This is a genomic window from Streptosporangium oxazolinicum (assembly GCF_039537505.1).
Classification (GTDB): Bacteria; Actinomycetota; Actinomycetes; order Streptosporangiales; family Streptosporangiaceae; genus Streptosporangium; species Streptosporangium oxazolinicum.
On record NZ_BAABAQ010000010.1, the window covers coordinates 230,018 to 343,943 of the forward strand.

105 protein-coding genes (2 of these 105 cut by a window edge) are annotated in these 113,926 nt (G+C 71.1%); 58 read left to right on the top strand and 47 right to left on the bottom strand.

Annotated elements, in window-relative coordinates:
• Positions 1–726, bottom strand: partial view of an ATP-dependent helicase gene (locus ABD817_RS25570; protein ID WP_344920678.1) — the start only. 4,338 nt of this gene lie to the left of the window's left edge; the window shows 726 of its 5,064 coding nt (coding positions 1–726); its start codon is at positions 724–726; the stop codon falls past the left edge of the window.
• A gap of 329 nt (positions 727–1,055) precedes the next feature.
• Here ABD817_RS25570 and ABD817_RS25575 point away from each other — a divergent pair, with 329 nt between their 5' ends.
• The gene (locus tag ABD817_RS25575; protein ID WP_344920679.1) at positions 1,056–1,544 is read left to right on the top strand and encodes a VOC family protein; all 489 of its coding nucleotides are present in this window, start codon (positions 1,056–1,058) and stop codon (positions 1,542–1,544) included.
• A gap of 172 nt (positions 1,545–1,716) precedes the next feature.
• Positions 1,717–1,911: a DUF3046 domain-containing protein gene (locus ABD817_RS25580; protein WP_344920680.1), complete on the top strand. Its 195-nt coding sequence runs from the start codon at positions 1,717–1,719 to the stop codon at positions 1,909–1,911.
• A gap of 261 nt (positions 1,912–2,172) precedes the next feature.
• On the opposite strand, the gene ABD817_RS25585 is transcribed toward ABD817_RS25580, so the two are convergent.
• Positions 2,173–2,451, bottom strand: a complete 279-nt coding sequence (locus tag ABD817_RS25585) for a hypothetical protein (protein ID WP_344920681.1) — start codon at positions 2,449–2,451, stop codon at positions 2,173–2,175.
• A gap of 325 nt (positions 2,452–2,776) precedes the next feature.
• Here ABD817_RS25585 and recA point away from each other — a divergent pair, with 325 nt between their 5' ends.
• The 3 genes from recA (at position 2,777) to rny (ending at position 6,724) form a co-directional block, all read left to right on the top strand.
• Positions 2,777–3,910, top strand: a complete 1,134-nt coding sequence (recA, locus tag ABD817_RS25590; RefSeq protein ID WP_425583403.1) for a recombinase RecA — start codon at positions 2,777–2,779, stop codon at positions 3,908–3,910.
• Between the two features lie 14 nt (positions 3,911–3,924).
• A complete protein-coding gene (recX, locus tag ABD817_RS25595; RefSeq protein WP_344920682.1) occupies positions 3,925–4,821 on the top strand; it encodes a recombination regulator RecX in 897 nt (298 codons plus the stop codon).
• Positions 4,822–5,107: 286 nt separating this feature from the next.
• Positions 5,108–6,724, top strand: a complete 1,617-nt coding sequence (gene rny, locus ABD817_RS25600; RefSeq protein ID WP_344920683.1) for a ribonuclease Y — start codon at positions 5,108–5,110, stop codon at positions 6,722–6,724.
• A 159-nt stretch (positions 6,725–6,883) separates the two neighbouring features.
• Here rny and ABD817_RS25605 read toward each other — a convergent pair whose 3' ends face one another.
• The 6 genes from ABD817_RS25605 to ABD817_RS25630 form a co-directional block, all read right to left on the bottom strand.
• Positions 6,884–8,761, bottom strand: a complete 1,878-nt coding sequence (locus tag ABD817_RS25605; RefSeq protein ID WP_344920684.1) for a S9 family peptidase — start codon at positions 8,759–8,761, stop codon at positions 6,884–6,886.
• A gap of 234 nt (positions 8,762–8,995) precedes the next feature.
• Positions 8,996–9,946, bottom strand: a complete 951-nt coding sequence (locus ABD817_RS25610) for an amino acid ABC transporter permease (RefSeq protein WP_344920685.1) — start codon at positions 9,944–9,946, stop codon at positions 8,996–8,998.
• On the bottom strand, positions 9,943–10,611 hold the full coding sequence (locus tag ABD817_RS25615) for an amino acid ABC transporter permease (RefSeq protein WP_344920686.1): 669 nt from the start codon (positions 10,609–10,611) through the stop codon (positions 9,943–9,945). The genes ABD817_RS25610 and ABD817_RS25615 overlap by 4 nt, the downstream gene beginning before the upstream one ends.
• 60 nt (positions 10,612–10,671) lie before the next feature.
• A complete protein-coding gene (locus ABD817_RS25620; protein ID WP_344920687.1) occupies positions 10,672–11,469 on the bottom strand; it encodes a glutamate ABC transporter substrate-binding protein in 798 nt (265 codons plus the stop codon).
• A gap of 74 nt (positions 11,470–11,543) precedes the next feature.
• Entirely contained in the window at positions 11,544–12,299 is a 756-nt protein-coding gene (locus ABD817_RS25625) for an amino acid ABC transporter ATP-binding protein (RefSeq protein WP_344920688.1), read from the bottom strand.
• A gap of 83 nt (positions 12,300–12,382) precedes the next feature.
• Positions 12,383–13,057 carry a Uma2 family endonuclease gene (locus tag ABD817_RS25630; protein ID WP_344920817.1) on the bottom strand — a complete coding sequence of 225 codons (675 nt, stop codon included), beginning with the start codon at positions 13,055–13,057 and terminating at the stop codon, positions 12,383–12,385.
• Positions 13,058–13,231: 174 nt separating this feature from the next.
• On the opposite strand from ABD817_RS25630, the gene miaB reads away from it, so the two are divergent.
• The 4 genes from miaB to ABD817_RS25650 all read left to right on the top strand — a co-directional run bounded on the left by miaB (position 13,232) and on the right by ABD817_RS25650 (position 17,242).
• Positions 13,232–14,725, top strand: coding sequence for a tRNA (N6-isopentenyl adenosine(37)-C2)-methylthiotransferase MiaB (gene miaB, locus ABD817_RS25635; protein ID WP_344920689.1), 1,494 nt, complete (start codon positions 13,232–13,234; stop codon positions 14,723–14,725).
• Between the two features lie 465 nt (positions 14,726–15,190).
• Positions 15,191–15,727, top strand: coding sequence for a hypothetical protein (locus ABD817_RS25640; protein WP_344920691.1), 537 nt, complete (start codon positions 15,191–15,193; stop codon positions 15,725–15,727).
• Positions 15,728–15,916: 189 nt separating this feature from the next.
• Positions 15,917–16,585 carry a class III extradiol dioxygenase subunit B-like domain-containing protein gene (locus ABD817_RS25645; RefSeq protein ID WP_344920692.1) on the top strand — a complete coding sequence of 223 codons (669 nt, stop codon included), beginning with the start codon at positions 15,917–15,919 and terminating at the stop codon, positions 16,583–16,585.
• 129 nt (positions 16,586–16,714) lie between these two features.
• On the top strand, positions 16,715–17,242 hold the full coding sequence (locus tag ABD817_RS25650) for a methylated-DNA--[protein]-cysteine S-methyltransferase (protein WP_344920693.1): 528 nt from the start codon (positions 16,715–16,717) through the stop codon (positions 17,240–17,242).
• Between the two features lie 39 nt (positions 17,243–17,281).
• Here the strand turns inward: ABD817_RS25650 and ABD817_RS25655 are convergent, their stop codons facing one another.
• On the bottom strand, positions 17,282–17,620 hold the full coding sequence (locus ABD817_RS25655) for an antitoxin (protein ID WP_344920694.1): 339 nt from the start codon (positions 17,618–17,620) through the stop codon (positions 17,282–17,284).
• Positions 17,621–17,693: 73 nt separating this feature from the next.
• Here ABD817_RS25655 and miaA point away from each other — a divergent pair, with 73 nt between their 5' ends.
• The 4 genes from miaA to ABD817_RS25675 all read left to right on the top strand — a co-directional run bounded on the left by miaA (position 17,694) and on the right by ABD817_RS25675 (position 23,123).
• On the top strand, positions 17,694–18,599 hold the full coding sequence (miaA, locus tag ABD817_RS25660; RefSeq protein WP_344920695.1) for a tRNA (adenosine(37)-N6)-dimethylallyltransferase MiaA: 906 nt from the start codon (positions 17,694–17,696) through the stop codon (positions 18,597–18,599).
• Positions 18,600–18,668: 69 nt separating this feature from the next.
• Positions 18,669–19,475 (top strand): diaminopimelate epimerase, encoded by an 807-nt coding sequence (gene dapF / locus ABD817_RS25665; protein ID WP_344920696.1) that lies wholly within the window; start codon positions 18,669–18,671, stop codon positions 19,473–19,475.
• Between the two features lie 340 nt (positions 19,476–19,815).
• Positions 19,816–22,092: a tetratricopeptide repeat protein gene (locus ABD817_RS25670; RefSeq protein WP_344920697.1), complete on the top strand. Its 2,277-nt coding sequence runs from the start codon at positions 19,816–19,818 to the stop codon at positions 22,090–22,092.
• Between the two features lie 272 nt (positions 22,093–22,364).
• Positions 22,365–23,123: an SDR family NAD(P)-dependent oxidoreductase gene (locus tag ABD817_RS25675; protein ID WP_344920698.1), complete on the top strand. Its 759-nt coding sequence runs from the start codon at positions 22,365–22,367 to the stop codon at positions 23,121–23,123.
• A 135-nt stretch (positions 23,124–23,258) separates the two neighbouring features.
• On the opposite strand, the gene ABD817_RS25680 is transcribed toward ABD817_RS25675, so the two are convergent.
• Positions 23,259–23,711, bottom strand: a complete 453-nt coding sequence (locus tag ABD817_RS25680) for a peptidase inhibitor family I36 protein (protein ID WP_344920699.1) — start codon at positions 23,709–23,711, stop codon at positions 23,259–23,261.
• Between the two features lie 367 nt (positions 23,712–24,078).
• Between ABD817_RS25680 and ABD817_RS25685 the strand changes: the two genes are divergently transcribed.
• Positions 24,079–24,756, top strand: coding sequence for an HNH endonuclease family protein (locus ABD817_RS25685; RefSeq protein ID WP_344920700.1), 678 nt, complete (start codon positions 24,079–24,081; stop codon positions 24,754–24,756).
• Here ABD817_RS25685 and ABD817_RS25690 read toward each other — a convergent pair whose 3' ends face one another.
• Together ABD817_RS25690 and ABD817_RS25695 are read right to left on the bottom strand one after the other, a co-directional pair.
• Positions 24,757–25,122, bottom strand: a complete 366-nt coding sequence (locus ABD817_RS25690) for a PepSY domain-containing protein (protein WP_344920701.1) — start codon at positions 25,120–25,122, stop codon at positions 24,757–24,759. It lies immediately after the preceding gene.
• Between the two features lie 127 nt (positions 25,123–25,249).
• Positions 25,250–26,092, bottom strand: a complete 843-nt coding sequence (locus tag ABD817_RS25695) for an STAS domain-containing protein (RefSeq protein WP_344920702.1) — start codon at positions 26,090–26,092, stop codon at positions 25,250–25,252.
• A gap of 423 nt (positions 26,093–26,515) precedes the next feature.
• On the opposite strand from ABD817_RS25695, the gene ABD817_RS25700 reads away from it, so the two are divergent.
• Positions 26,516–28,384, top strand: a complete 1,869-nt coding sequence (locus ABD817_RS25700; RefSeq protein ID WP_344920818.1) for a CheR family methyltransferase — start codon at positions 26,516–26,518, stop codon at positions 28,382–28,384.
• Positions 28,385–28,396: 12 nt separating this feature from the next.
• Here ABD817_RS25700 and ABD817_RS25705 read toward each other — a convergent pair whose 3' ends face one another.
• Both ABD817_RS25705 and ABD817_RS25710 read right to left on the bottom strand, forming a co-directional pair.
• Positions 28,397–29,665, bottom strand: coding sequence for a HAMP domain-containing sensor histidine kinase (locus ABD817_RS25705; RefSeq protein WP_344920704.1), 1,269 nt, complete (start codon positions 29,663–29,665; stop codon positions 28,397–28,399).
• Complete coding sequence (locus ABD817_RS25710; RefSeq protein WP_329091950.1) at positions 29,662–30,345, bottom strand: response regulator transcription factor; 684 nt, start codon at positions 30,343–30,345, stop codon at positions 29,662–29,664. Before ABD817_RS25710 ends, ABD817_RS25705 begins: the two co-directional genes overlap by 4 nt.
• A gap of 93 nt (positions 30,346–30,438) precedes the next feature.
• Between ABD817_RS25710 and ABD817_RS25715 the strand changes: the two genes are divergently transcribed.
• Complete coding sequence (locus ABD817_RS25715) at positions 30,439–30,975, top strand: hypothetical protein (RefSeq protein WP_344920705.1); 537 nt, start codon at positions 30,439–30,441, stop codon at positions 30,973–30,975.
• Positions 30,976–31,004: 29 nt separating this feature from the next.
• Here ABD817_RS25715 and ABD817_RS25720 read toward each other — a convergent pair whose 3' ends face one another.
• Together ABD817_RS25720 and ABD817_RS25725 are read right to left on the bottom strand one after the other, a co-directional pair.
• On the bottom strand, positions 31,005–32,093 hold the full coding sequence (locus ABD817_RS25720) for a CU044_5270 family protein (protein ID WP_344920706.1): 1,089 nt from the start codon (positions 32,091–32,093) through the stop codon (positions 31,005–31,007).
• The gene (locus tag ABD817_RS25725) at positions 32,090–32,710 is read right to left on the bottom strand and encodes an RNA polymerase sigma factor (protein WP_344920707.1); all 621 of its coding nucleotides are present in this window, start codon (positions 32,708–32,710) and stop codon (positions 32,090–32,092) included. Before ABD817_RS25725 ends, ABD817_RS25720 begins: the two co-directional genes overlap by 4 nt.
• Before the next feature lie 258 nt (positions 32,711–32,968).
• Between ABD817_RS25725 and ABD817_RS25730 the strand changes: the two genes are divergently transcribed.
• Entirely contained in the window at positions 32,969–33,898 is a 930-nt protein-coding gene (locus tag ABD817_RS25730) for an SPFH domain-containing protein (protein ID WP_344920708.1), read from the top strand.
• A 69-nt stretch (positions 33,899–33,967) separates the two neighbouring features.
• Here the strand turns inward: ABD817_RS25730 and ABD817_RS25735 are convergent, their stop codons facing one another.
• From ABD817_RS25735 to aceB, 6 genes are all read right to left on the bottom strand, one after another.
• A complete protein-coding gene (locus tag ABD817_RS25735) occupies positions 33,968–34,738 on the bottom strand; it encodes an IclR family transcriptional regulator (RefSeq protein ID WP_344920709.1) in 771 nt (256 codons plus the stop codon).
• A gap of 91 nt (positions 34,739–34,829) precedes the next feature.
• Positions 34,830–36,077, bottom strand: coding sequence for a (Fe-S)-binding protein (locus tag ABD817_RS25740; RefSeq protein WP_344920710.1), 1,248 nt, complete (start codon positions 36,075–36,077; stop codon positions 34,830–34,832).
• A 1-nt stretch (position 36,078) separates the two neighbouring features.
• Positions 36,079–37,362 (bottom strand): FAD-binding oxidoreductase, encoded by a 1,284-nt coding sequence (locus ABD817_RS25745; protein WP_344920711.1) that lies wholly within the window; start codon positions 37,360–37,362, stop codon positions 36,079–36,081.
• 23 nt (positions 37,363–37,385) lie between these two features.
• A complete protein-coding gene (locus ABD817_RS25750; RefSeq protein ID WP_344920712.1) occupies positions 37,386–38,843 on the bottom strand; it encodes an FAD-binding oxidoreductase in 1,458 nt (485 codons plus the stop codon).
• Between the two features lie 76 nt (positions 38,844–38,919).
• On the bottom strand, positions 38,920–39,552 hold the full coding sequence (locus ABD817_RS25755) for a DUF1016 N-terminal domain-containing protein (protein WP_344920713.1): 633 nt from the start codon (positions 39,550–39,552) through the stop codon (positions 38,920–38,922).
• A 118-nt stretch (positions 39,553–39,670) separates the two neighbouring features.
• Entirely contained in the window at positions 39,671–41,257 is a 1,587-nt protein-coding gene (gene aceB / locus ABD817_RS25760; protein ID WP_344920714.1) for a malate synthase A, read from the bottom strand.
• 245 nt (positions 41,258–41,502) lie between these two features.
• Here aceB and ABD817_RS25765 point away from each other — a divergent pair, with 245 nt between their 5' ends.
• Complete coding sequence (locus tag ABD817_RS25765; protein ID WP_344920715.1) at positions 41,503–42,192, top strand: DUF4097 family beta strand repeat-containing protein; 690 nt, start codon at positions 41,503–41,505, stop codon at positions 42,190–42,192.
• 118 nt (positions 42,193–42,310) lie between these two features.
• A complete protein-coding gene (gene hflX, locus ABD817_RS25770) occupies positions 42,311–43,786 on the top strand; it encodes a GTPase HflX (RefSeq protein ID WP_425583404.1) in 1,476 nt (491 codons plus the stop codon).
• A gap of 67 nt (positions 43,787–43,853) precedes the next feature.
• Here the strand turns inward: hflX and ABD817_RS25775 are convergent, their stop codons facing one another.
• Genes ABD817_RS25775 through ABD817_RS25800 form a run of 6 tightly spaced genes read right to left on the bottom strand, consistent with a single transcriptional unit; the run spans position 43,854 to position 49,778 of the window.
• On the bottom strand, positions 43,854–45,446 hold the full coding sequence (locus ABD817_RS25775) for a SpoIIE family protein phosphatase (protein WP_344920716.1): 1,593 nt from the start codon (positions 45,444–45,446) through the stop codon (positions 43,854–43,856).
• Positions 45,439–47,121: an ATP-binding response regulator gene (locus ABD817_RS25780; RefSeq protein WP_344920717.1), complete on the bottom strand. Its 1,683-nt coding sequence runs from the start codon at positions 47,119–47,121 to the stop codon at positions 45,439–45,441. Before ABD817_RS25780 ends, ABD817_RS25775 begins: the two co-directional genes overlap by 8 nt.
• The gene (locus ABD817_RS25785; protein ID WP_344920718.1) at positions 47,118–48,128 is read right to left on the bottom strand and encodes a SpoIIE family protein phosphatase; all 1,011 of its coding nucleotides are present in this window, start codon (positions 48,126–48,128) and stop codon (positions 47,118–47,120) included. The genes ABD817_RS25780 and ABD817_RS25785 overlap by 4 nt, the downstream gene beginning before the upstream one ends.
• Complete coding sequence (locus ABD817_RS25790; RefSeq protein WP_344920719.1) at positions 48,116–48,517, bottom strand: anti-sigma regulatory factor; 402 nt, start codon at positions 48,515–48,517, stop codon at positions 48,116–48,118. Before ABD817_RS25790 ends, ABD817_RS25785 begins: the two co-directional genes overlap by 13 nt.
• The gene (locus ABD817_RS25795) at positions 48,514–48,894 is read right to left on the bottom strand and encodes an STAS domain-containing protein (protein WP_344920720.1); all 381 of its coding nucleotides are present in this window, start codon (positions 48,892–48,894) and stop codon (positions 48,514–48,516) included. Before ABD817_RS25795 ends, ABD817_RS25790 begins: the two co-directional genes overlap by 4 nt.
• Positions 48,894–49,778, bottom strand: a complete 885-nt coding sequence (locus ABD817_RS25800; protein WP_344920721.1) for an STAS domain-containing protein — start codon at positions 49,776–49,778, stop codon at positions 48,894–48,896. Before ABD817_RS25800 ends, ABD817_RS25795 begins: the two co-directional genes overlap by 1 nt.
• 860 nt (positions 49,779–50,638) lie before the next feature.
• Here ABD817_RS25800 and hutI point away from each other — a divergent pair.
• The 4 genes from hutI to holA all read left to right on the top strand — a co-directional run bounded on the left by hutI (position 50,639) and on the right by holA (position 56,707).
• Positions 50,639–51,847 carry an imidazolonepropionase gene (gene hutI, locus ABD817_RS25805; RefSeq protein ID WP_329091979.1) on the top strand — a complete coding sequence of 403 codons (1,209 nt, stop codon included), beginning with the start codon at positions 50,639–50,641 and terminating at the stop codon, positions 51,845–51,847.
• Positions 51,848–51,990: 143 nt separating this feature from the next.
• Positions 51,991–52,878, top strand: a complete 888-nt coding sequence (locus ABD817_RS25810; protein ID WP_344920722.1) for a ComEA family DNA-binding protein — start codon at positions 51,991–51,993, stop codon at positions 52,876–52,878.
• A 235-nt stretch (positions 52,879–53,113) separates the two neighbouring features.
• On the top strand, positions 53,114–55,558 hold the full coding sequence (locus tag ABD817_RS25815) for a ComEC/Rec2 family competence protein (protein WP_344920723.1): 2,445 nt from the start codon (positions 53,114–53,116) through the stop codon (positions 55,556–55,558).
• 177 nt (positions 55,559–55,735) lie between these two features.
• A complete protein-coding gene (gene holA, locus ABD817_RS25820) occupies positions 55,736–56,707 on the top strand; it encodes a DNA polymerase III subunit delta (RefSeq protein WP_344920724.1) in 972 nt (323 codons plus the stop codon).
• A gap of 78 nt (positions 56,708–56,785) precedes the next feature.
• On the opposite strand, the gene ABD817_RS25825 is transcribed toward holA, so the two are convergent.
• Both ABD817_RS25825 and ABD817_RS25830 read right to left on the bottom strand, forming a co-directional pair.
• A complete protein-coding gene (locus ABD817_RS25825) occupies positions 56,786–57,877 on the bottom strand; it encodes a C45 family autoproteolytic acyltransferase/hydrolase (protein WP_344920725.1) in 1,092 nt (363 codons plus the stop codon).
• Positions 57,877–58,515, bottom strand: coding sequence for a TetR/AcrR family transcriptional regulator (locus ABD817_RS25830; RefSeq protein ID WP_344920726.1), 639 nt, complete (start codon positions 58,513–58,515; stop codon positions 57,877–57,879). Before ABD817_RS25830 ends, ABD817_RS25825 begins: the two co-directional genes overlap by 1 nt.
• Before the next feature lie 259 nt (positions 58,516–58,774).
• Between ABD817_RS25830 and ABD817_RS25835 the strand changes: the two genes are divergently transcribed.
• The 8 genes from ABD817_RS25835 to ABD817_RS25870 all read left to right on the top strand — a co-directional run bounded on the left by ABD817_RS25835 (position 58,775) and on the right by ABD817_RS25870 (position 70,203).
• Positions 58,775–60,394 carry an ABC transporter substrate-binding protein gene (locus ABD817_RS25835; RefSeq protein ID WP_344920727.1) on the top strand — a complete coding sequence of 540 codons (1,620 nt, stop codon included), beginning with the start codon at positions 58,775–58,777 and terminating at the stop codon, positions 60,392–60,394.
• A gap of 40 nt (positions 60,395–60,434) precedes the next feature.
• Positions 60,435–62,255, top strand: a complete 1,821-nt coding sequence (locus ABD817_RS25840; RefSeq protein ID WP_344920728.1) for an MOSC domain-containing protein — start codon at positions 60,435–60,437, stop codon at positions 62,253–62,255.
• Between the two features lie 219 nt (positions 62,256–62,474).
• Positions 62,475–63,446: an ABC transporter permease gene (locus ABD817_RS25845; RefSeq protein ID WP_344920729.1), complete on the top strand. Its 972-nt coding sequence runs from the start codon at positions 62,475–62,477 to the stop codon at positions 63,444–63,446.
• Positions 63,443–64,378: an ABC transporter permease gene (locus tag ABD817_RS25850; RefSeq protein WP_344920730.1), complete on the top strand. Its 936-nt coding sequence runs from the start codon at positions 63,443–63,445 to the stop codon at positions 64,376–64,378. Before ABD817_RS25845 ends, ABD817_RS25850 begins: the two co-directional genes overlap by 4 nt.
• Entirely contained in the window at positions 64,375–65,361 is a 987-nt protein-coding gene (locus ABD817_RS25855) for an ABC transporter ATP-binding protein (RefSeq protein WP_344920731.1), read from the top strand. Before ABD817_RS25850 ends, ABD817_RS25855 begins: the two co-directional genes overlap by 4 nt.
• The gene (locus tag ABD817_RS25860) at positions 65,358–66,125 is read left to right on the top strand and encodes an ABC transporter ATP-binding protein (protein ID WP_344920732.1); all 768 of its coding nucleotides are present in this window, start codon (positions 65,358–65,360) and stop codon (positions 66,123–66,125) included. The genes ABD817_RS25855 and ABD817_RS25860 overlap by 4 nt, the downstream gene beginning before the upstream one ends.
• Entirely contained in the window at positions 66,122–67,129 is a 1,008-nt protein-coding gene (locus ABD817_RS25865) for a P1 family peptidase (RefSeq protein ID WP_344920733.1), read from the top strand. The genes ABD817_RS25860 and ABD817_RS25865 overlap by 4 nt, the downstream gene beginning before the upstream one ends.
• Positions 67,130–67,167: 38 nt before the next feature.
• The gene (locus ABD817_RS25870) at positions 67,168–70,203 is read left to right on the top strand and encodes an aminotransferase (RefSeq protein WP_344920734.1); all 3,036 of its coding nucleotides are present in this window, start codon (positions 67,168–67,170) and stop codon (positions 70,201–70,203) included.
• An 87-nt stretch (positions 70,204–70,290) separates the two neighbouring features.
• Here the strand turns inward: ABD817_RS25870 and rpsT are convergent, their stop codons facing one another.
• Both rpsT and ABD817_RS25880 read right to left on the bottom strand, forming a co-directional pair.
• Positions 70,291–70,563: a 30S ribosomal protein S20 gene (gene rpsT, locus ABD817_RS25875; protein WP_344920735.1), complete on the bottom strand. Its 273-nt coding sequence runs from the start codon at positions 70,561–70,563 to the stop codon at positions 70,291–70,293.
• Positions 70,564–70,731: 168 nt separating this feature from the next.
• Positions 70,732–71,733, bottom strand: coding sequence for a glycoside hydrolase family 18 protein (locus ABD817_RS25880; RefSeq protein ID WP_344920736.1), 1,002 nt, complete (start codon positions 71,731–71,733; stop codon positions 70,732–70,734).
• 74 nt (positions 71,734–71,807) lie between these two features.
• Between ABD817_RS25880 and lepA the strand changes: the two genes are divergently transcribed.
• Positions 71,808–73,646, top strand: a complete 1,839-nt coding sequence (lepA, locus tag ABD817_RS25885; protein WP_344920737.1) for a translation elongation factor 4 — start codon at positions 71,808–71,810, stop codon at positions 73,644–73,646.
• Between the two features lie 120 nt (positions 73,647–73,766).
• Here the strand turns inward: lepA and ABD817_RS25890 are convergent, their stop codons facing one another.
• On the bottom strand, positions 73,767–75,044 hold the full coding sequence (locus tag ABD817_RS25890) for a glycoside hydrolase family 18 protein (protein WP_344920738.1): 1,278 nt from the start codon (positions 75,042–75,044) through the stop codon (positions 73,767–73,769).
• 145 nt (positions 75,045–75,189) lie between these two features.
• On the opposite strand from ABD817_RS25890, the gene ABD817_RS25895 reads away from it, so the two are divergent.
• Positions 75,190–76,158, top strand: a complete 969-nt coding sequence (locus ABD817_RS25895) for a hypothetical protein (RefSeq protein WP_344920739.1) — start codon at positions 75,190–75,192, stop codon at positions 76,156–76,158.
• Between the two features lie 63 nt (positions 76,159–76,221).
• Positions 76,222–77,433 carry a radical SAM family heme chaperone HemW gene (hemW, locus tag ABD817_RS25900; RefSeq protein ID WP_344920740.1) on the top strand — a complete coding sequence of 404 codons (1,212 nt, stop codon included), beginning with the start codon at positions 76,222–76,224 and terminating at the stop codon, positions 77,431–77,433.
• Between the two features lie 34 nt (positions 77,434–77,467).
• Here the strand turns inward: hemW and ABD817_RS25905 are convergent, their stop codons facing one another.
• The 3 genes from ABD817_RS25905 to ABD817_RS25915 are packed head-to-tail and all read right to left on the bottom strand — an operon-like array spanning position 77,468 to position 79,877.
• A complete protein-coding gene (locus ABD817_RS25905) occupies positions 77,468–78,202 on the bottom strand; it encodes a DUF4870 domain-containing protein (RefSeq protein ID WP_344920741.1) in 735 nt (244 codons plus the stop codon).
• A 24-nt stretch (positions 78,203–78,226) separates the two neighbouring features.
• Positions 78,227–79,042, bottom strand: a complete 816-nt coding sequence (locus ABD817_RS25910) for a DUF3097 domain-containing protein (RefSeq protein WP_344920742.1) — start codon at positions 79,040–79,042, stop codon at positions 78,227–78,229.
• Positions 79,043–79,100: 58 nt separating this feature from the next.
• Complete coding sequence (locus tag ABD817_RS25915) at positions 79,101–79,877, bottom strand: hypothetical protein (RefSeq protein WP_344920743.1); 777 nt, start codon at positions 79,875–79,877, stop codon at positions 79,101–79,103.
• 182 nt (positions 79,878–80,059) lie between these two features.
• On the opposite strand from ABD817_RS25915, the gene hrcA reads away from it, so the two are divergent.
• The 3 genes from hrcA (at position 80,060) to ABD817_RS25930 (ending at position 83,073) form a co-directional block, all read left to right on the top strand.
• A complete protein-coding gene (hrcA, locus tag ABD817_RS25920; protein WP_344920820.1) occupies positions 80,060–81,073 on the top strand; it encodes a heat-inducible transcriptional repressor HrcA in 1,014 nt (337 codons plus the stop codon).
• 14 nt (positions 81,074–81,087) lie between these two features.
• Positions 81,088–82,230 (top strand): molecular chaperone DnaJ, encoded by a 1,143-nt coding sequence (dnaJ, locus tag ABD817_RS25925; RefSeq protein WP_344920744.1) that lies wholly within the window; start codon positions 81,088–81,090, stop codon positions 82,228–82,230.
• A 111-nt stretch (positions 82,231–82,341) separates the two neighbouring features.
• On the top strand, positions 82,342–83,073 hold the full coding sequence (locus tag ABD817_RS25930) for a 16S rRNA (uracil(1498)-N(3))-methyltransferase (protein WP_344920745.1): 732 nt from the start codon (positions 82,342–82,344) through the stop codon (positions 83,071–83,073).
• 114 nt (positions 83,074–83,187) lie between these two features.
• Here ABD817_RS25930 and ABD817_RS25935 read toward each other — a convergent pair whose 3' ends face one another.
• Complete coding sequence (locus tag ABD817_RS25935; RefSeq protein ID WP_344920746.1) at positions 83,188–83,898, bottom strand: hypothetical protein; 711 nt, start codon at positions 83,896–83,898, stop codon at positions 83,188–83,190.
• Positions 83,895–84,374, bottom strand: coding sequence for a SigE family RNA polymerase sigma factor (locus tag ABD817_RS25940; protein WP_043655278.1), 480 nt, complete (start codon positions 84,372–84,374; stop codon positions 83,895–83,897). Before ABD817_RS25940 ends, ABD817_RS25935 begins: the two co-directional genes overlap by 4 nt.
• A gap of 284 nt (positions 84,375–84,658) precedes the next feature.
• Here ABD817_RS25940 and ABD817_RS25945 point away from each other — a divergent pair, with 284 nt between their 5' ends.
• The 7 genes from ABD817_RS25945 to era all read left to right on the top strand — a co-directional run bounded on the left by ABD817_RS25945 (position 84,659) and on the right by era (position 90,593).
• On the top strand, positions 84,659–85,009 hold the full coding sequence (locus tag ABD817_RS25945; RefSeq protein WP_344920821.1) for a histidine triad nucleotide-binding protein: 351 nt from the start codon (positions 84,659–84,661) through the stop codon (positions 85,007–85,009).
• Positions 85,010–85,101: 92 nt separating this feature from the next.
• Entirely contained in the window at positions 85,102–86,169 is a 1,068-nt protein-coding gene (locus ABD817_RS25950) for a PhoH family protein (protein ID WP_344920747.1), read from the top strand.
• An 81-nt stretch (positions 86,170–86,250) separates the two neighbouring features.
• Positions 86,251–86,733: an rRNA maturation RNase YbeY gene (gene ybeY, locus ABD817_RS25955; protein ID WP_344742683.1), complete on the top strand. Its 483-nt coding sequence runs from the start codon at positions 86,251–86,253 to the stop codon at positions 86,731–86,733.
• Positions 86,730–88,031: a hemolysin family protein gene (locus ABD817_RS25960; RefSeq protein WP_344920748.1), complete on the top strand. Its 1,302-nt coding sequence runs from the start codon at positions 86,730–86,732 to the stop codon at positions 88,029–88,031. Before ybeY ends, ABD817_RS25960 begins: the two co-directional genes overlap by 4 nt.
• A 530-nt stretch (positions 88,032–88,561) precedes the next feature.
• The gene (locus tag ABD817_RS25965; RefSeq protein ID WP_344920749.1) at positions 88,562–89,179 is read left to right on the top strand and encodes a hypothetical protein; all 618 of its coding nucleotides are present in this window, start codon (positions 88,562–88,564) and stop codon (positions 89,177–89,179) included.
• Positions 89,180–89,322: 143 nt separating this feature from the next.
• On the top strand, positions 89,323–89,655 hold the full coding sequence (locus ABD817_RS25970) for a cytidine deaminase (protein WP_329092017.1): 333 nt from the start codon (positions 89,323–89,325) through the stop codon (positions 89,653–89,655).
• A gap of 17 nt (positions 89,656–89,672) precedes the next feature.
• Positions 89,673–90,593, top strand: coding sequence for a GTPase Era (gene era, locus ABD817_RS25975; RefSeq protein ID WP_344920750.1), 921 nt, complete (start codon positions 89,673–89,675; stop codon positions 90,591–90,593).
• A 16-nt stretch (positions 90,594–90,609) separates the two neighbouring features.
• On the opposite strand, the gene ABD817_RS25980 is transcribed toward era, so the two are convergent.
• The 6 genes from ABD817_RS25980 to ABD817_RS26005 are packed head-to-tail and all read right to left on the bottom strand — an operon-like array spanning position 90,610 to position 95,322.
• The gene (locus ABD817_RS25980) at positions 90,610–91,419 is read right to left on the bottom strand and encodes an urease accessory protein UreD (protein WP_344920751.1); all 810 of its coding nucleotides are present in this window, start codon (positions 91,417–91,419) and stop codon (positions 90,610–90,612) included.
• Positions 91,420–91,423: 4 nt separating this feature from the next.
• Entirely contained in the window at positions 91,424–92,092 is a 669-nt protein-coding gene (gene ureG, locus ABD817_RS25985; RefSeq protein WP_344920752.1) for an urease accessory protein UreG, read from the bottom strand.
• 28 nt (positions 92,093–92,120) lie between these two features.
• A complete protein-coding gene (locus ABD817_RS25990; RefSeq protein WP_344920753.1) occupies positions 92,121–92,921 on the bottom strand; it encodes an urease accessory protein UreF in 801 nt (266 codons plus the stop codon).
• 44 nt (positions 92,922–92,965) lie between these two features.
• A complete protein-coding gene (locus ABD817_RS25995; protein WP_344920754.1) occupies positions 92,966–94,681 on the bottom strand; it encodes an urease subunit alpha in 1,716 nt (571 codons plus the stop codon).
• Positions 94,671–94,997, bottom strand: a complete 327-nt coding sequence (locus ABD817_RS26000) for an urease subunit beta (RefSeq protein ID WP_344920755.1) — start codon at positions 94,995–94,997, stop codon at positions 94,671–94,673. The genes ABD817_RS25995 and ABD817_RS26000 overlap by 11 nt, the downstream gene beginning before the upstream one ends.
• Positions 94,998–95,019: 22 nt before the next feature.
• Positions 95,020–95,322: an urease subunit gamma gene (locus ABD817_RS26005; RefSeq protein ID WP_344920756.1), complete on the bottom strand. Its 303-nt coding sequence runs from the start codon at positions 95,320–95,322 to the stop codon at positions 95,020–95,022.
• Positions 95,323–95,652: 330 nt separating this feature from the next.
• On the opposite strand from ABD817_RS26005, the gene urtA reads away from it, so the two are divergent.
• The 7 genes from urtA to ABD817_RS26040 all read left to right on the top strand — a co-directional run bounded on the left by urtA (position 95,653) and on the right by ABD817_RS26040 (position 103,083).
• Positions 95,653–96,888 (top strand): urea ABC transporter substrate-binding protein, encoded by a 1,236-nt coding sequence (urtA, locus tag ABD817_RS26010; RefSeq protein WP_344920757.1) that lies wholly within the window; start codon positions 95,653–95,655, stop codon positions 96,886–96,888.
• A 121-nt stretch (positions 96,889–97,009) separates the two neighbouring features.
• Positions 97,010–97,876: an urea ABC transporter permease subunit UrtB gene (gene urtB / locus ABD817_RS26015; protein WP_344920758.1), complete on the top strand. Its 867-nt coding sequence runs from the start codon at positions 97,010–97,012 to the stop codon at positions 97,874–97,876.
• Positions 97,873–98,979, top strand: coding sequence for an urea ABC transporter permease subunit UrtC (gene urtC, locus ABD817_RS26020; RefSeq protein WP_344920759.1), 1,107 nt, complete (start codon positions 97,873–97,875; stop codon positions 98,977–98,979). The genes urtB and urtC overlap by 4 nt, the downstream gene beginning before the upstream one ends.
• The gene (urtD, locus tag ABD817_RS26025; protein WP_425583405.1) at positions 98,976–99,734 is read left to right on the top strand and encodes an urea ABC transporter ATP-binding protein UrtD; all 759 of its coding nucleotides are present in this window, start codon (positions 98,976–98,978) and stop codon (positions 99,732–99,734) included. The genes urtC and urtD overlap by 4 nt, the downstream gene beginning before the upstream one ends.
• Positions 99,712–100,401: an urea ABC transporter ATP-binding subunit UrtE gene (gene urtE / locus ABD817_RS26030; protein WP_344920760.1), complete on the top strand. Its 690-nt coding sequence runs from the start codon at positions 99,712–99,714 to the stop codon at positions 100,399–100,401. Before urtD ends, urtE begins: the two co-directional genes overlap by 23 nt.
• A gap of 127 nt (positions 100,402–100,528) precedes the next feature.
• Positions 100,529–102,034, top strand: coding sequence for a transporter substrate-binding domain-containing protein (locus ABD817_RS26035; protein ID WP_344920761.1), 1,506 nt, complete (start codon positions 100,529–100,531; stop codon positions 102,032–102,034).
• Positions 102,031–103,083, top strand: a complete 1,053-nt coding sequence (locus tag ABD817_RS26040) for a hypothetical protein (protein ID WP_344920763.1) — start codon at positions 102,031–102,033, stop codon at positions 103,081–103,083. The genes ABD817_RS26035 and ABD817_RS26040 overlap by 4 nt, the downstream gene beginning before the upstream one ends.
• 156 nt (positions 103,084–103,239) lie before the next feature.
• On the opposite strand, the gene ABD817_RS26045 is transcribed toward ABD817_RS26040, so the two are convergent.
• Entirely contained in the window at positions 103,240–103,485 is a 246-nt protein-coding gene (locus ABD817_RS26045; protein ID WP_344920764.1) for a DUF2630 family protein, read from the bottom strand.
• A gap of 316 nt (positions 103,486–103,801) precedes the next feature.
• Between ABD817_RS26045 and leuA the strand changes: the two genes are divergently transcribed.
• The 5 genes from leuA to ABD817_RS26070 all read left to right on the top strand — a co-directional run bounded on the left by leuA (position 103,802) and on the right by ABD817_RS26070 (position 109,806).
• A complete protein-coding gene (gene leuA / locus ABD817_RS26050; protein WP_344920765.1) occupies positions 103,802–105,514 on the top strand; it encodes a 2-isopropylmalate synthase in 1,713 nt (570 codons plus the stop codon).
• Between the two features lie 1,053 nt (positions 105,515–106,567).
• Complete coding sequence (locus tag ABD817_RS26055) at positions 106,568–106,903, top strand: SSI family serine proteinase inhibitor (RefSeq protein ID WP_344920766.1); 336 nt, start codon at positions 106,568–106,570, stop codon at positions 106,901–106,903.
• Between the two features lie 207 nt (positions 106,904–107,110).
• Positions 107,111–107,497: a TraR/DksA family transcriptional regulator gene (locus ABD817_RS26060; protein WP_344920767.1), complete on the top strand. Its 387-nt coding sequence runs from the start codon at positions 107,111–107,113 to the stop codon at positions 107,495–107,497.
• A 331-nt stretch (positions 107,498–107,828) separates the two neighbouring features.
• Positions 107,829–109,106 (top strand): FAD-binding protein, encoded by a 1,278-nt coding sequence (locus ABD817_RS26065; RefSeq protein WP_425583409.1) that lies wholly within the window; start codon positions 107,829–107,831, stop codon positions 109,104–109,106.
• A gap of 148 nt (positions 109,107–109,254) precedes the next feature.
• Complete coding sequence (locus tag ABD817_RS26070) at positions 109,255–109,806, top strand: hypothetical protein (protein ID WP_344920769.1); 552 nt, start codon at positions 109,255–109,257, stop codon at positions 109,804–109,806.
• 390 nt (positions 109,807–110,196) lie between these two features.
• On the opposite strand, the gene ABD817_RS26075 is transcribed toward ABD817_RS26070, so the two are convergent.
• Positions 110,197–110,895 (bottom strand): TetR/AcrR family transcriptional regulator, encoded by a 699-nt coding sequence (locus ABD817_RS26075; protein ID WP_344920770.1) that lies wholly within the window; start codon positions 110,893–110,895, stop codon positions 110,197–110,199.
• 134 nt (positions 110,896–111,029) lie between these two features.
• Between ABD817_RS26075 and ABD817_RS26080 the strand changes: the two genes are divergently transcribed.
• Both ABD817_RS26080 and ABD817_RS26085 read left to right on the top strand, forming a co-directional pair.
• Positions 111,030–111,974 (top strand): NAD-dependent epimerase/dehydratase family protein, encoded by a 945-nt coding sequence (locus ABD817_RS26080; RefSeq protein ID WP_344920771.1) that lies wholly within the window; start codon positions 111,030–111,032, stop codon positions 111,972–111,974.
• A 93-nt stretch (positions 111,975–112,067) separates the two neighbouring features.
• Entirely contained in the window at positions 112,068–112,976 is a 909-nt protein-coding gene (locus ABD817_RS26085; RefSeq protein WP_344920772.1) for a Gfo/Idh/MocA family protein, read from the top strand.
• 75 nt (positions 112,977–113,051) lie between these two features.
• Here ABD817_RS26085 and ABD817_RS26090 read toward each other — a convergent pair whose 3' ends face one another.
• On the bottom strand, positions 113,052–113,926 hold the 3' portion of the coding sequence (locus tag ABD817_RS26090) for an acetamidase/formamidase family protein (protein WP_344920773.1). 136 nt of this gene lie beyond the right edge of the window; the window shows 875 of its 1,011 coding nt (coding positions 137–1,011); its start codon lies off the right edge, out of view; its stop codon occupies positions 113,052–113,054.

Here is a 113,926-nt window from a genome sequence, read left to right on the forward strand (position 1 = left end):
GCCGCGCTTGGTGGCCGCCACCGCGTGCACCTCGTCGACGATGACCGTCTCCACGCCGCGTAACGCCTCGCGGGCCTGGCTGGTGAGCAGCAGGAACAGCGACTCGGGGGTGGTGATCAGGATGTCGGACGGCCTGGTCGCGAACCGGCGCCGCTCCTCGGGGGAGGTGTCGCCGGACCGGATCGCCACCGAGATCTCCGGCACCGGGAGACCGAGCCGCCGCGCGGTCTGCCCCAGCCCGGCCAGCGGCGCCCGGAGGTTGCGCTCGACGTCGACCGCGAGGGCCTTGAGCGGCGACACGTACAGGACCCGGCACCGCCTCACCGGCTCGCCGTCCTCCCGCGAACGCCTCCGCCCGCCTCGGGTGCCCGCACCCGCCGCCAAGCCCGTATTCGCCGGACTCCCGCCGTCCGTCGAGCCCGCGCGGGTGCCCGGGGCGCCCGTGACGGCGCCGCCCGCCGGGGTGCCCGCGCTCGCGATGGCGCCTCCGGCGTCGAGGGGGGAGCCGGGAGCGGAGGAGGCGAGCCGGTCGAGCGACCACAGGAAGGCGGCGAGCGTCTTGCCGGAGCCGGTGGGCGCCACCACCAGGGTGTTGTCACCCCGGGCGATCGCCGCCCACGCCCCCTCCTGCGCGGCGGTCGGCGCGGCGAACGCCCCGGTGAACCAGTCTCTGGTCATCCGGGTGAAGTGGTCGAGCGCTCCGCCCGCGCCCGTCGTCTCGCTCATCGTCGCCCCCTGACTCCCGATCCGGCTGGCAAACCGGGTCACCGCCCATACTGCACGGCGCCACCGACAGAACCCGCCACCGCCGCCCGGCGGACGGGGGCGGACGGCCAGCGCGTCACCTGCGGATACATGATCCACCGATCTCGCGGCCGGACCTCGGGAGACCGCGGGGAGACCGCGGGGAGACCGCTGGGAGACCGCTGGGAGACCGCGCCCCGGGGCGTTCCCGAGGTCTCGCCACCAGGACATGACGTCCGGGATAGGTTGGCTCCCTGTCGTCACGGACATGGCCTTGACGAACACACGACGCATTGAGTGGTGAGCTAACGGTGAGCATCGACCATCAGGCCATCGAGGCGACACGCGAGCGGATCAAGGCGAAGCACCTCAGGGCACACCGCCCGCCGAGCAGCGCGAGGGGGTTGCACCACTTCGCGCTGGTCTCCTCCGACGTCGAGACGACGATCGCGTTCTACCAGGACCTCCTGGAGTTCCCGCTCACGGAGATTTTCGAGAACCGTGACTACCGGGGGTCGAACCACTTCTTCTTCGACATCGGCAACGGCAACCTCCTCGCCTTCTTCGACTTCCCCGGCCTGGACCTCGGCTCCTACAAAGAGGTCCTCGGCGGGCTCCACCATGTCGCCATCTCCGTCGATCCCTCCACGTGGGAGCGCCTGCGGGGCAAGCTGGAGGCGGCGGGCGTGCCGCACACGGTCGAGAGTGGCGCGTCCATCTACTTCGCCGACCCCGACGGGGCCCGCCTGGAGCTGCTCGCCGACCCCCTCGGCGAGATGTACGGCTCCCGCGTGCTCTGACGACTCCGTACTCGACCCCCGACCGTTCGGGCTCTCACCTGCGGTGATCCTTCCCCCGTATGTCTCCCGTCCCGGTCCCGCCCGGCCGCGGGAGCGGGAGGCGGGGTGGCCGACGGCCCGGTGTCGTGCCGGGAGGGGACATGGCACACCGGAGTGGATCCATACTTGGGGCATGCGCCTGTCGGAATTCTGGAAGCGGATGAAGTCACACTTCGGCGACCAGTACGCCGATTCGTGGGCCCACGACTACGTCATCGCCGATCTCGGCGGCCGGACCGTGATCCAGGCACTGGCCGAGGGTGTCGGGGCCAAGGAGGTCTGGCAGGCCGTGTGCGGGGTGACCGACGTCTCGCCCAAGCTCCGCTGAGGGCCGATAAGCCGGTGAGCCTGAGGGCCGGTGAGCCCGAGGACCAGTAAGCCCGAGGGGCCCGGTAAGCCCGGAGAGCACGTGGGAATCCGAGGAGTCCTCGAAAGTCCGGGGCCGGGGGAGCCGGGGCGCCCCCGAAAGCCCGAGGAGCCGGGAAAGGAAATACGTGAGAGCCCGGGGCCGTAGTGAGGCCCGAAGGTCCTCCCGGGGCGGGTGAAGCCTCGGCCCCGACCCGCTCCGGCCCGGGGAGACCGGGGACGGTCAGGACGGCTCCGGGAGCGGGGTGAGGAGCCTCTCCACCGAGTCGGCCGCGTGCGCGGGATCGTCGGCGCTCTCCTCGCCGTCCGGTGCCCACAGGAACAGCCAGCCGTCCCTGACCGGCGTGGCGAAGACGATGGTCTGCCGGAGGCTGTCCGGATGCCACACCCACAGCACCGGGGCGGTGCCGCCGAGGGTGCGGCTCGCCAGCCCCCGTTGTCGCAGTTCGGTGGCGAGGGAATCAAGATGGGCTAGGCGTTGCTGCGTGAACGCGTTGGGCACGTCGGGCACCTCGGGTCGTTTCCCCTCAGGATCACCCCAGGTCAGCCCGGTTACAACAGGCCCAAGGTAATTCTCGGAAATGTCGCCTCCCGGATGGGTTCCGTACCCTTCGAGGCCATGACCCGCCGCCCGCGCCCGATCGGGCGCGGGCGCCTCCGTGGTGGTTCGCGACTCCTGTAACCCGTGGTGCCAACGGGCGGCGATCGAACAGTCGTTCGGCTATATTGAACAGGCCGTCACTCCTGGCGTGCCCTCCCGAAATTGTCGGCGGCACCCCGTAGCTTTCTGGCAACCGATCCAACCCGCGACCCTTCAGGGGGCTCCCATGGCAGCTAACGACCGCGAGAAGGCGCTTGAGACCGCACTCGCTCAGATCGAGCGTCAGTTCGGCAAGGGCTCGATCATGCGCCTGGGCGACGAGACCCGGGCGCCCATCGAGGTGATTCCCACCAGCTCCATCGCGCTCGACGTGGCCCTCGGCATCGGCGGCTTCCCGCGCGGCCGCATCGTCGAGGTCTACGGTCCCGAGTCCTCGGGCAAGACCACGGTCGCCCTGCACGCGGTGGCCAACGCCCAGCGCGGTGGCGGCATCGCCGCGTTCATCGACGCCGAGCACGCGCTCGACCCGGAGTACGCCCAGAAGCTGGGCGTCGACACCGACGCGCTGCTCGTCTCCCAGCCCGACACCGGTGAGCAGGCGCTGGAGATCGCCGACATGCTGATCCGGTCCGGCGCCGTCGACCTGCTGGTCATCGACTCGGTCGCGGCCCTGGTGCCCAAGGCCGAAATCGAGGGCGAGATGGGCGACAGCCACGTCGGTCTCCAGGCCCGCCTGATGTCCCAGGCGCTGCGCAAGGTCGCCGGCGCGCTCAACAACACCGGCACCACCGCGATCTTCATCAACCAGCTCCGCGAGAAGATCGGCGTCATGTTCGGCTCGCCCGAGACCACGACCGGTGGAAAGGCGCTGAAGTTCTACGCCTCGGTCCGTCTCGACATCCGCCGCATCGAGACGCTGAAGGACGGCACCGAGGCGGTCGGCAACCGCACCCGGGTGAAGATCGTCAAGAACAAGATGGCCCCGCCCTTCCGCGTGGCCGACTTCGACATCCTCTACGGCGTCGGCATCTCCCGCGAGGGTGGCCTGATCGACATGGGTGTCGAGCACGGCTTCGTCCGCAAGTCCGGCGCCTGGTACACCTACGAGGGTGACCAGCTCGGCCAGGGCAAGGAGAACGCGCGAAACTTCCTCAAGAGCCACCCGGACATGGCGAACGAGATCGAGAAGAAGATCAAGGAGAAGCTCGGCATCGGCCCGCGCCTCGACAACCCGGCCACCCCGTCGCCCGCCCCCGTGGCTTCGGCTCCGGCCGCCCCGTCCGGCCGTGCGGCCACGGCGTCCGCCGCGTCCGGTCGCGGTGCCAAGGCCGCCGCCGCTCCCAAGCCGGGTGACGCCTGAATCCGGGCTGATCGATGACGACGGGATCTGACTCCGGTCCGGCCGGTGAGGCCGGGCCGAGAGACTGGGGTGCCTGGCCCGACGAGCCTCGGGCGGGCTCACCGGGCAGGCGGGGGCGCGGGCGCGACTACGGTCCGCCCGTCTCAGGAGAGGGGTTCGGCGAGGAGACCGCGGAGCCCGTGGATGGCGCGCCGCGAGGCCGGAAGAAGCGTGCCTCCCGGCGTGGCGGGCGGAGGTCCGGGGGTGCCTCCCCCGGCTTCCTGTCCGATGGCCCCGACAGACACGACGGACTCGACAGACCTGACGGAGCTGACGGGCCTGCTGGATCCGACGGACTCGGCGGGTTCAACGGGTCCGGCGGGTCGGCCGAGGGGGCTTCGGCGAGCCGGAAGGCCGGGGCCGATCCGCAGGCGGTGGCGCGAGGCATCTGCCTGCGGCTGCTGACCATGGCACCGCGCACCCGAGCCCAGCTCGCGGAGGCGCTGCGCAAGCGCGAGGTGCCCCAGGAGGCGGTGGACGCCGTGCTGGACCGCTTCTCCGAGGTCGGGCTCATCGACGACGAGGCGTTCGCCGCGGCATGGGTGAGTTCGCGCCACGCCGGGCGGGGGCTCGCCAGAAAGGCCCTCGCCTCGGAGCTCCGCCACCGAGGGGTGGACGAGGAGACCGTGAAGGAAGCGGTGGATCGGCTCGACCCCGAGGAGGAGGCGGAGACCGCCCGTCGCCTTGTGCGCCGCAAGCTCTCCTCGACCCGGGGCCTGGAGCCCGCGGTCAGGACCCGCAGGCTGGCCGGCATGCTCGCCCGCAAGGGATACGGTCCCGGCCTGGCGTTTCGCGTCATCCGCGAAGTGCTGGAGGATGAGGGGGCGGAAACATCGCCATTCGCGGAGGATCCGGGCTATCCACTCGACTAGTTCGAAGCAGCTTGACAGCGGGTCTTTGCTTGCTCGTTACCTCTCTGACGCTTAATCTCAACGGCAGTGAGGAGTTACTCCGCGCAGTGCGGATTGTCATAGCGGTGTAATACGGACAAGCAGGCTTGACGGATGAGGACGGGACGACGGACCGGCGGGAACAGCCGGTGGGTGATCCCCTCTGGGTTCACTTCTGTCCCGACGGCGCCGTCTCTTGAGCTTTCCGTGCCGTGCGTGTGACCCCTCGTGTGCCTGATATTTGCGACGCGAGGAAGGTGAGGCGCGCATGGATCCGGTCGTGGTCGTCATGTTGGTAGTGACGGTTGTGGCTCTCGCCGTGATGACAGCCGTGCTGGTCGTGTTGCTGCGTCGCATAGGTGGAGCCGAGACCGTGCCGAAGGGCCCCACCCCCGAGCAGGAGGCCGAGGTCGAGGCCCACCTGGAGGAGGCCAGGCGCGAGGCCGCCGACATCCGGGCGAAGGCCCAGGACGACGCCGGAGAGCTCCTGCGCAAGTCGGAGACGGCGGTCGAGGCCGCGGCCGAGATGCGCAAGGAGGCCGAGGCCGAGGGCAAGATCCTGAAGTACGAGCTCAAGGAGCTCCGGTCCGACCTCGAACGCAGGGAGAACCGGCTGGCCGAGCGGGAGCAGCGCCTCGACGAGGAGGCCAGGCGCCAGGCCGACCGGGCCCGCAAGCTCGCCGAGACGGAGACCGAGCTGGCCGACCGCCGGGAGGATCTCGAACGGGTCGCCGAGGAGCGCAAGACCATTCTGGAACGGGTGTCCGGGCTCACCATCGACCAGGCCAGGACCGAGCTGGTCCGGGAGATCGAGAACCAGGCCAAGCGCGAGGCCGCGCTGATCATCAGGGAGATCGAGGGCGAGGCCCGCAAGGAGGGCGAGAAGCGCGCCACCAAGATCGTCACATTGGCGGTCCAGCGGGTGGCCACCGAGCAGACCGCCGAGTCCGTGGTGAGCGTCCTGCACCTGCCGGGCGACGAGATGAAGGGGCGCATCATCGGCCGCGAGGGTCGCAACATCCGCGCCTTCGAGTCGACCACCGGCGTCAACCTGATCATCGACGACACGCCGGAAGCCGTGCTGCTGTCGTGCTTCGACCCGGTCCGCCGCGAGACCGGGCGGCTGACCCTGGAGAAACTCGTCCTCGACGGCCGCATCCATCCGCAGCGCATCGAGGAGGCCCACGAGCGCAGCAAGGCGGAGGTTCAGGAGCTGTGCGTGCGCGCGGGCGAGGACGCCCTGGTGGAGCTCGGCATCACCGACATGCATCCCGAGCTGGTCACCCTCCTCGGTCAGCTCCGTTACCGCACCTCCTACGGCCAGAACGTGCTGGGCCACCTCATCGAGTCCGCCCACATCGCCGGGATCATGGCGGCCGAGCTGCGGCTCGACACGACGCTGCTCAAGCGCTGCACCCTCCTGCACGACATCGGCAAGGCACTCACCCACGAGGTCGAGGGCAGCCACGCGCTCATCGGCGCCGAGATCGCCAGACGGTACGGCGAGCACGAGGACGTCGTCCACGCCATCGAGGCCCATCACAACGAGGTCGAGGTCAAGACCGTCGAGGCCGTCCTCACCCAGGCCGCCGACGCGATCAGCGGCAGCCGTCCCGGCGCCCGCCGCGAGTCGCTGGAGGCCTACGTCAAGCGGCTGGAGCGTCTTGAGGAGATCGCCACCTCCTACGAGGGCGTCGAGAAGGTCTTCGCCATGCAGGCGGGACGGGAGATCAGGGTCATGGTGAAGCCCGACGCGGTCGACGACATCCAGGCCCAGGTGATCGCCCGCGACGTCGCCAAGCAGGTCGAGGAGGAGCTCACCTACCCCGGCCAGATCCGCATCACGGTCGTCCGCGAATCACGGGCCACCGAGTTCGCCCGCTGAACCCGGCGAACCCGCTGGATCCGGCGAACCCGCTGGATCCAGCGGACCCGACGGGTCCGACGAACCCACCGAACCTGCTGGATCCGACGGACCTGCCGGACCCGCTGAGCCGAGCCGAGCCGGGCGCCCTCGCCCACTTCACCGAGCCCGGTCTTTCGCTCAGGAGTGGAAGATCTGCTGGTAGAAGGCGAGCTCGGTGGCCAGGGCCGCGCTGCGGGTCTCGGCGCGGCGGAAGCCGTGGGCCTCGCCCTCGAAGGTGAGATAGGTGCAGGGAACGCCGCGTTCGGCGAGAGCGTCGACGAAGGCCTGCGACTGCGCCGGAGGGACCACCGGGTCGGACAGGCCCTGCAGGAGCAGCATGGGACAGCTCACCCCCGCCACCCGGCCGACGGGCTCGCGCGAGGCGTACAGGGCGGGGTCCTCCGGGCCGATCAGCCAGTCGATGTAGCGCGACTCGAAGTCGTGGGTGGTCGCGCTGAAGTCGGCGAGCGCGCTCACGCCGTAGTAGGAGACGCCCCCGGCGAACGTGTCGGACGCGCAGCAGGCCGCCATCACCGTCCAGCCGCCCGCGCTGCCGCCCCGGATCGCGATCCGCGCCGGGTCGCCCAGCCCTTCCGCCGCGAGCCACTCGGCGGCGGCGATCGAGTCCTCGACGTCGACCACGCCCCACTGGCCGCGCAGCCGTTCGCGGTAGACACGGCCGTAGCCGGTGGAACCGCCGTAGTTGACGTCGAGCACACCGATGCCCCTGCTGGTGAAGAACGCCTTCTCCAGGTCGAGCGCGCCGACGCTGTGCCCGGTGGGCCCGCCGTGCACGAACACGACGTACGGCGCGGGACCCTCGCCACGCGCCACGGGGTTGGACGGCGGGTAGAGGAACGCGTGCACCTCGCGCCCGAACCGGGTCTGGAACTCCACGGGCCTGGCGAGTGGCAGGTAGCCGGGGTCGGGCAGCTCGTTGACGTCCCGGCGGAGCTCCTCCACCCGCTCGGTCACGGTGTCGACCCTGACGATCGACCGGGGTAGCGCCGGACCGTACCCGATCCCGACCAGGGCGTGCCCGTCGGTGGCCAGCACCGCGTCCCAGCCCTCGTAGGGCACGTCCAGGTCGCTCAGCACGCCACTGTCCGGGTCGAAGACCCCCAGCCGCAGGTCGCCCCGCCCGTGCAGGACCGCGAGGCTCCCGTCGGCCATCGGGGCGTACGGCACCGCGCCGAGCTGCCACAGCGGACCAGCGAACTCCTGCTCCGCCGGGTAGAGCGCCCTTGGTGAGGTGCCGTATATCCCGACCAGGTAGAGGTTCCACCAGCCCGACCAGTCGGAGATCAGGTAGAGGCTCTGCTCGTCGCGCCACCGCGGGGCGAGCACCGACTCGGAGGTGCCGCCCTTGACCTTCCAGGAGGTGCCGTCGGCGAGCCGGGAGATCCACAGCTCGGTGCCGTTCCACGGCATCCGGGGGTGGTCCCAGCAGACGAAGGCCAGGTGCTCGCCGTCGGGGGAGATGGTGGGGGCGGCGTAGAAGTCGTGGCCGCCGGCCCGCTCGCGCGGCTCGCCCTCACCGGACAGCGGGATGGACACGATCGACCGGCTCACCCGGCCGTCGTCGTGGCGCTCCCTGACACACCAGACCTGCCCGTCGTGGACGACCAGGTCCGCGTAGCGCAGGGCCGCCGCCTCCTCGGGCTCCGGTGTGAGCGGCCGGGGCTCGCCGCCGGTGGGCAGCAGATAGAGCCGCTGGTCGGCGAAGTTCGTGAACACCACGCCCTCGCCGGGCACCACCGCGTACGACCGCCCGCCGTACTCGTGGACCCTGGTCCTCGCGCTCCACGGCGCGCTCAGCAGCTCGCGCTGGGCGCCGTCGGCGCTCCGGTGCACGATGGTGGTCCGCCCGCCCTCGGCGGGACGGTCCTCGGTCCACCAGACCTCCTCGCCGAGCACCGTCGGATATCCGAGGCGCAGCCCGGAACGGGCGACGTCGGAGGTGGAGACCGGCGACGGCCAGGTGGCGTACGGCAGGACGACCTGCTCGGGGGACATGGCGCAATCCTGCCCGATAACCCGCCGCGTGTCGCCGGTATCACGCTCGCGTCACCCGAGATATGCCGCCGGTGAACCGCGCGAGCCGTGAGATCAGGGGGAATGATGAGATGAGGGCGGTTGGCCCGGTCTCCGCCATAAGTCGGCCCGCGGAGGCTTTCCCCCACCTTCACCCACGCGGCACGAGGAAGGGCGGCCACCGGATCCGGTGACCGCCCTTCGAGCGCCGTGCCTCTACGGTGCGGGGGTGGGGGTTCCGACGCCGCCCTCGACCGCGGTCGGCGAGTCGGGCCGGGCGATCGGCTTGGCCGCGGTCTTCCTGCTGCGCCGGCTCCGCCTCTCCAGCCAGGTGGCGACGGCGCCCACCATCACGTTGATGATGATGTAGATGATCGCGATGACGATCACAGCGGGAATGATGTTGTTGAAGTTGGAGGGCAGCACGCGTGCCCCCGCGTTCAACAGGTCCTCGAACGACACGATGAAGCCCAGGGCGGTGTCCTTCAGGAGCACCACCAGCTGCGCGACGATCGCCGGCATCATGACCGTGACCGCCTGCGGCAGCAGGATCATCCGCATCACCTGGCCCGGACGCAGGCCGACCGCGAGCGCGGCCTCGCTCTGCCCCCGGGGGATGGACAGGATGCCCGCCCGTACGATCTCCGCCAGCACCGAGCCGTTGTACAGCACCAGGCCGATCACCACGGCCCAGAACGGCGTCACGGTGAGCCCGAAGACCGCGCTCCCGCCGAACATCACCGCGAAGATCATGATCAGCAGCGGGATCGCCCGGAAGAACTCGACGACCGCACCCGCGGAACGGCGGATCCAGGCGTTCGTCGAGAGCCGGCCGATGCCGAAGACGAACCCGAACGGCACCGCGATCAGGGCCGCGACCGCGGCCGCGCTGAGCGTGTTCACCAGACCGGGCAGGATCAGGTTGATCCACACGTCGCCGCGCAGGAACGGCGTCCACAACTCGGCGCTGAGCTGGTTCTTCTCGCCGAGCTTGGTCACCATCACGTACACCGCGAACAACACGGCGAGGACGACCAGCACGGTGAGCACGTTGTTGCGTATCCGGGCCTTGGGGCCGGGAATGTCGTACAGGACGCTGACGCGCTCGGAACTCTCGACGCGCCGCTTGCGCGCCGGAGGCCGCTCGACGGTGGTCACCGCGGTCATCGGACCACCGCCAGGCGCTTGGCCAGCCAGCCGAACAACAGCCCGGTCGGCAGGGTCAGGATCAGGAAGCCCAGCGCGAACCCGGCGAAGATCTGGATGACCGCGTCTCCGTGCGCCTCGAACAGCGTCTTCATGGTCAGGGACGCCTCACCCACCCCGATGGCCGCGGCGATCGTGGTGTTCTTGGTCAGCGCGATCAGGATGCTGCCCAGCGGGGCGATCACCGCGCGGAACGCCTGGGGCAGCACGATCAGCCTCAGGTTCTGGCCGAACGTGAGCCCGATGGCGCGGGCCGCCTCCGCCTGGCCGACCGGGACCGTGTTGATCCCGGCCCGGATCGCCTCGCAGACGAACGCCGCCGTGTAGGCGGACAGTCCGATGATGGAGAGCCACAGGTAGTTGGTGGACAGGCTCTCGGAGAACGAGACGTCCAGGACCAGGCCGAGGCCCAGCCCGCAGAACACGATCACCAGGGTGAGCGGGGTGTTCCGCAGGACGTTCACGTACGTCGTGCCGATCCCGCGCAGGACCGGCAGCGGGCTGACCCGCATGCCAGCGAGGATCGTCCCGAGCACGAGCGCCACCAGCCCACTGGCGAGGGTGAGCCGGACCGTCAACCAGAAAGCGCCGAGAATGATCGGGAATTCATCGAAGAGTGCCTGCACTCATCCCTCCAGTGGTCACAGGCCGGGGCGTCCGTACGCCCCGGCCGGGGTGTGACCGGTTCAGTAGCGCTCGACGGTCGGCGGGGTGGTGAAGAACTTGCCGAACTCACCGAAGTTGGCGTCGATCGCCTTCTTCCAGCTGCCGTCCGTGAACATCTTCTCCACGGCCGCGTTGACCTTGTCGCGGGTCGCCTTGTCCTCCAGCTTCAGGCCGATGCCGTACTTCTCCTCGGAGAAGGGCTGGCCGACGAGGCGGAACTTGCCGGGAGACTGGGTGGCGAAGCCGGCCAGGATCGTCGCGTCCGTGGAGATCGCGTCGACCTGCTTGTTCTCCAGCAGCGGCAGGCAGGCGCCGTAGCCCTGCTGCTCGGTGAGGAACCCGCTCTTCCACTCCTCGCCGAACTTCTCGACCAGGCGGGCGGGGGAGGAGGACCCCTGGGCGCCGCAGACCTTCTTGGTCTTGAGGTCCTCGACGCTGTTGATCGTGGTGTCGTCCACGCGGGTCAGGATGTCCTGGCCGGTGACCAGGTACGGGCCGGCGAAAGAGACCTTCTTCTTGCGGTCGTCGGTGATCGAGTAGGTCGCGATCACGGCGTTGACCTGGCCCTGCTGGATGAAAGATTCGCGGTTGGCCGAGATGGCCTCCTTGAACTCAATCTTGTCGTCCGTGTAGCCGAGCTCCTTGGCGACATACCGGGCCACGTCGACGTCGAAACCCTTGAAGGAGCCGTCGGGCTGCTTCTGCCCGAGACCGGGCTGGTCGACCTTGATGCCCACGACGAACTTGTCGCTTCCGCCGCCGCTGTCGTCACCGCACGCGGTCAGACCGGCCATCGCCGCCGCGGCTGCGATGACCACGGCTCCAATACGACGTACACGCATTCTTGCTACCTCGTTTTCCATCAGGGGTGGGTCAGGGATGAACAGAGCCGTCAGTGAGTGAGGATCTTGGAAAGAAAATCCTTGGCCCGGTCGGTCCGGGCGTTGGTGAAGAACTCCTCGGGGGTGTTCTCCTCCACGACCTGGCCTTCCGCCATGAACACCACGCGGTTCGCCGCGCGGCGGGCGAAGCCCATCTCGTGGGTGACGACCATCATCGTCATGCCCTCCTGGGCGAGGCCGATCATGACGTCGAGCACTTCCTGGACCATCTCCGGGTCGAGCGCAGAGGTCGGCTCGTCGAACAGGATCATCTTGGGATCCATCGCCAGGGCGCGGGCGATCGCCACGCGCTGCTGCTGGCCTCCCGAGAGCTGCGCGGGATACTTCGACGCCTGGGCGCCGATGCCGACGCGCTCCAGCAACTCCATCCCCCGCCGCTCCGCGTCGCCCTTCGCGATGCCGCGAACCTTGATCGGCCCAAGCGTGACGTTCTCGAGGATCGTCTTGTGGGCGAACAGGTTGAAGGACTGGAACACCATCCCGACCTCGGACCTGAGCTTGGCCAGGGTCTTGCCCTCCACCGCGAGCGGCTGCCCGTCGAAGGTGATGGTCCCCTCGTCGATCGCCTCCAGCCGGTTGATCGTCCGGCAGAGGGTCGACTTGCCGCCGCCCGACGGGCCGATGACGACGAGAACCTCGCCGCGGGAGATCGTCAGATTGATGTCCCGAAGGACGTGCAGGCTGCCGAAGTGCTTGTTGACGCCTTCAAGCACGACCAGAGGAGTCTTGTCCCCGTTCTCCGTCATGGTGGACAACGTAATTCTGTAAAGGGCACCTGAGGCTAACCCTGCGGTACCGATCAGATCACGGCATGCTCACGCTTCGATCGTCAAATCCTGCTCAGGACCTCGGGATCAACCCTGAAGGCGAACGGTTCCGTCAGGTTCACGGTCGTTCCGGTGGCGACACGATGGATGAGCTGGTACTCGTCGTTCTCGTCGAGGGCGTACGTGAAGATCACGGGAAGCTCGTCGGATCCCTGTCCCCGGAACGGGTTCATCTCGACGCGCCAGAAGTGGGGTATCCCGGCCTCCGCGTACTTCACCGGTTTGACGATCCGGTCCACAGCCGTGGTGGACCTGGAGACGATCTCCACGACGAGGTGGGCCCACTCCGGATCGACGATCTGGGCGCCGTCACGGATCGGTTTCCGTTCCACCACCATGACGTCCGGAATGACACCGGGTTTGGAGTCCAGGAGGAGTCCGGTGCCGGTGACGACCATCAACTCCTCGGGGGCGGCGTCTTCCAGGAACCGGCGCAGCCGGTCGCCGATCCACTGGTGCCGGGCGGATGGGGCAGGAGACACGATGAGGCTCCCGTCGATGAGCTCGTAGCGACCGCCGTCATCGCGGGAGTTGAGCTCGAACCATTCGTCGATGCCGAGTTCGCCGGGTGTCGCCCAGAAGCTCGCCACCGGGGCCGCGGTGCTCCGCGGCTTCTTGTGTGGCTTCTTGCCGGGCTTCTTGGCCTTCACCGGGGCCTCCGAGGTCTGCACGAGCATCGCCACCGTGGCTCACCACTCTCAGCTGTCGGTCGAGTCCTAATTCTCGCATGCGGCTTTGGAGCCCCACCTTAGCGAGTTCGTTGACGTTCGGTGACCAATTGATTACCCGTGGTTCGAGGAGGTGAGGGCGTACCTGAAGGTTCGGCGGAGCGCCTACCCTTGTGTCTTGAGATGACTGTCACCGTGGAGAGCGCCCGCACGTACGAGGTCCGTACCTATGGGTGCCAGATGAACGTGCACGACTCCGAGCGCCTGTCGGGCCTGCTGGAAGACGCCGGATACGTCCCGGCCGCGCAGGGGGAGACGGCCGACGTGGTCGTGTTCAACACCTGTGCCGTACGGGAGAACGCCGACAACAAGCTCTACGGCAACCTCGGCCACCTGCGCCCCTCGAAGGTGGGCAACCCCGGCATGCAGATCGCCGTGGGCGGCTGCCTGGCGCAGAAGGACCAGGGGGAGATCGTCCGCAGGGCACCCTGGGTGGACGTGGTGTTCGGCACCCACAACATCGGCTCGCTGCCGGTGCTGCTGGAGCGGGCGCGCGTCCAGCGGGAGGCCCAGGTCGAGATCAAGGAATCCCTGGAGACCTTCCCGAGCACGCTGCCGACCAAGCGCGAGTCCGCCTACGCCGCCTGGGTGTCGGTCTCCGTGGGGTGCAACAACACCTGCACGTTCTGCATCGTGCCCGCGCTGCGCGGCAAGGAGAAGGACCGCCGCCCCGGCGACGTCCTCAACGAGGTGCGCACCCTGGTCGACCAGGGCGTGCTGGAGATCACCCTCCTCGGTCAGAACGTCAACACGTACGGCGTGGAGTTCGGCGACCGGCTCGCCTTCGGCAAGCTGCTGCGGGCCTGCGGCGACATCGAGGGGCTGGAGCGGGTCCGCTTCACCAGCCCGCACCCGGCGGCGTTCACCGACGACGTCATCGCGGCCATGGCCGAGACGCCCAATGTGATGCACCAGCTCCACATGCCGCTGCAGTCGGGCTCCGACCGGGTCCTCAAGGCCATGCGCCGCTCCTACCGGGCCGAGCGCTACCTGGGCATCATCGAGCGGGTCCGCGCGGCCATGCCCGACGCGGCGATCTCCACCGACATCATCGTGGGCTTCCCCGGCGAGACCGAGGAGGACTTCCAGGGCACTCTCGACGTGGTGCGCGAGTCGCGGTTCGCCAACGCCTTCACGTTCCAGTACTCCATCCGGCCGGGCACTCCCGCCGCCACCATGGACGACCAGGTTCCCAAGGAGGTCGTGCAGGAGCGCTACGAGCGGCTCGTCGCCCTGCAGACCGAGATCTCCTGGGCGGAGAACAAGAGGCAGGTCGGCCGGACTCTCGACGTGCTGGTCGCCGAGGGCGAGGGTCGCAAGGACGAGGCGACCCACCGCATGTCGGGGCGGGCTCCCGACAACCGCCTGGTGCACTTCGCCCCCGGCGCCGATACCCCGCGTCCGGGTGACGTGGTGAGCGCCGAGGTCACGTACGCGGCGCCGCACCACCTGGTCGCCGACGGTCCCGCCCTGAGGCTCCGCCGCACCCGCGCGGGCGACACCTGGCAGGCCCGTCAGGGTGCCCCGGCCGGAGCCGGTTCCGGGGTCATGCTCGGCATGCCCTCGATCGGCCGCCCCGCCCCGCTCCCCGAGACCTCGGGCTGCTCCGTCTCCTGAGATCCTTTTCCTCCGGGATGTCCCGCCGGAAGCACCTCCCCGAGGTGTTCCCCGCCGGAGGGCTTCCCGGGGCGCCCTCCGAGCCGGTTTCCGTGGACGCGCTCCTTCCATGACCGGGACCGTGAACGGGGCCCGGGGCCGGGGATCCGGGGGCCGGGATCCCGGATGTCCCCGGAAATTTTCCTCCGGGCGGGGTCTTCCGGATGCCCTTTCCGAAGGCGCTTTCCCACACGACGCGAGTCCATGATCGAATCGCCGGAATCCCCGATGGGGACGGCGATCCCGGTGGTGCCACCGCTCCCGCCAGCGGCTATGCGCGTGCCGCCGTCGCCAGTCCCCTAACAGATGATATTTCGTGATTCACCCGTGATTGATGTGCAAGCATTTCCCTGCTGTGGCTACTGTGGTTCGGCACCCTCGGAAGCCGTGGAGGTTTCCCCCCGAGAGCCGCAGGGAGTTTTCCCCATGCATGTCCCTCCATCATCCCCGGGCAGTCCCGGAGAGCCAGAGATCCTCGCCGACTCCGTCGGCGAGCCCAGAAAACGTCGTAAGACCCAGCGGGGAAGCGGCCTGGCCATAGCCGTCTTCTCCGTCCTCGCCGCCGCCCTCCTGGGCGGAGGTGCCGTCTTCGCCTTCATGAACGCCGGAGGCGACGACCCCCGGGTGCCGTCGGCACCGGACAGCGCCCAGGAGGCGTCCCAGGAGCCCGAGCCGGACCAGAGCCCGCCGCAGGCCAAGGAGCGGAAGCCGGAGAAGGAGGCGGACGCCGCCTCCGGAGGCGGCGACACCTCCACCGGAGGCGGCGACTCCGGCACCGGCAGCGGCACAGCGGACGAGAGCGAGCCGGGAGCCGAGTCGGCCGCGGGGAGGCCCGCGGAGGACAAGCCGTCGAAGCAGCAGCAGAGCGGCAGCCCGCAGAAGCCGCAGGACACCGAGCAGGATTATCTGAACGACGGCCCTGTCGGCTACGTCCATCCCCAGGGGCCCATCGGCGGCTACTGACCCGGGACCGGCCTGCCGGACACGACCGGCACGCCGGGGCATGACCGCCCGCCGGGGCACGGTGAGAGGATCACCGTGCCCCGGCGCGTTTCCGGACCCCGTACGGCATCCGGTACGAGGTCCCGTACGACCGCCCTCGCCGCGAGACGCCGGAGTGGTTCCTGAGGAGGGCTCCGTTAGTCTGGCGAGGTGCTTGTCGCCGCGGCCGTGTGCCCGCATCCCCCGCTGCTGGTCCCCGAGCTGGCCGGGACCGCGGCCTCGGAGCTCGACGACCTCAGGACGGCCTGCGCGGCCGCGATCGGGGCGTTGCGCGACGCCGGAGCCGACGAGATCGTGGTGGTGGGAGGCGCGGACCGGACCGCGACGTACGGCGCGGACGCCGCAGGTAGCCTCGCGCCCTGGGGTGTCGACGTCCGGAGCGGAGAGGGGGAGCCCGTCCTGCCGCTGTCCCTGTCGGTCGGCCGCTGGCTCCTCGGAAGAGAGCGCCTGACCGCCTCGGGATTCCACGCGATCTCCTTCGGCGCGGCCCCGAGGGAGTGCGCGTCCCTGGGCGGACGGCTGGCGGCCACGGCCGGTCGCGTGGCGATGCTCGTCATGGCCGATGGTTCGGCCCGTCTGACCGAGAAGTCCCCCGGATACCTGGATCCCCGGGCGGAGCCGTACGACAGGGCGATCGTCGAGGCGCTCGCCCGCGCCGAGGTCCCGGCGCTCGACCCCGGCGAGGCCGCCGAGTTGTGGGTCGCGGGCCGCGCGGCCCTGCAGGTCCTCGGCGGGTGCGGAGGCGCCCTGCGCGGCGAGATCCTCTACGACGACGCGCCCTACGGTGTCGGCTACTTCGTGGCCCGATGGACGGATTGATCCCGCCCGGAATTGGTTACGGTGAGCGGGTGAGGACGGGCGCCCAGAACGGCTGACGCGGCGTACGAAGGACGGGCGCGACGCCCCGGGGGCCGGGGACGACGGGTTCGCGAAGGGGGAATGAGGCCGATGGCGGGGACCGTGGCGTTCGGGAGCGTTCCGACGCGGCTGGGGGACATGGTCGTCGCCGTGACCGAGGACGGCGTGGTGAGTGTGGGCTGGGGCGACCCGGCCCGGTTCAGGGCTCGCCTGCTCGAACGGCCGGGGCTGGAGGAGGTGGACGATCCCGGCAGGACGGCGGCCGTGCTCGGCGAGCTGGGCGACTACTACGCGGGCAGGCTGAAGGTCTTCGGGGTGCCGGTTGACTGGCGGCTGACCTCACCGGTACAGCGCAGGGTGCTCGGCACCCTGTACGAGACGGTTCCGTACGGGAGGGCGGTGACCTACGGGGAGCTGGCGGCCCGCAGCGGTACGGGGGTCCCGGCACGGGCCATCGGGTCGATCATGGGAGCCAACCCGATTCCCGTCATCGTGCCGTGCCACCGGGTGGTCGCGGGCAACGGGCTCGGCGGGTTCAGCGGTGGCGACGGCGTGGAGTCGAAGCGCTGGCTGCTGACCCTGGAGGGGTACCTGCAGCCGATGCTCGACTGGGACTGACCGAGACTGACCGGGGCCCGAATCGGCCCCGCCGACCGCCTACGGCCCGTAGGGCGGTGGTGTGGTGCCGGGCTGGCCGGGACCGGGTGTGGTGTCGTCCCGCCCGGAAGGCGTGGCGCGGCCCGGCGCGGGTGTCGTACCCGGCGGCGTGGTGCGGCCGGGCTCGGGTGCCGTGTCCTGCGGCGGCGTGGTGCCCGGCTCGTCGATCTTGTCGGCCATCTCCCTGGCCTTCTGCGCGGCGGTTTCGATGTTCCGGGCGTGCTTTCCGCCCAGCTTCCTCTTGGCGAACTGTTCCGCCTTGTCGATGCCCTGCTTGGCGAGTTCTTCGGTCTTGGCGTTTCCGCCCAGCATGTGCTTGACCTTGTCGAGGATCGACATGGTGAATCCCCCAATTCCGATGCGAGGACGCATCGCCTCTCATCCATACCCGGGGAGTTGGCAGACTTACCCCGTGCCTCAGCTACCCGTCATCGCCGTTGTCGGACCGACCGCGGCCGGAAAGTCCGACCTGGCCGTGGATCTCGCCCTCGAACTGGGGGGTGAGGTGATCAACACCGACTCCATGCAGCTTTACCAAGGAATGGACATCGGGACGGCGAAACTCTCCGTGGCGGAGCGCAGGGGGGTGCCTCACCATCTGCTGGACATCTGGGACGTGACCAGGGCCGCCAGCGTGGCCGAGTACCAGTCGCTGATCCGGCCGATCATCGACGACCTGCGCGCCAGGGAGATCGTGCCGATCCTGGTGGGCGGATCCGGGCTGTACGTGCGAGCCGCCCTGGACGACCTGGAGTTCCCCGGCACCGATCCGGAGGTCCGCGCCCGGCTGGAGGCCGAACTCGACCTGAGCGGCCCCGGCCCGCTCTACGAGCGGCTCCGCGAGCGCGACCCCAAGGCCGCCGAGACCATCCTGCCGGGCAACGGGCGCAGGATCATCCGCGCCCTGGAGGTCGTCGAGATCTCCGGGCGGCCGTTCTCGGCCACGATGCCGTCGTACGACGCCGTCTACGACAGCGTCCAGCTGGGGGTGGAGGTGCCCAGGGAGGTGCTGGACGCCCGGGTCGAGGCGCGGGTCGACCACATGTGGCGGGCCGGGCTGGTGGACGAGGTCAGGGAACTGGCCGCGCGCGGGCTCGCCGGAGGCCGTACGGCCAGCCGGGCCCTCGGGTACGCGCAGGTGCTGCGCTTCCTCGGCGGTGAGTGCACCGAGGAGGAGGCGAAGCAGGAGACGGTACGGGCGACGCGGAGGTTCGTCCGCCGCCAGGAGTCGTGGTTCCGCCGCGATCCCCGCGTGATCTGGATCTCCCAGCGGGAACCGGACCTCCTGGGCCGCGCGCTCGCCGCGATTCACGGCTGACCCCTCCCCGGACCGTGCCGGGACGACGGGGGTGGCGGGGGCGGACGCGTGCCTGGATAGAGTTGGGACATGCGATTCGCGAAGGGACACGGCACCGAGAACGACTTCGTCATCCTCCCCGACCCGGACGGTGAGCTGGAGTTGTCCGCGACGATCGTGGCGGCGGTGTGCGACCGGCGCGCGGGGATCGGCGCGGACGGCGTGCTGCGCGTGACGCGGACGAAGCTCAGCCCGGAGGTCTCCGGCCAGGCGGGCGAGGCCGAGTGGTTCATGGACTACCGCAACGCCGACGGCGGCGTCGCCGAGATGTGCGGCAACGGGATGCGGGTCTTCGCCCGCTACCTGGTCGACACGGGCCTCGCCGCGCCGGGGGAGTTCGGCGTCGCGACCAGGGGAGGCGTCCGGCGGGTACGGCTGGCGGAGACGGGTGACGTGACCGTCGACATGGGCGCGCCCCGGGTGCTGGGGTCGAGCCGCACGACCGTCGCGGGCCACGAGTACGAGGGTCTCCACGTCGACATGGGCAACCCCCACCTGGCCTGCGTCATCGGCGACCCGGTGGCCCAGCTCGACCTGAGCCACCAGCCGGCGTTCGACCCCGAGGTGTTCCCCGGCGGGGTCAACATCGAGCTGCTCAATCCGGTGGGCCCGCGCCGCGTCGTCATGCGGGTCTTCGAGCGCGGCTCGGGCGAGACGAGGTCCTGCGGCACCGGCACGGTCGCCTCGGTCGTGGCGGCTGCGCGGCTGGCCGGGGAGACCAGCGGCACCTGGACGGTGGAGGTGCCCGGAGGCACCGTCACCGTCACCCTCGACGAGCACACCAGCTACCTGGCGGGTCCCGCGGTCCTGGTCGCGTCGGGCGAGATCACGCTCTGAGCGGTACGCGTCCCCGGCCGCGCCGGGTCGGGGTACGCTCCGGGCGCCGCGCGTCCCCGTCGCGTCCGTCGTGGTCGCGTTCCGGGCGGCGTGCGGGATCCAGGTCCCCCATGACCCCGGTGGCGTCGTGCGGGCGCGGTGTGTCCGCCGGGGTCACGCTCCGGGGCGTACGGGTGAATCTTCCGTGACCCTCGTGGTGGCGCCGCGGGCCGCGCGTCCGGCGGGATCGCGCTCATCCGCACGTGCGGGGTCATACAGGGTCATACCGTGAGGCCCTGGGGGCGTGCGGGTTCGCCAAGCCGTTTGGGGCATGCTCCCCGACCTGGCAGACTGACGTCTCATGGACGTGGACATCTGGGCCTGGGTGGGCGACACCCAGCGGCAACTGCATGAAGCAGGTAACACCGGTCTGGCTATGGCGATCGGAGACGTGCCCGCGCAGGCGCTGGAAGGCCGGTACGCGCAGCTCGACGTGCTCGCGCCCGCCATCGCGCAGCAGGCGGAGAACCTGCGGCTGCCCTGGCTGGAGTTCTACGCCCGCTACTGGCACCTGATCGGCCGCGTCGGCGACCGCGCGCAGGGGACGGTCGCGATCGCCGACGCCGAGACACTCGTGGAGTTCACCAGGCGGGAGGACGTCCGCGAGTGCCCGTCCGTGCCCGGTGCCGTCGTGGCGCTGGCCATCGCGCAGGCGAACGCCGACGGTCCCGGTTACGCCGCCGAGCGGCTGGCCGCCCTCTCGGCCCTGGACGTCGAGCCCGGCTCGCTGGCCTTCGCCGCCGTCGCCGAGCACCACGTCGCGGCGCTGGTCGACGCGGGTCGTGCCGACGAGGCCGTCTCCCACGCCGAGACCGCGGTGGCGGCGCTGGGCGGCGCGGGCCGCGAGGCGAGCTGGGAGCTGGGGGCCGCCTCGGCCCGCGCGCTGCTCGCCGCCGGACGCCCCGAGGACGCGCTCACCGCGCTCGACGCCGCGACCGGCTTCAAGCCCGACGACCCGGTGGCCAAGCAGCACCGCGAGGGAGTGCTCCGCGCGCTCGTGCTCGCCACCCTCGGCCGGGTGCAGGAGTCCGTCGACGCCCTGCCCGACCTCGACGTGGTCGGCGACCACCCCCGTGTCTGGGTCGAGTGGTCGCACGCCGTCCGCGCGCTCGCCGGAGCGGCGCAGATCACCAACACCTGGCAGCTGGGCCGGGTGCTCAAGCAGTGGATCGACTACTTCGCCATGATGGGCGGTTACCGCGCCCGGGTCGAGCTGGCGCTCGTCGCCGGGCACCTGGCGGTCGCCCGCCAGGGGATCTGGCAGGCGCGCCTCCTGGCCGACCTGGCGGAATCGGCGGCCGGGGAGCTCAGGAGCCCCGGTGACGTCACCGAGCGGATCGCCGAGCTGCGCACCGCGGCGGACAAGGCCACCGCGCTTCCGGCTCCGGGCCCCACGGACGAGCTGGTCGGTTACTTCGACGCCGCCGACGGCTTCAACGCCGACCCCGAGCGCTGGGTGGGCTGGCTGACCCCGCTGTCCGGCCGTGACGTGGAGGCGACCCGGCGCCACACCACCACGCTGGGCTTCCTCGGCTACCCGGCCAGGGGCGCCGACATCTACTGGACCATGCTGGTCGAGTCCGGCGACATCGAGAGCGCCGACCCGCAGGACGCGTCGTACCTCAGCGGCCTGCTGATCGAGGCCCGCCAGGACGAGCGTCTGGAGCAGGTGGCCGAGCGGCTGCCCGCCGCGCAGCGCCACCTGGCCCTGGGCCGCCTGCACACCGCGCGGGAGCGCTGGGAGCAGGCGGCGGCCGAGGGAGAGGCGGCGGTCGCCGCGGGCGGCGGCATCGAGGCGGCCCGCCTGTGGTCCGCCGCGGTGCAGCAACTCGGCGACAACGCCAAGGGCGCGGGCATCCTGCGCGATCTCCTCGACTCCGGGGAGATCGAGCAGCAGGACATCTGGCGAATGGTCGTCATGGCGACGGCCGCGGAGGACTGGGAGACCGTCCGCCTGGGCGCCGCCAAGATCGGGATGCCGCTGCAGTCGAGCGAGGGGCCGATCGAGGAGGAGATGGGCCTGGTGCGCATCATCCTTCCCGCCCCCGACGGCAGCCAGCGCCAGGTCCTGAGCGTGCGCACCGGCCCCGCGACGGCGCGCCTGGCCATCCCCCAGCCTCCCGGCATGGAGTACAACGCCGGTGACCTGGTCGTCTTCGAGCCACAGCTGCTTGAGCCGATCCCGGAGAGCGCCGAGGAGCAGGAGAGCTTCGTCCCGCCCTTCGCCGCGGTCAGCATGCTCCGCCCGGGTGGCTACACCAGCTGGTTCTTCGACGGCGCCGCTCCCAGCCAGGCCGACTGGACGGAGTTCAACGACGTCATGGTCGAGCGCGGCTGGCCGATGTGGGTCTACAGCGACGACAACTACACCGTGACCCACCCGACCTCCGGCGAGCCGCTGCCCGGCGTGTTCGGCTGGATCGCGGTCCCGCCGGACGTGAGCCCGGTCGAGCTCGACGCGCTTCTGGACGACGCCACCGAGCGCTGGGTGCACCCGCTGGCCTGGCTCGACCTGGCCAAGGCCGTCGACGTCGAGGTGGAGCGGCACGAGCGGATCACCAAGGAGTACGGCCTGTAGGACGGCTCGCCACGGCCGCGCCCGGCGGCCTGTGGCGTCGTCCGGTCCCCGGCTGGGGCGGCCTGTGGTGTCGGCTGGCGTCGTCCGGTTCTCGGAGGGGGAGGGCGAGCCGCCTCCGAACCGCTCGGGGCCCGGGAAACCGTACCGTTCGAGCCGGTCGGGAACCCGTCCGCGGGACACCGCGTCGCCCGTGAGGAGACTCCTCACGAGCGATTCTCGTCACGGTGACTAGAATCTCGTTCGGCGCGTTGGGCGGACGAGGGAGGATCCGGATGCTGGAACGATTCCGGCTGGACGGCAAGGTCGCGATCGTCACCGGCGCGTCCTCGGGGCTGGGGGTCGCGTTCGCGAGAGGGCTGGCCGAGGCGGGCGCGGACATCGTGATCGGTGCCCGCAGGAGGGACCGCCTCGAGGAGACCCGCGCCCTGGTCGAGGAGACCGGCAGGCGGTGCGTGGCCCTCGTCACCGACGTGACCAAGCCCGAGGACTGCCGGGCACTGGCCGAGACGGCGGTGGCCGAACTGGGCGCGGTGGACATCCTGCTCAACAACGCGGGGGTGGGCTCGGCGGTCCCGGCGCTGAAGGAGACGCCCGAGCAGTTCCGGCAGGTCGTGGACATCAACCTGCACGGCACCTACTGGATGGCGCAGGCCTGCGCCAGGGTGATGAGGCCCGGCTCCTCGATCGTCAACGTCGGGAGCATCCTGGGCGAGACGACCGCGGGGTTGCCGCAGGCCGCCTACAGCGCCTCCAAGGCGGGCGTCGTCGGCCTCACCCGCGACCTCGCCCAGCAGTGGACGGGGCGGCGCGGCATCCGGGTCAACTGCGTCGAGCCGGGTTTCTTCGCCTCGGAGATGACCGACCAGTACGCCGAGGGCTATCTGGCCTGGCAGCTTGAGCACCGGGTGCTGATGAGGCGTCCCGGCGACCCGGCCGAACTCGTCGCCGCCGCGGTCTTCCTCGCCTCGGACGCCGCCTCGTACGTCACCGGGGCCGTGATCCCGGTCGACGGCGGGATCCTGATCACCTGATCCGGACGGTCAGGTCATATCCGGTCCGGTTGGTCGGAACGGTCACGGAGACCTTCTTCCCTGCCCTTGGAGCCCCTCTCCCCGGGGCCCGGATGAGCGGGCGTGCGGGGAGAAGGGGAGGGAGGACCGGAGATGTCAGGAGAGCCAGTAGACGGCGTCGACGCTGTCGTTGGTCTCGAACGACTCTTCCAGCGAGTGGTAGGGAGGCAGCGTGCGCTCCGCGCCCGCGTAGTCGACGAGCTGGACGTAGTAGCCGGTGTTGTTGATCCACGACGAGACGTTGTCCGCGGCGGTGGAGGAGCCGCCCACGCCGCCCGGCATCGGCACGTCGTTCAGATCGGTCGGGTAGCCCGCGGGGATGCTGTATCCCGGCCCGCTGAAGTCGTAGTCACGGTAGAGGCAGAGACTGTTGAAAGCGCATTCGGCGCTGTCGGCGAGCTGGACCCCTCGCGGCGGCAGGGCGGGGGCCCGGCGCTCGGCCGCCGGGGCGGAGGCCGCCGAGGAGGCCACCGAGGAAGCCACTGCGGAGGCCGCCGAGGCGGGACCGGCCCCGGAGGCCGGGATGAGGGTGGCCGCGGCGGTGGTCAATCCCGTCACGGTTCGTGCGAGGTGGGGATGACGCGATGAGAGTCGTCTCACGCGATTCCTCTCCGTAGCGAATTGCTCACCTAGTGTGAGCGCTCCTGGCCATTAGAGCACCGTCGCTTTACGGAGTCGATAGTCGCGCTGCGTGAATATCTGAGGGCGTGTGTTTCGGACGGGTCGCGCCTCCTCGTCTCCGGGCGAAGTGGCGGTGATTGTCTTTGTGCAGGTCACGTCAGAGATGTCGTTAAGGTGTGGATTGATAGGCCGGGAATTTTCTCGTTCCCCGAAAACTGCTTGCGGCTTTTAGGATTGAGGGCGGTATCTGGGGTAATTTGCCGCCTCAGAGAGTGAACGCGTGAGGGGTGGCAGGGTGCGGGCTGCGCTGGTACGAGGTGTGGTCGTCGCGACGATCGCTTTCACCGTGGCCGGTTGCGGCCCGATGCCCGGCGGAGGTACGGACGAGGGGGCGGGGTCCTCCGGGGGTGGGCAGTCCGCGTCCGAGGCGCTCAAGGACCTGGGGAAACTCGAGGTCAAGGGACGCGCCCCGATGACGGGGTTCGATCGCGAGGAGTTCGGTTCCGCGTGGTCGGACGTCGACAGGAACGGTTGTGACACCCGCAACGACATTCTCATTCGCGATCTGAAGGAAGAGGTCTTCAAGAAGGGCGAGGAGGGCTGCGTCGTGCAGTCCGGAATTCTTGAGGATCCGTACAGCGGCAAGACCATCAAGTTCGAGCGCGGGACGCGGACCAGTATGGCGGTGCAGATCGACCACGTGGTCGCGCTCGCCGACGCCTGGCAGAAGGGCGCCCAGCGGTGGCCCGAGTCCGAGCGGAGGGAACTCGCCAACGACCCGCTGAACCTGCTGGCCGTGGACGGGCCGCTGAACAGCCAGAAGGGCGCCGGAGACGCGGCGACCTGGCTGCCGCCGCGCCGTGCCTACCGGTGCCCCTACGTCGAGCGTCAGATCAAGGTGAAGGTCAAGTACGACCTGTGGGTGACGTCCGGGGAGAAGGACGCCATGGAAGCCGTTCTCAAAGCCTGCTGATCAGTCGTCGTAGTCGCGCTTCAACTTGATGATCTTCCCGGTCCTCGCCGACACGTAGACGTCGTACTCCCAGGCGCCCTTGCGCAGCTCGACCTCCCAGACTCGCTGGCCGTGCTCCCAATCGCGCTCGACCTTGCTCACGCGCGCGCCGGGGACGCGCTTCTTGGCGATCTGCACGGCCTTGCGGGAGGAGATGTACGCCGAGGTGGTGACCGGTGCGGCGGCCGTGCTCGCGGTGCCGGTCGCGGTCGTGCCGGTGGTGCCGGTCGTGCCGGCGGTGGCCGCGGTGGCGCTGATCGCCGTGCCGCCCGCCAGGAGGGCGGCGGTCGCGAGGGTTCCGACGGTGATTCTGGTGATTTGTTTCATGTGCCAAGATTTGTGGAGAATTTGCTAGGGGCACGCTAAGGGATCGTTAACCCTGGGCGCGTCCGGCCCGCGGCCGGATTCCGGCGCGTTTCCGTACGCCATTTCAGACAGGCCGTGGCGGTGCGACTCAGCCGGGCCCGGCCGGGAACGAGGCGGTGAGCTCGCGCGTCCGATCCGCCGCCGCCCGGTGGAGGGGGTCGCCGCAGGCGCGCCTCACCTCGGCCCGCGTCGCGAGGTGGGTTTCCAGCCCGTCCTGGAGGGTGGCCATCCGGTCGTGGATCTCGGCCAGCGTCGCGCAGGCCGTCCGCGTCTGGAGGTGGAGCGTCTCCAGGCGTGCCGCCGCCTCCCGTCTCAGCTGCGCGGCCCTCTCCAGCACCGGGTGCGCCGCCTCCCGCCCGTCCCGGTCCGGGGGCGTCGTGCTCCCCGGACCAGGACGGGCGGCGGTGCTTTTCGCGGCGTCGTTTTCCGTAAGAGTGCTTTCCGTAAGAGTGCTTTCCGCGAAGGTGCGCTCCGGCGGGGAGGACGTTTCCGAGGTGAGGATCCCGGCGCGCGGGGTGACGCCCCGGCGGGCGCGGCGCCTGCCGCCGAGGCGGCGCAGGACCGGCAGGTGACGCCGGGGGAGCGGCGAGGCCCCGGGGAGCTCGTCCAGGCCGGAGATGTCGACCAGGCCGGGGTGCTCGGGTTCCTGCGCTCCCCAGAGCACGTCGAACAGCCGGATCACGGTAGGGGAGGGGACGACGAACAGCTCGCCCCCGGCCGCGCGGAGGCCCTCGTGGATCCGCTCCAGCGCGCGGGCCCCGCTGACGTCGCAGAAAAGCAGCTCCCCGGCGTCCACGAGGATGTGCCGGGTGCCTTGGAGCATCAGTGACTCCAGCTCCGACTCCAGCAGCCGGTGGTTGAAGGCGTCCAGCTCGCCCGTCACGGCCACCAGGGCCGTGTCACCGTACTGGTGAATGACATATACCGACATATCCATATTGGCCGTACCCTTCACGGGTTTTTCCGAGGCCCTGCCGACAATCCCCCGGCTCCCCAGTATGAATGGGCTCCGACGAGATAGAAGCTGAATGTGGCAGGTTCCAATGCAGGTTCCAACGCGGGTTCCAGCGGGTGTGACGGATGGTCGTCGCGATGTCGGCCGGTGGTGTGGAGGCCCTGAGCGCCCTCCTCGCGAGTCGCGTGGCCTCCCGGCGATCTCGCCGCCTCCGTTCCGGTGGCGCCACGCGCCCCCGCGCGGGGGGAGCGGTCTCGCCGGGAATCCTCGACCGTGCCGGGCCGCTGGAGGCCGCCGTCGCGGGAGGGCGGTGCGAACGCCACAAAGCCGCATCGACGGCACCGTGGAAACCCCTGCCCCTCACGTAGCGGTCGGTGACGGGCCTAGGCTGGCATCGTGATGCTCGGCGACGAACGTGAATTCGACGATCTCCTGCTCATGTTGAAGGAGACGTGCGGCTTCGACTTCACGGGATATAAGCGCACCACCCTCATGCGGCGCATCAGCAGGCGTCTGGAGGCGCTCAAGCTCCGCGACCACGGCGAGTACCGCGACTACCTGGAGCTGGAGCCCGAGGAGTTCAACCGGCTCTTCGACAGCCTGTTGATCAACGTCACCGCCTTCTTCCGCGACCCGGCCGCCTGGCAGACGCTCCGCGAGACCGTGATCCCCTCCCTGCTGGCGAGCAAGGGGCCGGGCAAGGTGATCCGGATCTGGAGCGCGGGCTGCGCGACGGGCGAGGAGGCCTACAGTCTCGCGATGGTGCTGGCCGAGGAGCTCGGCATGGACCAGTTCCGCGAGAGGGTGAAGATATACGCCACGGATCTGGACCAGAAGGCCCTCCAGACGGCGCGGACGGCCGTCTACGCCGAACGACAGCTCGCCGAGGTGCCGGAGAAGCTGCGCCAGACCTACTTCGAGCCGGTGGAGGCGGGGTTCGGGTTCCGGCGCGACCTGCGGCGCCAGCTGATCTTCGGCCGCAACGACCTCACGCGCGACGCGCCGATCTCCCGGGTCGACCTCCTGCTGGCCCGCAACACGCTGATGTACTTCAACAGCGAGACCCAGCTCAGCATCGTCCGCCGCTTCCACTTCGCGCTCTCCGACCCCGGTTACCTCTTCCTGGGCAGGGCGGAGATGCTGCTCAACCACCGCGACAGGTTCGAGCCGGTGAACCTCCGCATGAGGCTGTTCAAGAAGATCGGATCGTCCCCGCCGGTCAGCCGCGCCACCTGGGCGCCCGGTGCCGACGTGTCGCAGACCCGCCCGTACGCGCGGCACACGGTGCTGCAGGCGGCGGCGCTCGCCACCGGCTCGGTCGCGCAGATCGCGCTCGACCGCTCCAGGAACCTCGCCCTGGCGAACTCGCGCGCCGAGCTGCTCTTCAACCTCGATCCCCGCGACATCGGGCGGCCGTTCCAGGATCTGGAGGTGTCCTACCGGCCGGCCGAGCTCCGCTCGGTGATCGAACAGGTGGAGCTGGACCTGCGCGTCGCCGAGCTCCAGGACGTCACCTGGCACCGGCCGAACGCGCCGGAGCCCAGCGTCTTCGACATCGCCGTCGTCCCGTTGCTGGAACCGGGCGGTGAGCTCGTCGGCGTCGGCATCAACTTCCACGACGTGACGCGCTACCGCAGGCTCCGCGACCGGCTGGAGCAGACGAACCAGGAGCTGGAGCACGCCTACGAGGAGCTCCGGTCGACCAACGAGGAGCTGGAGACCACGAACGAGGAGCTCCAGTCCACGAACGAGGAGCTGGAGACCACCAACGAGGAGCTCCAGTCCACCAACGAGGAGCTGGAGACGATGAACGAGGAGCTGCAGTCGACCAACGACGAGCTCCAGCAGATCAACGAAACCCTGAACTCCCGCAGCGACGAGCTCAGGCGGGCCACCGCCCTCGTCTCCTCGGTGGTGCGCAGTCTCGGCGACGCGGTGGCCGTGGTCGACACGGACCTGCGGGTGCTGGTCTGGAGCCCGGGAGCCGAGGAGCTGTGGGGCCTTCGCGCCGACGAGGCGATCGGCTGCCGGCTGGCCTCCCTCGACATCGGCCTGCCCGTCGGGGAGATCCTGGTCAGGGCGCAGCGGATGCTGGACACCGGTGCCAAGCCGGGGGACGGCCGCGACGACGGCGTCACCCTGGACGGCGTGAACCGGAGGGGACGCCCCGCCCGGCTCAACGTCGAGCTCTCCCGCCTGCACACCGACGACATGTCGCCGCACGGAGTGATCATGGTGATGAACCTCCTCCAGCAGGAGCAGGAATGACTTCTAGGGCTTCTAGGGCTTCTGGGGGGTGACGGCGGGCAGGGACAGGACCACGCTCGCCCCGCCCTCGGGGGAGGTCCGCAGGGACAGCGAGCCACCCGCCGACTCCGCCGTACGGCGGGCGATGTCGAGACCGAGGCCGGTCGATCCGGCACCGCTCTCACCGCGTCGCGGCGGGTCGGGCGTGGCGAAGCCGGGACCGGCGTCGGAGACGGTCAGCAGCGCGCCGCCGCCGGTCGCCTCCAGTCGTACGGAGAACGAGACCCCCTCCGGGGTGTGCGCGAACACGTTGCCGAGCAGGGCGTCCACGCAGGCGGCCAGGTCGTCCGCGGCGACCCCGACCGGCAGCGGGCCGGGGGCCAGGTCGAGGGTGAAGTGCCGCGCCTGGTCCTCGGCGAGCACCGACCAGAACGCGACCCGCGCCCCGGTCACCGCCGCCGCGTCGCACTCGGCCCGCTCGCGCACCCGCCGCCTGGCCTCGGTGATCACCGAGGTGACGGCGCGTTCCAGGGCGTCCACCCTGGCCTCGATCCTGGCCGACTCCTCCGGGTCGGCCAGCGACTCCGCCTCCAGCCTCAGCCCGGTGAGCGGGGTGCGCAGCCGGTGGGACAGGTCCGCGACGCTCTCCCGTTCCTCCGCGAGCAGGCCGGTGATGCGCTCGGCCAGGTGGTTGAGGGCGAGACCGACCGCGTGCACCTCCGGGGGGCCGTCGGGCACCGTCCTGGCGGACAGATCGCCCGCCGCGAGCCGGTGCGACACCCCCGCCAGCGCGGTGATCGGCCTGATCACCGCGCGGGCCAGCCGGTCGCCGACCAGCACGCCCAGCCCGACCAGGGCGAGGCCGAGCGCCGCCAGCCCGGCCCAGACCTGGGGTACGCCCCTGGTCAGACGACCGTCGTCCAGGAAGACCCGGACCACCGCCGTACCCCCGGGCGCCCCCTGGACCGCGACCAGGATCTCCCGCCCGCCGGGGGCGGCGGCGGTGACGCTGCGACCGCGCGAGGCGAGCTCCACGGCGGTGGAACGCGGAGCGGGAGCGCCGACCACCTCCCCGCCGGGGAGGAAGATCGTGACCGGGTACTCGGCCTGCTCTGCGGTGAGCCGCAGGGTCTCGGTGTCCACCGCGCCGACCACGACCGCCACCGACTCGGCCTCGCTCTCTGCCTCGCTGACCGCCCCGCTCACCGCCACCGTGCGGACCAGCAGGGCGAGCGGGACCAGCAGCGCGATCAGTACGAGGGAGGTGGTCGCCGCGACCAGCAGGGTGAGCCAGCGCCTCATGCCGGGGCGGCCAGTCGCACGCCGACACCCCGGACGGTCTGCAGGTAGCGGGGCTCCTGGGACGTCTCGCCCAGCTTGCGGCGCAGCCAGGAAAGGTGGACGTCCACCGTCTTGTCGGCTCCGCCGTAGGGGATCTGCCAGACGTGGGTGAGCAGCTCCCGCTTGGTGACGACCTCGCCGGGCCTGGCCGCCAGATAGTGGAGCAGGTCGAACTCCCGGGGGCTGAGGTCCAGCGGCGTCCCGTCCAGGGTCGCCTCCCGGGTGCGCGGGTCGATCCGCAGGCCGCCGACGGTGACCGCGCTGTCGGCGCGGCTCTCGCCCGCCATCCGCCGGAGCACCGCCCGGATCCGCGCGTCGAGCTGGGCCGCGCTGAACGGCTTGACCACGTAGTCGTCGGCGCCCGCGTCCAGCAATCTGACCATCTCCGCGTCGCCGTCTCGCGCGGTCGCCACGATCACCGGGACCCGGCTCACCGCGCGGAGCATCCGCAGCAGGTCCAGGCCGTCCATGTCGGGCAGGCCGAGGTCCAGGACGACCAGGTCCGGGCGTTCCTCGACGGCCAGCCGCAGGCCGTCGAGAGCGGCGGGAGCGGACGACACGGCATGGCCCCGGTCGCGCAGGCCCCGGGTGAGGGAGGTGCGGATCGCGGCGTCGTCCTCGATGAGCAGCACGTTCGACATTTGCCGCCACGTTAGCCCCCTCCCGCGCCGCGTCAAAAGCGGGTTAGCCGCTCCTTAGCGTTGTCTTATCGTTCCGGGTGGCACAGTGAGGGCATGCGCAAGCGTCTTCCCCTGGTCGTGGCCGGATGGCTGATCACCGGGCTCCTCGCGATCGGGGCGGGTGTGGCGGTGATCGACGGTCTCAGCGAGCCGCTGACGGACACCGGGCTCCGGCCGCTCTCCGCCGCCGAGGTCGACGAGGCGCTCGCCCTCGCCTCGTCCCTTCCCAGCGCCCCGCCCAGTGCCCCGCTCACCGCCCCTCCCGCGTCCCCTTCCCCCTCGGAGGGCGCCCCCGGTCCCGGTACGCCCACTCCCGGGCCGACCGTCACCGTCACCACCACCGCCACACCCGTCGCGGAGCCCGGCAAGAGCCGGGTGATCACCACGGCGGGCGGCAGGGTCATCGCCCGGTGCGAGGACGGCCTGGTCACCCTCCGGTCGTGGAGCCCGGCACAGGGATTCCAGGCCGACGACGTCGAGCGCGGGCCCGCGAGCCGGGCCCGCGTCGAGTTCGAGACGGAGGAGGACGAGGTCAAGGTCGAGGTCCACTGCGCGGCCGACGGATCACCCGTCCACAGCGTTCACTCCTGACCGGGGACACCAAGGGCGCGGAGCGGCCGTCAGCCGCAGCCGTTCGCCTCGTCGTCCTCGGCGTTCGCGCCGGGAGCCTCGTCGGCCACGGTGACCGAGAGCTGGGCGGTCGAGGCGACCAGGCTGCCCCTGGGGGACTTGGCGGCCTTCTCGTCGACCACGATCCCGCGCTCACCGAGCAGCTCGTACGTCTTCGCGTCGAAGATCAGATCCTGCCTGACGCCGTCGGGGCCGACCCTGCCGACGCCGATCCCCTCGCGTCCCGCCGCGTCCTCGGCCCGCATGGTGACGTCGACCCCGGGGATGGTGCCCACCGCCTTGAACAGAGCGGCCCGCTGCGCCGGGGGCATGTAGGTCTCCCTGAGCATGTCGCCCGCCGCGGTGAAGGCCGACCCGTCCTTGGAGCCGCCGCCCCGGTCGCCGGTGTAGAGGTGGGCGCGCATCCCCTCGGCGTCGGTGGAGAGCCTCTTGAGCGCCGCGTGGTCGGTGCGCAGGTACCCGGGGGGCGTCCCGCAGTTCACCAGCGGGAGCGTCTCGACGCCGGTGTTCTCGTACGCCGTCTCCGGGATCGGCCAGCCGGGGTAGGCCCTGGGCTCCAGGTGTTCGATCCGCAGCGAGCCGTTCCTCGTTCCGTCGGCGGACAGCCAGATGACCCGCTTGGTCCGGTAAAGGTAGCGGGTCTCCTCCCCGATGGTCTCGCCCGTCTTCGTGTCCGTCGCCAGGCCGCTGAAGGAGCCGTACATCGTCTCCGACTCGACCTTGACGAACTGGTCGTCGCGCGGCGCCAGGTCCGTCCTCGCGGCGGCCCGCGCCGCCTTGTCGAGGACCTCGCTCGCCGAGACGGCGGCGATCTCGGGCATCGTCACCACGACCTCCCGCACGGTTCCCGGCGAGCCGCCCCGGCCACCTGCCAGGGTGATCGCGGTCGCCCCCACCGCCACCGCGAGCGCCCCGGCCAGTGCCATCGCGTACGGCCCGCGCCAGGGCGGGCTCCATCCCCGGGCCCGCGGCGCGGCGGCCGCGGCCAGCCCCCGCCGGGCCGCCTGCTTCGCCCCCTCGTCGTACCGGGGCACCTCGGGCCGGATGGAGGCCACCAGCTGGATCTCGTCATCGTTCATCTGTGCGACTCCAGGGAGCGGCGGATCTTGGTCCGGGTGCGGGAAAGGCGGGACCTGACGGTCCCGATCGGGATGCCGAGCGCCTGCGCGGCCTCCTCGTAGGACAGATCGGCCCAGGCCACCAGCAGGAGCAGGTCCCGCTCCGCGGCGCCGAGCCCGGCCAGCGCGGCGGCGAGGGCGGGCCTGAGCCGGTCGGCGGCGACGCGCTCGGCGCTGCGGTCCTCGAACTCCGTCGCGCGCTCGGGAGCCTGCCGGGCGAGCGCCTTCAACCTGCGGGTCTCCGACCTGCGGTGGCCGGAGATCAGTTTGGAGGCGATCCCGTACAGCCAGGGTCTGGCGTCGGCGCGGCCGAGGTCGTACCGGGCCCGCTTGCGGAAGGCCACGAGGAACGTCTCGGCCGTCACGTCGTCGGCCGTGGTGACGTCGTCCAGCCGCCGCGCCGCGTACCGATGGATCTCGTCGGCGTGGCGGTCGAAGAGCCCGGCGAACCTGTCGGGGGTCGCCAGGGACTCCCGGATCATCGTCGCGTCCGTCGCGTCCGTCGCGTCCGTCGCGTCCGTCGCGTCCGTCGCGTCCGTCGCGTCCGTCGCGTCCGTCCTGCCGGTCGCGTCGGTCATATCGGCGGGCGGGGGCGACGGGAAGGCTCCGGTGCGTCGGGGGGGACCCAGTGTCACCACCCGTTTCGTCCAGTCGTTGTCACGGTCAGTCCTTCCGGAGCGCGTTCGCGCTCTCACCTCCTACTCCGCCGGTCGGCTCCATGGGGTTCCATAAATCGACATGTCTCCCTTGGGTGTCGAGTCGCCGGAGGCCCCGCTGCCCGTGATCGGCCGCCACTAGGATCCGCCTTCACGAAACGGGTGCGAAAGGGAGAGATGATGAGCGCTCAGAAGGCCGGTGGCGGCAGGCGGCTGTTGCTGAAGGGGTTCCTCCTCGCGGTCGCCCTGCTGGTGGTCTCGGGGTTCGCCCTCAGCGCGTGCTCCCGGGTGAGCACCCAGCCCGACGAGGTGGTCCTGCACTACGCGGGTGGCGTCCTTGAGGCCATCAAGTTCGAGAAGTGCATCAACCCCTCCAGCGGCGCCACCCTTCTCGGCCCCGGCGACAGCGGATACTCCTACCCGTTCGGTCAGCGGACCTTCGACTTCTCCGGGGCGGACGACGCCGAGTCCAAGCCGTTGTCCGTGGTCTCCAAGGACAACGTGGAAATGGCGGTGTCCGGGGTGGCGACGTTCACGCTGAACACCGACTGCAGGACGCTCCAGCAGTTCCACGAGAAGATCGGGCTGAAGTTCCGCGCCTACTACGAGGAGGGGGAGTCGTCCGACGGCTGGCGGCGGATGCTCAACATCTACATGCGGGTGCCGCTGGACCGCGCGCTGGACGCCGCCTCGCAGGAGTTCGAGTGGCGGGGGCTGTTCAACGACCCGAAGGTGAAGCAGGCGTGGGAGGCACGGGTCGGCCAGCTCGCCAGGGAGTTCATCAAGGCGACGGCCGGGGGCGACTACTTCTGCAACCAGAACTACGGGGGCAGCGGGCAGTGCGGTGACATCTCCCTGACCATCCAGAAGCCCGAGCCGCCGGAGGCCCTGGTCGCCGCCCTGGCCTCGGAACAGGCGGCCAAGGCGGAGAACGTCGCGCAGACCCAGCGCAACGCCAAGGTCCGCACCGAGATCGAATCGATCAAGGACCTGGTGAGGGTCCTCGGCCCGCAGGGCGCCGTACTCTGGCAGGCGATCCAGAAGGGGCAGGTCAGCGTGGTCCCGGTGCCGCAGGGCAGCAACCTCAACATCACCCCTCCGGGCCGCTGACCCCCGGCAGCCCTTGCCGCGTGATCCCGTGGCCGCCTCACGCCCTACCCGTCGGGGCGAGTGACCGGCTCACGACGTGCGGTCCGCCCTGGCGGGCGTGACCGGGCCCAGTTCGGCGCCGAAGTCGTGCGCGATCCTGCGCATGCCCTCGGCGAGGTCCCGCCGGTCGAGCGCGGCGATGCGCTCGGCCGGCCCGGACACCGACAGGGCGGCGATCGTCCGCGCCCCGTCCCGTACGCCCACCGCCAGGCAGTGCACGCCCAGCTCCTCCTCGCCCAGGTCCATCGCGTACCCGTGTTCTCGCACCCGCTCCAGCTCGGCGAGCATCCCGGGCAGGTCGGTGATCGTGTTGGCGGTCCTGCGGGGCATGCCGGTCCGCTCGACCAGCGACGCCACCTCGGTGTCCGCCCTGCCGGCCATCAGGACCTTCCCCACGGCCGTGCTGTGCGGCAGCACCCGCCTGCCGACCTCCGCGAACATCCGCAGCCGCCTCGGCGAGGGCACCTGGGCGACGTAGACCACGAAGTCGCCCTCCAGCACCGCCAGGTTGGCCGTCTCGCCCGACAGCTCGACCATCCTCGTCAGGTACGGCTGCGCCCACACGCCCACCATGCGCTCGGCCACCCCGCCGAGTCGCACCAGCGCGCCGCCCAGGGCGTAGCGGCGGTCGGACTCCTGGCGTACGTAGCCCCGGGCGAGCAGGGTGCGCAGCAGCCGGTGGATCGTCCCGTACGGCAGGCCGGTCCTGGCCGCGATCTCCGAGAGTCCGGCCTCCCCGCCCCGCTCGGCCAGCGCCTCCAGCACGTCCAGCGCCCGGTCGACCGACTGCACCGCGCTCATGCGCCCCCCTCGCCGGACGGTCCCGTCTCCTGGCGTCTCCCGTACCGGCCGGACGGGCCGCTCACCGCGCCCGCGCCCACCGCACCCCCGCTCACGGAACCCTCGCGAGTCCGCGCAGCGAGGCGTCGAGCACCTGGGCGGTGTGCGCGACGGGGATGGGGTGGGCGCCCCGGCGGCGGATCGCCGAGGTGATCTGCATGGTGCAGCCGGGGTTGGCCGAGACCAGCAGGTCGGCGCCGGTGGCGAGCACCCGCTCCGCCTTGCGGTCACCGAGGTCCCTCGCGGTCTCCGGCTGGAACAGGTTGTAGGTTCCCGCCGAGCCGCAGCAGATCGCCGACTCGGCGATCTCCCTCACCTCCAGGCCGGGTACGCCGTCCAGAAGCTTGCGGGGCTCCGACCGTATCCCCTGGGCGTGGGCCAGGTGACAGGCGTCGTGGTAGGCCACGGTGAGCGGCAGCGGGTGCCGCTCGGCCGCCGGGCCGAGGGCGACGAGATACTCCGCCAGGTCGACGGTCCTGATCGCCCGTGCCCTTTCCACCCACTCGTCGCCCTCGGCCTCGAGGATCTCCGCGTAGTCCTTCATCGTCGACCCGCACCCGGCGGCGTTGACCACGATCGTGTCGACGCCCGCCCGCTCGAAGGTGGTGATCGTCCGCTTCGCGAACCGCAGGGCCTGCCTCTCCTGGCCGGAGTGCAGCGACAGCGCCCCGCAGCAGCCCTGCGAGGGCGGGATCACCACGTCGCAGCCCTCCATCGCGAGCACCCGGGCCGTGGCCTCGTTGACCTGCGGGAAGAACTCCCCCTGCACGCAGCCGGTGAGCATCCCGACCGTGGCCCTGCGCGGCCCCCGCGCCGCGACCCTGCGCGGCAGCCGTACCCTGTCGGCGGCCGGGGGAGCGAGGTCGGCCATCGCCGCCAGGGACGGGTTGATCCGCTCCAGCCTCGGCGCGACCGCGCGGCGCAGTCCGGCGCTGAGCCGCAGCGGCAGCCGCATCGCCCGCAGCCGCCGGGGATAGGGGAACAGCTGGAAGACCAGCGCCCGCAGCGCCCTGTCGTCCGGCTCCCTCACGTGCACCCGCTCCACCTCGGCCCGGGTCTGCTCGATCAGCCGGTCGTACCTCACCCCGGACGGGCAGGCGGTCACGCACGCCATGCACCCCAGGCACGCGTCGAAGTGCCCGGCCATCTCCGGCGTCAGCGGCGTGCCCTCGACGTGCTGCTTCATCAGGTGGATCCGGCCGCGCGGGGAGTCCATCTCCTCGCCCCACAGGACGTACGTCGGGCAGGAGGGCAGGCAGAACCCGCAGTGCACGCAGTCGTTGATCAGCTCGGGGTCCACGTCAGATCCCTCCCGCGAACCGGCCGGGGGACATCCTCCGGTCGGGGTCGAACCGTTCCTTGACCCGCCGCATCAGCGGCAGGGCGCCCGACGGGCCCCAGCGGTCGATCCCGTGGGCGAGACCGGGAGGCGCGGCGAGCACCGTCAGCCCGCCGCCGAGCCGCCGGAGGTCGTCGCGCACGTCCGTCACGAACCCGGAGAACTCCGCCGCGCCGACGTCCCCGGGCAGGGCGACCAGCAGGACCGCGGAGGCCACCGACCCGCGCACGCGCGCGGGCAGCCCGCGGGCGGCGACGGCGCGCAGCGCCGGGTGCGCGGCGGCGGGCGGGACCCGCAGCTCCAGCAGCACCTCCTCGCCGGGCGGCGCCGACCACCAGGCGGGCGCCTCGGCGGTGATCCGCGCGCTCCCGTGCTCGTCCATCGACTTGCGGACGGCCTCCGCCCGCGCGTCGGCCGCCACCCCCTCGACGAGCGCGGACACGACGGGCCCGCCGGTGAGGTCCGGCCACTCCAGCTCGACGGCGCTCGGCTCGGCCCGCGAGGCCGCGAGCTCGGTGACCAGCCCGTCCAGTGCGGCCAGCGCGGCCCGCGCGGCGGGGGAACCCGGCTCGGCGGCGGCGGGCAGGTCCACGGTGACCCATCGGCGGGCGGCGGGGATCGGGTGGAGGCGGAAGGTCGCCTCGGTGATGACCCCGAGCGTGCCGTACGAGCCGGTGAAGAGCTTGCCCAGGTCGTAGCCCGCGACGTTCTTGACGACGTTGCCGCCCGAGGTGGCGATCGTGCCGTCGGCCAGCACGACCGTGATGCCGATCAGCAGGTCGCGGGCGGTGCCGTAGCGGAACCTGCGGGGGCCGGCGACCGCGGTGGCGAGCGTGCCGCCGACGGTGCCGGCGGGCAGAGGACTGTCCAGGGCCAGCTCTTGCCGCGACCGCGAGAGCGTGGAGTTGAGGACGTCGAGGGGGAGTCCCGCGACGGCCCGTGCCACGAGGTCGCCCGAGGAGTGCTCGACCGCCGATCCGTCCCCGAGGAGCAGGCAGCAGGTGTCGATCAGCAGGTCGCACCGTTCGGGGGGATCGCCCCAGCCGAGTTTGGTGCCGTCCCCCACCGGGACCACGGCCAGGTCGTGCGCGGCAGAGACGCGCATCAGCGCGGCGACCTCCCCGGTGTTCTCCGGCAGGGCCACCCAGCGCGGCGGGACCCCGCCCACCGCGTCGTCGGGGGTCGCCTCCCGGATCGTCACCCCTGTCTCGCGCAGTGCCCTCAGTGCCTTCACAGGTGCCTTCAATGATGCCTCCAGCGGTGCTCCCATCAGAAGTGCTCCGCCTGTCCCGACTCGACCAGCGGGTGTACGCCCTTGCGGACCCCGGGGACCTCGCCGCACAGCCGGGGGGTCGGGAAGATCTTGCCCGGGTTCGACAGGCCGCGGGGGTCGAAGGCGCAGCGCACCAGCTGCATGGTGTTGAGATCGTCGTCAGAGAACATTTTCGGCATATATCGGGACTTGTCCACGCCGACACCGTGTTCGCCGGTGATGGAACCGCCGTGCTCGATACACAGGTCGAGGATCCTCCCCGAGACGATCTCCGCCCTCTCGCCCGCGCCCGGCTCCGCGTCGTCGAACAGCACCAGCGGGTGCAGGTTGCCGTCACCGGCGTGGAAGACGTTCGCCACCCTGATGCCGTACTCGCGGGAGAGGGCGTCGATGCTCGCCAGCACCTCGGGCAGCGCGGTCCGGGGCACGACGCCGTCCTGGACGATGTAGGCGGGGCTGATCCGGCCCACCGCGGCGAACGCCGACTTGCGGCCCCGCCAGATCGACGCCCGCTCCACCGGGTCGTCGGCGACCCGTATCTCGAACGCGCCGCTCTCCCGGCAGATCCGCGTCACCTCGCCGAACTGGTGCGCGACCTCCTCGGCGGGCCCGTCCAGCTCCACGATGAGGACCGCCCCCGCGCCCTCGGGGTAGGCGCACGCCACGGCCGCCTCGGCCGCCTCGACGGCGAGGGCGTCCATCATCTCGATCGCGGCGGGCACGATGCCGCCGCCGATGATCGCCGACACCGCCTGCCCGCCCCGCTCGATGTCCTCGAACGCCGCGAGCAGCGTCGTGACGGCCTCGGGCAGCCTGCTCAGCCGTACGACGACCTTGGTCGTGATGCCGAGGGTGCCCTCCGAGCCGACGAACGCGCCCAGCAGGTCGTAGCCGGGATCGGTGTCGGAGAGCTCGACGATGTCGCCGTCGGGGGTGACGATCTCCAGGCCGACCACGTGGTTGACGGTGAAGCCGTACTTCAGGCAGTGCGCGCCGCCGGAGTTCTCCGCCACGTTGCCGCCGATCGTGCAGACCTGCTGGCTGGAGGGGTCGGGCGCGTAGTAGTAGCCCAGGTCGCGGACGGCCTCGGTGATCGCCAGGTTGGTGACCCCCGGCTCCACGGTCGCCCGCCGGTTCGGCAGGTCGACGGAGAGGATCCGCCGCATCTTCGAGGTCACGACCAGCACCCCGTCGGCGCGCGGCAGGGCGCCGCCCGACAGCCCCGTCCCGGCGCCCCTGGCCACGAACGGCAGGCCGTACTCGTTGCAGATCCTCACCACGGCCGCGACCTGCTCGGCGCTTTCCGGCAGCACCACGACGCCCGGGGTGACCCGGTGGTGGGTCAGCCCGTCGCACTCGTAGGTGCGCAGCCGTACGGGATCGGTGACGACCGATCCGGGGCCGAGGAGCTCCTCGAACCTGCGGGCCGGCTCGTCCAGGCTCTTCGTCGACATCGTTCCTCCTCCGGCGTGCCCGGTGGTCTCCAGCGGCCGACCGGGGGCAGCGTCCCCGTCGTCCCCGTCGTCCCCGTCATCCCCGGCTCGAATTCTCGCTCAGCGCGGCGCCGGCGTTCCTGCCGTGCCTGGGCCCCTCGTCCACGAGCCCGGCGAAGCGGGGCTCCCCGGCCGGTCGCTGCGGGGCGCGGCGGTCGGGGGGGAGCGGCGCACGGGCGGGACCGGGAGAGGAGTGGCGGATGCGCAGGTGGAGCCGACCCTTGATCATTGTGATCAGGACGCCTCGGGCCCAACCCTCGTCCGCGGTCTTGCGCGCGTAGAACTCCCTGGTCGTCCTGCTGTCCAGCATATCCAGCAGGACGATGTGGTGGCCCCAGGGAATCGGCCGCCCCGTCCGAGGGATGGAGTCGGGCCAGGCCGCCGCGAAGGTCCTCATGTAGAGGAGGTTGGTCCGCGAGTAGCCCATCGCCTCGGGGAACGCGCCGCGCAGGTCGGCCGAGAGCCGGGGCACCGCCCTCCTGCCCCAGTCGTCGTCCGGCTGCCGGTCGAGGATGTGGCGGCCGATCCGCCAGTACTGCCGGATCAGCTCGGTGTCGGTGGTGAGCAGCGCCACCCGCCCCCTGCTGCCGATGATCTCGCGCTTGACGGCGTCGAGCAGCGCCGCGTACTCGCTCTGATCGGCTCCTTCGCCGTTCCTGTCATCGCTCATGCACGCAAAGTATCCACTGGGCCCGGCGTCCGCACCCGTCCGCGGTGACCGCCCGGAGTGCCCGGAGTGAGGAATCCCCGCCGGGGGATGAGGATTCCGCACCGTCGGACCGGTCATGTCACGGCATACGCGCATAGGCCGGGAGGGTGAGGAACTCCGCGAAGTCGTCGTCCAGGGCGACCTCCTTGAACAGGGCGGTGGCCTGGCCGTAGCGGGCCTCGTCGTAGCCGGGCTCCGCCTCGATCTTGGCGAGCTCCTCGTCGATGATCTTCTCGACCAGCTCCCTGGTCACCACGGCGCCGGTGTCGGCGAGCTCGATGCCGTTGTGGATCCACTGCCAGATCTGGGAACGGGAGATCTCGGCGGTCGCCGCGTCCTCCATCAGGTTGTGGATCGCCACCGCGCCCAGCCCGCCCATCCAGGCGGCCAGGTAGCGCAGCGCCACGTCCACGTTGTTGCGCAGCCCCGCCTCGGTGATGTCGCCGGGGGTCTTGGAGACCGCGAGCAGGTCGGCGGCGGAGACGGAGACGTCCTCGCGCAGGCGGTGGAGCTGGTTCGGCCGGTCGTCGAGGGCGGCGTCGAAGACGTCGCGGCAGATCGGCACGAGGTCGGGGTGCGCCACCCACGAACCGTCGAAACCGTCGCCGGACTCGCGGGTCTTGTCGGCGGTGACCTTCTCCAGGGCGATCTTGTTGACCTCGGGGTCGCGGCGGGAGGGGATGAACGCGGCCATCCCGCCGATGGCGTGGGCCCCGCGCCGGTGGCAGGTGCGGACCAGCAGCTCGGTGTAGGCGCGCATGAACGGGGCGGTCATCGTCACGGCGTTGCGCTCGGGCAGCAGGAACTCGCGGCCGCGAGTGCGGAACTTCTTGATCACGCTGAAGAGGTAGTCCCAGCGGCCGGCGTTGAGGCCCGCGGAGTGGTCGCGGAGCTCGTAGAGGATCTCGTCCATCTCGAACGCGGCCGGGTAGGTCTCGATGAGCACCGTCGCCCGGATCGTCCCGTGGGGGATGCCGAGCAGCTCCTGGGCCCTGACGAAGACGTCGTTCCAGAGGCGGGCCTCCAGGTGCGACTCGATCTTCGGCAGGTAGAAGTACGGGCCCCTGCCCTTGGCCATCTGCCGCTGCGCCGAGTGGAAGAGGTAGAGGCCGAAGTCGACGAGGGAGGCGGAGAACGGGCGGCCGTCGAGGGTGAGGTGCTTCTCGTCCAGGTGCCAGCCGCGGGGCCGGACCACGATGGTGGCGAGCTCGGTGTCCGGCTTGAGGGCGTAGCGCTTCTCCCCGGCGGAGAAGTCGAGGGTCCGGTCGAGCGCGTCGCGCAGGTTGAGCTGGCCGTTGATGGTGTTCTCCCAGGTGGGAGCGTTGGCGTCCTCGAAGTCCGCGAGCCAGACCTTGGCGCCGGAGTTCAGCGCGTTGATCGTCATCTTCTGGTCGACGGGGCCGGTGATCTCCACGCGGCGGTCCACCAGGCCGGGCGCGGGCGGGGCGACGTGCCACTCGGACTCGCGCACGTGCCGGGTCTCCGGCAGGAAGTCGAGGGTGCCGCCCGCCGACAGCTCCGCCTGGCGGGCCTGGCGGGCCTCCAGCAGCTCCAGGCGCCGGCCGTCGAACTCGCGCTGGAGGGTGGCCACGAAGGCCAGTGCCTCCGGCGTGAGGATCTCCTCGAAGCGGTCCTGGATGGGGCCGCCGATCTCAACGCCGTCCATGGGTCCTCTTTCCCTCGCAACTTTCCATATGGTGGAAAAGTAATTCTGAATTATGGAATCGACGCTACTTGAGGGCCGGTCACCGGTCAAAGGCAGGGTCCCCCTCAGGGGTCGCTCCGGGGGTTCCCCGATGATCTGCGGGGCCTGCTCGGACAGAGTGAGATCAGCGCCCTCGGCAGAGGGAGGGAACGGACCGCTCGCACGTCGGGAAGTGAAGACCTCCCGGGAAATCGAGGATTGGGCACATGAAGAGGAACATGGTCGTCGCCGGGGCGGCCCTGGGATCGGTGTTCGTGCTCTCGGGGTGCGGCGACCTCGCCCTCGACTTCCGCGACCGGCAACAGGAGGTCGTCTCCTACGACGTCACCGGCGAGCTGACGACCCTGGACGCCGCCACCGGCTCGGGCGACATCGTGATCGTCGAGTCCGGCCGCCGGGGCGTCCGCGTGACCGAGACCCTCCACTGGCGCGGCAAGAAGCCCGTCACCGGGCACCCGGTGGACGGCGGCACGCTCACCCTGCGCGAGAACTGCAAGGGGATGAGCTGCTGGGTCGACTACAAGGTCGAGATCCCGCCGGGCCTCACCGCCAAGCTCGACACCGGCTCGGGCACCATCACGCTGCGCGGGCTGACCGGGGAGGTGACCGCGGCGAGCGGCTCGGGCGACATCGAGGCCGGCGGCCTGAACTCCAGGCGGTTCGCCGCCGACACCGGCTCCGGCGACATCGAGGCGAGGTTCTCCGCCGCGCCCGAGGGGGTACGGCTGGAGACCGGGAACGGCGACGTCGCCGCGTACCTTCCCCGGGGAGGCTACGACGTCACCGCCGAGACCGGCTCCGGGGAGAAGACCGTGGAGGTGACCAGAGACCCCTCCTCACCCCGCAAGATCACGCTGAGGACCGGCTCCGGCGACGCCGAGGTCCTGCTTTCCTGAGGCCGCGCGCCGAGCCGTTCCCCGGTGGGGACGAAGTGGTGATAACCAGGTGATGGCGCGGGGGTTCCCGTGGCACCATCGAGGGGAAGAGACCCGGGGTGTTCGGGCGTTCACTCATATGAGAAGAGCGCATACGCACCAACCATCTGAATGGAGCGACGACATAGACACTCGTGAGCCGCTGGACCTCGACCGATTCGACGACCTGCTCGACAACGGAGAGATGGACCTGGCCGAGCGCCAGGCGCTCCGCCGGGTGGCGGGCCTCTCCACGGAGCTGGAGGACGTCACCGAGGTCGAATACCGCCAGCTGCGACTTGAGCGGGTCGTCCTGGTCGGCGTCTGGACCTCCGGTACGGCGACCGACGCCGAAAACTCCCTCCTGGAGCTGAAGCTCCTCGCCGAGACCGCGGGTTCCGAGGTTCTGGAGGGGCTGATCCAGCGCCGGCAGAAGCCCGACACCGCGACCTACATCGGTTCGGGCAAGGCGCAGGAGCTCGCCGACATCGTCTCCGCCACCGGTGCCGACACCGTGGTGTGCGACGGAGAGCTGAGCCCCGGCCAGCTCCGCCAGCTCGAGGAGGTCGTCAAGGTCAAGGTCATCGACCGGACCATGCTGATCCTCGACATCTTCGCCCAGCACGCCAAGAGCCGCGAGGGCAAGGCGCAGGTCGAGCTCGCGCAGCTCAACTACCTGCTGCCGCGCCTGCGAGGCTGGGGTGGCAACCTGTCGCGCCAGGTCGGCGGTCGCGCCGCGGGCGGCGTCGGCATGGGCGGTCGCGGTCCCGGTGAGACCAAGATCGAGCTGGACCGCCGCCGGATCCGCGAGCGGATGGCCAAGCTGCGCCGCCAGATCGGCGAGATGACCACCGCCCGCGAGACCAAGCGCTCGCGGCGCCTGCAGCGCGAGGTTCCCGCCGTGGCCATCGCCGGATACACCAACGCGGGCAAGTCCTCGCTGCTGAACCGGCTCACCGGCGCGGGGGTGCTGGTCGAGGACGCCCTGTTCGCCACGCTCGACCCGACGGTCCGCAGGGCGCACACGCCCGACGGCCGCCTGTTCACGCTGGCCGACACCGTCGGATTCGTCCGGCACCTGCCGCACCAGCTCGTCGAGGCGTTCCGCTCCACGCTGGAGGAGGTCGGCGACGCCGACCTGATCCTGCACGTGGTCGACGGCTCGCACCCCGACCCCGAGTCGCAGCTCGCCGCGGTACGCGAGGTGATCGGCGACATCGAGGACGCCCGCCACATCCCCGAGATCGTGGTCGTCAACAAGGCCGACGCCGCCGACCCGGTGGTGCTGGCCCAGCTGACCGCGAAGGAGAAGCACACCGTCGTGGTCTCGGCCCGCACCGGCGCCGGGCTCGACGAGCTGAGGGCCGTGATCGAGCGGGAGCTGCCCCGCTTCGACCAGGAGGTCAGGCTTCTCGTGCCGTACGAGCGCGGCGACCTGATCTCCCGGGCGCACAAGGAGGGCGAGGTCCTCGGCGTCGAGCACACCGGGGACGGCACGGTCCTGCACGCCAGGGTCCTGCCCAGCCTGTTCGCCGAGCTGGAGAAGACCGCCAAACCGGTCGAGACCGCCGTCTGACCCGACACATGGCCCTTCCCGGCCGCACCCGTGCGGCCGGGAAGGGCCGCACCGCCCTCTCCGGGGGTCAGTGACCCTTCTCGCGGCGGAACATCACCAGCGCCACGTCGTCCTCCCTGGCGCCGAACCGCTCGATCAGCCGGTCGCAGAAGACCTCCAGGTCCTCCTCCACCCGTTCCACCCGCTCCGCCAGGTGCCGTACGATCTCCAGGCTCTCGTCGAGCAGCTTGTCGCGGTCCTCGATGAGGCCGTCGGTGAACATCAGCACCGAGTCTCCCTCGGAGACGTTCAACCGGTCGACCCGGTAGGTCTCCTTGGCCACCCCCAGCAGGAGGTTGCCCAGGCGGTGGTAGCGGGCGTGGCCGTCCGCGATGAGCAGGGGCGGGATGTGCCCCGCGTTCGAGACCTCCATCTCCCCGGTCGCCGGGTCGATCAGGAGCAGGCACACGGTGGCGGTCATGCCGGGGTGGTAGCGCCGCAGCACCTCGTTGAGCAGCGCCATCGACGCGCCGAGGTCCGAGGCGCCGATGACGGAGGCGCGCAGCGCGTGGCGCAGCTCCGCCATGACGGTGGCGGCGAGCAGCGAGTGTCCCTGGACGTCGCCGATGGCGATGAGCACCCGGTGGCCCAGCCGCAGGACCTCGTAGAAGTCGCCGCCGACCTCGACGTTGTCGACCGCCGGCTGGTAGCGCCAGCTGATCGTGAGCCCGGGGACCTCGGGGATCCGCACCGGCAGCAGGCTGCGCTGCAGGGTGAGGGCGATCGCGTGCTCCTCGACGTAGGCCCGCAGCGCGTCCACGGCGAGGGCGAGGGCCTGGCCGAGCTGGCGCAGCACGTTGGACTCGTCGGCGTCGAGCGGCGGCACCTCCACCACCCCGAGGTAGACGGGGGGCCTGCCCAGCTTGGTGCGGCAGATCACGGCCGAGACGTCGCCGCCGAGCGTCGCGTCGGGCATCAGCTCCATCCAGTCGGCGGCCGTCACCGTGAAGACCTGGGTCCCCGCGGCGGCGCCCAGGGACATCGCGCTCAGCCTGGGCAGCGTTTCCGGCGCCGCGACCTTGGCGACGGCGGCGTTCTCCGGAGGCATGGCGGCGAACCTGCGGGTCCGGCCGTCGGGGGGCAGGGCGAGCGTGCCCGCGTGCCGTCCCAGGATCCGCGCGGTCCCCTCGACGGCCGTGGCGAGGAGCTCGTCGAACGTCTCGGCGGAGTTCATCGAGAGCGTGACCTCGGTGAGGGCGGCCAGCCGGCCGGCCATCAACTCGGCCCGTTGCCGCGCGCGGTAGTAGCGCAGCGTGGCCTCGACCGTCGCGGCGAACTCGTCCGGCTCGACCGGCTCGGCCAGGTAGGCGTCCGCCCCGCGTTCGAGCCCCTGGGCCCGGTCGGCCGGGGTGATCGCGGCCCCGGAGATCTGGATGACCGGGATGGAGGACGTCACCGGGTCCGCCTTGATCTGCTCGCAGACCTCGTAGCCGCTGATGTCGGGCAGCCTCACGTCCAGGACGACGAGGTCCGGCCGCAGCTCCCTGACCTTGGTGAGCGCCTCCATGCCGCCGGTGGCCTGCACGACCCGGTGCCCCGAGCGCCGCAGCCAGCTTGACAGGATGTACAGCTTGGTCGGGGTGTCGTCCACGACCAGCACCGTCGCCTCGCTCTTAACCATCGACGTGTCCCAGGGCGCTTCCGATCGCCTCCAGCAGGGTGTCGCGGCGGAGCGCCTGCTTGGAGATCATCATGTGCGCGCCGTCGGGAGCCTGGCGCGCCGTGGCGGCGGTCACGACGATCACCGGCACCTGGCGCAGCCGCTCGTCGTCGGACATCCGCAGCACCAGCGCGGTGCCGTCGAGGCGGGGCATCAACAGGTCCACCAGGGCGATGTCGGGCGGGTTCTCCCTCATCATCTCCAGCGCACTCAAGCCGTTGGAGGCCTCGTCGATGTGCGTGGCGAACCCGGTGAGCATCCGCCGTACGGCGGCGCGGAACTCCTCGTCGTCGTCCACGACGAGCACCCGTCCGGCCACCAGGGCCCCGTCGTGCCGGTAGGGCAGCCGCAGGACGGCCGTGGTGCCGGACCCCGCGACGCTGGTCAGGTGCAGAGCGCCGCCCAGCGCCTCCGCCAGCCGGCGGGCGTACGGCAGACCGAGCCCCGTCCCCTTGCTCCGTACCTGGATCGGCCCCGGCACCTGGAAGAACTCCTCGAAGACGCGTTCAAGATGCTCCTCGGGCACGCCTATTCCCGTGTCGGTCACGGTGAAGACCAGATCGTGGGTGGCCGCGTCGAGGCTCGCCTCCAGCCTGACCTCGCCGCGCTCGGTGAACTTCAGCCCGTTGGAGAGCAGGTTGCGCAGGATCCGGGTGAGCATCACCTCGTCCACCAGCATCTCCTGCGGCGCCCGTGAGACCTCCACCGTGAGCGTCACCCCGTCGCTGCCGGTCGTGGGGTGCAACGTCATGCGCAGCCGTTCGGCCAGGGCCACCAGGTCGACCACGGAGGGCTGGGGGTCGAGCCTGCCCGCCTCGGCCTTCGCCATGTCGAGCAGCTCGCTCACCAGCGACAGGAGCGTCTCCGCCGAGGAGCCGATGAGGTTGATCTGGTGGAGCTGCTCGGTGACCAGGGGATCCCCGCCGGGTCCCACCAGGAGGCGGACCAGGCCGATGATCGAGTTGAGGGGGGTGCGCAGCTCGTGGCTGACGGTGGCCCAGAACCTGTTCTTCGCGTCGCTCGCCGCCCGGAGCTGCGCGGACTTCTCGTCCAGCTCGGCGTAGAGCGCCACGACGCCGCGGTTGGTCTCCTCCAGCTCCTCCGACAGCTGGTTGTAGAGCGCGAGCACCCCCTGGTTGGTCTCCTGCAGCTCGGTGTTGAGCTGCAGGACCTCCTCCAGGGTCTCGGCGAGCTCGCGGTTCTGCCTGCGTAGCTCGTCCAGAGCCGTGGTGGGTGCCGTCTCCGCCAGCCTGGCGCGGATCTCCTCCGCCGAAAGCCTCGGCTTGCGGCCCTGCGGGAGCCGTTTGACCATGCTTATTCTTCCCTCGGCGGTGTCGAGCTCGATGAGGTCGACGAGACGTCCCGCCAGCGTCACGCCGTCCGAAGGACGGAAGTCGGTCTTCGCCGAGAAGTCGACCGCGACGAGCAGGGCGTCCCGCTCCAGCCGGAAGGCGACGGAGGCGTCGGTTCCCGCCTCGACGAGTTCCCTGCCGATCTCGCTCAGCGCGGTGGCCACCCGGATCTGGTCCTGGACCTCCAGCCCGACGCTCTCCGCCACCTCGCGGCCCAGCTTGCGCATGGCGAAGACGTCCTGGTCGTCCCGGATCTGGATCCTGACCAGCTCGTCCCCGGTCATGCGCCCGGCCTGACGGCGACCACGCAGGCGTCGTCCCTGCGGGTCCCGGCCTCGCGCAGCAGCGTGCCGGCGACGACGGAGGGGAGACGCATGACGAGGCCGGGGTAGGAGGTGATGTCCCAGCGTTCGGTCAGGCCGTCGGAGTGGAGCAGGACGACGCTGTGCGGCGGTACGGCGTACTCGTACTGGCGCAGGGTCCTGGCCTTGTGCCCGGCGATGCCCGGGACCGAGATCATCCCCTGGCGGCCGTCGTTGTGGACGATCCACGCGGAGACGTTGCCGAGGCCGGCGAAGCTCACGGTGCCCGCGGCGCCGTCCACGCGGGCCACGGCGACCGCGCCACCCCTGGTGTGCCCGAGACCGGTGTGGATGCGCTCCAGGACGGTGACGGGCGCGAGGTCGGCGTGCCGCAGGAACAGACGCACCGCCTCCTGGGCGGCCTGGGCGGCCGCGGGGCCGTGGCCGAGGCCGTCGCAGAGCATCACGGTCGTCGTGCCGCCCTCCTCGGTGACCACGAACGCGTCACCGCAGACGGTCTCCTCGCCGATCGGGCGGGTCAGGCCGCTCACCCGGGACGGGGGACGCGGGGCACCCTGCGCGACGAAGTACATGCCGAGCACCGTGCCCCGGCCGGGTATGGAGTGAACCTCGTACCCGCTGGCCATCCGGGCGATGCCGCCCAGCCCGATGCCGAGCGTGCCGGCCGTGGAGTAGCCGTCGCGCAGGGCGCGGGAGACGTCCCGCATCCCCGGCCCCCGGTCGATCGCGAGGACCTCCACCGCCGAGTCCAGCTCCGGATGCGGGCGGATCAGCATGAACCCCTCGGTCGCGTGCTTGACCAGATTCGACGCGGCCTCACTCACCGCGACGGCGACCCGCCCGGTGTCCTCCTCGTTGAATCCCCGGATCTCGGCGAGTGTCACGGCGGCACGCCGGAGGGCGCCGATCGCGCTGGCGTCCTCCGCCCGTATCCAGGTGTCGCGCTGGGAGCGGATCAGCGCGCCCATTTCGTCACCGTGATCAACGTTCCCTCACCGGGAGTCGATTCGAGGTCGAACTCGTCGACAAGGCGGCGGGAGCCGCTGAGGCCGAGCCCCAGACCTCCGCCGGTGGTCCACCCGTCGGTCAGCGCCTGCTCGATGTCCGGGATGCCGGGCCCGTTGTCGCTGAAGACCATCCGCAGGCCCCGCCGCACGCCCTTGTGGACGACCTCGACCCGTACCTGCCCGCCCCCCGCGTAGACCAGGGCGTTGCGGGCCAGTTCGCTGGCCGCGGTCACCACCTTCGTCTGGTCGACCAGGGACAGGCCCACGTTCACGGCGACGGTCCTGACGTGCTGGCGGACCAGCACGACGTCGCCGTTGACATTGATGGGCAGCTCCTCGGCGGTCGTCACCAGGAGGCCTCGGAGCGCTGGAGGCCGTCGATCTGGTTCAGCAGCGCGACGCCCTTCTCAAGGTTGAGCGCCGTGCGCACGCCGCCGAGGGAGAGGCCGAGCTCGACGAGGGTGATCGCCACCGCCGGCCGCATGCCGACGACGATCGTCTCGGCGTCGAGCATGCGGGAGATCGCCGCGATGGTGGCGAGCATCCGGCCGATGAAGGAGTCGACGATCTCCACGGCGGTGATGTCGATGATCACCCCTCGCGCGCCGGTCTCGACGACCTTCTCCGACAGGTCCTCCTGGAGGGCGAGCACGCTCATGTCCTGCAGGTCGATCTGGATGGAGACGATCAGGATGTCGCCGAGCTTGAGGATGGGAACGCGGTCCATCAACCCTCCACCGTCCGTACGGCGATGCGCGACTCCCCGCCCTTGACGAACTTGACCCCGCTCGCCCGCAGCGTGTGGGCCAGCGCGTCGGCGAGGGTGGCCTTGGTCACGATGTCGCCGAACTCGATGCCGAGGGTGACGATGGTGTGGGCGATCTGCGGGCGGATGCCGGAGATCACGCACTCGGCGCCCATCAGCCGGGCCGCCACCACGGTCTTGAGAAGGTGCTGGGCGACCTCGGTGTCGACGGCGGGCACCCCCGTGATGTCGATGACCGCGTGCTCGGAGCCGGTGTCGACGAGCGTCTGGAGCAGCTTCTCCATGACGACCTGGGTCCTGGCGGAGTCGAGCGTGCCGACCAGCGGGACCGCGACGATGCCGTCCCAGAGCTTGACCACCGGGGTGGACAGCTCCAGCAGCTGCTCCGCCTGATCGATGATGACCTTCTCCCTGGTCGTCGCGTAGCTTTCCATGGTGAAAAGCCCGAGGTCGTCGATTACCCGGGAGAACCAGATGAAACCTCGCAGGGCCTCGGGGGAGCCGTCCTCCTCGACGATCTCGTAGAGGGCCTCCTTCAGGCCGAACACCACGATCGCGGTCTCGGTCGGGCTGAACCCCTGGCGGGCACGATCCCGGGAGAGCTCGGCGAGCAGGCCGCGCAGGTCGCTGAGGTCGCCGGAGTCGTCGAACGCCTGGCGCAGCGCCTGATAGAGCTCGCGCAACTGGTCGGCGAGCCCTACGCGGTCCGGCTGGTTGCCGGTGCCGCCGACGGGCGAACCGGCGATCTCAAGCCAGCGTTTGAAGACGCGTGCCTCGTGCTCCTGGAGAAGTTCTTCGATGCGACGCCGACCGGCGTCCGCGTGGACGGACAAGGCAACTCCCATGCGTACGACCTGGAGACAACTCGGACGAAAGGCTACATGGAAGGTCCTGCTTACACCCCTTTTTGGGGGTTCTGTGAGCCGCTTGTGGTCAGAGGTCGGGAAGGTGGAGCGACCGGGACGGACGGCCGGTGCCGTGGTGTCGCGCCGCGGGTTTTCCGGGGGCTCGCCGGGGATGTGTGCCCCGCGCGGGGAACTTTGGGCGCCGCCGCCGTGGAGTCCTACCGCGGCATGTGTGCCCCGCGCGGGGACCCTGGGAGATCGCGGGCGGCCACGAGGGTGAGGGAGGGGCGCCGAGGATCGTGGCGTGAGCCTTCCGGATGTCAGCCTAGAGTGGTGGTGATCCACGTTTCAATGGCGGAACTTGCGCCGGAGGGTCGGCGAGGGCTGCACTGTAAGAACGAAAAAACGTACAAAAGCCCCAAAAGTGACAGTGGTCGCCCAAGGTTTAGATTGCTACCATAAGGCAAATCTAGCGAGATGTTATGACGCAAGTTGCTCTGGTGGCTACTGTTACGCGCGATGAAGAAGTAGTCTGAGCTGTGGAAAGTTGTTCAACGCCACGCGTGATCGCCGAGCCGGCGGGTGAGGTGCGGTCGCGGTGGGGCGGCGTTCTTCCCAATTAGCCTGTACAGCGGGCTGACTTGTGAAATAACGTAACTGAACTGAAATCGCCCGATCATGATCCCGGCGATACTGTCGCCGCACAACAGATACGCGGATGAGAGCAGGAGACCCCCGATGCCGTCCGGACTCACAGCGGGCTCGAAGGGCACGGTGCCCGGCGACGTCCGGGTCGGCCCACCCCGTCCGGGTGCTCTCCTCCTCCAAGTGTCTTCCCCTGAACACAAGGCGGTGATGCGATGACGGTCCGCCTCCTGACCAACATCGGCCGGCTCTGGACCGGAAACGACGTGTTCAGCAACGCGGCGATCCTCGTCCACAACGACCGGATCGCCTGGGTCGGCCGCGCCGCGGACCTTCCGCAGAGCGTGCCCGGCGTCGTCGACGACATCGTCGACGTCGACCACGTCGAGAACCTGGGCGGCGCGCTGGTCACCCCCGGCCTGATCGACGCGCACACCCACCCGGTCTACGCGGGAAACCGCTACGCCGAGATGGCGATGCGCTCCAGCGGTTCCACCCCCTCCGCGATCACCGCGGCGGGCGGCGGCATCGGCTCCACCGTGACGGTCACCCGCGGCACCGACCCCTGGACCCTCTGCAACGGCGTCCGCGAGCGACTCCGCGACTGGCTGCTCAGCGGCACCACCACCATCGAGGCCAAGACCGGCTACCACCTCACCCGTGACGGCGAGCTGGCGGACGTGCGACTCCTGCGCGAGCTGGAGAAGGAGCCGATGATGCCGCGGGTGCACGTGACCTTCATGGCCGCGCACGTCGTCCCGCCCGAATACTTCGGCCGCCAGCGCGACTACGTCGAGGCCGTGGGCGCCTGGTGCGCCGACGCCGCCGCGGCGGGAGCCGACGGTGTCGACGTCTACTGCGACGAGGGCCACTTCACCGCGGAGGAGGCCCGCTGGGTCCTGGCCTCCGGACGCAACGTCGGCCTGCTGCCGCGCGTGCACGCCGGCGCCTACACCCGGCGCGGCGCCGTCCAGCTCGCCGCCGAACTCGGTTGCGCCTCCGCCGACCTGCTCCACCACACCACCGACGAGGACATCGCGATCCTGGCCCGCTACGGCGTCCCCGCCGTGGTCTGCCCCGGGACCGCCCTCCAGCGTGGCAGCCTGCCCCCGGTCCGCCGGATGCTCGCCCAGGGGGTCACCGTGGCCCTCGGCAGCGACCACAACCCGGGCCACTGCGGCATCACCTCGATGTCCCTGGTCATCAGCCTCGCCGTCGCGGCCTTCGGGATGAGCGTCGGCGACGCCCTCCGCGCCGCCACCCTCGGCGGCGCCACGGTCCTCGGCGCCCCCGACCGCGGTGTTCTCGCCCCCGGCCGCCTGGCCGACATCGTCCAGTGGGACGCCGACCACGAGGGCGCCTTCGCCTGGTCCTTCGGCCTCAAGCCCCGCCGGGTCTGGCGCGGCGGCACCCCCGTCCAGTAGGTCTCCCCTTCCTTTTCCGGCGGGCCGGTTCTCGGAACCCCCGCCCGCCGGTCCTCTCCTTCTCCTTCATGCGGTCTGCCGGTTATCCCCAGAAGGGGATTCGGTGAAAGTTCGCTCGCCGCCGTCGCCGTAGCGTGCTGCGGGTGCGGACCACAGGCGAGAACATCGAGCGGTTCCAAGCCGAGTCGCGGCTGCGGATCCTGACGGGGCGCGAATCACCCGACCCCTCACCCGACCCCGCGCCCCCGCCGCGTCGTCCGGCCGTCACGTCGTCCCCGGGCAGGCACGCGCGGCCCGGCGGCCAGGACGGGCCGGAGGACGTCGCCGTCCACGACGGCCCCGCCTCGCGCATGCGTTCGGCGCCGATTACACCGTCCTTCGAGGCGCTTCGCAAGCTCGTGGCCACCCAGGGGCCCGCGCCCGGGCCCGGTCGTCCCGGGCCGCGCCTCCTGCTGCTCGTCGCCCTGGTGGCCGCCGTCGCGGGCGGCGCGTACGCCTGGCGGTCCCAGCCTGAGCCTGAGCCCCTGGCCCCGCCGATGCCGACCTCCGGATCACCGTTGTCGGCGCCCGTCACCGTTCCACGGCAGCGGTCCGCGCCGGTCACCGAGCTGACCGTTCACGTGACGGGTAAGGTCCGGCGTCCCGGGGTGATCACGTTGCCCGGCGGTTCCCGGGTGGCCGACGCGGTCCGGGAGGCCGGGGGCGTTCGTGGGGCGGCCACCACAGGATCCCTCAACCTCGCGCGCAGGCTCGTCGACGGCGAGCAGATCGTCGTCGGCGCCTCCGGCACGGCCGTCGTCGCGGCGCCCACCCCGGTGGATCCCGCGGATCCCGCCACCGCCGTCGTCGACCTCAACACGGCCACCCCCGAGCAGCTTGAGCTGCTACCGGGTGTTGGTGAGGTGCTCGCCCGGCGCATCGCCGAATACCGTGACGCCCACGGAGGTTTCCGCACCGTCGAGGAGCTCCGCGACGTGAGCGGGATAGGCGACCGTAAGTACGCGGAGATGCGCGACAGGGTCCGTGTCTGACACGCCGATCGCGAGGGCGGTCATGACGCGGTTCGCCAAGGTGGGTGGCTTCGGTGGGCCGGGGAGGCTCGGCGGGTCCGACGGTCCCCGGGGCTCCGGTGGCCCAGATGGCTCGGGCGGGTTCGGTGGCTTCGGTGTGTCGAGAGGCCTGGACGGTTTCGGAAAGGGGCGGCGTGCGCATGCCACGCATCTCGTCCTGCCGGCGGCGGCCTCATGGGTGACCGCCCTCGTCCTGTTGGGCCGCTCAGCCGTGACCGGTGCCGTGACGGCCGGTCTCCTGGCCGCGGGTGCCCTGGCCGTGGCCGTCCTGACCCGGGCACAGGGAGCGGCGGAGCGGCGGAACGCGGTGATCGCGGTTCTGGGGTGCGCGGCCGCGGTGGCGGGGTCGGTGGCCTTCCGGGTGCACGCGGTCGGCACCGGGCCGGTCGCCGAGCTCGCGGGAAGAAACGCCCTGGCGGTGGCAGAGGTGGTGGTGACCGACGACCCCCGGGAGACGGGCCGGAGGGGAGGGCCCTTCCCCCGGGAGAGTTTCGTGGTGCCCGCCCGGGTCGAGTCGGTCGGGACGGGAGCGGGCAGGGTGGCGCTGCGGGCTCCGGTGGCGCTGTTCGTCTCGGGCACCGGGTGGCGCTCCCTGCTGCCCAGCCAGCGAGTGGAGGTCACCGGGCGCTTCGCCCCGGCCGACCCCGGAGAGCTGCTCGCGGCGGTGGTGCTGGTCAGGGGAGCGCCGCGAGTTCTGAGTGGGCCGTCCTGGGAGCAGCGTGCGGCGGGGGCGCTCAGGTCGGGGTTGCGGGAGGCGGCCGACGTGTTGCCGCCGGCGCAGCGCGGACTGTTGCCCGGCCTGGTGGTCGGCGACGTGTCCCGAATGGACGAGCAGGTCAAAGCCGACTTCAAGGAGGCGGGCCTCAGCCATCTGCTCGCGGTCTCCGGCGCGAATCTCGCCATTGTGGCCGGGGCGGCGGTCGCGCTGGCCAGGGTGGCCGGGCTGCCTCTCGCGGCGCGGGCGGTGCTGGCGATGTCGGCCATGGTCGCCTTCGCGGTCGTCGCCCGGCCCTCGCCCAGCGTGCTCAGAGCCCTCCTGATGGGCGGGGTCGCCGCCCTCGCCCTCGGCACGGGTCGCTCGCGCGACGGCGTCGCCGCCCTGTCGGTGACGGTCCTGGGGCTGGTCTTCTTCGTCCCCGGGCTCGCCCGCTCCTACGGCTTCGCCCTGTCGGTCTCGGCCACCGCGGGCATCCTGGTCCTCGCTCCGGGCTGGCGTGACCGGCTCTCTACCCGCATGCCCCGATGGCTCGCCGAGGCGACCGCCGTGGCCGCCGCCGCCCAGGTCGCCGTCACCCCCGTCCTGGTCCTGATGTCGGGGCAGCTCGCACCGGTGGCGATCCCGGCCAACCTGCTCGCGGGCCCGGCCGTGGCCCCCGCCACCCTGCTCGGCTTCGCGGTGGCGTTGATCGCACCCCTGCACATGGGGCTCGCCCAGTCGCTGGTCCGGCCGGCGGGACTGGCCACCGGATGGATCATCGAGGTGGCCGGGCAGGCGGCCGGGTTCCCGCTGGGTGTGATCTCATGGCCGGGCGGTGTCACCGGGCTGCTCCTGCTGGCCGGTGCCGTCCCGCTCGCCGTGCTGGTGCTGCGGCACCGGCGGCCACGCCTGATCGCCCTGGCGGCCCTGGCCGGGCTGGTCCTCGCCCTGACAGTGGCCGCGCCGATCGTGGCGCGCTGGCCGCCTCGCGGATGGTTGCTCGTGGCGTGTGACGTCGGTCAGGGAGACGCGTTGATCGTCGCGGCGGGGCCGGGGCGGGCCGTGGTGGTGGACGCGGGTCCCGACCCGGTGGGGGTGGACCGCTGCCTGCGTTCCATGGGGGTCGGAGAGGTGCCGCTGGTCATCCTCACCCATCCGCACCTCGATCATGTGGGAGGGCTCGACGGTGTCTTTCGCGGGCGCGCGGTGGGGGCGGTGATGGTGACCCCGCACGGTGCCGGAGAGCGTGACGGGGCGAGGCTGAGCGACGATCTCGCCCGTCGTCAGGTGGTCGAGTGGGCGGCGAGGCCCGGTGTGAGCTGGCGGTTCGGCCCCTCGGAGCTCACCGTCGTCGGCCCGGTGGCCGAGGCGCCTCCGCCCGGTGCGGGGGAGGGGGCGGCCGTCAACAACGCCAGCGTGGTGGTGCACGTCCGCTGGGCCGTGGGGGCGGCCCTGCTCAGTGGCGACATCGAGACCGAGGCCCAGGCGGAGCTGCTCCGGCGCGGCCTGCCGCCCGCCGAGATTCTCAAGGTTCCGCACCACGGATCGGGCAGGTACGACCCGGCCTTCCTCGCCGCCTCCGGTGCCCGTGCCGCTCTGATCAGCGTGGGGGCGGACAACGGCTACGGTCACCCCGCGCCCTCGACCCTCGCCGCGCTGCAGCGGCTCGGCGCGCGTGTCTACCGGACGGATCTGGCGGGAGACCTCGCGGTGGTGGTCCGTGACGGGGCTCTGGCGGTCGTCGCCCGGGGACGCGGGGATCCGCTGGCGGGCGGCCCGGCGCACCCGCACCCGGCCGGTGTGGCGGGGCCGGTGGCGGGGCCGGGACGACCGGGGAGGGGCGGGGCGGCGCGGGTCAGTTCCCCGTCCCGTCCGGGCGGCGGAACTCGGTGTCCACGTCGGCGGCGTAGACCGACCGGCTGCAGCGCGCGCAACGGTACATGATCGGTCCCTCGTCGAGGGACGTTCCGCAGCGGGGGCAGACGTGGCGGCGAATAGTGGAGTTTGTCATGGTTCTCACCTCCTCTGGTGTTCCCAGGGTGCCTCGCGGCACCTGCATTCCGATTGCGAACGACTTGCCGACGACCCATCCGGTCACCGGGACGTGGCATGCTGCTCGACATGGCGGCAACCGATCCGGCACCCGTGATCCTGATACTCGGCGACGAGGAACTGCTGGCCGACCGTGCGGTGAGCGAGGTGACCTCGGCGGCCAAGGCGGCCGATCCGACCGCCGAGGTGCACGACCTCCCCGGCTCGAAGATGGAGCTCGGGGAGCTCACCCGCATGACGTCGCCCTCGCTGTTCGGCGACAGGTCCGTGGTGGTCGTCCGCTCGGCCCAGGACCTCGGCAAGGACGTCATCGCCGAGGTCGTCTCCTACGCGGCCCACCCGGCGGACGAGACCGTGCTGGTCCTCGTCCACCCGGGAGGCGTCAAGGGGAAGGCCCTGGTCGACGGGGTCAAGAAGGCCGGGGCCCAGGTGGTCTCCGTCACCAAGGTGACCAAACCGGCCGAGCGTCTGGCGTTCGTCAAGGCGGAGCTGAAGCGGGCCGGACGCACCATCGGGGCCGACGCCGCCTCCGCGCTCCTCGACGCCGTGGGCAATGACCTGCGCGAGCTGGCCGCCGCGTGCAGTCAGCTCGCCTTCGACACCCCCGGCAAGACGATCGACGAGGCCGCCGTCGCGCGCTACCACCGGGGCAGGGCGGAGGTCAGCGGGTTCACCGTGGCCGACTCGGCCGTCGAGGGGCGGCTGGGCGACGCCCTGGAGCAGCTGCGCTGGGCGCTCTCGACCGGTACGGCCCCCGTCCTGCTGGTGAGCGCGCTCGCCGGAGGACTGCGCTCGCTGGCCAAGGTGGGGGGCGCTCCCCGCAACCTCCGGGGCGGTCAGCTCGCCAGCCATCTCGGCATGCCGCCCTGGAAGATCGACCGGGTCCAGCGGCAGCTGAACGGCTGGGGCCCGGAGGGCCTCGCCCGCGCGATCCAGGCCGTCACCACCGCGGACGCCCAGGTGAAGGGGGGCGGAGCCGATCCCGCGTACGCGCTGGAGCACATGGTCCAGACCGTGGTGGCCAGCCGCACGGGACGCTAGAGGAGCGCCGCCGGGATGTTTTCGGAAACCGGTCGTGAGAAGCGCCGCGCCCGGCGACGACCGGACCCGCGGAGGGCCTCAGAACGACTGCCAGGTGTGCGGGGCCACACCGCACGGGCCGCCCTCGTGGAACCTCAGACGGGTCGCCTCCAGGTCGAGGCTGATCGTGATCAGTGTTTCCCACCGGCTGGTCATGGGGGCGTCCGCCGCGGGATGCGCGCACAGCGCGGGTCCCTCGGGGGCGTGCGACAGCATCGCCCCCGCCCGGTCGGTCAGGTCGGCGGAGCGCAGCGCCGGACGGCGCCCGCGCAGCGTGGCCAGCCGGTCGCGGCTGTCCTCGTCGGCGGCGTTGCGTTCCCCCGGGGCCAGTTCGGGATCGAGGAAGTGGTTGGTGTGCACGAGCGTGCCGTCATGCTCGGGCCGTACCTCGCCGAGACCAGAGGGGGAGAGCTCCAGGCACGCGGCGTCGGCGCGTTTCCCGTCGAAACCCACCACGGTGATCGCGCTTGAGGCCGAGACGAGGGCCGAGGCCGCGATGTCGCGGGCCTCGCCGACCGTGCCGGCCTCGTCGAGGATCCGCCGGGTGACCAGGTGGACGGGAACGCCGATCTCGTCGGTGTCGGAGTCGTGCTCGAGGATGTTGAAGTGCACGCCCAGGCCCCGGCTGTTCAGGCCGATCTTGGCGAGCACGCCCAGTTCGGTGAACGTGCGGACCCGGTGGCCGGGGCTCGGCCGATAGGCCCACACGAGCCGGACGTCGCGGAGGTGGTCGTGCCAGTCCCAGGTCTGGAGGGTGCGCGGGGGCTCCCCGCCGCGTGACAGGTGCACGGCCGTCGAACACTCCGCCCGTGGCACCGGCACTCCCCGGCGTACGGCGCTCGCGGCCAGGATCTCGGTGCGCGCGTTCAAGGCGGCGATCTGCCAGGCTTCCAGCCCGCTGCCGTCGGCGACGGCCCTGATCTCCGCGGCCAGCCGGGGGCACCAGTCGTCCGTCACGGTGAGCGCCCGCTCGCCCCACTCCCGGACCTGCGCCATGGAGGAACCCGAGGCCACGAACAGCTCGCCGTACCGGGTGAAGGCCGACGCGATCTCGCTCCGCAGGGCACTGCCGAGGGTCAGCCCCCGCCGCCGGGCGTCGTGCTCGGTGGACTCGAACCGTCGTATCGGCATCATGGGGCTCCTGTCTCGGGTTGTGCCGTCCGGGCCGGGTCACGGAGGTCGCAGCCGGTGGCGTCCCTGGCGAAGTCGAATATGAGTTCGAGTGCCTCTTCCTTCGCCATGCTCGCGCCCGTGACGACATGAAAGGCGTAGATGTCCTCAAGCCCGACGAAGTTCCGCGCGACGGACAGTGGCGAGGCCGAGAGGGTGAACGCGCCGAGCGCCACGCCGGTGGTGATCACGGATTCGTAGATGGAGACCTGGCTGTCGTAGAGGCTCTTCCACGAGACCTGGTAGATCGGGTTGCGGCGGATCAGGCCGGTGAACTCGTTGAGCAGACACAGCAACTCGTCGTCGGGGCCGGTGGCGACCCCGCGTTCGATGAGCGCCCGCAGGCGGACGACCGGGTCCTCGATGCTCCGTACGAGCTCCCAGCGCGAGTGCGCGAACCGGGCGATGGCGTCGGCCTGGACCTGCCGGAGCAGCTCGTCGATCGTCGGGTAGTAGTAGGTGACCGATCCGGGTGACATGCTCGCGGCCTTGGCGATATCACGAACCCCGACAGTCTCCAGCCCTCGCTTGAGGATGGCCTTGCGTGCGGCCTCCAGCAGGTGCTTCCGACGTGCCCCTTGATCCTTCTTCCGTGACATGCCGCCACCTTACTCGTTGTTTGCCGTACAGACGAGTGGAGAATTTTTCCACCCCCGGATCATCGCACCAGGCGTTCATCCAGCAGGTTTCGGTTTGATACGGGGTATTGACATGCCTGATTTCGTCATTCTTTACTTGGCCGTACGAAGAAAGAAGGTCGCAGGGTACGTCGACTGCCGTGAGACCCAGAGACACGCCTTCATCGTCAAGGGCGTGCTGAGGCGTCCTCTTGGACCATGAACCGGGAGCCGATGAACCATGCGAAGCAGACTGCTGTCCTGTGCCGTCGCCGCCACGCTGCTGACCGCCGGGTGCGCGGAGCGGACCGGCCAGGCGGGCCCGCCCGGTGAGGCCGCCTCCCCGGCGGCGCAGCGCGGCTACCTCGCCGTGGCCGACACGTCCGCCGCCGCCGGCGGCACTCTCACCCTTCAGGTGGCCGCCGACAACGCCGCCGCCGCCGGGCTCGATCCGCAACTGTCGGCGGCGGCCGCCTCGTGGAACCTGATGAGCTTCGTCTACCAGACACTCGTCACGGTGGGACCCGGTTTCAAGGCCGAGCCGCTCCTGGCCGAGAAGTGGGAGACACCGGACCCCACCACCTACGTCTTCACCCTCCGCGACGACGTCTCGTTCTCCAACGGCCGCAGGATGACCGCCGACGACGTCGTCGGCAGCATGGAACGGCTGCTGTCCGGAAACTCGACCTGGAAGGGCCAGCTCGGTCCGGTCAAGTCGGTCGAGAAGACGGCGGAGAACGAGGTGACGTTCCGCATGACCGCGCCCTACACGCCGCTGCTCGGCGCCCTGGCCAACATGAACGCCGCCATCCTGCCGATGAAGGAGATCGACGACAAGTCGGTCGACGTCACCAAGCAGATGCTGGGCACCGGGCCGTTCGTCGTCAAGGAACACCGCCAGGACGTGTCGTGGACGTTCGCCAGGAACCCCGCGTACTGGAACAAGGGGCAGCCCGCCGTCGACACGCTCAAGGTCGAGATCGTCCCGCAGGAGGCGACCCGGCTGGCGGCGCTGCGCGACGGCAGCGCCCAGATGTCCGCCTTCGTCAACGCCGACACCGCGCGGCTGCTCGAAGGCGTGCCCAACGTGCGCGTGGCCACCCAGGCGACCAGCGACTACCACTACATCAACCTGAACTCGCGCGGAAAGGTGTTCGCCGACCAGAGGGTGCGGCAGGCGATCAACATCGCCCTGGACCGGAAGCAGATCGCGGAGGTGGCGACCGGCGGCAAGAGCGAGCCGACCGGCGTCACGCCCGTCGGCCTGCCCGACGCCTGCGACCCGGCGAAGCTGCCCTCGGCCACCGCGGGCCTGGAGCGGGCGCGGACCCTGCTCAAGGAGGCCGGGGCGGAGGGGCTCACCTTCACCATGTCGACCTTCACCACCGATCCGGTGCTGGCCCAGATCGCCCAGGTCATGCAGCAGGACCTGCGGCGGATCGGCGTGACGATGAAGATCGAGCTGCTCGACGAGGGCACGTGGGCCAACCGGGTCTACGTCGAGAGCCCGCCCAGGTTCGAGGCCTCGATGACGTGGTTCGCGGGCTACACCGACGGCGCCATGGTCGCCCGCTGGTGGAACCCGGACACCGCGATGTTCAACAAGGCGTTCATGAGGACCGACCCTGCGCTGAACACCCTCATCGACAAGGCGTCCGCCGAGCGGCCGGGTGCCGGGCGTGCGGGAACGTTCCAGGAACTCTGCGACCGCGCCGACCTGAACTCCGAGATGATCCCGCTCGTGACCCGGCCGCAGTTCGTCGCCTACCGCTCCGACACGCTGAGCCCGAGCGTCGTGGCGAACGAGGGCTACGGCAACCCGTACCGGCTCGTCTCGGTCTTCCGCGAGCTGGGCCGATGAACGACCCGGTACGGCGCCTCCCGGAAAGCGGGCGGGCGGGGTGAACGGAGCACGCCTTGAGCGCGTCGTCCGCTACCCGCTGAAGGGGTTCGGCGGCGAGGACCTGGAGCATGTCGTGCTCCGGCCCGGCGCCGGCCTGCCCTACGACCGGTTCCTCGCCGTCGCCAACGGCCGCGTCGCGGTCCGGCCGGACGGCGACTGGACACCCAGCCCGGCCTTCGTGCGGCTCGCCGCCAACGACGGGTTGCCGCTGTTCGGCGCGGAGCTGGACCCGGCGGGTGCCGCCTTCACGCTGACCGGCCCCGACCGGCGCCGGCTGCGGGTCTCCTTCGAGGACCCCGAGGACGTCGCCGCCGCCAACGCCGTGCTGGCCGGGTGGTTCCCCTCCGGTCCCGGTCTCTCTCCCCGACTGGTCCGCGCCGCGGGGGCGTACTGGGACCACGAGGACGCGAACGTGTCACTGATCAACCTGGAGACGGTCGAGGCCCTGTCCGCCGCCGCGGGGCAGCCGCTGGACCCGATGCGCTTCCGGGCCAACCTCTACCTCGGGGGCCTGCCCGCGTGGGAGGAGTTCGCGCTGGTCGGCCGGCGGATCAGGGTCGGGGAGGCCGAGCTGGAGGTGCTGCGTCCCACCGACCGGTGCCGGGCGACCTCGGTCGACCCCGGTACGGCGGCGGTGGGGCCGAACGTGCCCGCCCTGCTGGGAAGGGAGTTCGGGCACGGCTTCTGCGGTGTGTACGCGCGGGTGGTCAGGAGCGGCCGGCTGGACATCGGAAGCCCGGTGGGCGACCTGGCCGCCGCGCCGCGCGCGGCATGCGACGGGGCCGCCGTCGCGGACGCGGCCGAGTGGCCCAGGCCGATGCGGATCGTCTCGCGGGTGCGGGAGAGCCGGAACGTGGTCAGCCTCTGGCTGCGCGACCCGCTGGCCGGACTGCGCCGGGCCACGCTTCCCGGTCAGTACGTGCGGGTCCACGGCGGCGACGGGGTGGGCCCGCTGTGGCGCTCGTACACCGTCTCCGCGGTCGAGCGGGACCTGGTGCGGATCAGCGTCAGGCGGCTGGACCCGCAGGGGCGGATGTCCCGGCTGCTGCACTCCGGCCCCGGGGAGGGGGACACGCTGCTCGTCAGCGGCCCCTTCGGGGACACGGTCCTGACCGACCAGGACGGCGACCCCCTCCTGCTCGTCAGCGCCGGGATCGGCATCACGCCGGTGATCGCGATGCTGCGGGCGTGCGTGGAGAGCGGTACGTCCCGTCCGGTGACGGTGCTGCACGGCGCCCGGAGCGGCCGGGACCTCGCGCTCTGGGAGGAGGCCGGGACACTGGTGCGACGGCTGCCGCGCGGCACGGCCGGGCTCTTCCTGAGCCGGCCGGGAGTCGGTGATGTCGCGGCGCCCGGCGTGACCGAGGGCAGGATCGACCGGGACGTGCTGCGCGCCGCGCTGCCCGGCCCCGGCACGACCGCGTACGTGTGCGGCCCCGTCGCGTTCATGCGTGAGGTCAGGGCGGCCCTCGTCGAGGCCGGAGCGGCTTCCGAGCGGATTCACTACGAGCTGTTCGCCTCGCCCGCGGGGGCCGGGACGGCGACCGGGACGCCGCCCCTGCCGGGGCCCTTCGACGTCGACTTCGCCGTCAGCGGCGTGCGGGCGCGCTGGACCCCCGAGAGCGGAACCCTGCTCGACCTCGCCGAGGCGGCGGGACTCACGCCCCCATCGGCCTGCCGCAGCGGGACCTGCCGGAGCTGCGCGCAGGCCGTGTCGGGCGGGACCGCGTACCTCGCCGAGCCGCTCGCCACGCCTCCAGCGGGCTCGGTCCTGCTGTGCGGTGCGGTCCCGGTCGGCGACCTGACCGTCCAGTGCTGAGCCCGGCGGCCCGCGTTCCCCGTGCCCGCCGCGAACCCACAAGTGACCTCCCATGGGAGAACGACATGACACCTCATCTTCAGAGCCGGGCCGCGCCCATGGAGACACGGGCCGAGCCACCGCCACCACCGTCGCGGACCTCGGCCCCGGACCGCGTGAACACGCCGAACGGGCCGGACGGAGCGGACGGCGTGCCCCGCGACCGGCGAGGGGCCTGAGATGAGGCTGCTCGCCTGGTCGGCCACCCGCCTGCTCAGCGCCGCGCTGACACTGCTCGGCGTCTCGGTCCTCATCTTCGCCGCGATGCGCCTCATGCCCGGCGGCTACGCCACGATCGTCCTCGGACCGCTCGCCTCGCCGGAGCAGCGCGCCGAGCTCACGGCCAGGTTCGGGCTCGACGATCCCGTGCTGGTCCAGTACGGAGACTGGATCCGTACCGCGCTCGGCGGGGACTTCGGCTTCTCGCTGGTCAGCAACGACCCGGTCTCGGCCGAGCTGGCCGCGAGGCTGCCGGTGACCCTGCAGCTCACGGCCATGTCCGCGATCCCGGGGGTGATCTGTGGCGCGGCCCTCGGCGTGCTGGTCGCCGTACGCCGCGGCGGCGCGGGCGGGCGGGCCCTGGGCCGGATCGCGAGCGCACTCGGGGTGAGCCTGCCGGAGTACGTCATAGGCGGTATCGCCGTGTACCTGTTCTCCCGCTACGCCCTCGGGCTCACCGTCGGCGGATACGTGCCGTTCTCCGAGGATCCGGCGGCGAACCTGGCCTCCATGGTCCTGCCCGCCTGCGTGCTCACCGTGTTCGTCGTCTCGGCCACCGCGCGTACCACACGCGACGCCGTCATGAACGTGCTGCACGAGCCCTACATCACGGCCGCCGTGTCGCGCGGCCGGTCGCCGTGGTCGATCGTCCGTCACCACGTGCTGCGGAACGCGGCGATTCCCGTCCTCGTCGTCGCCTCGACCGTCACCGCCTACCTGCTCGGCGGCGCTGTGATCGTCGAGTACCTGTTCAATCTGCCGGGAGTGGGGTCCTATGTGGTCCAGGCCATCACCCGCCGCGACTACGCCGTGGTCCAGGCCGGAGTGCTGCTCGCCGCGGCGCTCTTCATCGTCGTGAACACGGTCGTCGACCTGCTCGTCGGCGCGATCGACCCGCGGCTCGGCGTCAACGCGACAGGCGGGCGGACGTGAGCCGGCAGGGGCGGCGGCACCCCGGGGTCCGGGCCGCGGAGGGACGTGAGGACCCCGGCGGAACCGGCGCGGACGGGCGCTCCGGAGCCCTCGGACGCTCCCTGGCCTGGCTCGCCCGGCTGGACGCGATCGCGCGGGCGGGGCTGGTCCTGTTGCTGCTGCTCGTGGCCCTCGCCGTGCTCGCCAGGCTCACCGGGCTCGGCGGCGACCCGGAGAGGATCGTCGGCCCCCGGCTCCAGCCGCCGGGTCCCCAGTGGTGGCTCGGCACCGACAACCTGGGCCGCTCGACGCTGCCCCGGGTGCTGCAGGGCACCGGCGCCTCGCTGCTGCTCTCGGCGGTCGCCGTGCTGGCCACGGCGGTGCTGGCCACCGCGCTCGGGATCCTCGCGGGATACCGGGGCGGCGCGCTGAACGAGATCGTGATGCGGATCGTCGACATCCTGTACTCGTTCCCGGCCATCATCCTGGCGATCCTCGTCGCCGCCCTCGTCAACCCCGGGCTCGACGCGGCGGTCGCCAGCATCGTCCTGGTGACGATCCCGCTCATGACCCGCGTGGTCCGGGCGGCGGCACTCACCGTCTCGCACCGCGACTACGTCACCTCAGCGATCATCAGCGGCGCGCGGCTGCCCCGCGTGCTCGCCCGGCACGTCCTGCCGAACGTGTCGGGCACCGTCGCCGTACAGGGCACCTACGCCCTCTCGGTCGGCATCCTCGTCGAGGGCGGCCTGAGCTTCCTGGGCCTGGGAGTGCAGCCGCCACAGGCCTCCCTGGGCGTGCTGATCCAGGAGGGCACCGCCTACATGACGTTCGCGCCATGGCTGCTCCTCGGGCCCGGCGTGGTCCTCGTCCTGGCGATCCTGTCCATCAACGTACTCGGCGACGGCCTGCGCGACCGGCTCGACCCGCGAACATCGAGGTCCCTGACATGACCCATCTCCTCGACGCCGAGAACCTGGTGATCGACTACGTGCTGGCCGACCGCAGGGTGCGCGCCCTCGACGGGGCGAGCCTCACCCTGGCCGACGGCGAGACCCTGGCGCTGGTCGGCGAGAGCGGTTCCGGCAAGTCAACCCTCGGCTCGGCCGCCGGACGGCTGCTCCCCTCCTCCGCCGAACACCGGTCCGGTGACATCTCGGTGGCGGGCGAGTCGCTGTTCGGCCTCTCCCCGGCGCGGATCCGCCAGGTGCGGCGGGAGCGGCTGGGATTCGTCTTCCAGGATCCGATCGGCGCGCTCGACCCGACGATGAGAATCGGGCGGCAGGTGCTGCTCGCGCAGGGCCGCCGGGCCGACCGCGCGACGATCGCCCGCCACCTCGAACGGGTACGCCTGCGCGACCCCGACCGGATCATGCGGGCCTTCCCGCACCAGCTCTCCGGAGGCATGGCGCAACGCGTCGCGATCGCGATGGCGATGGCCGCGCGCCCCCGGCTGCTGGTCGCGGACGAGCCGACCGCGGCGCTGGACAGCCAGGTGCGCCAGGACGTGCTCGACACCGTGTTCGCGCTGGCCGCCGAGGCCGGGACCGGCATCCTGCTGCTCACCCACGACCTGTCGTCGGTGTCGCGCCGCTGCGGGCGGATGGCCGTCATGTACGGCGGGCGTGTCGTGGAGGACGGCCCCGCGGCCGACGTCATGAACGCCCCGCGCCACCCCTACACCGCGGCGCTCGCGCGCTCCGTTCCCGGCAACGCCCCCCGGGGCGCGCGGCTCGAGGCGATCCCCGGCCGGCCGCCCGTCCTGAGCGCCGGGTCGGCCGGGTGCGCGTTCGAGGCGCGGTGCGGCTTCGCGATCGAGCGCTGCCGCACCGAACGTCCCGAGGCGACGCGGGTCGACGGCCGCACGGTGCTGTGCCACCGGGCCGCGGAACTGGCCCGCGACCGGGCCCTGTCCCAGAGGGGAGTGACCACGTGACCACACCGCTGCTCGAACTCGACGACGTGACGGTACGGTTCCTGTCGGGCCCGCCGTTCCGGCGTCACGCGCACGACGCGATGCGGCACGTCTCGCTGGCGGTCGCCCCGGGGGAGACACTGGGCCTCGTCGGGGAGTCCGGCTCGGGCAAGACCACCACCGGGATGACCGCCCTCGGCCTGCGCAGGCCCTCGGCCGGGACCGTCCGGTTCGGCGGCATGCCGTTCCCGAAGAACCGCCGCCGCCTGACGGGCCGGATCCAGGCCGTGCTCCAGCATCCACAGTGGTCGCTGAACCCGAGGATGCGCGTCGCGCACAGCGTCGCCGAACCCCTGACCATCCTCGGGGACCCCAGGGACACCGGCGGGACCGGGACGGCCGGGCGGGTGGCACGGCTGCTCGCCGACGTCGGCCTCGACCCCGGCCTGGCCCGGCGCTACCCGCACGAGCTGTCCGGGGGCCAGCGGCAGCGCGTCTCGATCGCCCGCGCCCTCATCACCCGGCCGGAGTTCATCGTGTTCGACGAGCCGGTCAGCGCGCTGGACGTCTCGGTGCAGGCGCAGATCCTGAACCTCGTCCGTGACCTGCAGGCGCAGTTCGGGTTCGGCGCGCTCTTCATCTCCCACGACCTGGCGGCCGTGCGCTACGTCGCCGACCGCATCGCGGTGATGCGGAACGGCGAGGTCGTCGAGACCGCGGGCACCGACGTCTTCTACTCCCACCCTCAGCACGAATACTCACGACAACTACTGGAGGCACTGTGACCATCCGATCCACGCCGACCCTCGCGAGCGACCTCGCGCCCGTCTCGCGGCACGCCCGGGGGGTCGCCGGCAACCGGGACGCGAGCCTGGTGCCCCAGGCGAGCCCGGGTGCGCGTACGGTCGAGTTCGACTTTCCCGGTGTCGAGATCGGCACCGCCGAATACGCCGAGGGGCCGACCGGCTGCACCGTCATCCACGTCCCCGCCGGCGCCCGCACGGCCACCGACGCGCGCGGCGGGGCGGTCGGCATGAGCGGCGGCTACGACCGCAACCACGCGATCTGCCTCACCGGTGGCTCGGTGTACGGGCTGTCGGCCGTCGCGGGCGTGAGTTCGGAACTGCTCGAACGCCAGCGGAACTGCACGCGCTGGGACGTTCTCCAGTGCGTCTCGGGGGCGGTCATCTACGACTTCTCCTCCCGGGACAACGCCATCAGCCCGGACGAGGCGCTCGGCCGCGCCGCCCTGCGCCACGCCAGGGCGGACCGGGTCGCGGTCGGGCGCGCCGGAGCCGGGGTCAGCGCCACGGTGGGCAAGGTCCACAACGACCGGGCCGAGTTCGCCGGTCAGGGAGCGGCCTTCCGGCAGTACGGCGAGGTCAAGCTGCTCTTCGTGACGGTGCTCAACGCCGTCGGCGTCATCGTCGACCGCGACGGCGGCGTGGTCCGGGGCAATCTCGACGCGGAACAGGGGAGGCGGCGTCACCCGCTGGCCGACTACGAGGACAACATCCTCGGCGCGCGTCTCGCGCCCGTCTACGGCAACACCACGATCAGCGCGCTCGTCACCAACGTCAAACTGTCGGACTACTCGCTCCGCCAGCTCGGCCTGCAGGTGCACAGCTCCATGCACCGGGGCATCCAGCCGTTCCACACCGAGGCCGACGGCGACACCCTGTTCACGCTCACGACCGACGAGGTCGAGCTCACCGGCCTCAGCAACACGGGTCTGGGCACGATCGCGTCCGAGACCGCGTGGGACGCCATCCTCGCCGCCCTTGACTAGCCCCTTGATGAGATATGTCCGGTAACAGCGGGCATCCCGTGACCTTACTCCAACCGATCTCGATGGGACACGCCATGGCCGGCCACGACTTCTTCACCGAACCGGATCTTCCCCGCCCCGACGTGAGCCCGGAAACGGCCAGGGCCGTGGCCGCGGAGCACTTCGGCGTAGAGGGGACCGTCGAGGAGGTGGGCAGCCATCAGGAACGCAACTTCGTCGTCGACGCGCCGTCGGGACGCTTCCTGCTCAAGGTCGCGAATCCGGCCTTCTCCGACGAGGAGCTCGACGCCCAGGTCCGCGGGATGCTCCACCTGTCGACGACTGCGCCCGAGGTGAGCGTCCCGCGCCCCCGGCTCGGCGGGGAGGGCGGCTACGTCGTCCGGTTCGGCGTGGACGGGACCGTGCTCCGGGCCCGTCTGCTCAGCTTCGTCCCCGGCTTCCCGCTGATCGACTCGCCTCACCTCGCCCCGGCGGTGGTCGGAAGGCTCGGCGCGCTGGCGGGCCGCGTGGCCTCGGGACTGGCGGACTTCCGTCACCCCGGGCTCGACCGGATCACCCAGTGGGACATCCGCAACGCCCGCCGGGTCTGCGAGACCCTGATGCCCTCCATGACCGACAGGGGTCGTGCCGGGGCCGTGCGCGACGCGGTCGAGGCGTCGTGTGATCGGCTCGACGCGCTGTCCGCCCGGCTCCGCGTCCAGGCGATCCACGGCGACATCACCGACGACAACGTCGTCTGTGACCGGGAGAGGAACGGGAGACCATTTCCCTCGGGGGTCATCGACTTCGGCGACACGGGGCTCGGCTGGACCGTCGGGGAACTGGCGACGACGTGCGCCTCCGTCCTGCACCACGCCCCCGAGCGGCCACTGGCGCTGCTCGCGGCCGTCCGGGCCTTCCACCGGATCGTGCCCCTCACGGACGCGGAGATCGCCGCGCTCTGGCCGGCGATCGTCGCCCGCTCGGCCGTGCTGGTGGTCAGCGGCGTTCACCAGGGGCGTGTCGATCCGACCAACGCGTACGCCCTGCGGCGGCAGGAACACGAGTGGCGGGCGTTCGAGGCCGCCACGAGCCTGCCCGCCGAGGTCGCGCACGCCGCCCTCAGGGACGCCCTCGAACCGCGGGACACGCCGAAGCGGCCGGGACGTCCGGCGCCGGCGCGCGGCCCGGCCGGGACGCCGCTGCTGCCGACGGTCACGGAGGCCGGCATGACCGTCCTCGATCTGTCGGCCGGGAGCGAGGTCCTGCGTGAGGGAACCTGGCTGGACGGCGACGCCGAACGGCGGATCGCCGGCCGGATGCTGGCCGCCGCGTCCACGGCGACGTCCCGGGCGTCGGCGGTGATCTGCCGGTACGGCGAGGCGCGGCTGACCAGGACGCGCGTCCACGACGACCGGGCGCCCACGACCGTCGCGCTGGGAACCGAGGTCTTCTGCGCCCCGGGAACCCCGGTGGCGGCCCCGTTCGCGGGGATCGCGCGGCAGGACGGGCCCGGCTCCGTGGTCCTGCGGGGCGACGGCGCCGACCTGCGCCTCACCGGGATCCGCCTGACCGGAGTCCCGGGAGGACGTCTCGCCGAGGGTGACCCGCTGGGCGAGGTGGCCGCCCACCCGCTCCCCGCCGCCGAGCCGGGCGCGGCCGTCGGGAGTCTCTTCGTCCAGCTCTGTACGATCCGCGACGTGGAGCCGCCCGCCTTCGTGACGGCGGAGACGGCCGGGGCGTGGCGTGAGGTCTGCCCCGACCCCTCGCCACTGCTCGGCCTGGACTGCGCGGCCCCCGGCGAGCCGACGAGCCGGAACGTGCTGGACCTCCGGCGGACCGCCCTGGCCGGGGTCCAGGAGCACTACTACGACGACCCGCCCAGGATCGAGCGCGGCTGGCGGCAGCACCTGAGCGACCTCGACGGCCGGACCTATCTCGACATGGTCAACAACGTGGCCTCCATCGGCCACGCGCACCCGCGGCTCACCGCGGCGGCCGGCCGCCAGTGGGACCTGCTCAACACGAACTCCCGCTTCAACTACCGGGCGGTCGCCGACTTCGCGCGGCGGCTGGCCGACCTGCTGCCCGACCCGCTGGACACCGTCTTCCTGGTGAACAGCGGTTCCGAGGCCGTGGACCTGGCGCTCCGCCTGGCCCAGACGTTCACCCGGCGCCAGGACGTCGTCTGCGTGGCGGAGGCGTACCACGGCTGGACCATGGGCTCGGACGCGATCTCCACCTCGGTCGCGGACAACCCCAACGCCCTCGCCACGCGGCCACCGTGGGTGCACACGGTCCTGGCGCCCAACACCTTCCGGGGGCGCTTCCGCGGCGAGGACGCCGGTGCCCGCTACGTGGAGGACGCCCGCCGCGTCATCGGCGAGGCCGTGCGTTCCGGACGCCCGCCGGCCGCGTTCGTCTGCGAGGCGCTCTACGGCAACGCCGGCGGCGTGCCGCTGCCCGACGGCTACCTGCGCGGGGTCTACGAGGCCGTACGCGAGGCTGGTGGCCTCTGCGTCGCCGACGAGGTCCAGGTCGGCTACGGGCGCCTGGGCCACCACTTCTGGGGATTCGAGCAGCAGGGCGTGACACCCGACATCGTCACGATCGCCAAGGCGATGGGGAACGGCCACCCGCTCGGTGCGGTGATCACTCGCCGCGACGTCGCCGAGGAGTTCTCCGCGAACGGCTACTTCTTCTCCTCGGCGGGCGGGAGCCCCGTCAGCTGCGCGGTCGGGATGACCGTCCTGGACGTCATCGAGGACGAGGGACTCCAGGAGAACGCCGTGACGACCGGCGGCCACCTGCGCCGGCGCCTGGAAAAGCTGGCGACGGACCACCCGATCATCGGCGCGGTCCACGGGATGGGCCTTTACTTGGGAGTCGAGCTCGTCCGGGACCGCGACACCCTCGAACCGGCGACGGAGGAGACCGCGGCGATCTGCGAGCGGATGCTCGAACTCGGCGTGATCGTGCAGCCGACCGGCGACCATCTCAACGTACTCAAGATCAAACCGCCGCTGTGCCTCACCGCCGAGAGCGCCGACTTCTTCGCCGACACGCTGGCGCGGACGCTCCGCGACGGATGGTGACCCCCGCCTGAGCCTTCGCGGACGGGGCCGGGAGAGACACGAGAACGCCGCATCCCGTGGGGATGCGGCGTTCGGCGACGCGTGGGACTACTTGGCGACCGACAGGGCGGCGGCGCGCTGGGCGATCGCCGACTTGCGGTTGGCGGCCTGGTTCTTGTGGATCACGCCCTTGCTGGCGGCCTTGTCCAGCTGGCGGGAGGCGGCGCGCTGCAGCACGGCGGCCTGCTCGACGTCACCCTGGTCGGCGGCCTCGCGGAACTTGCGGATGGCCGTCTTCAGGGAAGACTTGACAGCCTTGTTACGCAGCCGGGCCTTCTCGTTCTGCCGGTTGCGCTTGATCTGGGACTTGATGTTCGCCACGAAGAAGCCTCGGTGAATGTCGTTGGATGGGGCGCGCGGGCAGAGAGGGCGCGCCACACGCAGTTGACTAGGCTACCAACTGCCGTGGCCGACACTCAAATCGACAAGCCGGGCAGAGGGATGCCTGATCAGTTTAGCGTGTGGTCCCGATGACTTGGACCAGAACGCTCACGGCTTGAACCAGAACCTGTCGTACTCCGCCCAGTCCTCCTTGGTGGCGGCGAAGTCGACGTAGAGCGCCAGGCCGAACCGCTCGCGTGGTCTGCCGTACGAGGTCAACGCCAGCCGGGCGCCCCTGGCCGCCTTCTCGACGCTCTCGGCCTCGTCGGCCCAGGAGACGCCGTGGTCGTGATAGGCCGGGGCGCCGATCAGCACCGTCTTCTCCTCGGGGACGAGCTCCAGCGCCAGCGAGCCCTGCCGTACGACGTAGCCGCCGTAGACGGAGGGGAAGGGGAGGTAGGAGTCGTAGGTCATGATCGCCACCTGGTCGGTGAGCTTCGCCACCTGGGCGAAGTAGTCGGGTGACCAGTACTTGTCGTGGCCGGTGGCGGCGCGCGCGGCCGGGCGGACGAGCGGGAACGGCTCGATCTGCGGGGTCGAGGTGGAGAGCAGGCCGTCGCCCACGATCGCGCGGGTCCGGGTCAGCAGGTCGAGGAAGTCGGTGTCGCCGTCGCCGATCGGCTCGAAGTTGTAGTGGACGCCGTCGAAGCCGAGCGCCGTGATCGCGCGGGCACCGTCCAGCACGCGCTGCCTGGAGGTCGCGTCGTCGAGGTCCAGGACGCCGTCGACCTTCTGGCCGAGCCAGGCCGACACCCTGACCTTGGGGAGTTCCTCGCGCCACCATTTCAGGAAGTCGGCCGCCTTCGGATACTTGCCGACGGGCAGGGTCCCGTCCGGGTCGAACGGGCCGGAATGGACGTACACGTCCTTGATCCCGGTCTTTCGCAGCCTGGTGGCGAGGGTCCGCACGTCGTCGGCCGTCTTGCGGCCGTCGACCCACGCGTGGCCGAGCCACAGGGCGTCGTGGCCGGTCGTCTTCGCCCATGGGGCCGGTGTCCCGGTAAACTGCAGGGTGAGGGTGGCCACGGCCACCCCGGGAAGCGCGAGGAGCAGGGCCGCCACCATAGCGAAGAACCGCAGGCCGCGCCGTGCTCTGGTCCGGGCAATCACCCGGACATGTCACCATGGAAGACGGCTGGCATGCCAGCCGTCTGATCGTCATCAATCTGTTGAAACGGACCCCGGTGCGCATTCAGCCTGGCCAGACCGACCCCGCTGTGCTCCGCAACTTCTGCATCATCGCGCATATCGACCATGGCAAGTCGACGCTCGCCGACCGGATGCTGCAGATCACCGGAGTGGTCGACGACCGTTCCATGCGTGCCCAGTACCTCGACCGCATGGACATCGAGCGCGAACGCGGCATCACGATCAAGTCGCAGGCGGTCAGGCTCCCGTGGAAGGTCGGTGACACCGACTACGTCCTCAACATGATCGACACTCCCGGGCACGTCGACTTCACCTACGAGGTCTCCCGGTCGCTCCAGGCGTGTGAGGGCGCGATCCTGCTGGTCGACGCCGCGCAGGGCATCGAGGCGCAGACGCTGGCCAACCTCTACCTGGCCATGAACAACGACATGACGATCATCCCGGTGCTCAACAAGATCGACCTGCCCGCCGCGCAGCCGGAGAAGTACGCCGCGGAGATCGCCCACCTCATCGGCTGCGAGCCGGAGGACGTGCTGAAGGTCTCCGGCAAGACCGGCGTGGGCGTCCCCGAGCTGCTGGACCACGTGGTCGCGAGCGTCCCGGCCCCGGTCGGCGACGCCGACGCGCCCGCCCGCGCGCTGATCTTCGACTCGGTGTACGACACCTACCGCGGCGTGATCACGTACGTCCGGGTCATGGACGGTCACCTGGGCAAGCGCGAGCGCATCCTGATGATGTCCACCACCGCGGCCCACGAGACGCTGGAGATCGGCGTCATCTCGCCCGAGCCGAAGGTCGCCGACAAGGGGCTGGGCGTCGGCGAGGTCGGCTACCTGATCACCGGGGTGAAGGACGTCCGCCAGTCGCGGGTCGGCGACACGGTGACCTCCGTGGCGCGTCCGGCCGTCGAGGCGCTCAGCGGCTACGAGCACCCCAAGCCCATGGTCTTCTCCGGCCTGTATCCCATCGACGGCGACGACTACCCCGACCTCCGCGAGGCCCTGGACAAGCTCCAGCTCAACGACGCCGCCCTGGACTACGAGCCGGAGACCTCCGCGGCCCTGGGCTTCGGGTTCCGCTGCGGCTTCCTCGGCCTGCTCCACATGGAGATCGTCCGCGAGCGGCTGGAGCGCGAGTTCAACCTCTCGCTCATCTCGACCGCGCCCAACGTGGTCTACCGGGTGATCATGGAGGACGGCAAGGAGGTCGTCGTCACCAACCCCTCGGAGTTCCCCACCGGCAAGGTGGAGAAGGTCTTCGAGCCGATGGTCAAGACGACCGTGCTCGTCCCCTCGGAGTTCATCGGCGCCATCATGGAGCTCTGCCAGAACCGCCGGGGCAACCTGCAGGGCATGGACTACCTGTCCGAGGACCGCGTCGAGATCCGCTACACCATGCCGCTCGGCGAGATCATCTTCGACTTCTTCGACCAGCTCAAGTCCCGTACGCGCGGCTACGCCTCGCTGGACTACGAGCCCTCGGGCGAGCAGGAGTCGGACCTGGTCAAGGTCGACATCCTGCTCCAGGGCGAGGCCGTGGACGCCTTCAGCGCCATCGTCCACCGGGAGAAGTCGTACGCCTACGGGGTCGAGATGGCCAAGAAGCTGCGCGAGCTCATCCCCAGGCAGCAGTTCGAGGTGCCGATCCAGGCGGCGATCGGCGCCCGGGTCATCGCCCGTGAGAACATCCGCGCCATCCGCAAGGACGTCCTCGCCAAGTGCTACGGCGGCGACATCTCCCGCAAGCGCAAGCTGCTGGAGAAGCAGAAGGAGGGCAAGAAGCGGATGAAGATGGTCGGCCGCGTCGAGGTGCCCCAGGAGGCGTTCGTCGCCGCGCTGTCCACCGAGTCCTCCACGGACAAGGCCAAGAAGTAGGCGACCCTGCCTCGGTCCGCTCCGGTCCTGGGCGGGGGCGGGCCTTCGGGGAACGAAAACGTGCGGGCGAGGCCGCTGGTGACCCAGATCCTGCGGCCTCGCCCGGTATGAGGGGGTCGCTCAGCGCAGGACGCTGTAGAGCGCCGAGGTGAGGGACGCCTTGTTGTCGTCCTGGTCGATGGACCACATCATCGAGCCGCCGAGGCCCTTCAGGCGGATGTAGGCCGCCTTCTGGAGCAGCGAGGTCGGGTCGTCGTAGGACCAGAACTCGTTACCGTCGTAGAGCCACACCGACCCGGTCAGCAGGTCGCGGTAGCGCTTGCCCGGCTTGTTCACGAGGATCTTGTAGTCCTCGCTCCCGGCGGCGAAGGTGCCGGGAGCGGGGCCGGTGGCGGTGCCGTACAGGCCGTTCTTCCCGCCGGTGACGCCGGTCCAGCCCTGGCCGTACGCCGGTACGCCCACCACGATCTTCTTGGCGGGCGCGCCGCGCGTGAGGTAGTCGCGGACGGTCTGGTCCACGCTGTACTTCACCGGGTTGGGGTCGCGCCGGTCGGTGAACAGGTTGCCGTTGTGGCCGGTGATGGTCTCCCACGAGCCGTGCAGGTCGTAGCCCTGGACGGTGGCGAAGTCCAGCTGCTTGAAGACGTCGCGGACCTCGAAGCCCGCGTCGATCTTCGCGGCGGCGGCGGGCAGGAAGGCGGTGAGCTCGGTGCGCCGGTCGAACTGGTTCATCTGGCGGCGCAGCTCGGTGACGAACAGGGTGAAGTTCCGCTTGTCCTCGGGACGGATGATGTTGCCGACCTCGCCGGAGGAGCCGGGCCACTCCCAGTCGAGGTCGATGCCGTCGAACACGCCCGCGCCGGTGCCGGGGGCGGTGCCGGGCAGGTTGCCCTTGAGCCACAGGTCGATGCAGGAGGAGGCCAGCTTGGCGCGGCCCTCGGGGGTCAGCACCGCGTCGGAGAAGTACTTCGAGCCGGTCCAGCCGCCGAGGGAGATCAGCGCCTTGAGACCGGGGTGCTTGGCCTTGAGCTTCTTCAGCTGGTTCAGGTTGCCGTTCAGCGCCTGGCCCGCCTCGTCGGCGACGCCGTCCACGCTCTGCTCGGCGGGCACCGGACGCTGCCAGTCGGCCCACGGGTCGGGGGAGTAGCAGTCGCCACCGGCGTTGACGAAGCCGAAGGCGTAGTTGATATGGGTCAGCTTCGCGGCGGCGCCGCTGGTCTCCATGTCCTTGACGTGGTAGTTGCGACCGTAGACGCCCCACTGGATGAAGTAGGCGACCCGCTTGTAGCGGTCACCGTGCTTCTGGGGTGTCTGGGCCTGGGCCGGGGCCGGTACGGCCACCGACGCGAGGCCCGCGGCGAGGGCTGCCGCGATCACTTTACGGAGGAGTCTCTGCACGGGCTTCTCCACTGCTTGGAATAGTAACTTATAGGAAACTTTCCTTTAAGTTTTCCCGGATCGTAGACCTGCGAGATCTGGCCGTCAACGGCCAACGGCGTTTTGACCGGTGGACGGCGGGTCGCTTCGACTAACTTGGTAAGGCATGGAGCAGCAGGCGTTCTGCAACCGCTGTGGCACCCCGGTGAGCGGGCTGCCGCGATGCCCCGGGTGCGGGGCGCCGACGAGGGGCGGGCCCCCGGCGGGCCAGTCCCCGCCGACCGGGTTCCCACCGGCCCAGATCCCACCGGGCCAGTCCCCGCCGGCTCAGTCCCCGCGGGTCGTTCCTCCGGGCGGGAGCCGGATCCCGCCGGGAGAGTGGCGGCAGGATCCCGCCGACTGGCAGCAGCACCTCCCGCCGGACGAGCGACCTCCGCGGCCCACGCCGGGGGACCGGGCTCCGGCACCGCCGAGGGGCCGGGCGCCCCGAGGGGACCGCAAGGTCTGGCCGCCGGTCGCGCTGGCCACGGTCCTCGCGGTGACGATGGTCGCCGGGGGAGCCTTCTGGCTCGCCCCGCGAGACGGCGGCACGTCCGTGGCGGGCGGCATCCGGACGGCGGCGAGCGGCGACCGGGCGGAGGCCGAGACCGGGACGCCCCCGGCCGGCCGGGCTCCCCGGGGGCCCGAGGACGCCGAGAGCCAGGCCAGGGTCCTCGACGCCCTGCTCGCCGACAGCGGCGGCTCCCGGTCGGGCCTCGGCTCGGCCCTCGGCCAGTTGCGTTCCTGCGAGGGCACCGCCACCGGGCTCGCCACGCTCCAGCGGATCACCGCCGCCCGCCGGGAGCAGGTGATCCAGGCGGGTGCGCTGGGCACCGGCGCGCTCGACGGCGGCGACGCGGTCAAGGAGCGCCTCACCCGGGCCCTCACCGCATCGTTCGACGCCGACGAGGCGTTCCTCGCCTGGGCGACCCGCCAGGAGGCCGGGTGCAGCCGCTCCTGGAGCGGCGACGACGACTACCGGCGCGGTCTCGCCCTCTCCGGCGAGGCGACGACGGCGAAGAAGGGCTTCCTGAAGCTGTGGAATCCCCTCGCCCGGCGGTACGGCCTGCCGGTGCGGGACGAGCACGAGATCTGACCCCCGGCATCCCCGGCATCCTCGGCGTACCGGGCATCGCGGGGGAGGCGGCAGACTTGGGGCGTGCCATCCACACTTCCCGACGGGGATCCCGTACCCGCCTCGGGCGAGCTCCCGGAGAGCGCGCTCGCCGGGCTCGGCGAGCGGCCCTTCGGTTTCTACGTCCACGTTCCCTTCTGCGTGACCCGGTGTGGTTACTGCGACTTCAACACCTACACGGCGTCCGAGCTCGGCCCCGGCGCGTCGCAGAAGGACTACGCGGACACCGCCGTCGACGAGGTGCGGCGGGCGCGGGCCAACCTCGGCACCGCGCACCTCCCCGTCGAGACCGTGTTCTTCGGCGGGGGAACCCCCACTCTGCTGCCCGCCGGAGATCTCGTACGGATCCTGGGGGCGATCGAGGAGGAGTTCGGGCTCGCCCCCGGCGCCGAGGTGAGCACCGAGGCCAACCCCGAGTCGGTGGACCCCGCCTACCTGGCGGAGCTGCGCGCGGGCGGGTTCAACCGGATGAGCTTCGGGATGCAGAGCGCCCGCGAGCACGTGCTCCGGGTGCTGGACCGCCGCCACACCCCCGGCCGCCCCGCGCGGGCCGTCCAGGAGGCGAGGGAGGCGGGGTTCGACCACGTCAACCTCGACCTGATCTACAGCACGCCTGGGGAGAGCGACGACGACTGGCGCGCGTCGCTGGCCGCGGCGATCGAGGCGGGACCCGACCACGTCTCCGCGTACTCGCTGATCGTCGAGGACGGGACGAAGCTGGCCGCCAGGATCAGGCGCGGCGAGCTCCCGATGCCCGACGACGACGTGGCCGCCGACCGTTACCTGATCGCCGACGCCATGCTGGCCGAGGCGGGGTTCGAGTGGTACGAGGTGTCCAACTGGGCGACCTCGGAGGCCGGGCGCTGCCGGCACAACCTGCTCTACTGGACCGGCGGCGACTGGTGGGGCGTCGGCCCCGGGGCGCACAGCCACGTCGGCGGCACCCGCTGGTGGAACGTCAAGCACCCCGCCGCCTACGCCCAGCGCCTGGCCGAGGGCACCTCGCCCGCGCACGCGCGCGAGGTGCTCGGTCCTCAGGACAGGGCGGTGGAACGGCTGATGCTGGAGCTGCGGCTCGCCCGGGGCTTCCCGCTCGGGGAGCTGGAGCGCCCCCCGGTGGTCGCCCGCGCGCTCGCCGACGGCCTGCTGGAGGTGGAGCCGTTCAAGGCGGGCCGCGCGGTGCTCACCCTGCGTGGCCGCCTGCTGGCCGACGCCCTGGTCCGCGACCTCACCTGAGGCGCCCGAGGCCCCGCCCGGACCGCGGGCCGGGTCAGCTGACGAAGCGGATGTTCATCGGATAGCGGTATCTCTCTCCCCGGTTGGCCGCCACCGCGGCGATGATCGTCACGATGATCGCTCCGATCCAGAGGAAGAACATCAGCACAAAACCGATGAGCACGAACGCCAGGACCCAGGAGACGACGTAGGCGACCAACACCGTGAGCTGGAAGTTGAGCGCCTCGGCGGCCTGGTCGCGCACGTAGGGCGACTCGTCCTTCTTCGCCAGATAGAGCACCAGCGGCCCGACGAAGGAGGTCAGCAGGCCCAGCAGGTGGGCGAGCATCGCCATGGTGGTGTCGTCACTGCCGGGCCGCGGGCCGTACGTCCCCGGCGGCGCCTGGTAGCCGTAACCCTGCGGCGCGCCGTACGCGCCGTACTCGGGGTATCCGGGGTAACCGGGCTGGTGGCCCCCCTGGTAGCCGCCCGGGTCGTAGGGGGAGGTGGGCGGGTAGCCCTCGTAGCCCTGGCCCGGCTTCCCATAGCCCTGATCCGGTTGTCCATAACCCTGGCCGGGGTATCCGTAGCCCTGCCCCGGTTGCCCGTGTCCCTGTCCCTGTCCCGGCTGTCCGTAGCCCTGGCCGGGCGCGCCGTGTCCCTGGCCGGACTGTCCGTAGTCCTGGCCCGAGGGCGGGATGCTCTGGCCCGGCCGGGTGTGGCCGGGCGGGGGGTCGCCGATGCGCCGCGTCCGGTCGTCGCCCGGTGGGTCCTCGGGGTTCTCGCTCATGTCCCCTCCTGAAGGGTTGACGGCCTAGCCATCCTCGCCGGGAACCGTCACGAAGTCGATCAATTCCTCGACAGGCCCGAGGAGCTCGGGCTCCAGATCGGCATATGTCGTGACCGATCCGAGAATGTGACGCCATGCGGCACCGGGCTCCACGTTCCAGCCCAGCGCGGCGATGACGCCCTCCTTCCAGGGCACGCCGCGCGGTACCGACGGCCAGGAAGGGATCTTGAGCACCCGCGGCCTGACCGCCTGCCAGACGTCCACGAACGGGTGCCCGACGATCAGCACGTGCGGTGAGGAGACCCGCGCGGCGATCCTGCTCTCCTTGGAACCGGGGACCAGGTGGTCGACGAGCACGCCCAGCCGCCTCCCCGGCCCCGGGCCGAACTCCTCGACGATCGAGGGCAGGTGGTCGACCCCCTCCAGATACTCCACGACCACGCCCTCGACCCGCAGGTCGTGCCCCCAGACCTTCTCCACGAGCGCGGCGTCGTGCACGCCCTCCACGTAGATCCGGCTCTCCTTGGCGACCTGGGCCCGCAGGCCCTCCACCGCGATGGAACCCGACGCGCTCCGCCTGGGACCGCGCGGCGCGGCGGCGGGCCGTACGAGCGTCACCACCTCGCCCTCCAGGAGGAACGCGGCCGGCTCCAGCGGGAACACCCGACGGCGCCCGAAGCGGTCCTCCAGGGTGACGGCCTCCTTGTCGCAGGCCACCACGGCGCCGCAGAAGCCTCCGTCGGCCTCCTCGACGACCAGGTCGAGCTCCGCGGGCACCTGGGGGATCGTCCCCCTGCGCGGGCGTCGCCAGTCTTCCGCCAGAACGTCACGCTCGTACATCACCGACCGCTCACCCTCTCTCGCCGGGGATCAGGTGGGACGCTAGCAAACGCCGTCGTCACCTGCCGTAGGGTCCCGGCTGTCCCCACTGCCCCACCGGTGCCGCGGCGGCCCGGCGCTTGCGGGCGTTGCTCCGCTTCACCAGTACGACGATCGTCACGACGATGGCGAGCAGGATCCCGACGCCGGGGATCACGAACAGGGCGACCACCCCGCCCACCAGCGAGTCGGCGGCGAGTTCCTTGCCCACGCCGAAGGTCGTGCCCTCCGCGGGCTCGGCGGAGCACTGGACCTGGTAGTCGCCCGCCTGGTCCACGCCGACCCGCAGGCCCATCTCCCAGGTGACGCCGTCGGATCCCGCGACGGTCTGCTGGATGTCGGGCTTCTGCAGGCGGGGCGTGCCCGTGCCGCCCTTCAGCGTGCACTCGAACGTGGTGGGCCCGCCCGTGGCGACGTAGATCGCCGGCTTGTCCGCCGGGTCGATCGCGACCGTCGCGGTCTCGCCGGGGGCGAACGTCTTCGTCGGGGCCGCGTCGGTCACCGCGCCGACGAGGCCACCGGCGAAGCCGCCGATGCCGACGATAATGCTGACCAGGGCGAGCAGCCAGACCCCGACGATCCACCCGATGCCAGGCTTGATCTTCCCGCTGGGGGGCGGCGATCCCTGCGGGGCGCCGTAGCCGGGGGGCGCGTAACCGTACGAGGGGGGCTGCTGACCGTACTGCTGGCCATATTGCTGTTGGCCGTACTGCTGCTGGCCATACGGCTGCTGGGGGCCGCCGTGACCGGGGCCGCGGGAGGCGTCGCCCGGATAAGAACCGAAATCTTGGGACATGCCCAAATTCTGGTGGGTGCCGCTTGGATCGCGATAGCAGTTGACTTGACAACGGCTTGCCGTCATCATCCGCAGCTCTTGCTTATCGCGCCTTCCGCACGGGGGCCGTACACTTGGCACTCGGGAACACAGAGTGCCAAGCCTCGTGTTTCCCTCTGAACGCAGGCAGGGAGGTGACCACGTTGGTCGACGACCGCAAGCTCGCCGTGCTCCGCGCCATCGTCGAGGACTACGTGTCCACCAACGAGCCGGTGGGTTCGAAGGCTCTCGCGGATCGGCACAACCTGGGGGTGTCCCCGGCGACGATCCGCAACGACATGGCGGTGCTGGAGGAGCAGGGCTACATCGCCCAACCCCACACCAGCGCCGGCCGGGTGCCCACCGACAAGGGCTACCGGCTCTTCGTCGACCGGCTCTCGCAGGTGAAACCCCTGTCGAGCGCGGAACGCAAGGCCATCGAGAGCTTCCTCGCGGGCGCGGTGGACATCGACGACGTCGTCATGCGGACGGTGCGGCTGCTCGCCCAGCTCACCCGGCAGGTCGCCGTGGTGCAGTACCCCATGCTGACCCACTCGACGGTCAGGCACGTCGAGCTGGTGCCGCTGAGCGAGCGCCGGCTGATGTTCGTGCTGATCACCAACACCGGCAGGGTCGAGCAGCGCGTGGTCGAGCTGCCCGACGTCGTCGACGAGCAGCGCGTGGCCCACCTGCGCGCGATACTCAACGCCTCCCTCGACGGGTGCGGCCTCACCAGCGTTCCCGACAAGATCGCCGACCTGCCGGAGCGGCTGCCCACGGAGGACCGGCCGCTCGCGGCCACTATCCTTTCCGTACTGCTCGAGTCCCTGGTGGACAGGCATGATGAGAAGATCGTTTTTGCCGGGGCCGCCAACCTCGCGGGAGCCGACTTCACCGTCGGGCTCCGCGACGTGCTGGAGGCCCTGGAAGAGCAGGTCGTGCTCATGCGACTGCTCGGTGAGACCTCTGACCTTTCCGCGTTGACCGTGCGGATCGGCTCGGAGAACCCCTACACCGGACTCCAGGGCACGTCCATCGTCGCCGCCGGATACGGTTCTGGGGACAAGCAACTGGCCCGGCTCGGTGTGCTGGGTCCGACGCGAATGGACTACCCGGTCACGATGGGCGCGGTGCGCGCGGTGGCACGCTACGTCAGCCAGATCCTGGCTGCATCATAAGAGGTCAACGAAAAGTGGCTAAGAGCGACTACTACGGCACTCTCGGGGTGCGCCGCGACGCCAGTGCGGAGGAGATCAAGAAGGCGTACCGCCGCCTGGCGCGCGAGCTGCATCCCGACGTCAACCCCGACCCCGAGACCCAGGAACGCTTCAAGGAGATCACGCAGGCCTACGAGGTCCTGTCCGACTCCGGCAAGCGGCAGATGTACGACATGGGTGCCGACCCGTTCGCCTCGGGCGGTGGCGCGGGGGCCGGGGGCTTCGGCGCCGGCTTCCCGTTCAGCGACATCATGGACGCCTTCTTCGGCGCGGCCGGTGGCGGCGGCGGCCGAGGCCCCCGCTCCCGCGCCCGCCGAGGGCGCAACGCCACCATCAGGGTCGAGCTCGACCTGCGCGAGTCGGGCTTCGGCACCACCCGCGAGCTGGTCGTCGACACCGCCGTGGTCTGCGAGGTCTGCACGGGCTCCGGCGCCGCGGCCGGCACCCACCCCGACACCTGCGACATGTGTCACGGCCGGGGCGAGGTGTCCCAGGTCACCCGGTCCTTCCTCGGCCAGGTCATGACCTCCCGGCCCTGCCCCCAGTGCGGCGGCTTCGGGTCGATCATCCGCAACCCCTGCCAGGAGTGCTCCGGCGACGGCCGGGTCCGCACCCGGCGGACCATCAAGGTCCGCATCCCCGCCGGGGTCGAGGACGGCACCCACATCCAGCTCGCCGGCGAGGGCGAGATCGGGCCGGGCGGAGGCCCGCCCGGAGACCTCTTCCTGGAGATCGTCGAGCGTCCCCACGAGATCTTCGAGAGGCGCGGCGACGACCTGCACTGCACCGTGCAGATCCCGATGACCGCGGCCGCGCTCGGCACCATCCTGACCATGGAGACACTCGACGGCGCCGAGGAGCTCGACATCCGTCCCGGCACGCAGTCGGGGCAGACGATCCCGCTCTACGGGCGGGGCGTGCAGCGCCTGAACGAGTCGGGCCGAGGCGACCTGCTGATCCACGTGAACGTGGAGACCCCCGCCCGTCTCGACACGGAGCAGGAGCAGCTGCTGAAGGAGCTCGCCAGGCTCCGCGGTGAGGAGCGCCCGCCGGGCAAGTTCGCCCCCGGGCAGCAGAGCTTCTTCTCCCGCCTGCGGGACGCCTTCAATGGCCGCTGACCCGGCCCCTCACCGGTCGCGCCGCCCCGGCCGGGCCAGGCCCCTGCCGGGCCGCGCCGTCCCGGCCGGCTCCCGGCCGAGGCACCCCGGCACGGTCCGCCCCGACGGCCCATGACCGTCCCGGTCTTCCTGGCCGACCCCGCCGACCTGGCCAGGCCGGAGTTCGTCTTCGGCGGTCCCGAGGGACGCCACGCGGCGGCCGTACGGCGGCTGCGGGCCGGTGAGCGGCTCGACCTGACCGACGGGGCGGGCTCCGTCGCCGAGTGCGTGGTGACCGAGGCGGGCAAGGACTCGCTCCGGGTCGAGGTGCTGCGCCGCCACGACGTGCCCGTGCCGTCGCCGCGCCTGGTCGTGGTCCAGGGCCTGCCCAAGGGGGATCGGGGCGAGCTGGCCGTGGAGATGATGACCGAGGCGGGGGTCGACGTGATCGTCCCCTGGTCCGCGACCAGGTGCGTCACCCAGTGGAAGGGTGAGCGGGCGGCCAAGGCGCTGGCCCGCTGGCGCTCCACGGCACGTGAGGCGGGCAAGCAGTCGCGCCGCTTCCACCTGCCCGAGGTGACGGAGCTCGCGTCCACCGCGAGGGTGGCCGGTCTGCTGTCGGCGGCGGCGCTGGGGGTCGTGCTGCACGAGGAGGCGGCCTCCCCGCTGTCCGGTCTGCCGCTGCCCGAGGGCGGCGACATCGTCGTGGTGGTCGGCCCCGAGGGCGGGGTGTCGGGGGAGGAGCTCGCCGCGTTCCGCGAGGCGAAGGCGGTGCCGGCGCTGCTCGGGCCGACGGTGCTGCGCACCTCGACGGCCGGGGTCGTCGCGGCGGCGGTGCTCCAGACGCGCAGTGGCCGCTGGTAACACCCTGCCGTCGGCGCGCCGCCGGTCACGGGTTCCGGTGAATCCGTGCCGTGAGGACCCGGGAGACCCGTCGCCCGAAGGGGCGATCAGGGCTCGCCGTGACCGGTCACCGCACTAGCTCTGGATGGGGGTCGGGGCCGGAGTGCTCGCCTCCGTCGGCATGGGGGGCGACACGTCGCCCGAGGGCGCGCACTCGTCGGGCGAGCACGGGCTCTCCGAGGGAGCCGGGGGCCTCGTCCTCGTTCTCGTCGGCGTCGGTGTCGTCTCGATCTCCTCGCACCTCCTGGTGATCCCGCTGGGATCGGGGGTGGAGATGCCGACGGGGGTGGGGCAGGTGGGCGTCGGCGTCGGTGTCGGCCTGGGAGCCGTCGTCGCCGGGTCCGTCCTGGAGGTCGGCCTCGTGCTGGGCTTCGCGCTCCTGGAGGGGGTGGGCGTCGGCGGGAGCATGGTGGCGCCGGGACCCGACCTGCTGACGGTCGGGAGAGGGGCGTGGTTGGACGGCGGCTGCGGGTCGGGAGCCGGGGGACGCGAGGTGGCGGACCCGTCGACCGGAGGGGTCGACTCGGCGTACTTGACACCTTCGGTGCTCACCCGGGGGATCACCTGTTCGCGGAACTGGGGAACCACCATGACGACGGTCGCCGCGACGAGGACCGCGCCGGCGACGGAGGCCCCGGCGCGCCACCACACCAGCCAGCGGAGCCCGCGCCGCTCGATGCGGCCGCGGATTATCTCCAGCCCGTCCGGGGAGGGAACGACCGAGTTCGCCTCCGCGCTGAGCGCGCGGCGAAGCAGCTCGCCGTACTCATCCGGGGAGTCGGTCATGACAGTTGCTCCAGTGAGGTTCGTAGGGCGGCCATGCCGCGAGCCGTGTGGCTCTTGACCGCGCCTTTGCTGATGCCCATCGCGTGGGCGATCTGCGCCTCGGACAGGTCTCCGTAGTAACGCAGGACCAGGGCCTCCCGCTGGCGTGCGGGCAGCCCGCGGAGCGCCTCGATGACGGCGGAACGCTCGAACTCGCCGATCGCGCCGTTCTCGGCGCTCGGCGCGTCGGGCATGCCCTTGGGCGCGTACTTCTCGACGACCGCCCGGTGCCGAAGCACCGAACGTGAGCGGTTGACGACCGACTGTCGCAGGTAGGCCAGTGCCTTGTCGGTGTCGCGCAGTCGGCGCCAGGCGCCATGGATGGCGACGAACGCGTCCTGCACGACCTCCTCCGCGGTTGCCATATCGCGGACGAGTAAGACGGCGAGACGGACAAGGGACCGATAGTGCGCGCTGTAGAGCGCGGTAACGGCCATGTCGGCATCCCATCCGACGGGCACCGCCCCGAGCGACCTGTCGGCCACGAGGGTCTCGGTGGTCACATCAGTGGGACGCTTGGCCTTCCCAGAGGGTTTACGCTCTTCCGGTTCATTAGGGGGCATGACCCAGTCGTGTCCTCGCCAGGCGGCCATATATTGCTGTGCGCAAAGGGCTGTCGTGGTTGAAGTTTTGCACACCCACCATATCCGGGCGGATCTTTGTTTGCGGACGGGAACCATCACCGATTCGCAACGTCCTCGGCGGTATGGTGCCTGTCATGGTGAGCGAAGCCGACTGCCTGTTCTGCAGAATCGTGGCCAAGGAGATTCCCGCGGAGATCGTCTACGAGACCGATCGCGCGCTGGCCTTCCGTGACGTCAATCCCCAGGCGCCGACCCACGTGCTGGTGGTCCCCAAGGACCATCACAGGGACGCCGCGGCCCTGGCCGCCGCCGACCACGGCCTGGCCGACGAGGTGATCAAGGCCGCGCACGAGGTCGCCCTGCGGGAGGGGATCGCGGAGTCGGGCTACCGGCTGGTGTTCAACACCGGGCCCGGCGCCGGCCAGACCGTCTTCCACGTGCACGGACACGTGCTCGGCGGGCGCGACCTGCGGTGGCCGCCCGGCTGAAAACCGGTAGGTGCGATCCCGGCGATCGCGGATAGCATGGCGTTGAAGTTCCGCGCCTATATCTGGAGGCGAACAGGCCGTAAGGCCCGCTCATGTCCGAGACAAACGATTCCAGCAGAACGCCGACGAGGTCCCGGGGTGCCAGCCGGACCCAGGCGAAGGTGGTTATTCCGGACGATCAGTCGATGGTCAGCCTGCTGGGCTCGCGCGACGAGCTGTTGCGCGTCATCGAGGACGCCTTTCGCGCCGACATCCACGTCCGGGGTAACGAGATCACCGTCACCGGCAGTCCCGAGGAGAGCAGCACCGTGGTGCGGCTCTTCGAGGAGATGTCCGAGCTCGTCCGCGGGGGCGCGCAGCTCACGACCGACGCGGTCGAGCGCAGCATCGCCATGCTGCGGATGACCTCCGACAGGCCCGCCGAGGTTCTCTCCCTGGACATCATCTCCTCGCGGGGCCGGACCATCCGCCCGAAGACCGTGAACCAGAAGCGTTACGTCGACGCGATCGACAAGTTCACCGTCGTCTTCGGCATCGGCCCGGCCGGCACGGGCAAGACCTACCTCGCGATGGCGAAGGCGGTGAAGGCCCTCCAGGAGAAGAAGGTCAACCGGATCATCCTCACCCGCCCCGCCGTCGAGGCGGGCGAGAGGCTCGGCTTCCTGCCCGGCACGCTCTACGAGAAGATCGATCCCTACCTGCGCCCCCTCTACGACGCGCTGCACGACATGCTCGACCCCGACTCGATCCCCAGGCTGATGGCGGCGGGCACGATCGAGGTCGCCCCCCTGGCCTACATGCGCGGCCGTACGCTCAACGACGCCTACATCATCCTGGACGAGGCGCAGAACACCTCGCCGGAGCAGATGAAGATGTTCCTGACGCGGCTGGGCTTCAACTCGAAGATCGTTGTCACCGGTGACGTCACCCAGGTCGACCTGCCGAACGGCACGCAGAGCGGCCTCAGGGTCGTCCAGGACATCCTCGACGGCATCTCCGACATCCACTTCAGCCGCCTGACCAGTGCCGACGTGGTGCGGCATAAGCTGGTGGGAGACATCGTGGACGCGTACGGGCGTTACGACGAGACGCAGCGCCAGAGCAGCGCCGTGGAGCAGATCAAGGGCGTGGTCAAGCAGCGCCCCCGGGGGAGATCATGAGAACGGCCGGTCGAGAAGCGGTGGGCGAGCGATGAGCGCGGAGCGGCTCCGGCGCGGCGGGCGGGGAGCGGGGAACGGCCGATGAGCGTCGAGGTCAACAACGAGTCCGGTGTCGAGATCGACGAGGGGCTCATCGTCTCGCTGGCGGGGCACGTGCTGGAGCGGATGGGCATCAACCCGCTCGCCGAGCTGTCGATCCTGGTCGTCGACGAAGAGGCGATGTCGGTGCTGCACGAGCAGTGGATGGGCGAGCCCGGTCCCACGGACGTGCTGGCCTTCCCGATGGACGAGCTGCGCCCCGGCCCCGGCGCGGGGGCCAGGCAGGAGGGCGACGCGCCCACCGACCCGGCGCTCCTCGGGGACGTGGTGCTCTGCCCGCAGGTGGCCGCCAAGCAGGGGGCCGAGGCCGGGCACGGCACCGAGGCCGAGCTGGAGCTGCTGTGCACGCACGGCATCCTGCACCTGCTCGGCTACGACCACGCGGAGCCCGAGGAGCACAAGGAGATGTTCGGCCTTCAGGGCGAGCTTCTGGAGTCGTGGCGGGAGGTGCGCCCCCAGCGGTGAGTGTCGCCAACGGGTGGTTGTTCTCGGCCGTCGTCCTCGTCGTGGTCGGCGGGTTGATCGCCAGCGCGGAGACGGCCCTGACCCGTATCTCAAGGGTTCGCGCGGAGGAGTTCGCCCGCGACGGCCGCCGGGGCGCGGGGCGCCTGCAGGCGATCGTCGCCGACCCGCCGCGCTACCTGAACCTGCTGCTCCTGCTCCGGCTGAGCTGCGAGCTGGTCGCCACGGTGATCGCCACGCTGCTCTTCATCGACTGGCTCGGTGACCAGGGCTGGGCCTACGCCGCCGCGGCGGCCGTCATGATCGTCATCAGCTACGTGATCGTCGGGGTTTCCCCGCGTACGCTGGGCCGCCAGCACGCGGAGCCGATCGCGCTCGCCAGCGCGCCCCTGGTCTACGGGCTGACCCGGATCTTCGGCCCCCTGCCCAAGCTGCTCATCCTGCTCGGCAACGCCGTGACGCCCGGCAAGGGCTTCCGCGAGGGGCCCTTCACCTCGGAGGCCGAGCTGCGCGACCTGGTCGACCTGGCCGAGGAGCGCAGGGTGATCGAGCCCGACGAGCGGGAGATGATCCACTCGGTCTTCGAGCTCGGTGACACGCTGGCCCGCGAGGTCATGGTGCCCCGCACCGACATGGTGTTCATCGAGCGCGGCAAGACGCTGAACCAGGCCCTGTCGCTCGCCCTGCGCAGTGGTTTCTCGCGGATCCCCGTGGTGGGTGAGAACGAGGACGACGTCATCGGCATCGCCTACCTCAAGGACATCGCGCGCCGGGTGCAGGACACCGGCGACGAGGGGCGCGCCGAGCCGGTGGAGTCCCTCATGCGCCCGGCCACCTACGTGCCGGAGAGCAAGCCGATCGACCAGCTCCTCCGCGAGATGCAGGCCCGCCAGATCCACCAGGCCATCGTCATCGACGAGTACGGCGGCACGGCCGGTCTGGTCACCATCGAGGACATCCTGGAGGAGATCGTCGGTGAGATCGCCGACGAGTACGACCAGGAGGCCCCCAGGGTGGAGTCGCTGGACGACGGCGCGGTCCGGGTGACCGCGAGGCTCCCGGTGGGCGACCTGGAAGACCTGTTCGGCATCGAGCTGGAGGTCGACGACGTCGAGACCGTCGGGGGGTTGCTGGCGCACGCGCTGGGCCGGGTGCCGATCGCCGGTTCCCAGGCGGTGGTGGAGGGGCTCAGCCTGACGGCCGAGAGCCTGGCCGGGCGCCGCAACCGGATCGGCACGGTCCTCGTCACCAGGGCCGTCCCCGCCGAGCCCGACTCGGTCTCGGCCTCCGCCGACCAGTGAGTGCCCCGGGTCGCCCGTCGTGGCGGCCCGGCGGGCGCGACCGGTGAGGGCCCCCGGGCGCGGTGGGCCCGGCTGGCGGCGGGGCGTCCCCGACCCGTGAGGGCTCCGGGGGCGGTGGTGGCCCGGGGAGGCGATCCGGATGGTCGGATCCGGGGGGGATTATCCGCTCCCAAGTCGTTCGCAAGCCTTCTGCAAGCGGGGCACGCGAGGCTTCTCCCACGGCACCCGGTCGCGCGGGAGCCGGTGGGGAAGGTCCCGGCGCCCGGAGGGGTTCGCGGTGCGAGGGATCGGCTCCAGGGGGAGACAGAGTCACGCAGGGCTCCGAGGCTGTTCTGCGTCACTCGCTCAAGGGTGTTCTCGACCGTGAAATGCGGTTGAGGGCACCCTTAGGCGTTTATCGAATGGTTGCCGGTTTTTCTGACGGGGAAGAAAGCGGGTCGGTAGGGACGGGTCGCCCTGCACATGACATCGGGGGAATGCTCATGACACGGGGGTTGAGCTTTGTGGTTTTTGCGGTGTTATGTGGATTTGTGTCGGGCGTTTCGGCCGGGTGCGGCGAGAGATCCGGCGCCACGGACCGCGCCGCGGAGCTGAACCGGCTGCGGGGGGTGCTCAGCGAGGCGCGGGACCTGCCGGAGGGATTCTCGACCCGCCCGCGGGACGGCTGGCGCGCTCCCTTCAAGGCCGTCGACGAGGACTGCAGGTTCGTCCTCGACACCGCCGGAGGCAGGCCGCCGAAGCGGGCGCTGGGCGCGCGGGCCGCCGTGACCTACCAGGGCGACGGGGTCGGGGAGCTGGCCGGGTTCGGCCTGGCCTCCTACGACGGTGACGACGCCGCGCTGCACTTCGGCGAGCTCGCCGAGGCGCTGGGCGGCTGCCCGGTCGCGCGCGCCCCCCTCGCGGGTCGCGGCACCGCCTTCAGGGTCTCCGGCCTGGACCTGGGCGGGATCGGTGACGGGGTGCAGGCTGACGGGGTGCAGGCCAGGCGGCTGAACGGCAGGCTGAACGGATACCCGTACGAGATCCACCTGGTGTTCGCCCTCAGCGGCCACACCCTGGTCTCGCTGGTGCACGCCGGGGTCAGGGAGGTCGACGCCGCGCGCACCGGAGAGCTCGCCCGCCTGCTGGTCGGGGAGGTCGGCGCGTGAGCGGGGAGCACTCCCCGAGGGGGCATTTTCTGCGGGGGTACCGTCCGGGCTGGGGCGCCGTCCGGGGGAGGCCGCCGGGGTGGGGCCGCCGCCCGGAGGAGGCCGGGTCGCCGTACGGGCCGGAGGCTGAATACCCTTGTGCCGTGAGTGACGCGACCCTCGATCCCGAGGACAAGAAGATCATCGTGCTGGCCCGTTCCGCCCGTGCCCGCAACGGCGCCGCCGAGGGGGCCGCCGTGCGGGACGAGACCGGCCGGACGTACTCGGCGACCAATGTGGCGCTGCCGTCGCTGACCCTGTCCGCGCTCCAGGTCGCCGTGGCGATGGCGGTGTCCAGCGGAGCGGAGTCGCTGGAGGCCGCCGCGCTGGTCACGGCGGGTGACGGCCCCTCCGACGCCGACACGCGGGCGGTCCGCGATCTGGGCGGTGAGACCGTGCTCGTGGCCGGCCCCGACGGGACACCGCGTCAGAGCTGAGTCCGGCATCGGCGACAATGGTTGACGTGAGTTCCTCAGCCGCTGATTTCCATGCCGGTTTCGCCTGCTTCGTCGGCCGGCCCAACGTCGGCAAGTCCACGCTGATGAACGCGTTGGTCGGCACGAAGGTGGCGATCACCTCCTCCAAGCCCCAGACGACCCGCCGCGCCATCCGTGGCATCGTGCACCGCCCCGACTCCCAGCTCGTCATCGTCGACACGCCGGGTCTGCACCGGCCCCGCACGCTCCTGGGGGAGCGGCTGGACAGCCTGGTGCTCTCCACCCTCACCGAGGTCGACGTGATCGGCTTCTGCGTGCCCGCCAACGAGCCCATCGGCAAGGGTGACCGGTTCATCGCGGAGAAGCTCGCGGGCATCAGGAAGACCCCGGTGGTCGCCGTGGTGACCAAGTGCGACCTGGCGACCCGCGAGCAGATCGCCGCGCAGTTGCTCGCGATCTCCCAGCTCGCCGACTTCGACGACATCGTCCCGGTCTCCGCGCAGTCGGGCGAGCAACTCGACGTGCTGGCCGACGTGCTGGTCCAGCGCCTCCCGGAGAGCCCCCCGCTGTACGAGGGGGGCCGGCTCACCGACGAGCCCGAGCAGGTGCTGGTGGGTGAGCTGATCCGCGAGGCGGCCCTGGAGGGCGTACGCGACGAGCTGCCGCACTCGATCGCGGTCGTCGTCGACGAGATGATGCCCAGGGAGGGGCGCGACGACCTCCTCGACATCTACGCGCACATGTTCGTCGAGCGCCCGTCCCAGAAGGCCATCGTGATCGGGCACAAGGGTTCCCGGCTCAAGGACGTCGGCAGCCGCGCCCGCCAGCAGATCGAGGCCCTCCTCGGCACCCGCGTCTACCTCGACCTGCGCATCAGCGTCGCCAAGGACTGGCAGCGCGACCCCAAGCAGCTCCGCCGCCTGGGCTTCTACGACTGAGGGCACCGCAGCTTCCCTAGGACGGACGGTCAGGCCGCGTCCCCTCCGGGGTGGTCGCCTCCTCGCCCTGCCGGAGCCGCCGCCGCAGCTCGACGGCGTCCCGGCCGAGGGCGGAGACCAGGGTGCCGGGGCCGGCCAGCGGAAGGACGGCCCAGCCGTCCCCGACCACCGTCTCCGGCGCCCGTCCGGTGATCAGGGTGCTGCCCACGCAGCGGGCGTCACCGTAGACGGCGGAGCTGCCGTCGATCTCCGGGTCGCCCACCACGAACTCCTGCCGCAGCAGCGGCACCCCGCCGAGAACGGCGTCGAAGCGCGAGTGGCAACGTCCCGGCCGCTCGCCGTACCGGCCGAAGACGATCTCCTCGCGCCAGAACACCCGCGCGTCCTCGGCCAGGTCCAACCGGACGGCCATGCGGTGCAGGCAGCCCGCCGCGAGCACCGTCGGTTCCGGCGCGAACCGCAGCGAGGCGCCCGCGCCGACCCTGGCCGTGATCGTCATCAGCGACTCGGCCGCCGAGAAGCCGGGCAGCACCAGCGTGCTCGCGACCGACCGCACCTCCAGCGCGGTGCCCGGCGCCACCTCGATGTCGAGGGCGAGGTCGTCGCCGCCCAGCGGGCCCGCGGCGGTGGACACCAGGTGCACCCGGCCCGGCGCGGTCGCCCGCACGGTGAGCGGCGGCCCCGAACGCATCGTGGCCAGGACGGTCCGGCCGCCGGAGTCCAGCCGGGTGACGATCGCCGCCCGCGCCCTCATCGACCGCCGCGCGGGCATGAGGGCGTTGCCGTGGACGGGGGCGGGAGCCGGGGCGGAGTCGGTGACGGACATGAAATCAGGCGTTGGAGTGCTCGTGGGCCCAGGACTCGATCAGGCCGGTGACCCATTCGGAGACCGCGTACGCGCTCGGATCCTCCCTGATCGAGGTGAACAGCACGGGCCTGCCCTCCCGTACGGCCGCCGCGTCGCGGGACATGACCGTGAGGTCCGCGCCGACCATCGGGGCCAGGTCGGTCTTGTTGACCACGAGCAGGTCGGCCGTCGTCACGCCGGGGCCGCCCTTGCGCGGGACCTTGTCACCGCCGGACACGTCCAGGACGAAGATCTGCCGGTCGGCCAGGCCCCTGCTGAAGGTGGCCGTGAGGTTGTCGCCGCCGCTCTCCACGATCACCAGGTCGAGCGGGCCGAACCGCTCCTCCAGGGTCTCCACCGCGTCGAGGTTGGCCGCGATGTCGTCGCGGATCGCGGTGTGCGGGCAGCACCCGGTCTGGACGGCGGCGATCCGCTCCGGATCGAGCACGCCCGCCCTGCGCAGGAAGTCGGCGTCCTCGGTGGTGTAGATGTCGTTGGTCACCACGCCCAGGCGCATCGAGGGACCGAGCGTCCGGCACAGGGCCGCGGTCAGCGCGGTCTTGCCGCTGCCGACGGGCCCTCCGATGCCCAGACGCAGTGCTCGTCCGTGAGGGTCGGCCGCGTGGTGGTGGTCGTCGTGGTTGGCGCCCATGGAGGGTCACCGTCCTTTCAGGTGGTCGTCAGGAGACGAAGAGCCTCAGATCTGCGCGGATGTGCTGTTCGGCGAGCAGGTCGAGCGCGGGGGCGGCGTGCGCGGGCAGTGCGGCCCACGGCTCCCGAGACCGCGGGGTCTTCCCGGTGGTGACGGTGGCCGCGACCCTTTCCATCGCCGGGGCGAGGTCGGCGAGCAGGCGGTGGACGGCGACCGGGTCGAGGCCCAGCAGCCGTACCGCCGCCGTGGCGGGGCCGGTGACGGAGGTGTAGGCCGCCGCGAGGGCGGCCTCGGCGGGGGAGCACCCCGCCACGGCCGCCACCGCGCCGAGCGCGAGGGGGTGGTGGACCCCCTGAGGTACGGCCCCGGCCGGGGTGTCGAGCACCGGGGAGGGCCAGATCCTCCGCGAGGTCCGCAGCAGCAGCCTGCCCTGCGTGCGGCTCGCCTCCCGCTGGGCGGGCGAGGAGATCCTGGCGTCGGCCTCCGCGTCCAGGCGTACCCACTCCGAACGGCTCGTCCCCGGATCAGAGGACGAGCCGTCCGGGAGAGCGTGACCGTGGGCGGGAGCGTGCGCGGGAACCTCCGCCGGTGGGCCGTCCGCCGGGGGTGGGAGGCGCGCGGAGAGGTGGGCCGCGCCGAGCTCGCAGGCCGCGGCGGCGAGGGCGGCCGTCACCAGGCCCGCGGTGGCCAGGCGGCCCCGCAGGAAGGCGGCGAGGCCGGGAAGGTCGTGGATCGCACCGATCCTCACCGCCTCCTCGGCGCCCCCGGAGTGGCCGTGGCCCCCGGCGGGCAACCGGGAGTCGGCCAGGAGCAGCAACGCGGCGTTCACCCGCGGGTCTCCCTTCGGCCGTACGGGACAGGGTGGCGAACCGGTCAGAACAGGAAGTAACGCTGGGTCATGGGCAGGGTCTCGGCGGGGGCGGGCTCGATCACCTCGCCGTCGACGCTGACGGCGAAGGTGTCGGGGTGGACGTCGATCCTGGGCATGGCGTCGTTGAGCGGCATGCTCTCCTTGCCCCTGCGGCGGACGTCGGCCACCGGCAGCAGGCGCCTGCGTACGGCCAGGCGGTCGGCGAGGCCGTCCTCGATCGCGAGGGGGGCGACGAAATGGACCGACGTGGCGGCGGCGGTGACCGGGGCGGCGCCGAACATCGGGCGCGGCATCACCGGCTGCGGGGTCGGGATGGAGGCGTTCGCGTCGCCCATCTGGGCGTACGCGATGACACCACCCTTGACCACCAGGTCCGGTTTGACGCCGAAGAAGGCCGGGTCCCACAGGACCAGGTCGGCCAGCTTGCCGGTCTCCACCGAGCCGACCTCGCCGTCCAGGCCGTGGGCCACGGCCGGGCAGATCGTGTACTTGGCGACGTAGCGCCGGGCGCGGAGGTTGTCGGCGGGGCCGTCGCCGGGAAGCGCGCCCCGGCGGCGCTTCATCACGTGCGCGGTCTGCCAGGTACGGATGATCGTCTCGCCCACCCGCCCCATCGCCTGGGAGTCAGAACCGATCATCGAGATCGCGCCCATGTCGTGCAGGATGTCCTCGGCCGCCATGGTGGACGGCCGGATCCGGGACTCGGCGAACGCCAGGTCCTCGGGGATGGACGGGTTGAGGTGGTGGCAGACCATCAGCATGTCGAGGTGCTCGTCGAGCGTGTTGACGGTGTGCGGCCGGGTCGGGTTGGTCGAGGACGGCAGGATGTTGCGGTAGGAGGCGACCCGGATGATGTCCGGCGCGTGGCCGCCGCCCGCTCCCTCGGTGTGGTACGCGTGGATCATCCGGTCGCCGATCGCCGCCAGCGTCGACTCCACGAACCCGGCCTCGTTGAGGGTGTCGGTGTGGATCGTGACCTGGGTGCCGGTGGCGTCGGCGACCGATAGGCAGGCGTCGATGGCGGCGGGGGTGGTGCCCCAGTCCTCGTGCAGCTTGAAGCCCGAGGCCCCGGCGCGGAGCTGTTCGAGCAGGCCGTCGCGGCTGACCGTGTTGCCCTTGCCGAGCAGCGCGACGTTGATCGGGTAGGAGTCGAGCGACTCCAGCATCCGGGCGAGGTACCAGGTGCCGGTGACGGTGGTGGCCTTGGTGCCCTCGGCGGGCCCGGTGCCGCCGCCCACGACGGTGGTCACCCCAGCGGCGAGGGCCTCGTCGAGGATCTGCGGGCAGATCAGGTGGACGTGGGAGTCGATCGCCCCGGCGGTGAGGATCTTCCCGTTGCCCGCGAGGATCTCGGTCGAGGGGCCGATGACCAGGTCGGGGTGGACGCCGTCCATGGTGTCGGGGTTCCCGGCCTTGCCGATCGCGACGATGCGGCCGTCCCTGATCCCGATGTCGGCCTTCACCACGCCCCAGTGGTCGAGGATCACCGCGCCGGTGATCACCAGGTCGGGCGAGCCCTCGGCTCTGGTGGTCCTGGCCTGGCCCATCGACTCCCTGATGACCTTGCCGCCGCCGAAGACGGCCTCGTCACCGGCCCCCGACGGGCCCATCGACAGGTCCTCGGTGACCTCGACGAGCAGGTCGGTGTCGGCCAGCCTGATCCGGTCGCCGGTGGTGGGACCGTAGAGCGCGGCGTAGCGGGATCGTTCAATGAACACGGGGGCTCCCGTCGAGAGGTCCGGCCCACTCGGAGCGGAGGCCGGGGACGATCCGCAGGCCGCCGATCGGTACGAGGGTCACGTCGCGCTCCACGCCGGGCTCGAAGCGCACCGCCGTGCCGGCCGGGACGTCGAGCCGGGTGCCCCAGGCCGCCTGGCGGTCGAACTCCAGGCCGGGGTTGCACGCGGCGAAGTGGTAGTGCGAGCCGACCTGGATCGGCCGGTCGGCGGTGTTGACGACGCGGACGGTGACGCGCTCGCGGCCCGGGTTGAGCGGGATGGGCGCGTCGCCGTACTGGATCTCACCGGGGGTCATCGGCGTTCACCGTTCCTGGTCCTCACGGGATGGGCTGGTGGACGGTGACGAGCTTGGTGCCGTCGGGGAAGGTGGCCTCGATCTGCACCGACGACAGCATCTCGGGCACCCCGTCCATGACGTCGTCGCGGGACAGCACCTTGCGGCCCGTCTCCATCAGCTCGGCGACGGTGCGCCCGTCCCTGGCGCCCTCCATGAGGAAGGACGCGATGATCGCGGTGGCCTCGGGGTGGTTGAGCCGGAGGCCCCGTGACCTGCGGTCGCGGGCGACACCGGCGGCGACGTGGATGAGCAGGCGTTCCTGCTCGTGTGGTGTGAGCCGCATTCCCGGACCATAGGAACCGGCGGTTTCCATGATGTTGCACGTCGATGTCGGGCTGGTTTCCAGGTGGCGCGGACCGTGCGAACGGGGGAAAAGCGTCCATCGGTGCCCCCCTTCCTGCGGGTATGCCGACGCGCTCCAAAGTGGAATCACGAAATTTGCTGATTTGTCGGTATAAAAAGCGGCGCGGTGTCCGCGGCGCCACGTCCTGTCACGGCGGTTAGCTCCCCGTAAAACGCAATTAACAAGTGCGAACTGGCCGGGAAACCTCACTCCGTCACCTTGACGGCAGATAGATCGGTGCGGGGGCCGTACCGGCAAGGAGGAAAGTCATTGAGGAACACAGCATGGCGCTCCGGGATCCTCGTCGCGGCGCTGGCCGCGACGCTGGCCGCCTGTGGAAGCGAAGCCCCTGCGGGCACGAACGCGGCCTCCACCGGCGGCGGTGAGGACGGCATCAAGGTCGGCATCCTGCACTCGCTCAGCGGCACCATGGCCATCAGCGAGGTGACCGTCAGGGACTCCGAGCTGCTCGCCATCGAGGAGATCAACGCCGCCGGCGGCGTGCTCGGCAAGAAGCTGATCCCCGTGGTGGAGGACGGCGCGTCCGACTGGCCCACCTTCGCGGAGAAGGCCACCAAGCTCATCCGCCAGGACAAGGTCGCCACCACCTTCGGCGGATGGACCTCCGCCAGCCGCAAGGCGATGCTGCCGGTGTTCGAGCGGAGCAAGGCCCTGCTGTGGTACCCGGTCCAGTACGAGGGCCTGGAGAGCTCGCCGTACATCTTCTACACCGGCGCCACCACCAACCAGCAGATCATCCCCGGCCTCGACTACCTCAAGGAACAGGGCAAGAAGAAGATCTTCCTGGTCGGCAGCGACTACGTCTTCCCGCGCACCGCCAACAAGATCATCAAAGCGTACGCGGCGGCGAACGGGATGGAGATCCTCGGCGAGGAGTACACCCCGCTCGGCCACACCGAGTACAGCACGCTGACCAACAAGGTCGTCCAGGCCAAGCCGGACGCCGTCTTCAACACCCTCAACGGTGACAGCAACGTCGCCTTCTTCAAGCAGCTCAACAGCGCCGGGGTCACCGCCGAGCAGATGCCCGTCCTGTCGGTGAGCGTCGCCGAGGAGGAGGTCAAGGGCATCGGCGTCGACAACATCGCCGGACACCCCGTCGCCTGGAACTACTACCAGACCACCGAGAACCCGGCCAACGAGAAGTTCGTCGCCGCGTTCAAGGCCAAGTACGGCGCCGACAAGGTGACCTCCGACCCGATGGAGGCCGGATACAACGCCGTCTACCTGTGGGCCGAGGCCGTCAAGAAGGCCGGATCCGTCGAGGTCGAGGCCGTCAGGAAGGCCGCCGGGGGCATCGCCCTGGAACGCCCGGAGGGCCTGGTCACCATCGACGGCGAGAACCAGCACATGTACAAGACGGCCAGGATCGGGGTGATCCAGCCCGACGGCCTCATCAAGGAGGTCTGGAACTCCGGCAAGCCGATCAAGCCCGACCCCTACCTCAAGGGTTACCCCTGGGCGAGCGGCCTGGCCAACGGCTGACCCCCTCTCAGACCGGCTCCGGACCGGGCCGTGACCAGATCACGGGCGGCGCCGTGACACGCACCCACAATGCGGCACGGCCCGGCTCCGGAGCCAAACACTCGTAGGAAGGGGACCCTCGGTGGAGGCTTTTCTCAACCAGCTCCCGATCGGCCTGTCCATCGGCGCCGTACTGCTCCTCATCGCCCTCGGCCTGACCTTCACGTTCGGCCAGATGGGCGTGATCAACATGGCCCACGGCGAGTTCATCATGGCGGGCGCGTACACCGCCTACCTGCTCCAGGACCTCACCGGCCGGATGGCCGTGATCGTCGCCCTGCCCGTCGCCTTCCTGGTCGCCGGGCTGATGGGGCTCATCCTGGAGCGGACCGCGATCCGGCACTTCTACGGCCGCCCGCTCGACACCCTGCTGCTCACCTGGGGCGTCAGCCTCGTGCTGCAGCAACTCGCCCGCGACCTGTTCGGGGCGCCCAACGTGCAGGTCCAGGCGCCCACCTGGCTGCAGGGCGGCATCGCCTCCCTGCCGTACAACCGGCTGTTCATCTTCGGCCTGGCCATCGTCACCGTCGTCGGCATCTGGGCCTACATGAACCGCACCGGCCAGGGACGGCGGATGCAGGCGGTGATGCAGAACCGGCAGCTCGCCGCGGTGAGCGGTATCAACACCGCCCACGTGGACCAGCGCACCTTCTTCATCGGCTCCGGCCTCGCCGGGGTCGCCGGGGTCGCCCTCACCCTCATCGGACCCGTCGGACCCGCCCTCGGCACCTACTACATCGTCGACGCCTTCCTCGTGGTCGTCGCCGGAGGGCTCGGCCAGCTGCGCGGCGCCGTCATCGCCGCCGCGGGTCTCGGCCTGCTCAACTCCTACGCCGAGTTCTGGAGCGACGCCAGCCTGGCGAAGGTCATCGTGTTCGCCGCGATCATCGCCTTCCTCCAGTTCCGGCCGCAGGGCCTGTTCGTACTCCGATCGAGGGCGCTGACATGAACCTCGCACGACTCAAGGGGCCCGGGGTCTTCGCGGTGGTGGCCGTGCTGGCCCTGGTGGTCGCACCGCTCCTGCTGGAGCCCTTCCGCCTCGGCCTGCTGGCCAAGTATCTCTGCTTCGCGATCATCGCCCTGGGCATCGGCCTGGCCTGGGGGCAGGGCGGCATGCTCGTCCTCGGCCAGGGCGTGTTCTTCGGGCTCGGCGGCTACGCGATGGCGATGCACCTGAAACTGGTGGACGCCCAGGGCGACCTGCCCGACTTCATGGTGTGGAGCGGGGTCGAGCGACTGCCCGCCCTGTGGGCACCGTTCGCCAACCCGGTGTTCGCGCTGGTCATGGTCGTCGCCGGGCCGATGCTGATCGCCACGGTGCTGGGCCTGCTGGTGTTCAGGCAGAGGGTGCGCGGCGCCTACTTCGCGATCCTCACCCAGGCGCTCGCCGCCGCGTTCGTCATCCTGCTCGTCGGCCAGCAGGGCCTGACCGGCGGCACCAACGGCCTGACCAACTTCTACGACCTGTTCGGCCAGGACCTGGCGGCCGACTCCACCCAGCGCGGGCTGTACCTCACGGTCGCGATCGTCACCGGGCTGCTCTACCTCGGTGCCCGCCAGCTGGTCAAAAGCCGCTTCGGGCGGCTGCTCGTCGCGATCAGGGACGGCGAGGACCGGGTCAGGTTCCTCGGCTACGACCCGGCCAGGGTCAAGACCGTCACCTTCGCGCTGTCGGCGGGCATGGCCGGGCTCGCGGGGGCGATGTTCGTGCCCGTGGTCGGCATCATCTCGCCCGCGCTGCTGGGGGTGGTCCCCTCCCTCGAACTCGTCGTCGCGGTCGCGGTGGGCGGCAGGTTCGCGCTGGCCGGGGCGATCCTCGGCGCGGTCGTCATGGGGTACGCCAAGACGTCCTTCAGCGAGCAGTTCGCCGACGGCTGGCTCTACCTCCAGGGCGCGCTGTTCATCCTCGTCATGACCCTGGCCCCCAAGGGGATCCTCGGCGTGGCGGCGTCGGCCCGCGACGCCTGGGCGCGCAGGTCGAGGCGCCGTACGGACCCCGAACCGCCGCCCGCGGACGCTCCCGGCACGAGAGTCATGGAGGAGGTCGGATGAGCCCGATGATCGAGGTACGCGGGCTGTCGGTGGTCTTCGACGGCTTCCGCGCCATCGACGGCATCGACCTGACGGTCGAGAAGGGGGAGCTGCGCTTCCTGATCGGCCCCAACGGGGCGGGGAAGACCACGCTCATCGACGTCATCACCGGCCTCACCCGCCCGACCACCGGCGAGGTCGTCTTCGACGGGCACAGCCTGGTGGGCCGGCGCGAGCACAAGATCGTACGGCTCGGCGTCGGGCGGACCTTCCAGACCTCGGTGGTCTTCGAGGAGCTCACCGTCCTGGAGAACCTCGACCTGGCGGCCTCCTTCCGCCGCCCGCTCTGGTCACTGGCCCGGCGCAGGCGCGGTGTCTCCGACGCCGTCGCCGAGGCCCTGGAGACCACCGGCCTGAAGGAGCTGGCCGACCGGCCCGCGGGGGTGCTCTCCCACGGGCAACGGCAGTGGCTGGAGATCGGCATGCTGCTCACCCAGCGCCCCAAGCTGCTCCTGCTGGACGAGCCGGTGGCCGGCATGTCCAAGGACGAGCGGGAACGCACCGGCGAGCTCCTGACGTCCGTGGCGAACGACCACACGGTGATCGTGATCGAACATGACATGGAGTTCCTGCGCAGGTACGCCTCGCAGGTCACCGTCCTGCACGAGGGCAAGGTGCTGATCGAGGGGTCGGTCGACCAGGTCCGCGACGACCCGCGCGTGCAGGAGGTCTATCTCGGAAGGAAGCGCAGCGATGCTGTCGGTACAGGAACTTGACGCCGGGTACGGCAGGGCCCGGGTGCTGTTCGGGGTCTCCCTGGAGGTGGAACCCGGGCAGCTGATGTGCGTGATGGGCCGCAACGGGGTCGGCAAGACCACCCTGCTCAACACCGTGATGGGCGTGCTCCCCGCCACCGCGGGGTCGGTCACCTTTGAGGGCCGCGACGTGACGCGCCTGCCACCTCACGAGCGGGTCCGGCTCGGCATGGCGTACGTCCCCCAGGGGCACGAGACGTTCCCCCAGCTCAGCGTGCTCGGCAACCTCCAGGTCACGCTGGAGGCGGCGAAGGGGCCGCAGGAGGCGCTGGAGGAGGCCCTGGAGACCTTCCCGCGCCTGAAGCCGCTGCTCAAGCGGCGTGCCGGGTTTCTGTCCGGCGGGCAGCAACAGCAGCTCGCCATCGCCCGCGCCCTCGTCACCCGTCCCAAGCTGCTCATCCTCGACGAGCCCACCGAGGGCATCCAGCCGTCGATCATCATCGAGATCGAGGAGGCGATCGAGCGGCTGCACGCCACGGGCCTGTCACTCCTGCTGGTCGAGCAGTATCTGGACCTGGCGCTCCGCCTCGCCGACCGCTTCCTCATTCTCGACGCCGGGCACGTCGTCCATTCGGGGGCGGCCGAGGAACTGCGCGGGGAGGGAATTCACCGCCTTCTCGCCGTCTGACCCGCAAAGCATCCCAATAGTATTCTTCATCGAAAGAAGGCCCTATTTAATCACTTCTTGATGAAGAGACTCCCACGGTGGGTGATGACGACATAGCCTGCCCAGAAAGGCGACGTCCGGGGGTGTCATGGCGAAGGAACCTGCGGACGGGGAAAAGCGGCCGGAGGGGGCCTCCTCCCCTCCCGAGACGCGGGACCGGTCTTCCCGGGGTTCCCAAGGGGAGACCGGGGAGATCGGGAAGGCCGGGGCGACGCCCGCCGGCGAGCGCCGGGACCGGGCCGAGGGCGAGCGCGACCGGCGGCCGGATGACGAACCCGACCGGCGGGCCGATGACCGCTACGAGCGCCACCGGCGGCCCGGCGACCGCTACGACCGCGACCGGCGAGCCGACGACCGCCACGGGCGGGGGCGGCGGCCCCGGGGACCGTACGAGCGTGGCCGCCGGGACGACGACCGATACGCCCGTGACCGGTGGGACGACGACCGCTACGAGCGCGACCGGCGCTTCGACGAGCGGTACGACCGTGACCGGTGGGACGACGACCGCTACGACGCTGACCCGCGCTCCGAGGGCGCGGACGCCGGGGATGCCCACTCCGGGCCGCCGATCGGCCCGCCGGGACCGTCGGGACCGCCCCGCAGGCGCCGGTTCCGCCGCTTCCGGCTGGCCGCCTGGATCGCGCTGGTGCTCGCCGCGGTCGTGGTCGGGGTGTCCATCGCGTGGGTGAGCGGGCCTCCCACCGAGGCCGAGCTGCGGGAGAAGGCGGGGCTCCTCAACAAGGACAGGCTCCTGATCGGCGTGAAGGAGGACACCCCGGGCATCGCCCTGCGGAAGCCGGGCGAGACCGGTTTCACCGGCTTCGACATCGACATCGCCTACATGATCGCGGCGGATCTGGGCTTCCGGCCCGACCAGGTCGGCTTCCTGTCCATCGAGAGCGAGGACAGGGCGCGCATGCAGGCCCGCGACACGGACGGCGCGTTCGTCAAGGTCGACCTCGTGGTGGCGACCTTCAGCGTGACGCCGGAACGCAGGGCCGACCCCGCCGTCGGCTTCTCCACCCCCTACCTCTACACCGAGCAGTCGGTGGTGACCAGGTCCGACTACCCCGACGACAACGTCACCTCCCTGGGGCAGCTCGAGGACAAGAGGGTCTGCTCGCTCGGCACCTCGACCTCCCTGGCCGAGCTGAAGAAGGCGATCAAGGTCGATCCCATCGCCGAGCTCCTGATCAGCAAGTGCGTGGACCGCCTCGCGGGCGACATCGCGGCCAACAGGACGGCCGACGCGGTGACCACCGACGCGGCCCTGCTGGCCGGGTTCGTCGCGGAGCCGGGCAGGAAGCTGCGCCACCACGACATCGCGCTGGAAAAGACGGAGATGTGGGCGGTCAACGCGGGTTCCAACGGCGCGCTGCGCACCCTGGTCGACCTCGCGCTCTACCGCTCCTACGCCGATCCGGCCAACAAGATGTGGGAGGAGGCGTACGAGAAGCACATCCGGCCGTTGCTGGCGGCGAACCCGGGGGTGGACGTGGCCCAGGCGCGGCAGCCGTGCGCGCTCCCTCCGGACGTGCGACGCTGGCCGTGGGAGCGCACCCTCCCCGTGCGGGATTGCCCCTCCGCCCCTTGAAGTCGAACGCGCGAGTGCGGGACGCTCCGAGGAACCAGGAGTGGTTCCTCACGCTGCTGCCGGTGTTCCCGATCGTCCTGCTGGTGATGCGGCTGTGGTATGCCAGCAAGCAGGACACCCAGACGCTGCTCCTGCTCGTGCAGACCATCAGCCCGCTGGGCCTGTTGAGCGCGGTCCTGCTGACCACGGTGTGGGTGCTGCCCGTCGTCGTGGTCGGCGGCAGGCTTCTCGGCACCCTCTACTGGATCAGCACGGGCCGCTCCTCGTGGCTGGTGCGCAGCGCCCAGCGGCTGCCCGGCTGGGTCGTGGTCCTGGCCGTCGCGATGGGCGTGTGCACCTGGCAGCTGCGCTTCCTGCCGACGCTGGCGATGTTGTCGCTGGCCCTGCTGGGCCTGACCGTGCGCGAGCGGTTCCCGGCCCACGAGGAGCTGCGGACCACGTTCTGCTACGCGCTGCCGGTGATCGCCGCCGTGCTGTCGTACGTCCTGCTGTGGCCGGCCATCGTCTCCGCGTTCACCGCGCGGGACGTGGCGACCGCGATCCTCCTGACGCTTCCCCCGGTGTTCGCGGCGCTGCTGACCGGCCCGGTGCCCGAGGCGCCGGCCAGGGTGCTGACCCACGGCATCGCGATCGGGATGGCGGTGTTCACGCCGTTCCTGGTCGGCGTGGTCGTGATGAGGGCGCCGATCCTCCCGCTGGTCGCCATGCAGATCAGCCTGGAGAGGCCGACCGCGGAGAGGCCCGCGGAGGTGGTCGTGGGCTACATGGTCGCCAGCGACGACCAGATGACCACCGTCCTCAAGCGTGACGGCGCCGTGGAGTTCATCCAGAACGGCAGGCTGCAGTCGAAGGTGCTCTGCCCCGACCCCGGCGAGGTGCCCAGGACGTGGGTGAACCTGCACGGCTGGTACGTCGAGCACAGCGTGCTCTCCTGGCTCGCCCCGGCCTCGCAGCGGGCTCAGGCCGACCCGCGCTGCGAGGGCCGCCCGGCCGAGGAGACCGATCAGGCCGTACCGTCCCCGTCTCCGAGTGGGGCGCGTGAGGGGTGAGTCCCGGCGGAGCGGCCGGGACTTGGGGCGCGCGGGGGAGCGGGCGGGAGTGAGGCCGGTCAGCTCGCGGGACGGCCCGCGACCTCCCGGCTGGGGCGTCCGGGACGGGCGGTCGTCACCGGCGGTGGTCTCCGGCCCTGTCGAGCGGGCGGGCGGTCACTGACGGTAGTCCTCGACCTCGTCGATCGGGCGGGGGGCCGCCGAGTCGGGGTCCTCACCGAACTCGCGGCGCGCCCGGCGCTGCCTGAGCAGGTCCCACGCCTGGTCGAGGGCCTCCTCCAGGTTCTTGATCCGGTTGTTCTCCTCGTGCGAGGAGATCGAGTGTGAGCCCAGCTTCGCCCGGAGCTCCCGCTCCTCGGTGATCAGCTCGTTGATGTGGGCGAGGATGTCGCCGTCCCTCATGTTCGCTCCCCTGTCTGAGTTCTTCTGGACTGTATCCGATCGGCCTGTACCGATCAGCGGATGGCCGCACCGCCGCAGGCCGGGCCGCCCGTCGTGGCGACCGCGAGCGTGTCGCGCGGACGGGATCCCGAAGATCTTCGGGTTCCGCCATGTGAGACCGGGGCCCGGGCATCCGGGGCCGTCTGCTAACGTGCTAGGCATGCTGCGCGGCCTGCTTCTTAGCTGCCGCGACGAGGGCCTGTAGAGGCCGGCTCCCTCGTCGCGGAGCGAGCCATGCGCGTCGGCCACGATTGTTTTCCCAGTCGAGGAGCCTTGCATGTACCCGCAGCAGCAGCCCAGCCCCATGCCGTTCAAGCGCTATGAGTCCTTCGCGCCGATCCAGCTGGCCGACCGCACCTGGCCCGGCAAGGTCATCGACCGGGCTCCCCGGTGGTGCGCCGTCGACCTGCGTGACGGCAACCAGGCGCTGATCGACCCCATGGACTCCCAGCGCAAGCTCAAGATGTTCGAGCTGCTGGTGAAGATGGGCTACAAGGAGATCGAGGTGGGCTTTCCCGCCGCCTCCCAGACCGACTTCGACTTCGTACGGCAGATCATCGAAGAGGATCTGATCCCCGACGACGTGGTGATCCAGGTCCTCACCCAGGCCAGGGCCGAGCTGATCGAGCGGACCTTCGAATCGGTGCGCGGGGCCAAACAGGCGATCGTCCACCTGTACAACTCCACCTCCACCCTCCAGCGCAGGGTCGTCTTCGGCCAGGACCGCGAGGGCATCACCGCGATCGCGGTCGAGGGCGCCAAACTCTGCAAGAAGCTGGCCGCCGAGATGGACGGCACGGAGATCTACTTCCAGTACTCCCCGGAGTCCTTCACCGGCACCGAGCTGGAGTACGCGGTGGAGGTCTGCGACGCCGTCAACGACGTCTGGCAGCCCACTCCCGACCGCAAGGTCGTCGTCAACCTGCCCGCGACCGTCGAGATGGCCACGCCCAACGTCTACGCCGACCAGATCGAGTGGATGCACCGCAACCTGGCCTACCGCGACTCGATCGTGCTGTCCCTGCACCCCCACAACGACCGGGGCACCGCCGTCGCCGCCGCCGAGCTGGGCTACATGGCCGGGGCCGACCGGATCGAGGGCTGCCTGTTCGGCAACGGCGAGCGCACCGGCAACGTCTGCCTGGTCACGCTGGGCATGAACCTGTTCTCGCAGGGCGTCGACCCGGAGGTCGACATCTCCGACATCGACGAGATCCGCCGGGTCACCGAATACTGCACCCAGCTGCCCGTCCACCCGCGCCACCCGTGGGGCGGCGAGCTCGTCTACACCGCCTTCTCCGGCTCCCACCAGGACGCCATCAAGAAGGGCTTCGAGCACCTGGAACGCGACGCGGCCGACGCGGGCGTCCCGGTCGAGGAGTTCACCTGGGCGGTCCCGTACCTGCCGATCGACCCCAAGGACATCGGCCGTACGTACGAGGCGGTCATCCGGGTCAACAGCCAGTCCGGCAAGGGCGGCGTCGCCTACATCATGAAGGCCGACCACCACCTGGACCTGCCGCGCCGCCTGCAGATCGAGTTCTCCCGCGCCGTCCAGACCCACACCGACACCCTCGGCGGCGAGGTGAACGCCGCGCGGATGTGGGAGGTCTTCACCGACGAGTACCTGCCCAACCCGGCCAGCCCGTGGGGCCGCCTGGGCCTGCTGGCCCACCGCACCACCTCCAGGGGTGACGGCAAGGACGCCATCAGCGCCGATCTGCGCCTCGACGGTGAGATCCGCGAGGTCGAGGGGGTCGGCAACGGTCCCATCTCCGCCTTCTGCGACGCCCTGGCCAGGGTCGGTGTCCAGGTGCGCGTCCTTGACTACGCCGAGCACGCCATGAGCGCGGGGACCGACGCCAAGGCCGCCTCCTACATCGAGTGCGAGATCGCCGGTAAGACCCTGTGGGGGGTCGGCATCGACTCCAACACCACCACCGCCTCGCTCAAGGCGGTCATCTCCGCGGTCAACCGCGCCGGCCGCTAGCGGACCGGGCGGCCGGGCCGCTTTTCCGCTTTTCCGGGCGGCGTCCGCGTCACCCCGCACCCGTACCGTCCTGTATCCGCGCCATCCCGCATCCGTACCACCTCGCATCTGCGTCACCCCGCATCCGTACGGTCCGTCCCGCACCACCCCCGCCTCGTACGGCACGATCTGCCGTACGAGGCCCGGCAGCCGCCCACAAGGCATCGACGTCGCTCACTCGACCGCGCCCACCGCGAAATCCGTCCGGGCGCGGTCGAGTCGTTTTCGCTCGCCTTCCGGTGCCGGGGACGCGCGTGACCTCGGGGCGGGGGCCGTACCGCGGCTTTCGCCGCGTGGAGGGCGGTGGATGCCGCGGCCGTGAGAATCGCCGCGAGACCAGCTTTTCCGAGATAGGGCACCGCCACGGATACGCTCGCGGGTTCCTTCTCCGAACGGGCCGTCCGAGGGTTCCCCGGACGGTGAATTCACGGTGTTCCGTGGCGGGTCGCTGCGAGACATCCCCACGTCGCCGACATAGCCTCTTTGCAGCTCAGGGCCTGACCCGCTCCCCTCGAATCAACCGAAAGTGGCCTTTTCGGTTATATGCGAAATTCGTATTTATCGGGGGAATTTATGCGACGTATTATCGGCCTGGCCACCGCCGGGCTCGTCATCCTCAGCGGCACCGCCGCCGCGGACACGCGGCCACCGCGCCACATACCCGATCCGTCCATGGCCCCGTCGAGCGTCGACCCGCCCCCGTGGCCACCCCGGCGTCCGGAGGAGGGGCCGCCCATTCCCCGGCCCCCGTGGCCGCCCCGGCCTGGCCCGACCCTGATCCCGGCCCCGCCCCGGCCCACCCCGATCCCGCCTCGTCCCGGCCCGTGGCCGCCACGTCCGGAGACAGGGCAGCCGATTCCCCTGCCGCCCAGGCCCGGCCCGATCCCGCCGCCGCCGATCCCGCCTCGTCCCCCGTGGGGTGAGCCGATCCCACCCCGCCCCATCCCGATCCCGCCCCGGCCGCCGTGGGACGAGCCGATCCCACCCCGCCCCACTCCGCCCCGTCCACCCATCGTGGTCCCGCCGTGGGGACCGACGGTCGGCGGCCCGTACGTCAAGCGGCTCACGCTGACCGCCTCGCGACCGGGCGGGGTGCGGACCGCCCGGCTCGGATGCGGGCCGACGAGTGGCACGCACCCCCGAGGGGAGGAGGCGTGCGCGCTGCTGAGCCGGGCGCAGGGCGACCCCGCCCGGGTCGGGCCGCTGTCGTGGACGGGCTGCGCGCAGCGCTACGACCCGGTCGCCGCGTCCGCGACCGGCACCTGGAACGGCCGCCCCGTCCGGTACCAGCGGACCTTCGGCAACCAGTGCGAGCTGCACGCCGCGACCGGGGTGATCTTCTCCTTCTAGATCCGTCCCGTGGGCACGCGTCCGACGGGGCCCGTACGGCGGTGAGGACCTCCTCACCGCCGTACGGCCGTTTCGGACCCCGGGCGGGGGCCGCTCATCCCCGGGAGTCGTAAACTGGGATGAAGTCCCAGGTCAGCGGCCTCGCGCCACGAATCGGCGATGCCCACGGCCAGGAGCGGATCCGCGATAGGACGGGGTGAGTCGGTGATGGGCAAGCAGTCATCCGGAACCGTGCTGTCTTCTTCTCAGCGGGCGGCCATGCGGGATCTTCTGACCGCGGACCGCGAGAGGACGGTGACCCAGATCACGGCGCTGACGCGCGACTGGGACGACCTCGTCGACTCGTCGGCACTGGTGGCCAACGACGACGAGCATGATCCGGAGGGGGCGACGATCGCCTTCGAGAGGTCCCACCTCCAGGCCCTGCTCGACAGGGCGCGAGCCCACCTCGACGATCTCGACGAGATGTTCAGACGTCTCCACCTGGGCACTTACGGCGTGTGCGACGACTGCGGGCGCCCCATCGCCCTGGGACGCCTGAAGGCGCGCCCCAGCGCCCGGACCTGCATCGAGTGCGCCGAACGCGGGCGTTAGCGCCCGGACCTGCGTCGAGTGCGCCGAACGCGGGCGTTAGCGCCCGGACCTGCGTCGAGTGCGCCGAACGCGGGCGTTAGCGCCCGGACCTGCGTCGAGTGTGCCGGACGCGGCCGGTGACGACCCGGGGGAGCCGCGCCGAGGTCCCTGAACTACCCTGGGTGCGGCGATGCCCGCCGTCGCGCCTTGAATGACCACCGGCCATGAGCCGTGCCTCGCACGACCACGACCGTCCGGCCGCGACCCGTGCCCCCGTACGGGATCACTCGCGTGTGGCGCGCATCCGCCGCGTACGGCCTGACGTGAGGCGTAGAGAGGGCACATCGTGACCATAGGGCTGCCGAACTGGGCGGGCAACATCACCTACGGCGCCGCGCGGATCCACCGCCCCGGCCGTGTCGAGGAGCTACAGGAGCTGGTCGCCCGCAGCGGCGCCGTCCGGGCGCTCGGCACCCGCCACTCCTTCAACGAGATCGCCGACCGCCCCGGCGGTGACCTCGTCTCGCTGGAGGGCCTGCCCGCCGAATTCGAGCTCGACCCGGTGCGGGGCACCGTCACGGTCGGTGGCGGGGTGCGCTACGGCGAGCTGAGCCGGTGGCTGTACGGCGAGGGCTACGCGCTGCCCAACCTCGGCTCCCTGCCGCACATCTCGATCGCCGGTGCCTGCGCCACGGCCACGCACGGTTCCGGGGTCGCCAACGGCAACCTGGCCACCGCGGTCTCCGGCCTCGAACTGGTCACCGCGGACGGCGAGATCACCGTCCTCGGCCGCGAGAAGGACGGCGACCGCTTCGCCGGAGCGGTCGTCGCCCTCGGGGCGCTGGGCATCGTCACCAGGGTCGTCCTCGACGTCGTCCCGGCCTTCGAGGTGCGGCAGTACGTCTACGAGAACCTGCCGTGGGCGCGCATGGAGGAGCACTTCGAGGAGATCCTCTCGGCCGCGTACAGCGTGAGCCTGTTCACCGGCTGGAGCGGCCCCGGAATCGACCAGGTGTGGGTGAAGCGCCGCGACGGCGAGCCCGGCCCGTGGGAGCCGGCGCCGCGCTGGCTGGGCGCCACGGCGGCCACGGCCGACCGCCACCCGCTGCCGGGGATGTCCGCCGTCAACTGCACCGCGCAGATGGGCGTGCCCGGCCCCTGGTACGACCGGCTGCCGCACTTCCGCCTGGATTTCACCCCGAGCAGCGGGGAGGAGCTCCAATCGGAGTATCTGTTCCCTCGCCGCCACGCTCTCGCCGCGCTCCGCGCGCTGGACGCGGTCAGGGACGTCATCGCCCCCGTCCTGCAGATCTCGGAGATCCGTACCGTCGCGGCGGACGACCTGTGGCTGAGCTCCTCCTACCGGGAGGACGTCGTCGCCGTTCACTTCACCTGGAAGAAGGACTGGCCCGCGGTGAGCCGGGTGCTCACCGTGATCGAGGAGCTGCTGGAGCCCTTCGAGGCCCGTCCCCACTGGGGCAAGCTCTTCCTCATGGGGCCCGAGCGCCTGAGCTCCCTGTACGACCGGCTTCCGGACTTCCGGAGCCTGGCCGCCGGCCTCGACCCTACGGGCAAGTTCCGCAACCCGTTTCTCGACGCCCGGCTCTTCCCGGGGGACGCCCCTTCCTGACCGTTCGCAGCCACAACCTTGATCCGGACATCAGCTCACAAGCGGATCTTACGCTTGGATCAGGGTAGTCAACTCCCATCACAGTGGTAACGGTGCGATATCCACCATAAGAGATCGTGAATCCAGCACCGGTGATGAGGGGGAGAGCATGGAACGTAATACGGTCGTGCGCGCGATGCACGATGTCGGGCTGGCCACCTGGTTCGGGGGCTCGTTGATGGGCGCGATCGGCCTCAACGGCGCCACCGCCGTGGTCAGCGACAGGAGCGAGCGCCTGCGGGTGGCGAACGCCGGATGGGGCCGGTGGGCGCCGGTCAGCGCCGCGAGCATCGGCGCCTTCCTCATCGGCTCGGCCGGCCTGTTGACGGCCAACAGGAAACGGGTGGCGCACCAGCAGGGGGTGGGGGCGAGCACCGCGGCGAAGGCCGCGCTGACCGCCGCGGCGTTGGCCGCGACCGCCTACACCGGCGTGCTCGGCGCCAGGCTCGCGGACGCGGGCGACGTGCCCGTGGAGGGTGCCGTGAAGCCCGACAAGGAGACTCCGGACGACGTCGCCAGGACGCAGCAGCGGTTGCGCCTCATGCAGTGGGTCGTCCCGGCCGTCACCGGGGCGATCGTCGTTCTCACCTCCCTGCACGGCGAGCAGCAACGGCCGAGCCAGGTCATCCGGGGAACCGCCCGCAAGAAGTTCTCCCGGTAGGGGTTCCCGGCCGGTCGCGGAGTCGTGGAGCGCCAGGGGTCGCCGCCGGACACGTCTGGCTGTGGAAGACCTTGGCGTCCGGGGGCCGGGCTGCCCCCGAACAGGCCGGTGACGTCGTGACGCGGCTCCTCCCCGCAAGGAGGAGCCGCACCACGCTGGGACAGTGAAGTGTCGAGACAGCCGGCTGCGGCGACCGGAACGCCTGACCCACGTCGAGGACGTCGATCGCGCGCTCGTCCAGGTCCTGGGCGCGGCGCGCCCCCCGGCGCGAAACGGCGTCAGGCCGCGGCGCATGGCCACCACGGCCTCGCGCGTACGGTCGCTCCCGGCAGGCGCGGAGCGACCCGCGCTAACGTCACGCGTTACCCATCGCGGCCACGTCGTGACGTATCAGGCGGGCAGGCCGAGGGCGCGAGCCTGGTGGCGCATGGCGTGGTCGAAGATCGGCGCGCGGTCGAGGATCACGTTGTCGAACTGGCCGAACAGCTCGAAGCTGATCCAGCCGAACAGGCCGGTCCAGGCGATCAGGCTGCGGACGATCACGTCGTCGGGGACGTCGGGCATCAGCTCGCGCACGCGCGTCGCGTCGTCGCGGAAGGACGGCGGGACAGGCGGGTGGGGGCCGGGCGGGTTCAGGGCTCCGGCGTGGTGGGCGTCGGAGACGATCCGGCTGTAGACGACGGTGTCGCGGACGGCGGCGGGGACGGTGTCCTGCGGTGCCCGGTAGCCGGGGACGGGCGAGCCGTACAGCAGGGCGTACTCGTGGGGATGGGCCAGCGCCCAGTCCCGTACGGCGTGACAGACCGCCATCCACCTGCCCGCGTGGTCCTCGCGCGGGACGGCGGCCTCGGCGTTCTCCACGGCCTCGCCGACGGCGTCGTAACCGTCGATGATCAGGGCCGTGAGCAGGTCGTCCCTGGACGGGAAGTAGCGGTAGATCGCCGAGGAGGCCATGCCCATCTCGCGGGCGACCGCGCGCAGGGACAGGCCGCTCGCGCCGTGGACGGCCAGCTGCCCTCGGGCGACGTCGGCGATCTCGCGGGTCAGCTCGGCTCTGACCCTCTCGCGTGCGGTGAGGCTCGAACTCATACCGCGACCATATCAGAGCACTGAAAACAAACGAGAGCACTGCTCTTGACGAGCGGTGCTCTCCAAAGAGAGCATTGCTCTCATAAGAGAACGGATGAGCCGGTACGTCGGCAACCACCGAAGGAAGAAGGATCATGGCCAAGCACGTCATCGCGGGAGCCGGTCAGGTCGGCTCCGAGGTCGCCCGGCTGCTGGCCGGGCAGGGACACGAGGTCGTCCTCGTCAGCCGTTCGGGCTCGGGCCCCGACCTGCCGGGCGTCCGCAGGGTCGCCGCCGACGCGGGCGACCGCGGGAGGCTGACCACCCTGACCAAGGGGGCCGAGGTCCTCTACAACTGCGTCAACCCGCGCTACCACGAGTGGGCGCGCGACTGGCCGCCGCTCGCCGCGTCACTGCTGGGAGCCGCCGAGGACACCGGCGCGGGGTACGTCATCCTCGGCAACCTCTACGTCTACGCGGCGCCCGACCGGCCGATGAGGGAGGACGACCCGCTGGACCCGCCCAGCGCCAAGGGCGCGATCCGGGTCAAGGTGTGGCGGGAGGCACTGGCCGCGCACGAGGCGGGCCGGGTCAGGGTGACCGAGGTGCGCGGATCCGACTACTTCGGCCCCGGCTGCCTCGACCAGTCGCATCTCGGGGAGAGGTTCGTCCCCGCTCTCCTGGCGGGCAAGACCGTCCGCTTCGCCGGCGACCCCGCCCAGCCGCACAGCTGGACCTACGTGCCCGACGTCGCGCGGACCCTGATCGCGGCCGGAGAGGGCGACCGCGCCTGGGGCCGCGCGTGGCACGTCCCGACGAACGAGCCGATGACGGCGCGCGAGATCGCCGAGCGCCTGTGCGCGCTCGCCGAAGTCCCCGACCCGGGGGTCAAGCCCATGCCCCACTGGATGCTGCGTGCCGCCGCGCTCTTCTCGCCGATGCTCGGCGAACTGGAGGAGCTGCGTTACCAGTTCGTCCGTCCCTTCATCCTCGACTCCAGCACCTCCCAGGCCGCCTTGGGCATCGCGCCGACCCCGATGGACGAGGCGCTGGCCGCGACACTCGCGTGGTGGCACGACCGCCTGGCCGCGGCGGCATAGGAGGAGACGTCCCACGCCGTACGCGGGACGGGGAGCGCGGCCGCAGCGCACGCGCCGGGATGGGGCCGGGGGGGCACGCCGTACGCTCTGAGCATGAAGATCGCAGTCATCGGCCTCGGGGACATCGCGGAGAAGGCGTACCTGCCGGTCCTCGGCGCGACCCCCGGCCTCGACCTCCACCTGTGCACCCGCGACCGCGCCACGCTCGACCGCCTCGGTGACGCCCACCGGGTCGAGCGCCGCTTCTCCTCGGTGGACGAGGTGCTCGGGGCGGGGATCGAGGCGGCCTTCGTGCACGTCGCGACCGGCGCGCACGCGGAGGTCGTCGAGCCGCTGCTGCGGGCGGGCGTCCACGTCTACCTGGACAAGCCGATCGCGTACACCCTCGCCGAGTCCGAGCGCCTGGTACGGCTGGCGCGCGAGAGCGAGCGGTCGCTGCTCGTCGGTTTCAACCGGCGCAGGGCGCCGTCCTACGCGGCCCTGCGTGAGCTTCCCCGCGATCTGGTGGTGATGCAGAAGCACCGGGCGCGCCACCCCGCCGACCCGCGGACCGTCGTCTACGACGACTTCATCCACGTCGTGGACACCCTCAGGTTCCTGGTGCCGGGCGAGGTCGAGCACACCGGCGTCCGCGCCCGGGTCAGGGACGGCCTGCTGGAGCACGTGACGCTGGAGCTGTCCGGGGACGGCTTCACCGCCTTCGGCATCATGAACAGGATGAGCGGGGCGGCCGAGGAGACCGTGGAGGTGATGGGAGGCGGCTCCAAGCGCCGCGTGGTCAACCTCGCCGACGTGACCGACCACGCCGACGCCGAGATCCTCACCAGGCGAGGCGACTGGACCCCGGTCTCCCGGCAGCGGGGCATCGAACAGGTCTGCCTGGAGTTTCTCGACGCGGTCCGCTCCGGCACCGTGCTCGGCGCCGACGACGCCCTGGCCACCCACGCGCTCTGCGAGGACATCGTCAAGGACATCGCCGAAAACATCGCCGCCGCGAGCTGACCGCCCGCGTCGCGCGCCCCCGGTGGCGCGACGCGGGCGACCGGCTCGCCGGGTTCCCGGCGGGGGCGGCCCCGGTCAGCGTTCGGCCAGATACCGCAGGCCGAGGGCGCGCAGGCGAGCGTGGGCCGACTCGTAGACCTCCGGACGGCCGAGGGCGGACTTGGGAAGCTTGGCGACCATCGTGTAGTTGGTGTCGCAGACGTTGCCGACCGGTGCCTCGCCGATCTGGCTGACCAGCTGGTAGGCGTCCAGGGGGTCCAGGCCGGTGAGCTCGGAGCTCCAGGTGACCAGGTCGTGCTGGCTGATCCGGTACGCGTCCTCCAGCGGGCGGGCCGAGCCGGTGGACATCAGGTGGTCGTCGTCCTCCAGGCGGGGCCACGGGGTGCCCACCCCCTTGATCAGCTCCACGGCGACGACGGTGTTCATCGCCGCCTCGACGGCGGTGCCGCACACCTCGCCGTGCCCCTGCCTGGCGTGCCCGTCGCCGATCGCGAAGAGCCCGCCCTCGACGTTGACGCCGAGGTAGACGGTCACCCCGGCGCGCAGCTCGGGAGTGTCCATGTTGCCGCCGTGGGCGTCCGGGGTGATCGTCATGCGGGCCTCGGACGCGGCGGGGGCGACGCCGACCGTGCCGTGCATGGGGTCGAGCGGCAACTCGACCGTGAAGTCGCTCCTGCGGGCGTGGTAGCGGACCACGCCCGAGGCCGTGTCGATGTCGTAGCGCCATACCAGCTCCTCCAGGGGAGGGGTGAGCATGGCGGTGGTGTGGGTGCCGGTCAGCGCGCCGAAGTGCGGGAACGTGGCCGACACGGCCCAGTCCCTGGCGGGTTCGATGGAGACGAAGTGCAGCGCGAGCGTGTCTCCGGGTTCGGCCCCCTCGACGTGGAAGGGCCCGGTGACCGGGTTCAGATAGGGGAACTCGCAGACGCGCGAGGGCAGGTCGTCGACCG

What these genes read in the sequence shown, in the direction of transcription:
- ABD817_RS25580 (WP_344920680.1), top strand. Translation starts at nt 1,717, where the DNA reads ATGCGCCTGTCGGAATTCTGGAAGCGGATGAAGTCACACTTCGGCGAC.
- recA (WP_425583403.1), top strand. Translation starts at nt 2,777, where the DNA reads ATGGCAGCTAACGACCGCGAGAAGGCGCTTGAGACCGCACTCGCTCAG.
- recX (WP_344920682.1), top strand. Translation starts at nt 3,925, where the DNA reads ATGACGACGGGATCTGACTCCGGTCCGGCCGGTGAGGCCGGGCCGAGA.
- rny (WP_344920683.1), top strand. Translation starts at nt 5,108, where the DNA reads ATGGATCCGGTCGTGGTCGTCATGTTGGTAGTGACGGTTGTGGCTCTC.
- ABD817_RS25605 (WP_344920684.1), bottom strand. Translation starts at nt 8,761, where the DNA reads ATGTCCCCCGAGCAGGTCGTCCTGCCGTACGCCACCTGGCCGTCGCCG.
- ABD817_RS25610 (WP_344920685.1), bottom strand. Translation starts at nt 9,946, where the DNA reads ATGACCGCGGTGACCACCGTCGAGCGGCCTCCGGCGCGCAAGCGGCGC.
- ABD817_RS25625 (WP_344920688.1), bottom strand. Translation starts at nt 12,299, where the DNA reads ATGACGGAGAACGGGGACAAGACTCCTCTGGTCGTGCTTGAAGGCGTC.
- ABD817_RS25630 (WP_344920817.1), bottom strand. Translation starts at nt 13,057, where the DNA reads ATGCTCGTGCAGACCTCGGAGGCCCCGGTGAAGGCCAAGAAGCCCGGC.
- miaB (WP_344920689.1), top strand. Translation starts at nt 13,232, where the DNA reads ATGACTGTCACCGTGGAGAGCGCCCGCACGTACGAGGTCCGTACCTAT.
- ABD817_RS25640 (WP_344920691.1), top strand. Translation starts at nt 15,191, where the DNA reads ATGCATGTCCCTCCATCATCCCCGGGCAGTCCCGGAGAGCCAGAGATC.
- ABD817_RS25650 (WP_344920693.1), top strand. Translation starts at nt 16,715, where the DNA reads ATGGCGGGGACCGTGGCGTTCGGGAGCGTTCCGACGCGGCTGGGGGAC.
- ABD817_RS25655 (WP_344920694.1), bottom strand. Translation starts at nt 17,620, where the DNA reads ATGTCGATCCTCGACAAGGTCAAGCACATGCTGGGCGGAAACGCCAAG.
- dapF (WP_344920696.1), top strand. Translation starts at nt 18,669, where the DNA reads ATGCGATTCGCGAAGGGACACGGCACCGAGAACGACTTCGTCATCCTC.
- ABD817_RS25670 (WP_344920697.1), top strand. Translation starts at nt 19,816, where the DNA reads ATGGACGTGGACATCTGGGCCTGGGTGGGCGACACCCAGCGGCAACTG.
- ABD817_RS25675 (WP_344920698.1), top strand. Translation starts at nt 22,365, where the DNA reads ATGCTGGAACGATTCCGGCTGGACGGCAAGGTCGCGATCGTCACCGGC.
- ABD817_RS25690 (WP_344920701.1), bottom strand. Translation starts at nt 25,122, where the DNA reads ATGAAACAAATCACCAGAATCACCGTCGGAACCCTCGCGACCGCCGCC.
- ABD817_RS25695 (WP_344920702.1), bottom strand. Translation starts at nt 26,092, where the DNA reads ATGTCGGTATATGTCATTCACCAGTACGGTGACACGGCCCTGGTGGCC.
- ABD817_RS25700 (WP_344920818.1), top strand. Translation starts at nt 26,516, where the DNA reads ATGCTCGGCGACGAACGTGAATTCGACGATCTCCTGCTCATGTTGAAG.
- ABD817_RS25705 (WP_344920704.1), bottom strand. Translation starts at nt 29,665, where the DNA reads ATGAGGCGCTGGCTCACCCTGCTGGTCGCGGCGACCACCTCCCTCGTA.
- ABD817_RS25710 (WP_329091950.1), bottom strand. Translation starts at nt 30,345, where the DNA reads ATGTCGAACGTGCTGCTCATCGAGGACGACGCCGCGATCCGCACCTCC.
- ABD817_RS25715 (WP_344920705.1), top strand. Translation starts at nt 30,439, where the DNA reads ATGCGCAAGCGTCTTCCCCTGGTCGTGGCCGGATGGCTGATCACCGGG.
- ABD817_RS25720 (WP_344920706.1), bottom strand. Translation starts at nt 32,093, where the DNA reads ATGAACGATGACGAGATCCAGCTGGTGGCCTCCATCCGGCCCGAGGTG.
- ABD817_RS25725 (WP_344920707.1), bottom strand. Translation starts at nt 32,710, where the DNA reads ATGACCGACGCGACCGGCAGGACGGACGCGACGGACGCGACGGACGCG.
- ABD817_RS25730 (WP_344920708.1), top strand. Translation starts at nt 32,969, where the DNA reads ATGAGCGCTCAGAAGGCCGGTGGCGGCAGGCGGCTGTTGCTGAAGGGG.
- ABD817_RS25735 (WP_344920709.1), bottom strand. Translation starts at nt 34,738, where the DNA reads ATGAGCGCGGTGCAGTCGGTCGACCGGGCGCTGGACGTGCTGGAGGCG.
- ABD817_RS25750 (WP_344920712.1), bottom strand. Translation starts at nt 38,843, where the DNA reads ATGTCGACGAAGAGCCTGGACGAGCCGGCCCGCAGGTTCGAGGAGCTC.
- ABD817_RS25755 (WP_344920713.1), bottom strand. Translation starts at nt 39,552, where the DNA reads ATGAGCGATGACAGGAACGGCGAAGGAGCCGATCAGAGCGAGTACGCG.
- aceB (WP_344920714.1), bottom strand. Translation starts at nt 41,257, where the DNA reads ATGGACGGCGTTGAGATCGGCGGCCCCATCCAGGACCGCTTCGAGGAG.
- ABD817_RS25765 (WP_344920715.1), top strand. Translation starts at nt 41,503, where the DNA reads ATGAAGAGGAACATGGTCGTCGCCGGGGCGGCCCTGGGATCGGTGTTC.
- hflX (WP_425583404.1), top strand. Translation starts at nt 42,311, where the DNA reads ATGAGAAGAGCGCATACGCACCAACCATCTGAATGGAGCGACGACATA.
- ABD817_RS25775 (WP_344920716.1), bottom strand. Translation starts at nt 45,446, where the DNA reads ATGGTTAAGAGCGAGGCGACGGTGCTGGTCGTGGACGACACCCCGACC.
- ABD817_RS25780 (WP_344920717.1), bottom strand. Translation starts at nt 47,121, where the DNA reads ATGACCGGGGACGAGCTGGTCAGGATCCAGATCCGGGACGACCAGGAC.
- ABD817_RS25785 (WP_344920718.1), bottom strand. Translation starts at nt 48,128, where the DNA reads ATGGGCGCGCTGATCCGCTCCCAGCGCGACACCTGGATACGGGCGGAG.
- ABD817_RS25795 (WP_344920720.1), bottom strand. Translation starts at nt 48,894, where the DNA reads ATGGACCGCGTTCCCATCCTCAAGCTCGGCGACATCCTGATCGTCTCC.
- ABD817_RS25800 (WP_344920721.1), bottom strand. Translation starts at nt 49,778, where the DNA reads ATGGGAGTTGCCTTGTCCGTCCACGCGGACGCCGGTCGGCGTCGCATC.
- hutI (WP_329091979.1), top strand. Translation starts at nt 50,639, where the DNA reads ATGACGGTCCGCCTCCTGACCAACATCGGCCGGCTCTGGACCGGAAAC.
- holA (WP_344920724.1), top strand. Translation starts at nt 55,736, where the DNA reads ATGGCGGCAACCGATCCGGCACCCGTGATCCTGATACTCGGCGACGAG.
- ABD817_RS25825 (WP_344920725.1), bottom strand. Translation starts at nt 57,877, where the DNA reads ATGCCGATACGACGGTTCGAGTCCACCGAGCACGACGCCCGGCGGCGG.
- ABD817_RS25830 (WP_344920726.1), bottom strand. Translation starts at nt 58,515, where the DNA reads ATGTCACGGAAGAAGGATCAAGGGGCACGTCGGAAGCACCTGCTGGAG.
- ABD817_RS25835 (WP_344920727.1), top strand. Translation starts at nt 58,775, where the DNA reads ATGCGAAGCAGACTGCTGTCCTGTGCCGTCGCCGCCACGCTGCTGACC.
- ABD817_RS25845 (WP_344920729.1), top strand. Translation starts at nt 62,475, where the DNA reads ATGAGGCTGCTCGCCTGGTCGGCCACCCGCCTGCTCAGCGCCGCGCTG.
- ABD817_RS25855 (WP_344920731.1), top strand. Translation starts at nt 64,375, where the DNA reads ATGACCCATCTCCTCGACGCCGAGAACCTGGTGATCGACTACGTGCTG.
- ABD817_RS25895 (WP_344920739.1), top strand. Translation starts at nt 75,190, where the DNA reads ATGGAGCAGCAGGCGTTCTGCAACCGCTGTGGCACCCCGGTGAGCGGG.
- ABD817_RS25905 (WP_344920741.1), bottom strand. Translation starts at nt 78,202, where the DNA reads ATGAGCGAGAACCCCGAGGACCCACCGGGCGACGACCGGACGCGGCGC.
- ABD817_RS25910 (WP_344920742.1), bottom strand. Translation starts at nt 79,042, where the DNA reads ATGTACGAGCGTGACGTTCTGGCGGAAGACTGGCGACGCCCGCGCAGG.
- ABD817_RS25915 (WP_344920743.1), bottom strand. Translation starts at nt 79,877, where the DNA reads ATGTCCCAAGATTTCGGTTCTTATCCGGGCGACGCCTCCCGCGGCCCC.
- ABD817_RS25930 (WP_344920745.1), top strand. Translation starts at nt 82,342, where the DNA reads ATGACCGTCCCGGTCTTCCTGGCCGACCCCGCCGACCTGGCCAGGCCG.
- ABD817_RS25935 (WP_344920746.1), bottom strand. Translation starts at nt 83,898, where the DNA reads ATGACCGACTCCCCGGATGAGTACGGCGAGCTGCTTCGCCGCGCGCTC.
- ABD817_RS25940 (WP_043655278.1), bottom strand. Translation starts at nt 84,374, where the DNA reads ATGGCCGTTACCGCGCTCTACAGCGCGCACTATCGGTCCCTTGTCCGT.
- ABD817_RS25950 (WP_344920747.1), top strand. Translation starts at nt 85,102, where the DNA reads ATGTCCGAGACAAACGATTCCAGCAGAACGCCGACGAGGTCCCGGGGT.
- ybeY (WP_344742683.1), top strand. Translation starts at nt 86,251, where the DNA reads ATGAGCGTCGAGGTCAACAACGAGTCCGGTGTCGAGATCGACGAGGGG.
- era (WP_344920750.1), top strand. Translation starts at nt 89,673, where the DNA reads ATGGTTGACGTGAGTTCCTCAGCCGCTGATTTCCATGCCGGTTTCGCC.
- ABD817_RS25980 (WP_344920751.1), bottom strand. Translation starts at nt 91,419, where the DNA reads ATGTCCGTCACCGACTCCGCCCCGGCTCCCGCCCCCGTCCACGGCAAC.
- ureG (WP_344920752.1), bottom strand. Translation starts at nt 92,092, where the DNA reads ATGGGCGCCAACCACGACGACCACCACCACGCGGCCGACCCTCACGGA.
- ABD817_RS26000 (WP_344920755.1), bottom strand. Translation starts at nt 94,997, where the DNA reads ATGACCCCCGGTGAGATCCAGTACGGCGACGCGCCCATCCCGCTCAAC.
- ABD817_RS26005 (WP_344920756.1), bottom strand. Translation starts at nt 95,322, where the DNA reads ATGCGGCTCACACCACACGAGCAGGAACGCCTGCTCATCCACGTCGCC.
- urtC (WP_344920759.1), top strand. Translation starts at nt 97,873, where the DNA reads ATGAACCTCGCACGACTCAAGGGGCCCGGGGTCTTCGCGGTGGTGGCC.
- urtD (WP_425583405.1), top strand. Translation starts at nt 98,976, where the DNA reads ATGAGCCCGATGATCGAGGTACGCGGGCTGTCGGTGGTCTTCGACGGC.
- urtE (WP_344920760.1), top strand. Translation starts at nt 99,712, where the DNA reads ATGCTGTCGGTACAGGAACTTGACGCCGGGTACGGCAGGGCCCGGGTG.
- ABD817_RS26035 (WP_344920761.1), top strand. Translation starts at nt 100,529, where the DNA reads ATGGCGAAGGAACCTGCGGACGGGGAAAAGCGGCCGGAGGGGGCCTCC.
- ABD817_RS26045 (WP_344920764.1), bottom strand. Translation starts at nt 103,485, where the DNA reads ATGAGGGACGGCGACATCCTCGCCCACATCAACGAGCTGATCACCGAG.
- leuA (WP_344920765.1), top strand. Translation starts at nt 103,802, where the DNA reads ATGTACCCGCAGCAGCAGCCCAGCCCCATGCCGTTCAAGCGCTATGAG.
- ABD817_RS26060 (WP_344920767.1), top strand. Translation starts at nt 107,111, where the DNA reads ATGGGCAAGCAGTCATCCGGAACCGTGCTGTCTTCTTCTCAGCGGGCG.
- ABD817_RS26070 (WP_344920769.1), top strand. Translation starts at nt 109,255, where the DNA reads ATGGAACGTAATACGGTCGTGCGCGCGATGCACGATGTCGGGCTGGCC.
- ABD817_RS26075 (WP_344920770.1), bottom strand. Translation starts at nt 110,895, where the DNA reads ATGAGTTCGAGCCTCACCGCACGCGAGAGGGTCAGAGCCGAGCTGACC.
- ABD817_RS26080 (WP_344920771.1), top strand. Translation starts at nt 111,030, where the DNA reads ATGGCCAAGCACGTCATCGCGGGAGCCGGTCAGGTCGGCTCCGAGGTC.
- ABD817_RS26085 (WP_344920772.1), top strand. Translation starts at nt 112,068, where the DNA reads ATGAAGATCGCAGTCATCGGCCTCGGGGACATCGCGGAGAAGGCGTAC.